The sequence below is a fragment of the Kitasatospora sp. NPDC089509 genome (genome assembly GCF_044749365.1).
Classification (GTDB): Bacteria; Actinomycetota; Actinomycetes; order Streptomycetales; family Streptomycetaceae; genus Kitasatospora.
Map to the genome: position 1 here is coordinate 1 of NZ_JBIVHS010000019.1, position 111,008 is coordinate 111,008.

Consider the following 111,008-nt stretch of genomic DNA (forward strand, 5'->3'; position numbering starts at 1 on the left):
GCGGCCAGCAGGGTTCGGCGGGAGAGCGCGTCCATGGTCACTCCGTTCATGTGGCGTTCGGCTGACGGCCGGCTCGCGTGCTGCGGGGGCGCGGCGTGCGGAAGTACGGTCCGACCGGAGAGGGGTGGAGCCCGTGACCGGGTCAGCATGCCATGCGGGCCGGAACGGTCGAAGAGGCGCAGCGGACGGTCGTGATCGATCGCCCGATTGACGCAACCGAACCCGTGGGTCGAAACGTCGATGCTGTTCGACGGGTCAGAGTGCCGTGCCGGGGCGCGGAAAACGGCCGTCACGGTCCGTGGCGGAACGCCCACTCGGCGCAGGATCGGGCCGTCATCCCTGCCGATCGGCGGGTGTGGATACGACCATCGTGGGGACGTGGCACGGCATCCGATCCGATTGAATGAGTTCCCAGGAAACTCTCAGGAAGGGGATCCGGGCCGACAGGAGGGAGCGACCGTGGGCGTCCAGCAGAGCAGGAGCCCCTGGCCGGGCACCCTGGCGGCCGGCGCGGCCCTGGTGCTCGGCGCCTGGCTGCTGCACGACGGCGGCACGCCCGTGCTGCCGCCCGTGCCGGGCGGCGGACAGGCGCTGTCCGGCTTCGCCCCGGTCTCGGTCGTCCCGCCGCTCGGCCCGTCCACCCCGACCAGGATCCGCATCCCGGCCGTCCGCCTGGACGCCCCGGTCACCGAGCTGGGCCTCGACCCGGACGGCCACCTCCAGGCCCCGCCCGCCGCCGACCGCAACCTCGCGGGCTGGTACCGCGGCGGCGCCAGCCCCGGTCAGCGTGGAACCGCCATCCTGGCCGGCCACGTCGACAACCAGGCCGGGCCGGCCGTCTTCTACCACCTGGGGGCACTCCACCGGGGCGACCGGATCGAGATCGCCCGCGCCGACGGCGCCACCGCCGTCTACCAGCTGTACGCCATCGAAGTGCACGACCGAAAGGACTTCCCGGACGACCGGGTCTACCGCCAGGCCGCCGACGCACAGCTGCGGGTCATCACCTGCGGCGGCGCGTACAGCGAGGAACACGGCTACGAGGGCAACGTCGTCGCCTACGGATTCCTGGCCGACACCACACCACCGGGCAAAGCCGCATGACCACGCTCACCCTCGCCACCCGCTGGAACCCGATCGACTGGCCGCTCACCCACGGCCCCGTCCCCTACGCCGTGCTCGCCGCGGGCTGGGCCGCGCTGGCCCTGCTGGCGCTCTCCCGGCACGAGCGCTGGCGCGCCCCGCGGATGCTCGGTGCCCTGCTGCTCGGCGGCCTGCTCACCCTGCTGGTGAAGATCGCCGTCGACGACTGGTGGCGCCCGTTCCCGGAGGGCACGCCGGACTTCGTCCTGCGCTGGATCGCCGTCGCGCTGTTCGGCATGGCCCTGCTCTGCTTCCGCGCCCCGCTGCTGACCGTCCGCCGCCGGCTGTTCGCCGTCGGCGGCGTGGCCCTGGTGGTGGTGATGGCCGCCTCGCAGGTCAACCGCGGCTTCGACCAGTACCCGACCGCCCGGGCCATGCTGGCGCCGCACACCGACGAACTGACCACCGGCCGGGCCGCCGCCACCGTGCAGGGCACGCCCGGCCGCCCGCTCGCCGAGGTCTGGCACGCGCCGCCCGGCCTGCCCGACAAGGGCACCCTCTCGCCGGTGACCATCCCCGGCACCAAGTCCGGCTTCACCGCCCGCCCCGGGTACGTCTACCTGCCGCCCGCCTACCGGGCCAACCCCCGGCCGCTGCTGCCCGTCGTGGTGCTGCTGCCCGGCCAGCCCGGCGCACCCGAGGACTGGGTCAACTCCGGCGCCATCCGGGAGAGCCTGGACGCCTTCGCCGCCGAGCACCAGGGCCTGGCCCCGATCGTGGTGGTCGCCGACCAGACCGGCGGCAACTTCTCCAACCCGCTCTGCATGGACTCCCGGATCGCCAAGTCGCAGACCTACCTGGCCGCCGACATCCCGGACTGGATCCACCACAATCTGCAGACCGCCACCGGCCGCGGCTCGCTGGCCATCGGCGGACTCTCGCTCGGCGGGACCTGCGCCATCCAGCTGGCCCTCAACGCACCCGAGGTGTACGGCACCTTCCTGGACATCTCCGGGCAGGACGAGCCGACCCTCGGCACCCACCAGGAGACCGTGGACAAGGCCTTCGGCGGCGACGAGGCGGCCTTCGCCGCCGTCGACCCGATGCACCTGATGGCGGCCCGGAAGTTCCCGGACACCGCCGGGATGATCGTGGTCGGCGCCGACGACCCCTGGTACCGGCCGGGGCAGGAGAAGATCCACGCCGCGGCGCAGGCGGCCGGGATCAAGGTCGGCTACCAGACCATCCCCGGCTGGCACAGCTGGGTGGTGTTCCGGCAGGCCTTCGAGCAGAACCTGCCCTGGCTCGCGCAACAGACGGGGTTGATCCGATGACCCGACTCCTCGCCGCACCGACGACCCGGCCGACCGCCGAGCCCGGGCCCGGCACCGACCTCGGCCCGGTCACCCGGACGCCGGAGCCCGGCCCCCAGCGGATCCGCCGGGCCGCCCGGGTGCTCCGCGACCAGCTGCGCGCGGCGCCGCTGACCCTCACCCTGCTGGCCGGGCTCTGGGCGGTCGGCGCGGCCACCGGGAGCCTGACCGACGGGCCGTCCGAGCGGCTGCTCTCCCAGGTCGGCGTCGGCCTGTCCACCCTCGGCGAGGGCCGCTGGTGGACCCCGGTCACCTCGATGCTCTGGTCCTCGGGCACCGGCGCGTACGTCTTCACCAGCCTGCTGCTGCTCCTGGTCGGCCCGGCCGCCGAGCGCCGGCTCGGCCGGCTGCACACCCTCGCGGTGCTGGTCGGCGGGCAGGTGGCGGGCACCCTGCTGGGCGCCGCGCTGGTCCGGTTCGGCTCCGCCGCCGGGGAGCAGTGGACCGTCTCGGTGGCCGACCAGACCTCGGTCGGGCCCGGCGTCGGCCTGTTCGCCCTGGCCGGGGTGCTCGGCTACCGGCTCACCGTGCTCTGGCGCCGCCGGCTGCACCTGCTGGTGCTGCTCCTCCCGCTGGTCATGACGCTGTACGTCGGCCACCTGCAGAGCGTCCAGCGGTGCGCCGCCGCGCTGTGCGGCCTCGGCCTGGGCGCGCTGCTCAGCCGGGGGCGGCCGTACCTGCGCACCCACCGCTCCTCGCACGGCGAGACCCGGGTGCTGGTCGCGCTCTGCCTGGTCGCCGCCGCCTGTGGACCGCTGATCGCCTCGCTGTACGACAACGCCAGCGGGCCGTTCAACACCTTCTCCGAGCTGTACTTCTCGCACCGGCTCAGCCCCGAGGAGGTGGCCGACCTGTGCGCCGAGTCGGTGCACAGCTGCGCCCGGGCGCACGCCGTCGAGCGGATCTTCGACACCCCCGGCCGGCTGATGGCCGCGCTGTTCCCGGCGCTGCTGCTGGTGCTCGCCGAGGGGCTGCGCCGCGGCCTGCGGTTCGCCTGGCGGATCAGCGTCGCCACCGAGCTGCTCTGGACCGCGCTGCTGGCCTGGCTGTACTTCGAGGCCGGGCCGGTCAGCGGTGACGTGGTGCAGTACTTCGTCGAGGCGATGCTGCTGCCGCTGCTGACCACGGCCCTGCTGCTGGCGACCCGGCAGCGGTTCCGGCTGCGGCTGTCCGGCCGGGCGGTGCGCCGGCTGGCCGTGGTGGTCGGCGGGGCCGCGCTGGCCGCCTCGGCCGCGTACGTGGGCCTCGGCCGGCTGGTGGCCGGGCAGTTCGAGCCGGGCGCGGGCGTGCGCGGGCTGGTGAACGGGCTGCCGGCCCAGTTCCTGCCGCCCGCGTACAACGACCTGCTGCCGGACTACCCGATAGCGGTCGGCCCGGTGGCGCTGCTCCTGGAGACGTACTGCGGGCTGGTGTTCTGGCTGGTCGCGCTGGTCGCGCTGCTCTCGGCGTTCCGCCGTCCGGTGCTGCACACCGACGCGGCCGCCGCCGCCCGGGCCCGGGCGCTGCTCGCCGAGCACGGCGGCGGGACGCTCTCCTTCATCACCACCTGGGACGGCAACCACTACTGGTTCGACGAGGGCGGCCGCGCGGCCGTCGCCTACCGGGTGGTCGGCACCGTGGCGCTGACCACCGGCGACCCCTTCGGCGCCGCCGAGGACCGGCCCCGGGCGGTGGCCGGGTTCGCCCGGTACTGCGACGCCCGGGGCTGGACGCCGTGCTTCTACAGCGTCGGCACCGAGACCAGGGCGGTCACCGGGCAGCTCGGCTGGCGCTCGGTGCAGGTCGCCGAGGACACCGTGGTGCCGCTGCCCGAGCTGGCCTTCACCGGCCGCAAGTGGCAGGACATCCGCACCGCCCTGAACAAGGCCGGGAAGCAGGGCATCACCGCGGAGTGGTGGGCGTACCACGAGGCGCCGCTCGCGCTGCGCGAGCAGATCCGGGCGATCTCCGAGGAGTGGGTCTCCGAGAAGGGGCTGCCCGAGATGGGCTTCACCCTCGGCGGGCTGGAGGAGCTGGACGACCCGGACGTGCGGGTGCTGATCGCGGTGGACCAGGACCGGGTGGTGCACGGGCTGACCAGCTGGATGCCGGTGTACGGGGACGGCGTGCCGGTCGGCTGGACGCTGGACTTCATGCGGCGGCGCTCGGACGGCTTCCGCGGCGTGAACGAGTTCCTGATCGCCTCGGCCGCGCTCGGCTTCAAGGGCGAGGGCGCGCTGTTCCTGTCGCTGTCGGGCGCACCGCTGGCCCGCGCCAGGCAGGACGAGGAGCCCACCGGGCTGCAGCGGACGCTGGACTGGATGGGCAAGGCGCTGGAGCCGGTGTACGGCTTCCGCTCGCTGCTGGCGTTCAAGGCGAAGTTCCAGCCGGAGTACCGGCCGATGTACATGGCCTATCCCGACCCGGCGGCGCTGCCCGGCATCACCAGGGCGATCGGCAAGGCCTACCTGCCGCACCTCACGGCGGCGCAGGGCGTCCGGCTGATGCGCAAGCTGTCGGGCTGACCGGCCTGATGGGGCGAGTGGCGGGGTGGCTGCCCTCCCGGGCCCCGGACCCGGGCGGCCGTCCTACGGCCTGGGGCGACCCCCTCTGACGTCCGGAGGCGCGGGGGCGCTCCCGGACGCCGGGCGCCCCGTCAGCCGAGCAGCTGGGCGAGCGCGCGGTCGGCGTCCAGGTGCAGGTGCTCCTCGCCCTCCGGGACGAGCAGACGGCTGCGCCACAGGAAGCGCCGCAGGTCGGTGGAGTCGAACTGGAGCAGCGCGGTGCCCTCCGGGGCCCGCAGCTCGACCATGGTGCGCCGGCCGAGCGCGGGCCGGACGTGGACGTCGCCGGGCCCGGCCGGCAGCTCCAGCCCGGAGGAGAGCAGCTGGCGGGCGAACACCCAGACGATGTCCTCGGCGCTCTGGCCGTCCGGGGCGTCGTCCAGCGAGAACTCGGCGGGGAAGGCCATCCGGACCGCGAACGGGTCCTCCGGCAGGTAGGACAGCACCACCCGGAGCCGGACGGAGCGGTGCGGGGAGAGGATCAGACGGGCCTGGACGGTCTCTTCGACGGCGGAGTACAAGGGTGGGTCCCTTCGTTCGACGGGGCCGCCCGACGGCAGGTGGGGTTGGGGCGGCCTCACCCTGGTGAGAGTGCCGGGGACGTTGGGGATTACCCGGTTTCGAGAGGAAATCGAGGTGACCCGCGTCACATCGATTTCCGGCCGCCCGGGCCCGGCGCGGAGCCCGGCCTGGAGGCCCGAACGGCCCCGGCCCGGTAGGCTGGGCGGGTTGTCCGACCGCCGCCCGACCGCGGGATGAGGCCGCAAAACCGCCTCTGACCTGCGATGATCCCCCTCGGAGACCGTGAGTACTGCCGCCGCCTCCTCGATGCCGCTGTTCTCCGACGCACAGGAGCAGCAGGAGCCCGTCCGGGCCGTCGGCCATGCCGCGCCCGCCGCCTCGCACCACCTGTCCCCGGCGTTCCCCGGTCGTGCCCCCTGGGGCACCGCGGGCAAGCTGCGGGCCTGGCAGCAGGGTGCGCTGGACAAGTACATCGAGACCCAGCCGCGCGACTTCCTCGCGGTCGCGACCCCGGGCGCAGGCAAGACCACCTTCGCGCTCACCCTGGCCTCGTACCTGCTGCACAACCACCTGGTGCAGCAGGTGACGGTCGTCGCACCGACCGAGCACCTGAAGAAGCAGTGGGCCGAGGCCGCCGCCCGGATAGGCATCCGGCTGGACCCGGCGTACTCCTCCGGTCCGCTCTCCCGGGACTACCACGGCATCGTGGTCACCTACGCGGGCGTCGGGGTCAACCCGATGCTGCACCGGAACCGGACCGAGGCCCGCAAGACCCTCGTGATCATGGACGAGATCCACCACGCCGGTGACTCCAAGTCCTGGGGCGAGGCCTGCTTCGAGGCCTTCGAGCCCGCCACCCGCCGGCTGGCGCTGACCGGGACGCCGTTCCGCTCGGACACCAACCCGATCCCGTTCGTGGCGTACGACGCGGGCAGCGACGGCATCCGCAAGTCCGTCGCCGACTACACCTACGGCTACGGGCACGCGCTGGCCGACCACGTCGTCCGCCCGGTGATCTTCCTCAGCTACAGCGGCAACATGCGCTGGCGCACCAAGTCCGGCGACGAGCTGGAGGCCCGGCTCGGCGAGCCGATGACCAAGGACCTGATCGCCCAGGCCTGGCGCACCGCGCTCTCCCCGCAGGGCGAGTGGATCCCCTCCGTCCTCCAGGCCGCCGACCGGCGCCTCACCGAGGTCCGCAAGGCCATCCCGGACGCCGGCGGGCTGGTGATCGCCACCGACCAGAACGTGGCCCGCGCCTACGCCAAGATGTTGCGCGAGATCAGCGGCGAGAAGGTCACCCTGGTGCTCTCCGACGAGGCCGAGGCCTCGAAGCGGATCTCCGACTTCTCGGAGGGCACCTCGCGCTGGATGGTCGCCGTCCGCATGGTGTCCGAGGGCGTCGACGTGCCCCGGCTCTCCGTCGGGGTGTACGCCACCTCGATCTCCACCCCGCTGTTCTTCGCCCAGGCCGTCGGCCGCTTCGTGCGCGCCCGCAAGCGCGGCGAGACCGCCTCGGTGTTCCTGCCGACCATCCCGATGCTGCTGGGCTTCGCCAACGAGATGGAGCTCCAGCGCGACCACGTGCTGGACCGGCCGAAGAAGGAGGGCGACGGCCTCTTCGACGAGGAGGACCGGCTGCTCGCCGAGGCCGAGCGGGCCAACGACGGCCCGGACGGCGCCGGCGGCGACGAGTTCTCCTACGAGGCGCTCGGCTCCGAGGCGGTCTTCGACCGGGTCCTCTACAACGCCATGGAATTCGGCATGCAGGCCCACCCGGGGAGCGAGGAGGAGGAGGACTACCTCGGCATCCCGGGCCTGCTGGAACCCGACCAGGTGCAGATGCTGCTTCAGAAGCGCCAGCACCGGCAGATCCAGCGCAGCAAGACCAAGCCCGCCGAAGAGGCCGACCTGCTGGAGCTGCCGGCCGAGCAGCGGCCGGTGGTCACCCACCAGGAGCTGCGGGAGCTGCGCAAGGAGCTGAACGCGCTGGTCGCCGCCTGGCACCACCGCACCAGCCAGCCGCACGGCACCGTCCACAACGAGCTGCGCCGCCAGTGCGGCGGCCCGCTGACCGCGCAGGCCACCGCCAACCAGCTGAAGGCGCGGATCGCCAAGATCCGCGAGTGGGCGAAGTAACGGTCCGGCAGGCGGGCCCGGCGCCGACGGGCGGACGGGCCCGGCCCGGGTCCGCCGCGCCGGGGTGTCCGGACATCGGACCGGGGTCGAACCGGCGTCCGGTCGGGGCAGGTGAATTGACGGGGTTCGTCCGGAATTCCCGGTGGTGGCACCGATGATCACGACCGAATTTTGGACAACCACTTCCGTCGCGACCTTTCCTTCACTACCTTTCCCCCACGCTCTTCCACCGGGCAACCCCCGCGGGACGGGCTCCGCAGGACCGTGCGGCCGTCGAGGACGACACCGCGCGGCCCGAGCGCGGCCACCCCCACCTGCGCGCGACACCGACCTTCTTGGTCCGGCGCCGCCCGCCCCGCGAGCGCCGCGGAAAGGACAGCCCGTCGTGACTGCCGAGACCTCCCAGACGTTGGACCGCGGCGTCCGCGTCCTCAAACTCCTCGCCGACTCCGAGCGCGGGCTCACCGTCACCGAGCTGGCCGCCCGGCTGGCCGTCAACCGCACCGTGGTCTACCGGCTGCTCGCCACCCTGGAGCAGCACGGCCTGGTCCGCCGCGACATCGGCGGCCGGGCCCGGGTCGGCCTGGGCGTGCTGCGGCTGGCCCACCGGGTGCACCCGCTGCTGCGCGAGGCCGCGCTGCCCGCCCTGCGCAGCCTCGCCGAGGACCTCGGCGCCACCGCTCACCTGACCCTGGTGGACGGCAGCGAGGCGCTGGCCGTCGCCGTGGTCGAACCCAGCTGGACGGACTTCCACGTCGCCTACCGCACCGGCCTGCGGCACCCGCTCACCGAGAGCGCGGCCGGCCGGGCGATCCTGGAGGCCCGCACCTTCCCCAGCCAGCGCCGGCCCGAACAGGGCTTCGTCATCACCCGTGCGGAGGAGCAGTCCGGGGCCAGCGGGGCGGCCGCCGCGCTGCTCGGGCTGAGCGGCATCGAGGGCAGCGTCGGCGTGGTGATGCTCAACGGGCTGGTGCCCGAGCGGGTCGGCCCGCGGGTGGTGGAGGCGGCCACCGAGGTGGCCGACGCCCTGCGGTAACGGGCACCGGGCCGGGCGTACCACGGCGTCGGGTGTGTTTGGATTCCCCTTGTGTCCGACACCAAGCTGCCCAAGGCCCTCCCGTCCCCGCGGACCCGCGCGCTCGCGCTCTGCGGGGTGCTGGTCGCCGCGCTGTTCGGCGTGGCGGCCTTCGTCCCGCTGCCGTACACCATCACCTGGCCGGGCCTGACCGCGGACACCCTCGGCAGCTACCAGGGCCGACCGGTGCTCACCGTCACCGGGGCGCCGCTGCGCAGCACCGAGGGTGAGCTGCGGATGGTCACCATCTCGGCCACCAACCCGGACCAGCGGACCACCTTCTGGCGCTCCCTCCAGGCCTGGTTCGACCCGAAGGAGGCCGTCCGCCCGACCGAGACGGTCTACCCGCAGAGCAACCCGACCAAGGCCGAGGAGGCGACGGCCCAGCAGATGGCCGAGTCGCAGGACAGCGCCACCCTGGCCGCGCTCGGCTACCTCCACCTCTCGCCGGACCAGGTGAAGGTCAAGGTCGACCTGGGCGACGTGGGCGGCCCGAGCGCCGGGCAGATGCTGGCGCTGGGCATCGTCGACAAGCTCGCCGGCGACGGCAAGGGCGGCGACCTCACCGGCGGGCTGAAGATCGCGGGCACCGGCACCATCGACAAGGACGGCACCGTCGGCCCGGTGGGCGGCGTGCCGCTGAAGACCCTGGCGGCGGCCCGGGACGGCGCGACGGTGTTCCTGCTCCCCAGGGACGAGTGCACGGACGCCAAGGTGAACACCCCGAAGGCGCTGCGGCTGGTGCCGGTGGGCACGCTCGCCGAGTCGGTCTCGGCGCTGGAGGCGCTGAAGAGCGGCGGCAGCGTCCCCAGCTGCTGAACCCGGCGGCCTCCGGCTTCGGTGCCGGGCGGCCCTCGGTGCTTCGGCGGCCTCCGGCGTCAGAGTCCGAAGGCCACCGAGGCGAAGTCGTCGCCCAGTCTGGTCCGCAGCTGGGCGGCGATCCCCACCAGGCGGTGCGCCTGGGTCATCGGCAGCGAGATCGAGACCGCGCCGATGCCGTTGCCCGCGACGACCGGCACCGCCGCGCCCGCGGCCCCGAGCGAGTACTCCTGGAACTGGGTGATCGGGACGGAGCGCCGCGGGCCCTGGCGCGACAGCAGCGGCAGGGCCGCCGGGTCCCGCAGGGTGTGGGCGGTGAACGGCACCATCGGGTGGCGGGCCAGGTGGTCCCGGCGCTCCTCGGCGGTCATCAGGGCCAGCAGCGTCTTGCCGGCCGAATGGGCGTGCGCGCCGGTCCGCCACCGGTGCCGGTCGATCAGCGGCGCGCCGGGTGCCTCGGCCGCGCCGATCAGCTCCACCTCGCCGTTCCGGTACCAGGTGAAGTAGACGGCGGCGGAGAGCTCCTCGGCCAGCGCGTCCAGCAGGGTCTTGAGCCGGGCCCGGCCCGCCGCCGGACCGTCGTCCCGGACCAGGCCGGCCACCGCCGGACCGGTCAGGTAGTGCCCGGAGTGCCGCTCCAGGTAGTGGTCGTGCACGAGGGTGCGCAGCAGGTGGTACGCGGTGCCCAGGGCCAGGCCGGTGTCCCGGGCGAGCTGCTTGGCGGTGGCGCCCTTGGGGTAGCGGGCGGCCGCTTCCAGCAGGCGCAGGGCGCGCTGGGCGGAGGCGATGAGGGTGGGGGAGGAGCCGTCGATCGCGACCGGGGACGTCATGCCGGGGCCGTCCCGGGGGAGCGCGGGGGCGGCACGGGTATCGGCGGACCGACGCGTGGCACGGGCAGTGGCGGAACGTTCATGTATAGATCTTGGGGCTGACGGGGCCTCATGCCTATGCCGAATCGGCACATCGCACCGAACGGACCGTCCTACTCGGCGGCCGCCTGGTCCACCAGCGGCAGGATCCGGTACGGCACCGGGTTCTCCAGCACGATCGCGGTGGAGGAGCGGACGATCCCGTCGAAGCCGACCACCCGGTCGATCACCCGCTGGAGGTCGGCGTTGGAGCGGGCCACGATCCGCACCAGCATGTCCCCGATCCCGGTGATGGTGTGCAGCTCCAGCACCTCCGGCACCCGCGCCAGGTGCGCCCGCACGTCCGCGCCCTGGCCCTGGGAGATCTCCAGGGTGGCGAAGGCCGTCACCGGGTAGCCGATCGCCGCCGGGTCGACCTCCGGGCCGAAGCCGCCGATCACCCCCTTGGCCTGCAGCCGGTCCAGCCGGGCCTGCACGGTGCCACGGGCGACCTGGAGCCGGCGCGAGCACTCCAGCACGCCGATCCGGGGCTCCTCGGCGAGCAGCCGGATCAGCCGTCCGTCCAGGGCGTCGATGGTGTCGTTCCCGCCGCCCGCCGGGGCCGCGGCGGTGCCCTGCGGGGCGGTGGGGCCCTGCGGGCCGGTGGGGCCGCTCGGGTCGGGGGAGCCGGGGGAGCTCGGGGCGTGGGCGGGGGGCATCGTGGCTCCGTCCTCCGGTGGGCATTCTGTACAGCGGCGCCGCCGATTCTCCCGTCCCGGGGCACAGCTTGACCAGGAGGAAACGGAACAGTTGCGCGCCGGTCGGCCCGGCGCCACCCTCCAGCCACGATCCCGTGCCCCGGGCCCCACCCCGGGCGTCGGGTGGTCCGTACGCCTACCGGGAGGCCGTCATGACCGACACCGCCGACTCCGTCCTGCTCGCCGCGGGCCTGGCCGGGGTCCCGGGGGATCCGGGACCGCTGCCGGCCGGTCGGGCCGACGCGGTGGTCCTCGCGGTCGCCGACGCGGAGCGGGCCGCCGCCCGCTACCGGGCGGCGCTCGGGCTGCGCTGCACCGCGTACGCCGGGCCGGAGACGGGCCGGCCGGACACGGTCTCCTACGTGCTCACCGGGCCCGGGACGCGGATCGTGCTCACCTCGCCGGCGCGGGCGGGCGGCCCGCGCGGCCGGGAGCTGGCGGCCGGTCCGGCCCGCTGCGCGGACGGGGTGCTGGACCTCCCGGTGAGCGTGCCGGACGTCTACTACGCGTACGACTACGCGGTCGACCGGGGCGCGCTGTCGCTGGCCGAGCCGTACGAGACGCGGGACCGGTTCGGCTCGGTGGTGCTGGCCACCATCGCGGTGCCCGGCGGCACCAGACACACCCTGGTCGACCGGGCCGGTTACGCGGGGCCGTACCTGCCGGGGTACGAGCCGGTCGGGTCGTACGAGCCGTACGGGCCTTACGGGTCGGGTGAGATGGTCGGGCCCACGGGGCTGTTCGAGCCGGGCGAGCCGTACCGGCTGTACGACCCGTTCGGGGTGCCCGGCGGTCGCTGACGGGTGCGCCGCCGGTTCAGCGGATCGCCGTCTCCACCACCGGCGGGTGGCCGTTCCAGTAGACGAACACCGAGTTGGCCTGGTTGTCCCTGGTGAAGTCCACCCGCATCCACTGGTCGCCGTTCCACACCTGCATCTGCCAGCCCGGGTCCGGGGTGGCGGAGACCAGCGAGGCCTCGTCGGCGCGGATGTCCAGGGCGACCCGGCCGCCGGGGATCGGGTAGCTCTTCACCGTGGACGTGGTGGTGGCGCTCGGCGCGGGCCGCTTGGCGGACGGCGTGGGCGCGGGGCCGGCCGGTGCGTGCGCGGCGGTCGCTGAGGCGGCGGCCGGGGGCGCGGTCGGGCTCGGGGACGGGGGCGGCGACGCCGGCGGGGCGGGGGCGTCGGTCGTCGGTGTCCGGCCGGGGGTCGGGGTCGCGCCGTACGGCGTGCCGACGGTCTTCGGGGAGGGCAGCGGCAGCGCCACGGGCTGCTCGGACGCGGCTCCGGTGAGCACCGCGTGCACGCCGAGCCAGGACAGCGCCACCGCCGCCCCGGTGGCCGCCGCCCAGGCGCACAGCTGTACCAGTCCGTTCCGCATCGTCCGCACATCCTGCCGTATTTCCCGGTCGGCGGGGACCGGCACCCCGGTTGTTCCGCAGGGGAGTTGCACAATGTCCGGACCCGGTCCGGAGGCACCCCCGAGGTACAGACCACTGCCCACCGATGGCGTACCGTGCAGGGCCATGGCAACAGTGCTCGTGGTCGAGGACGACCCCTTCGTACGTTCCGCGCTCATCCGCCACCTGACCGACACCGGTCACGCGGTCCGCAGTGTGGGCACGGCCCTGGAGGCGCTGCGGGAGGTCGCCCAGGTCGGCTGCGACCTGGTGATCCTCGACCTGGGCCTGCCCGACCTGGACGGCAGTGAGGCGCTCAAGATGATCCGGGGGCTGACGGACGTCCCGGTGATCATCTCCACCGCGCGGGACGACGAGGCCGAGATCGTCCGGCTGCTCAACGACGGGGCCGACGACTACCTGGTGAAACCTTTCTCCGGGGAGCACCTGAGCGCCCGGATGGCCGCCGTACTGCGCCGGCTCGGCGGCGGCAGCGCCCCCGTCGCCCAGGTGCTGCGGGTCGGCGGACTGGCCATCGACCTCCAGCGGCGCGAGGCCGTCCTGGACGGGCGGCTGCTCGACCTGACCCGGCGGGAGTTCGACCTGCTGGCCTTCCTGGCGGCCCGGCCCGGCGTGGTGGTGCCGCGCAAGGAGATCCTCGCCGAGGTCTGGCAACAGACCTACGGTGGCGACCAGACCATCGACGTCCACCTCTCCTGGCTGCGCCGCAAACTCGGCGAGACCGCCTCCAACCCCCGCTACCTGCACACCGTCCGGGGCGTCGGGGTCCGGCTGGAGTCCGTCGCCGGGCCCGCGGAGCACCGGACATGAAGCGGTTCGTCCGCTCGTTGCGCTGGGCCCTGATCAAGGCCGCGGTGGCCGGCACCACCATGGTCGCGCTGGCCTTCCTCATCCCGCTCGGCCTGATGGTCCAACAGACCGCCCGGGACCGGGCGTTCACCGCCGCCGAACGGCAGGCCGCGGCGCTCGGGCCGGCCCTGGCGATCACCACCGACCAGGACGCCGTCAACCGGGCGCTGGCCAGTACGGACGCGGGGGCGCAGGGGCGGATGGCGGTGCACCTGCCGGTGCCCGCCGGAGCGCCGGGGGTCCCCGGGGGGCCGGAGGTCTCCGGGGTGCCGGCGGCGAACGGTGGACCGGCGAGCGGAGGACCGGCGGTCGGGGGAGCAGGGGCGGCGGCCGGGGCCGGGGGGCCCGACGGCCCGACCCTCGGGGAGGGGCGCGCCGCCGCGGCGGACGTCGCCACGGCCGGCGGCCAGGGCCGGGCTTTCACCGTCGCCGTGCCCGGCGGCTACGCGCTGCTCCAGCCGGTCGCGGTGGACACCGGGCGGACCGCCGTGGTCGAGGTGTTCGTCGCCGAGAGCGACCTCACCCGGGGCGTCTCCACCGCCTGGCAGGTGCTTTCCGCGGTCGCGCTCGGCCTGGTCGCCATCTCGGTGCTGGTCGCCGACCGGATGGGCAGCCGGATCGTCGCCTCCGCCCGCCGGCTCGCCGGTGCCGCCCGCTCGCTCGGCGCCGGGAACCTCACGGTGCGCGTCCCGGTGACGGGCAAGCAGGTCGACGGCAGCCCCGAGGAACTGCGCGAAGCCGCCCAGGCGTTCAACACCATGGCCGACCGGGTAGTCCAACTCCTTGCGGCAGAACGCGAATTGGCCGCCGACCTGTCGCACCGACTGCGCACCCCGCTGACCGTGCTGCGGCTCAATGCCGCCTCCCTCGGCGACGGCGACGCGGCCGACGCCACCCGGCACGCGGTGGCCCAACTGGAGCGCGAGGTCGACCAGATCATCCGTTCCGCCCGCCGTGACCCCGAGGACGCGCCCGCCGTCGCGGTCGGCTGCGACGCCGCCGAGGTGATCCGCGAACGGGTCGGCTTCTGGTCGGCGCTGGCCGAGGACGAGGGCCGTCGCTGGCAGCTGGCCGGCGCCGAACACCCCGCGCCGGTGCCCGTCCAGCGCGGGGACCTCGCCGCCGCCGTCGACGCGCTGCTCGGCAACGTCTTCCGGCACACCGCCGTCGGTGCCGCCTTCTCGGTCGACGTGCTGGCCACCGAGTCCGCGGTGATCGTGCTGGTCGGCGACGCCGGACCCGGCTACAGCGACCCGGCCGCCGCACTCAAGCGCGGCGAGGGCCACGGCGGGGAGGGCTCCACCGGCCTCGGGCTGGACATCGTCCGCAAGCTCGCCGAGTCCACCGGCGGGGACCTCGCGCTCGGCCGCTCGGCCGTACTCGGCGGCGCCGAGACCCGGCTGCGGCTGCGCACCCGCCCGGAGGAGGCCGCGCCCGCCCGGACCGGTCGGCGGCGCAGCCGGGGTGCGCTGTTCTCGAAGTGACGACGTGACGACGTGACGACGCGATGACGGTGGGGCGTCGGGGTGGCCCGTCGATCGGGGGGCCTTCCTTAACTGCGCCATAAGGGAGCCTTCACCCCACGTGCGGGCCGCCCGTTCGACCCCGGACGGCGCTAGCGTCGGTGGCACCGGTCACGTCGGGCCGCCCGGGCACGGCCGCCCGGGGAGGTCGCCCAGCGGCGTCCGCCCGCACGAAGACCGCCCCGACTGCCCCGTCCGCCCGTGCCCAGCCCGCAGCCGGGCACGGTCGGCCGGGGCCCTTTCATCACTGTGCGTAGTCGATCGCGCCCAGGACGGGACCGGTCGCATCCGGTATCGTCGCTGGTTGGCCGAGCGGTGGACGGAGTGGACAGTGACAGCGGTGCAAGACGAGCGCAGCCAGGTACGGACCGTACCCGCCCCGGCGCCCGCCCCCCTGTCGGACCGGCTGCGGATCGCGCTCGGTGCCCCCGTGCGCGCCCTGCGTGAGGCCCCCCGCCGGCCACTGCTGGTCGCCTCCGCCATGGCCCTGCTGTCGCTGCTCGTGTACGCAGTGGTCCGTCACTTCGTGCACACCTCGATGGTCGACATGGTCGTCTACCGGGCCGAGGGCGCCGCCGTCGCCAACGGCACCGACCTGTACGCACTGCGCGTCACCGAGTGGAACCTGCCGGCGACCTACCCGCCGTTCGCGGCGATGCTGTTCGTCCCGACCACCTGGTTCCCGATCCCCGTCCTCCGCGTGCTGATCACTCTCGGCAACCTCGGACTGCTCGCGCTGCTCGCCCACCTGTCCTTCAAGCTGGTCGGCTGGCCGCGCCGCGAGCTGCGCCCGATCGGCGTGGTGCTGATCACCGGCCTCGGTGTCTGGCTCGAACCCGTCTTCACCACGCTCCGCTACGGCCAGATCAACCTCGCGCTGGCCTGCCTGGTCCTCTGGGACCTCACCCGCTCGGACGGGCACCGCAGCAAGGGCATCGCGATCGGCATCGCCGCCGGGATCAAGCTCACCCCCGGCCTGTTCGCCGTCTACCTGCTGCTCACCGGCCGGGTCCGGGCCGCCTTCACGGCCGGCCTCACCTTCCTCGGCACCTTCCTGCTCGGCGCGCTCTTCCTGCCCGACGCCACCTGGGGCTTCTGGACCAAGTACCTCTACGACTCGTCCCGGGTCGGCAAGACCGAGATCGTCGACAACCAGTCGCTGCGCGGCGCCTTCGCCCGGCTGCTGCACTCCGCCGACCCCGGCGTCATCGCCACCCTCGGCGCCGGGTTGGTCGCCCTGGCCGGCCTCGCCGTCGCCGCCTGGGCCGTCCGCAGCAGCCGCTGGCTGCCCCGGGCCGAGGCCTGGGGCTTCTGTGTCACGGCCGTCACCGCCGTGCTGATCTCGCCGATCAGCTGGACCCACCACTGGGTCTGGTGCGTGCCGGTGCTCGTCCTGCTCGCCGCCGAGGCCTCGGTCGAGCACGCCCGCCCGGCCGGCGTCCGCCGGCTGCGGTGGCGGGCCGCGTTCTGGGCGACCCTGGTCGCCTTCCTGTCCTTCGCGATGTGGGCGGCCAAGCCGATCGGCACGGCCGTGCTCCACATGTCACCGCTGCGGCAGCTGCCGACCTCGGTCTATCCGTGGGTCGGACTCTGCTTCCTGCTCGCCGCCGCCATCCGGATAAGGGCCCGGCGGCGCTCCGCCGGCGCCCCGCTGGTCCGGCTGCCCGGACAGCGCGACGGCGGCGGCCCGGACGCCGCCCGCGGTCGTCAGCAGGCCCCCGCGGCCCGCTGAGCCGGCGGGGGCGCCGTCGCTCCTCCTGCTGCTGTCCCTGGTCCCGTCGTTCATCCGTGCGTCGTCGATCCGCTCGTCGGTCATCCGCGCGTCGTTGATCCGCTCGTCGGCGTGCCGGAGCTCCTGGACGTGCCAGTGCACGCTGCGGCGCACGACCGGCACGCCTACGCGAGCAGCTCGGCGAGCGAGCCGTCCATGTCGAGGGCGGACAGCTCGCTGCCCGGCGGGACCAGCCGGTGCGCCCGCTCCAGCCAGGCCGCGACGACCGGCAGCGGCGCCTCCAGCAGCGCGTCCCCGGCGGGCGAGCTCAGCGCCAGGCACAGCACGCTGCGCCGGCCCGAGCGGGTCGGCCAGATCCGCACGTCGCCCTGGCCGCACGGGCGGAAGGTGCCCTCGACCAGCAGCTCGCGGGCGAACACCCAGGTCACCGGGGAGCCGGTGTCCAGGTGGAAGGTGATGTAGACGGCGTACGGGTCGTGGCTGCCGTAGGTCAGCCGGGCCGGGACGGGGACGCTGTGCTCCGGGGAGAGCACCAGGTTCAGCTCCAGCTCGTGCTCCACGACGCTGACGGGGCGGTCCATGATCGTCTTCCTCTCTGCCTTGGGTTCGTGCCCGGTTCCGGGCTCCTTGACCTTTGAGAGGGCGGACCGCGCCGGTTCTTACACACGTTTCCGAGATTTCTCGGGGAAGTTTCGCCAGGGGTGGTGAACAGCCCGGAGCGCGGCGCGCGGGTGTCGGTCGCGCGCCCGTATCCCTACCTCGGGAGGCCCTCCGCTGTCCGGGGAATCGTTAACTTCCCGTCGGCACTCCGGCGAGGTACTACCCTTTGTGACTGTCCGGCGACTGTCCGCCTCCGGTGGCGCCCCCCTGCGCACCGGGCGTCCGCGGGCGTCCGTCCCGAGTTCCGTCCCGTTCTGTTGCGAGTTCCGCTCCGACCGGACTTCGACCCGATGTGCACCGATGCGACGCATCTTGACCCGTTCAGATCTGCTGAGGCCCGGTCCCCGATCCCCATCGGCCCTCGTCAGGACCTGACAGGAGAGAAGACCCCATGACGGACCGCCCCTTCGCCGCCGACGGCGACCCGGCCGTCGCACCCGAGCCCGGCTACTACCCCGACCCCTCCATCCCCGGCTTCGTCCGGTACTGGGGCGGCTCCGCCTGGGTGCCCGGCACCAGCCGACTCGCTCCCGCCGAGGGCGAGGTGCTGGAGCCGCCCCGGTTCGCCGCCCGGCGGTCCGCCCCGGACGTGGCGGCGGCGCGGGCGGTGCCGCCTCCGGTGGTGGTGCCGGTGCCCGCGGCCCGGTCGGACTCGCCGCTGCCGGTGTCGTCGGCGGTGGCGGCGTCGGTGTCGTCGTCGGTGCCCGTGCCGGTGCCCCTGGTCGCGCAGGAGCCCGGACCGGTGCCCGGGCGGGCGGACCGGGAGGCCCCGGGCTCGGGTGACACCGGACCGGTGTACCTCGACCAGACCACGGGCGGGGCGTCCTTCGTGGTCGGGCCGAGGGTGGCGGAGGTGATCGGCGGGCCGGTGTTCCGCACCGTCGAACCGGTGGTCGAGGAGGACCCCGGGGCGGCCGCGGTGTCCGGGGTGCCGGGCGGCTCCGGATGGCAGGCCGATCCGCGGGCGCAGCGGGGCCTGATGGAGACCGGCGGGGCACCGCACTGGGTGTCCTGGGGGGCGCTTCCGGGGGCGCTCGACCAAGAGGAGGGGCGCGCGGAGCCGGAGCGCGCTGCGGTTGCCGTCGAGCTGGCCGCGGCCGTCGCACCCGTCATGGCGGTGGCGGTCCGCGAGGTGCCGGCGCCGGTCGTGGCCACGGCGGCCGCCGCGGTGGCGCCGACGGTCGGGACGGAGGTCGAACCCGAGCCGGTCCATACGTCGGCCTCGTCCGTCCCGACCGCCTCGTCGGCCCCGGCGCGGACCCGGGCGACCGCGACCCCCGCCCCCACCCCCGCCGGCGCGCTGCCCGTGGTGCGCCCGGCCCGGGAGGCGCCCGTCCGGCACCGCCCGGCGGCCCGGGTGCCCGCCGGGCCGGGCCGGCGGCTGGCGGCCCGGGCGGTGGACACCGCGGTGCTGCTGGTGGTCGCCGTCGCCGCCGGCATTCCGCTCGGCGGCTCGGTCGCCGACCACCTCCAGGAGAAGCTGGACCAGGCCAGGATGGCCAGCTCCCTCACCCGCCGTCAGGTGCAGGTCTGGCTGGTGGACGACGTGGTGCTGGCCAAGCTCGCCGCCCTGGTCGGCATCCTGGTGTTCGTCAGCCTGGTCTACGAGGTGCTGCCGATCGCCCGGACCGGCCAGACCTTCGGCAAGCGGCTGGCCCGGATCCGGGTGGTGGACGCCGCCGCTCCCGGCGGCCGGACCCGGCTGAGCCTCGGTCGCTCGCTGCTGCGGTGGGCCGTCCGGCAGCTCGGTGTGGTGCTGCTGCTCGGCCTGGTCTGGCCGCTCTTCGATCGTCCGGCGCGGCGCGGCTGGCAGGACCGGGCGGCCCGGACGCGGGTGGTCCGCGACTGAGGGGCGGCGCGACCCCCGGCCCGCCCCGAGGGCTGCGGCCGTCGGTACCGCCCGCCGATCGGGCTGCGGATCCCGTCGGCCGATGGCAAAACGGACAGAATGTCCCAAAGCTTGAGAATGTGTGATGTTCTACTCGGGGGATGAGCACCCACGACCCCTCAGGCCCCCAGCCGGAGGGGGGCGGTCAGCCCTCCTTCGACAAGCAGCCCCCCGCCCCGGGCGGCGGCACGCCGGAAGGCGAACCGCCGCGCCCCACCCCGACCGGCACCCCGGCGGACGGTCCTCCGGATGTCCCTTCCGGCACCCCGGCCGACGGCCCCGGCGCCTACCAGGGAAACTACGGCGGAACGACCCCCGGTCAGGACCCGTACGGCCAACCGCCCCACGGCGGCCAACCCCACGACCAGCCCCCGCCCGGCTACGGCGCGGGCCCCGGCCCCTACGGCACCGCCACCGGCGGCCCCGTCCCCGGCATGCCGCCGATCGGCACCTGGCCCAAGCGGATCCTCGCCCGCCTCATCGACTACGTGCTCATGCAGGCCGTCGGCGTCATCGTCGTCGGCCCCTTCGTCGACCTCAGCACCCGCCAGGGCACGACCGAGGCCTTCTGGCTCGGCTGCGCCATCTACCTCATCTACGAGGCCCTGATGCTCAGCCGGGACGGCCAGACCCTCGGCAAGAAGGCGATGAAGATCCGGGTCGCCATGCTGGTCGACGGCAACCCGCCCACCCAGTCCGCGGCCTGGACCCGGGCCGCCGTCTACATCCTCCCGGCCGTGCTCTGCTGCGCCGCCCTGTGGTGGATCGTCGACGGCCTGTTCGGCGTCTTCGACAAGCCCTACCGGCAGTGCCTCCACGACAAGGCCGCCAAGACCGTCGTGGTCACCACCGAGATCTGAGGCACCACGGCGGGACGACGCCCGGCAGCGGATCAGCGCGGCCGGGCGTACTCGCGCCCGGCCGCGGCCGGGGAACCCCCGGGACGGCCGGCCGCCGCACCGGAACGGGCGGAGACGGACAGCGAGAGCAGCGTCACCACGGTGCCGAGCGCCAGCGCGAAACCCACCAGCACCGCGACCTCCAGGACGCCCGCGGCGCCCGAAACGGCCAGCAGTGCCACCGTGGTGGCGACGACGGTGAACGAGCCGAGGCAGAACTGGGCGGCGGACGGACGTGGCATGGCGGGGGGTCCTTCGCACGTCGGGGGGAACGGGCGGAACTGGAGCCGGTGCCAGAAGCCTTACCCGGCAAGGGAGTTCGGTACGACCAGGCTAGCCCGGGAGTCCGGGGGCACAGGGGGCGCACGGGCTCACCCCGGGGTCGGCCGCCCCCTCGGTACGGTGGAGCCCGTCCGACACCACACCGACCGGGGGAAACCGACCGTGCCCATCCCCGCCGACTGGCCCACCACCGAGGCCCAGGCGCTCGCCGAACAGGAACGGCTGCGGCCCCTCGTCCGGGCCCAGGACGACGACACCCCGGCCCGGCTGATCGCCGGCGTCGACGTCGCCTACGACGACGACCACGACCTCGTCGTCGCCGCCGCCGTCCTCCTCGACCGGGACACCCTGGACGTCGTCGAGGAAGCCACCGCCGTCGGCCGGATCGCCTTCCCGTACGTCCCCGGACTGCTCGCCTTCCGCGAACTCCCCGCCGTCCTCGACGCACTGGCCGCCCTCACCCGCACCCCCGACACCGTCGTCTGCGACGGCTACGGCCTCGCCCACCCGCGCCGCCTCGGCCTCGCCAGCCACCTCGGCGTCCACACCGGACTCCGCACCCTCGGCGTCGCCAAGACCCCCTTCACCTTCACCCACCACGAACCCGCCCCCGAACGCGGCTCCTCGACCCCGCTCACCGACCCCGCCACCGGCGAAGAGGTCGGCCGCGCCGTCCGCACCCGGCCCGGCGTCAAACCCGTCTTCGTCTCCGTCGGCCACCGCATCGGCCTCGACACCGCCGTCCGCACCACCCTCGACCTCGCCCGCCGCTACCGCCTCCCCGAGACCACCCGGCACGCCGACTCGCTCTGCCGCCGCGCCCTCGCCGAAGCCCTCCGCACCAGGACGCCGACGAACTGACCGTGCACCGGGCGGGATCCGGGCCCGGTGTGTTAGACATGACGAACCGGGGCCCGGCCCCGACCACCAGGAACGGACGCACGGGGGGCGCCGCCATGGGAACAGGGACCGGCTCGACCGGCGGAGCCAACCAGGGCTACCGGGTCGAGGTCGAACAACTACGCACCTTCGCCGGCCAAGTACGGCTGCTGCTCAGGGAATTCGAGAAGGACGCGAACGGCAACACCGCCCACGGCCGCACCGGCCTCGGCAAGACCGCCTTCGGCACCTTCGCCGAGGCCACCGAGATCCACGGCCGCTACGGCACCATGCGGGACGCCCTGCGGGACGTCCTGAACCAGCTCCAGAGCGCCATCGACGAGGCCCAGCACAACGCCGACCTGACCGCGACCAACTACGAGGAGCACGACCACCACGTGAGCCGGAAGCTCAAGCTGTCCGACGACGGCTGGTCCGTCGCCCAGCCCTCCGCCACCAGCGAGGTCGCGTACCAGGCCAACCAGGTCCCGTCCCAGCACGGCAACGCCACCATCTGACCCGTCGCCCGACCGGAGGTGAACCACCCGTGGTCTACACCGACTTCACCAAGTACAGCCACGCCGATCTCCGCAAGATGGCCCAAGCCCTCGACCCCGGAGCGGTGATGGCCGCCGGCGACCCCTGGCGCAAGGCGGCGACCACCCTCAAGGAGATCCGCAAGACCCTCACCACCGCCAGCACCGAAGCCGCCACCGCCTGGGACGGCACCACCAGCGACTCCTTCCACACCTCCATGCTGACCCTCGCCGCCAACATCAACGAGGCCGCCGCCTACGCCAACGACGCGGCCAACACCCTGCACAACATGTCCGAGGCGATGGCCACGGCGAAGCGCACCATGCCCGAGGAACCGGGCAGCTGGGACCAGTTCAAGGACAAGGTCGGCGACTTCTTCAGCAGCGAGGACGACCACATCCAGCTCACCGACCGCAAGAAGGCGGAAGCGGCGGCGGTCATGCAGACCCTCGCGATGCACTACCGCATCGCGACACCGGCCCTGAAGGCTCCGCCGATGCCGGGTTCCAAGCAACGGGTGAGGGTTGACGATCCTGATCCGGAGACGCAAAGCGACCCGAGCGGGGCGGCAGCGGCAGCAGTTGCGATGGTGTCCGGTGTCTCGTACGGGACTGGGGGAGTACCGGGACGGGTGACGAATGGCTCCCGGCGTCCGAGCTCCTCCGCGTCTTCGATGACGGCTCGCTCCGTGCCGAGGAGTATGGCTGCCCTGACCGACACAGGGATCAAGGGGGGTACAGCTCAGACCCCTCCGAAGCCGTCGACCACAGCGGGTCGTAGCCCCGAGGCAGGCATTGCCGGGACTCCGGTGGCCCGCCCGAGTGGAAGTGTGCCGAGCCCAGCTGCCACCGGGACTCAGACATCCGGCCTGAACACCACGTCCTTCCAGAACAGGCCGATCGCTGGTGGCAACGCTCCGACGACCGTCACCCCTGTGGAATCGGCTGTACAGGGCACACCCGTCGGGACCGGCGTCGTACAGGGCAAACCAGGTTCTGCAGGCAAGGATTCTCTTGGCAGTGCGATGCCGCTGGAGGGGAGAGGTCCCGGTGCGGTGTCCGGAGCCAAACAGGCGGGCGGCTCTGTGGCCCGGCCTGGCGGCGCCGTTCGCGAGACGCCGCTTCCCGGTGCCGGAGCGCGTGGCAAACAGGCCTTCACAGAGGGAGGGTCCGGTCTCGGGGCACGGAACCGCCTGAGCGTCGAATCCGAAGCCCGTGGCAGGGGCGCAATTGCGCCCGGGTTGCCGATGGGTGAAGCACAGCGTCGCAAGAAGGAGCGGGGGAATGGTGGCAAGCGCCCGGACTACCTTGTTGAGGACGAGGAGACCTGGGCGTCGGATAAGCCGGCCAATCCGAACGTGGTGGAATGAGTCCGGTCCGCAATTGGGCGGGCAATCTGATCGTTGAGTGGGGTGACCGGTTTTGGCGCGTGGTACGGCGGTCCTTGTCGCTGGGGCATTGGTTTGGGCCGCCGTCGCACCGGCAGCGTCGGCTGATCAGATCAGGGAAAATCAGTGGGCCTTGACGGCCTTCGAGGCCGATTCCAAGGTCTGGCCGGTCAGTCAAGGCGACGGGGTGGTCGTCGGGGTGATCGACACTGGGGTGAACGAGGATCACCAAGACCTGACTGGGCAGGTACTGCCGGGGGCCGACTTCTCCGGCGGCAATACGGACGGTCGTGTGGACAGTGATGGGCACGGAACCGGCATGGCGAGCCTGATCGCGGGACACGGGCACGGTGCACAGGCAGGGGTGATGGGCCTGGCGCCGAAGGCGAAGATCCTGCCGGTGAAGGTGGGGACGGACGGCGATGGCACTAGTGGTCAGCCGAGCCTCGACCCTCAACAGCATGATCTGGCAGATGCGATCCGCTTCGCGGCCGACCACGGCGCGAAGGTCGTCAACATTTCCCTCGCAGGTGACTCCCGCTTCGATTCGAATCTGCGAAAGGCCGTCAACTATGCGGTCTCGAAGGATGTCGTGTTGATCTCCGGTACAGGCAACACCGGGGCCGAGAAGGACGTTCAGTATCCAGCTGCTTTCCCAGGGGTGGTGGCCGTGGGAGCGGTGGATTCCAAGGGGGTCGCGTGGGAGAAGTCCACAGCCGGCCCCGAGACCACGCTTGTTGCGCCCGGTGTGGGTATCTACCGCGCTACGGCAAAATCCTCGACGGATTACGACCGTAGAAGCGGTACATCGGATGCCACGGCCTACGTCTCGGCCACTGCGGCTCTCATCCGGTCCAAGTACCCGAACCTCTCGGCGGGGCAGGTGATTAATCGAATGATCAAGTCGGCAACTCCTCCGGCCAACGGCACCGTGGTGCCCAACAACCACTACGGCTACGGAACCGTGGACCCGGCCAAGGCGCTGGAGCCGAACCCTGCCGTGGACAGCGGACCGACGGAGAATCCGTTGGTGAAGCGGCCGGAGTCGAAGGGCACGCCGCAGATCGACGAGGACAGCGATCCCACGGACCAGCCCACCGTCGCCCCCGAGGCCAACGCTGGTAGCGGCAACGGTGACGGCACCGGTCTGGTCGTCGCCGCCGGGGTGGCCGGGGCCGTGGTGGTGGGGGCTGCGGTGGGTGCGGTGGTGGTGCGGCGGCGGAGGCGGCTGGGGCAGTGAGTGCTGAGCCAGTCCTCGATGGCTAGGTCGAGCCGGTGGGGCCGCGCAGGGTGGCAGCGCGTCCAGGGGGTGCGTGGCGGATCGTTCACTGTCTGGCGGGCGGGCCTGGCGGCATTTCGGTGTTCGCTGGCGTTCGGGCTGCTGGTGGGGCCGGGGCGGGGCGGCCATGCTGGTGCCCATGAGTACTCCGGAGAGCCCCGTGACCCCCGCCGACGCCGACGACGCGATCGTCCCCGACACCAAGGACTGGACCTGGGTGCTGGAACGCCCTTGCCCCGACTGCGGGTTGGACACCCCGAAGGTGGCCGTCACGGACGTCGCCGGGCTGGTGCGGGCCAATGCGCGGAGTTGGCAGGCGGTGCTGGCGGGTGACGGGGAGGGGCTGCGTCGGCGGCCGCGTCCGGAGGTCTGGTCGGACCTGGAGTACGCCTGTCACGTTCGGGACGTCTTCCGGCTGTTCCTGGTCCGGCTGGGGCTGATGCTCGATCAGGACGGCGTGCTGTTCCCGAACTGGGACCAGGACGAGACGGCGGTCGCGGGGCGTTACCGGGAGCAGCGGCCGGAGGCGGTGGCCGGGGAGCTGGCGGCGGCCGCGGAGGCGCTGGCGGCGGCGTTCGACGCGGTGTCGGGGGAGCAGTGGCAGCGGACCGGGGTCCGGAGTGACGGGGCGCGGTTCACGGTGGGGTCCTTCGCCCGCTATCTGGTGCACGACCCGGTGCACCACCTGTTCGACGTGACGGGCGCCCGGGCCTGAGGCCCACAAGCCGGAGCCGGGCCGGAGCCGGGCCTGAGCCGGCCCCGCGGCTTCACCAGCCGGAGGCCTCGTGGAGCATGGTGCGCCGGAGCCGTCCGGCGACGCTCGCGGTGTCGGTGCCGATGACGTCGGCGATCTCGGGGGCGGCCAGGCCGACGACGTAGTGCAGGATCGCCAGGTCGTCGTCGGCGGGGTGGCGGTCGGGGGCGACGGGCTCCTGCCGGGTGTGTTCGGCGACGGTGCCGCGCAGGATCTGCCAGGCGAGCGCGGTGGGGTTCGGGCTGGTGAGCAACTCCCGCCATTGGACGGCGATTTCGGCGAACGCCTGTTGTACGGCGATGGCCGCTTCGGCGGACTCGGTGAGCCACACCCGGGCGTAGCTGAGGTACCGGGGGCGGTGGAGTTCGCAGAAGGCCGCGAACTCCAGTGGCACGTCCTCCGGTTCGCCGGGCCCCGGGGGAGGTCCGACGTCGCTCGTGTGACGGTTGGTCATCTCGTCTTCTCGGAAAGGGAGATGGGTTTCTGACGGTCGATCATCTGTGCTCACTCTACGGTAGGCCCTCGGTGCGCTGGGTGACCAATCCGATGGAATGCCCGGAACCCGTCGCCGCCCGGCCGGTTCGGGTGGCGGCCGGTGCGACCCGGCGGCGGTACTGCCGGTGGAGGCCGGTGGAGGGCTGGTCGAGAGGCGGTCGAGGGCCGGTCGGGGAGCGTCGCGCAGGTGCTGCGGGGGACGTAGATGCGAGCGTGTCGCAGCTGGTCAGAGGCTGTAGGAGGGTGCTGGTCGCAGGGCGGTCGAGGTGCCACCGTAGGGCCTGGCGGGGCTGGCGTCCACGCTCAGGGCGCGAAGCCGCGTCCGCACAACCGTCCGCGCAACCGCACTCACGATGGGGGTTGCGCCGGGGCGGGTCGGGATGGGCCGGGATGGGTCGGGGCGGGCGGGTCGAGTGCGCCCCGGAGGCCGGCGGCGACCGGGGCGCGGGTCGGGGCGGGGTGGTGCCGCCCGGTCAGGGGTTCGGGCGGGCCTCCGTGGGGGAGATCCGGTCGTCGGCGGTGCGGCCGCGCTCGACCTGGGCGGGGAAGGACTCGACGGCCCGGCGCCGGGCCAGTTGGGCGGCTGCCGCGGCGGCGACCGCAGCTGCGGCAGCGGCTCCTGCGGCGGCCTCCTCGCGCTCGCAGCGGTGGCCGACCGGTGCACCGGTGGCGTGCGCGCTGCCCGGGTGCGCCCCTCCGGTGTGCGTCGCGCCCGCGCGCGCCCCCGCCGCGCGCCGCCGGCGACCGAGTTCGATCCGTTCGGCGTGTTCCTCGGCCGCCTGTCTAGCGGCCAGGTAGGCCTGCACGGCTGCCATGCCGTAGACCGGTTGGATGAGCTGGTGGCCCTTGAAGAAGGGTCTGGCCGGGGCGAATCCGGCGGCGACCACGAGGTCGCGGATCTCTGCTATCTCGGCCTCGCTCCGGGCGGTGAAGCGGACCTCCCAGCCCTTCTTGTACGTATGGCCCTTTTCACCGCTGCGGCGGGCCGGGTCCGGGCGGCGGACGTATCCGGGCAGACGGCCGAGGCGGAGCTGGGCCGCGCGGAGGCCGGCGGTCTCGTCACGTGACATGACGTAAGCCTAGGCAATCCCAGGGGTGCGATTGACGCTCCGAGGGTCCCTCGCCGTATGCCCTTGATCACTCTGGGTCAGGCGACCAGGTCGACGATCGTTTTCGATCAGATCCGATAGCCATATGAGCGGCATTTACTCCAAATGAGTGAGGGTATGAGGACTTTAGTGCGGGCTGATCCCGGTTTCGCGACGGTTGCGTAACAGTGCGTCAGGCTGTGTCGCGCAGCTCGCGGGGGTTGGGGATGGTGGGCGCATGAGCGAGCGCAGCGAGCTGGTCAGCAAGAGGTGCGCACGGGCGGACGCCCCTGCCGAGGGTAGCGGGGTGGCGGCATGACCTACCGGATCCCCGCGCCGCCGCCGTCCCTTGAGGAGCTGGCGAAGCGTCAGCAGAACGTCGTCACCGCGAGTCAGCTGCGCGCCCGGGGCGTGCCGGCCCGGGTCATCACCGAGCACTGCCGTCGGGGCGGCCCCTGGCAGCGACTGCTGCCCCGGGTCTACCTGCTGCAGTCCGGGGAACCCACCCCGGAGCAGCGGATGTGGGCCGCGCTGCTGTACGCGGCGCAGAACGGCCGGGAGGAGGGTCGGCGCGAGGGGGCGGTGATCACCGGTGCGGCGGCGTTGGCGCTGTACGGCTTCGCCGCCGTGCCCCGGCTGCCCGCGGTGACCGGGGTGGACGTCCTGGTGCCCCGTCAGCGTCGACTCAAGGACGCCGGCGAGGTGCGGATCCGGCGCACCGAGCGGGAGTTGGTGGCGCGCTCGGTGCACGGGCTGGCCTGCGCGCCGGTCGCCCGGGCGGTCGCGGACGCGCTGTACGAGTGGACCGTGGACGGGGGCCCGGGGGGCGCCCCGGCGCCGGTGCGCGAGGTGCTGCGGGAGGCCGTCGCCCGGCCGGAGAACCGGTGCACGGTACGGGAGTTGGCCACCGAGCTGGTCGAGTGCGGACTGACCGAGGAGCCCCGGGTGCGCGCGGCACTGGACGAACTCCTGGCCGCCGAGCGGGAGTTCGTCCTGGAGCGGGTCGACCGGCTGGTGGACGAGTGGCTGTTGCCCGCCCCGCTGGCGGCGCCGGAACTGCGGATGCGCGGCGGCACCTACATCGGTGTCCCGGACCTCTACTGGCCCGAGCAGGGCGTCGCGGTGGAGGTGGACTCCGACCTGCGCTGCGTCAGCGAGGGCGAGGCCGCCTGGGTGCGCGGCGGCCAGCACCGGATGGAGTACCTGGGCATCCGGGTGGTGTACGTCTCCGGCGCCCGGTTGGCCGCCGATCCGGAGGCGGTCGGCGGCGAGCTGCGCGAGGCCTACCGGGCCGGCGGGACGGACGTGGTGGAGCTGCTGGTGGTCTGAGCCGGTCTGGGACCGGCGTCACAGGAACGGTCTCACGGGACCAGCGTGACGGGACCAGCGTGACGGGACCGGTGTCACGGGACCAGCGTCACGGGACCGGTGTCACGAGGACCGGACCACCGGCGCGCCGACCAACTCGACCCCGGCCGCCCGCAGTTCCTCCAACGCGGCGGTGGTGGTCGCCGGCGCCACCCCGGCGGTGAGGTCCAGCAGCACCCGGGTGGTGAAACCGGCCCGCGCGGCGTCCAGGGCGGTGGCCCGGACGCAGTGGTCGGTGGCGATGCCCACCACGTCGACCTCGTCGACCTGCCGCTCGCGCAGCCACTCCACCGGGCCGCGGTCGTTCTCGTCCAGCCCCTCGAAGCCGCTGTACGCCGCCGAGTAGGCGCCCTTGTCGAAGACCGCCTCGACCGCCCCGGAGATCACCGCGGGCGCGAAGTTGGGGTGGAAGCCCACGCCCTCGGTCCCGGCCACGCAGTGCACCGGCCAGCTGGAGACGTAGTCCGGCTCGGCGGAGAAGTGGTCGCCCGGGTCGATGTGGTGGTCGCGGGTGGCGAGGATGTGGTGGTAGCCGGGGGAGGCCTCGGAGATCAGGTCGGTGATGGCGGCGGCCACCTCGGCGCCACCGGCGACGGCCAGGCTGCCGCCCTCGCAGAAGTCGTTCTGCACGTCGACGACGATCAGTGCCCGGTGCATGGCTCGCATCCTCGGATGTGGGGGCGGTGCGCCCCGGTGGTGGGGTCCTCGCGGAGGCCGGCCGGCGCGGGAGGAACTCCAGGGGAACTCTACGGCTGACTCTAGGGAGTGGCGCGCGGGGGCGGAAGGCTTGGGGCGGCTCTTCGACCTCCCGCCCGCCGGGCGGGGACGGGGCCCGCCGCCCGGCGCCCGCCGCCGGTCCGTCCCGACGTCGACCACGCGCCGGGCGGGCGTCGACCACGCGCCGGGGGCGGCCCGGTCGATCGGCCCGGTCGAGCGGCTCAGTCGATCAGCTCGGTGGGGATGACCGGGTCCCCCTTGGACAGCTGGGTGGCCGACAGCGGCAGCGCCGCCCGTGCCCGGACGTGCCGTTCGCGGGCGGCGGTCAGTGGCTCGCGCCCGACCGTCTCGCCGGCCAGCACCAGCGGGACCTGCACCAGGTGCGGCCGCAGCTCGTCCGGGACCGGCCCGGTGCCGATCACCTCGGCCTCGGCCACACCCTCGGCGTCGGGGCGGCGGGCGGCCCACTTGCGGCCGCCGATGCTGGTCTTGCCGCCGGCCGCGCGCTTGGCCACCGGCACCAGCGGGCCGTCCGGGGTCTCGGCCCGGGCGACCAGCTTGTAGACCATCGCGCAGGTCGGGTGGCCGCTGCCGGTGACCAGGCTGGTGCCGACGCCGTAGCCGTCCACCGGGGCGGCGGCGAGGGCGGCGATCGCGTACTCGTCCAGGTCCGAGGTGACGATGATCCGGGTGTTCTCGGCGCCGAGTTCGTCGAGCTGACGGCGGACCCGGTGGGCCGCCAGGATGAGGTCGCCGGAGTCGATCCGGACCGCGCCCAGCTCGGGCCCGGCCACCTCGACGGCGGTGCGGACGGCCTCGCGCAGGTCGTAGGTGTCGACCAGCAGGGTGGTGCCCTTGCCCATGGACTCGATCTGGGCCCGGAAGGCGTCCCGCTCGCTGTCGTGCACCAGGGTGAAGGCGTGCGCGGAGGTGCCGGTGGTCGGGATGCCGTGCAGGTAGCCGGCCTCCAGGTCGGAGGTGGCGGCGAAGCCGGCCACGTAGGCGGCCCGGGCGGCGGCGACGGCGGCCTGCTCGTGGGCCCGGCGGGCGCCCAGCTCGATCACCGGCCGGCCGCCGGCCGCGGCGGTCATCCGGGAGGCGGCGGCCGCCACCGCGGAGTCGAAGTTGAGGATCGACAGGATCACCGTCTCCAGGATCACCGTCTCGGCGAAGCTGCCCTCCACGGTGAGCACCGGCGAGCCGGGGAAGTAGACCTCGCCCTCGGGGTAGCCGTGGATGTCGCCGCGGAAGCGGTAGTCGGCGAGGAACCGCAGGGTGTCCTCGTCGACCACGCCCTGCTGGGACAGCCAGTCCAGTTGGGCGGTGTCGAAGCGGAAGTTCTCCACGGCGTCCAGGACCCGGCCGGTGCCGGCCATGACGCCGTAGCGGCGGCCGCCGGGCAGGCGTCGGGTGAACACCTCGAAGACGGAGCGGCGGTGCGCGGCCCCGCTGCGCAGGGCGGCCTGCAGCATGGTGAGCTCGTAGCGGTCGGTGAGCAGCGCGGTCGACCCGGCCGCGCGCACTGAAGTGGCGTCCATGAGGATGATGCTACTACCACTTAGCGTCAGTTTGACGATTTCTCACGGCGCGACCCGGGCCGGAATCGCCCGGGTGTCCCCCGGATGGCAGCATGGGGCGTGAGGAACCGTGGACGAGTGTGCAACGAGGAGGCCCGTCGGTGAGTGTCGCGCCCGTGAAGATCGAGCGCCCGGAGGTCGAAGGACAGCCGGTGGTGGAGCCGGACACGCCGTGGGTGACCATCGTGCACAACGACCCGGTCAACCTCATGAGCTACGTCCAGTACGTCTTCCAGGCCTACTTCGGCTACCCGAAGGACAAGGCACGGAAGCTGATGATGGACGTGCACACCAAGGGTCGCGCGGTGGTCTCCAGCGGCTCCCGCGAGGAGATGGAGCGGGACGTCCAGGCGCTGCACGGCTACGGCCTGTGGGCGACGCTGCAGCACGACTGACCGCCCATCCGGCGGACCAGTGACTGACCGCCCGCCCGTGGGGCGGCGCGGCCGAAGACGACGAAGACGGGCTGACCGATACAGATGGCTGGGTTGTTCGAGAGCACCGGCGATGGCGGCGCGGCGATCGCGCTGGACGAGGTCGAGGCCTCCATCCTGCGCTCGCTGGAGGTGCAGATGCTGGAGCTGATCGGCCCCGGCCCGGGCGGGCACGGGGACGACCCGCTGGCGGCGCTGTTCGCCGAGGGCCCGACCGAGGCGCCCGCCGACCCGGCGCTGGCCCGGCTCTTCCCCGACGCCTACGGCGATCCGGCCGCGCCGGCCGACGACGAGGTGCGGGCCGCCTCGGCCGAGTTCCGCCGCTACACCGAGCTGGACCTGCGGGCCCGCAAGCGGGACGACGCGCTGCAGGTGGTCCGCTCGCTGGACGGCCTCGGCGGTGCCGGCGGGGTGCTCAAGCTGCCCGCCGCCGACTGCCCGCGCTGGCTGGGCGCGCTCAACGACCTGCGGCTGACCCTCGGGGTGCGGCTGGAGGTCGCCGAGGAGGACGAGCAGGGCCTGTACGAGCTGCCGGACGGCGACGAGCGCAAGCCGCTGGTGATGGCCTACCTGTGGCTGGGGGCGCTCCAGGAGTCGCTGCTGGAGGCGATCACCGACTGACCGCGGACCGGTGGCGGAGCCGATCGTTCCGCTCTGTCCGGCGATCCTGCCCGCTTTCGGGCAAGCCCCGGCCGTTTCGTCCAGCATGTGGACGATCAGCCGGGGCATTTTCGCATAAATCGGGCAAAACGTAGCAGGTCATGCTCAAATATCGCTCAGATGAACACCGGTATCCGGATCGTGCGTGGTACGACTTCTCCCCACAAACGAGACCCACCCAGGACGGTGACCATGGCCGAGCAGACCTTCGACGAGGTGGTCGACCCGAAACCGGACGAGGAGGGCTACGAGCGCGGGCTCGGCAGCCGCCAGATCCAGATGATCGCCATCGGCGGCGCCATCGGCACCGGCCTGTTCCTCGGCGCCGGCACCGCGATCTCCAAGTCCGGGCCCAGCCTCATCCTCTCCTACGCGGTGGCCGGCCTGGTCATCTTCGGGATCATGCGCGCCCTCGGCGAGCTCCTCACCTACCGCCCGGTCTCCGGCAGCTTCGCCGAGTACGCCCGGGAGTTCCTCGGCCCCTTCGCCGGCTACGTCACCGGCTGGACCTACTGGCTGTTCTGGGTCGTCACCGGCATGGCCGAGACCACCGCCGCCGCCGTCTACGTCAAGTTCTGGGCACCCGACATCCCGCAGTGGGCCAGCGCGCTGACCTTCCTGGTCATCCTCTACGCGGCCAACCTGATCTCGGTGAAGCTGTTCGGCGAGATCGAGTTCTGGTTCTCCATGGTCAAGGTCACCGCCATCATCGGCATGATCCTGATCGGCATCGGCGTGCTCACCCTCGGCTTCAGCAAGGCCGGTGACACCGCGTCGATCACCCACCTGTGGTCGGACGGCGGCTTCTTCCCCAAGGGCATCGGCGCCACCGTGATGACCCTGCAGATCGTCATGTTCGCCTACCTCGGCGTCGAACTCGTCGGCGTCACCGCGGGCGAGAGCGAGAACCCCGAGAAGACCCTGCCGCGCGCCATCAACACCCTGCCCTGGCGCATCGCGCTGTTCTACATCGGCGCCCTGACGATCATCCTCGCGCTGGTGCCCTGGCGGGAGTTTCAGCCCGGCGTCAGCCCGTTCGTCGCCGCCTTCGGCAAGATCGGCATCCCGGCCGCGGCCGGCATCATCAACTTCGTGGTGCTCACCGCCGCGCTCTCCTCCTGCAACTCCGGGATGTACTCCACCGGCCGCATGCTGCGCGACCTCGCCCTGCGCGGCCAGGCCCCCGGGCAGCTCACCAAGCTCAACCGCCGCCGCACCCCCGCCTTCGCGATCACCCTCTCCTGCCTGCTGATGGGCGCCGGCGTGGTGCTCAACTACCTCGTCCCGGCACGGGCGTTCGAGTACATCACCTCGGTCGCCACGGTCTGCGGCCTGTGGACCTGGGCGATGATCCTGATCTCCCAGATCCGCTACCGCAAGGCCTGGCAGGCCGGCCACCTGCCGCCGCCCACCTTCAAGGCGCCCGGCGGCGCCTGGGTCAGCTGGGCCGCCCTCGCCTTCCTCGTCCTGGTCGTGGTGCTGATCGCGCTCGACAAGGACAACCGGATCTCGCTGTACGTCTTCCCCTTCTGGGCGCTGCTGCTGGTGATCGGCTACCAGGTGCTCAAGCGCCGCAACCCCCAGGCCGCCCACGGCACCGCCCACGACCACCTGCACGCCCGCAAGAACGGCTGACCCCGGCCGCTCCGGGAGACCTGGCGACCGGGTGGCGGACACCCGGCGACCGGGCCTCGGACGCCCCGGCGGACAGCCGCCGGGGCGTGGCATCCTGACCGGCATGCTGACCATCACCCGAGAAATCCGCGACCGGATCGTGGCCCACGCCCGCGCCGACCACCCGGACGAGGCCTGCGGCGTGGTCGCCGGACCGGCCGGCAGCGGCCGGCCCGAGCGCTTCATCCCGATGCTCAACGCCGCCCGCTCGCCCACCTTCTACGAGTTCGACTCGGGCGACCTGCTCAAGCTCTACCGCGAGATGGACGACCTGGACGAGGAACCGGTGATCGTCTACCACTCGCACACCGCCACCGAGGCCTACCCCTCGCGCACCGACGTGAGCTACGCCTCCGAGCCGTTTGCCCACTACGTCCTGGTCTCCACCGCCGACGGCAACGGCCCGGACGACCCCTACCAGTTCCGCTCGTTCCGCATCGTGGACGGCGAGATCACAGAGGAAGACGTCCAGGTCGTCGAGGCCCACCCGGCCTGACCCGCACCCACCCGGACCGGGCCCGCCGACCCGCCGCGCGCGATCGGCGGGCCCCCGCCGTCTCAGCATCGGAAACAACAACATCCGGATCCTGGGACGGGCATGTCCGAGCGGGCCCGGGAATCTATACGATGAGCCCATGCGTTCCGTCGATGTGAGCAACCAGGCCCCGGGCACCCGCCTCGTGGCGCGCCTGCACATCGACCTGTGCCGGCACGCCGGCGCGATCTGTCCCGGCACGCCCGCGCGCTCGCGCTGAGAGCCGCCCCAGCCCACCCGGGCCCCACCGCCGAACCGGCGGCGTCGAGCCCCGGGCACCCTCCGCCCCGCCGCGCCCGCTGCGGCCCACCCACCTCCACGACTCGCACAGGAGCGCACCCATGGCCATCGAGGTCCGCATCCCGACCATCCTCCGCACCTACACCGACGGCGCCAAGGCCGTCGAGGGCAACGGCAGCAACCTCGGGGAACTCTTCACCGACCTCGACGCCCGCCACCCCGGCATCGCCGCCCGCCTGGTCGACGGCGGCGAGCTGCGCCGCTTCGTCAACGTCTACCTGAACGACGAGGACGTCCGCTTCCTGGAGGGCATCTCCACCGCCCTCGCCGACGGCGACAGCGTCACCATCCTGCCCGCCGTGGCCGGCGGCGCCCGCTAGGCCCTGCCCGGCCGATCAGCTCCCGGCTCCCCCCGCCCGGCGGCGGGGGAGCCGCCCTCCTCACCCTCACCGCCGTGGCCGGAGGCCCTCCCTTGCGATACGACAGTCCGCTCGAAGCCGTCGGCAACACCCCGCTGGTCCGCCTGCCGCGGCTGTCCGCCGCCGTCCCCGGCAACGACCGCGGCCTGGTGACCCTCTGGGCCAAGCTGGAGGACCGCAACCCCACCGGCTCGATCAAGGACCGCCCGGCGCTGCACATGATCGAGCGTGCCGAGGCCGACGGCCGGCTCACCCCCGGCTGCACGATCCTGGAGCCCACCAGCGGCAACACCGGCATCTCGCTCGCCATGGCCGCCAAGCTCAAGGGCTACCGGATGGTCTGCGTGATGCCCGAGAACACCAGCGAGGAACGGCGCGAACTGCTCCGGATGTGGGGCGCCGAGATCATCCCCTCCCCGGCCGCCGGCGGCTCCAACACCGCCGTCCGGATGGCCAAGGAGATCGCCGCCGAGCACCCCGACTGGGTGATGCTCTACCAGTACGGCAACCCGGACAACGCGGGCGCCCACTACGCCACCACCGGCCCCGAGATCCTCGCCGACCTGCCGACCGTCACCCACTTCGTGGCCGGCCTCGGCACCACCGGCACCCTGATGGGCGTCGGCCGCTACCTGCGCGAGAAGGTCCCCGGCGTGCGGATCGTCGCCGCCGAGCCGCGCTACGACGACCTGGTCTACGGGCTGCGCAACCTCGACGAGGGCTTCGTGCCCGAGCTGTACGACGCCGAGGTGCTGACCACCCGCTTCTCGGTCGGCTCCGCGGACGCCGTCCGCCGCACCCGTGAACTCCTCCAGCAGGAGGGCCTCTTCGCGGGCGTGTCCACCGGCGCCATCCTGCACGCCGCGATCGGCGTCGGCCGCAAGGCGGCGGCCGCCGGGGAGCGCGCCGACATCGTCTTCGTGGTCGCGGACGGCGGCTGGAAGTACCTCTCCACCGGCATCTACACCGCCGAGACCACCGAGGCGGCGGTCGAGGCGCTGCAGGGCCAGCTCTGGGCCTGAGTCCCGACCGGCCCGACAGGGCCTAGCCCAGGACCTGCTGGGCCCGGGTCCAGACCTGGCGGTCCAGCGTGCCGGCCCGGCGGCGGAAGGCGGACAGCGGCACCTCGCGCAGCTCGTCGGTCTCCAGCCAGCTGGCCCGGCCCTGCCGGTCGCCGACCGAGCCGGGCGGCAGCGCCAGCACGCCCGGGCGCTCGGCGTGGTGCTTGCTGGTGATCTTCGCGACGGTGGCGGTCCGGCCGTGCACCCGCAGCACCAGGCAGGGGCGGTCCTTGGCGCCCGGGCCGTCCTCGAACGGGACCTCGGCCCACCAGATCTCCTGCGGCTCCGGGCGGGCCCCGCGGCTCGGGCGCGAGCGCGGCCCGGCGGGGCCGGTCGGACCCGTCGGGCGCGGCGCCGGGCGGGTGCGCCGCACCAGCGCGCCCGCGACGGCGGCCAGCACGGCGACGCCCGTGACCAGGAGGACAATCCAGATGCCAGTCATGCGGCGAACCGTACCGGGCCGGTGGTGAACGCCACCACCGTGGCCGCCGTGACGGTTGGCCATTTGTCCGTGGGTTGCTCCCGGTTCGTCACGGAACCGCCACGACGCCCGTTCCGTCACCCTCGCCCCGGTGCCGCCCGGAAAGGCTGCCTCACGAACGTCCGCCCCCGTCCCCCCGGAGGTGCTTTCGTGAACAGGCACGAACTCTGGTCGTACGCCGAGATCGCCCGGCACATCAACGTCCAGCCCGAGACCGTCCGCAACTACCGGCGGCACGGACTGCTGCCCGAACCGGACGTGGTCGACGGCAGCGGACACCCCCGCTGGTACCCCGGGACCATCCGCGACTGGGCCCGCAACCGGCCCCGGCACCGCTGAACCCACGGCACCGCCCCCGCCCCCGCGGTCTGGGTGATTCCAGCCACAGCCCGGCACGGGGACGGGGGCAAAGTGCCGGTCCGCCCTTACCCTCGACACACCAACGCAGTGCTACCGGCCGGACCACCGGCCCGGCCTGCCGTTTTCCATGCCGTTTTCACGCTGTTCCCCGTGCCGCTCCACCGACACGGGGAGCGGCCCAACAGCAGCCAGGACGTGTCGGGGCGGAGGGGCTCGGATGAAACTGACCGTGGTGGGGTGCTCGGGGAGCTTCCCGTCCGCCGACTCGGCCTGCTCCAGCTATCTGGTCGAGGCCGACGGCTTCCGCGTGGTGCTGGACCTCGGCAACGGCGCGCTCGGCGCGCTGCAGCAGCACACCGGCCTCTACGACGTCGACGCCGTCCTGCTCAGCCACCTGCACGCGGACCACTGCGTCGACCTGTGCGCCTACTGGGTCGCCCGCAACTACCGGGCCGAGGGCTGCCCCGAACTCCTCCCGGTGTACGGGCCGACCGGCACCGCGGCGCGGCTCGCCCGGGCGTACGACATGCCGGAGAACCCCGGAATGAAGGAGGTGTTCGAGTTCCGCACGCTCACCCCGGGCAGTTTCGGGCTCGGCCCGTTCCGGATCACCGTCGCCCAGGTCAACCACCCCGTCGACGCCTTCGCCTTCCGGCTGGAGCACGCCGGCCGCTCGCTGGTCTACTCCGGCGACACCGGCGAGTGCCCCGAACTGGTGGAACTCGCCCGCGACACCGACCTGTTCCTCTGCGAGGCCGCCTACCTGGACGGCCGCGACACCTTCCAGGCCGTCCACCTCAACGGCCGGGAGGCGGGCGAGCACGCGGCCGCCGCGGGGGCGCGCCGACTGGTGCTCACCCACATCCCGCCGTGGACCGACGCCGAGCACAACCGCCGCGACGCCGCCGCCGCGTACCCCGGCCCGGTCGAGCTGGCCCGGCCGGGCGCGGTGTACGAGCTCTGAGCCGCCGCCCGGGAGAGGGCACCTACCGCCGCCCGGGCACCGGCAGGCCGAGGTGGTCGCGCAGGGTCGGGCCGGTGTAGTCGGTCCGGAAGACGCCGCGCTCCTGGAGCAGCGGGACCACCCGGTCGACGAACTCGTCCAGGCCGCCCGGGGTGAGGTGGGGGACCAGGATGAAGCCGTCGGCCGCGTCGTGCTGCACGAAGCGGTCGATCTCCCGGGCGACGGTGGCGGGGGAGCCGATGAAGGACTGCCGACCGGTGACCTCGATGACCAGCTCACGGCTGCTCAGCCCCTTCTCGGCGGCGAGGGCCCGCCAGCGGGCGGCGACGCCCACCGGGTCCGCGATCCGGACCCGGCCCTGGACCAGGGCGCTGTCCGGATCGGGGTCGACGGTCGGCAGCGGGCCGTCCGGGTCGTGGTCGGACAGGTCGATGCCCCAGACCTGTTCCAGGTGGTTGATCGCGGTCTGCGGGCCGACCTGGGCCCGGCGGACCTCGGCGGCGCGCTCGGCCGCGTCGGCGTCGGTGTCGCCTAGGACGAAGGTGGCGGCCGGCATGATCTTCAGCTCGTCGGGTTTGCGCCCGTACGCGGCCAGTCGGCGCTTGACGTCGGCGTGGAAGGCCCGGCCGTCCTCGAAGTGGGAGTGCCGGCTGAAGACGATGTCGGCGGTGGCGGCGGCGAACTCCCGGCCCTGGTCGGAGTCGCCGGCCTGGATGACCACCGGGTGGCCCTGCGGCGGGCGGGGCAGCGAGAGCCGGCCCTCGACCTCGAACTGCGGACCGCGGTGGCGGACGGTCTGCTCGCCCGAATCCCAGAACTCCCTTGCCAGTTGGACCGATTCGGCGGCCCGGGTGTACCGGTCGGCACGGTCGAGGTAGCCGCCGCGGCGGAAGTTCTCCCCGGTGAAGGCGTCCGAGGAGGTGACCACGTTCCAGGCCGCCCGGCCGCCGGAGAGGTGGTCCAGGGAGGCGAAGCGGCGGGCGAGTTCGTACGGTTCGTTGAAGGTGGCGTTCACCGTGGCGGCCAGGCCGATCCGTTCGGTGACGGCGGCCAGCGCGTTCAGCACGGTGATCGACTCGGGGCGGCCGACCACGTCCAGGTCGTGGATGCGGCCGTTGGTCTCGCGCAGCCGCAGGCCCTCGGCGAGGAAGAAGAAGTCGAACCGGCCGCGCTCGGCGGTCTGCGCGAGGTGGCGGAAGGAGCTGAACTCGATGTGGCTGCCGGAGGCCGGATCGCTCCACACCGTGGTGTTGTTGACGCCGGGGAAGTGGGCGGCGAGGTGGATCTGCTTGAGCGGACGGTCCGTCATCGGGTCACCTCGGCGAGGGCGGCGCGGGCGGGGGATTCGGCGGGGGACTCGGCAGGGGACTCGGCGGGTGCGGCGGCGTAGCGGCTCGCCGGGCGGGCCAGACCGAGGTGGTCGCGCAGGGTGCGGCCGGGGTAGCCGCTGCGCAGCAGCCCGGTGGCGCGCAGGGCCGGGGCGATGCGCGCGGCGAGGGCGGCGAGGTCGCGCTCGGCTGCGGCGGGGACGAGGTGGAAGCCGTCCACGCCGGTGCCGGTGGCGCTGAGTTCGGCGAGCAGCCGCTCCTCGGCGGCCCGGTCGGGCAGGGCGATGTCCAGCCGGGCGAGGATGCGCAGCTGTTCGCCGGAGCGCAGCCGCAGTTCGGTGGCGGCGGTCAGCCGCGCGGCCCGGTCCGGGGCGTCCAGCAGCACGACGTCGGCGTACCGGATCGCGGTGTCGACGCGGGCCCGGCCGTCGGCCGGGGCGTCCCGGGCCAGGTCGGCGGCGGCCACCGGGACCACGACCACCGGGCGGCCCTGCGGCGGGCGCGGGGTGATGGACGGCCCGCGGACCGAGAAGTGCCGGCCCTCGAAGTCGACGTAGTGCAGCTTGTCGCGGTCGACGAAGCGGCCGGTCGCGGTGTCGCGGATCTCCGCGTCGTCCTCCCAGCTGTCCCAGAGCCGGGCGGCGACCTCGGCGGCGTCGGCCGCCTCGGCCCAGAGCTCGTCCGCGGGGGCGACCGGGCGGCGGCCGAAGGCGCGGGCCTCGGCCTCGGTGTCGGAGACGCCGACCAGCCAGCCGGCCCGGCCCTCGCTCACCCAGTCCAGGGTGTTGAGCGAGATCGAGGTGTGGAAGGGCTCGGTGTGGGTGGTGGTGACGGTGGGCACCAGGCCGATCCGCGAGGTCAGCGGGGCGATCCGGGCCAGGGTGGCGAGCGCGTCGGGGCGGCGGGGTTCGGCGGTGAAGGAGTCGTCGAGGGTGACGAAGTCCAGGGTGGCCCGCTCGGCGAGGCGGGCGAGGCCGGTGTAGTGGGCGGCGTCGAACCGGCCGGGGTTGGCGGCGGGTTCGACGGCGGGGCTGATCGTGGCGTCGGTCGTGGCGACGATCGTGGCGTCGATGGCGGCGGAGAGGTGCAACTGGCGGGGCATGGCGAGCCTGACTTTCCTCGTGCGGATGCGCCGCCGCGCCCCGGTCGGTGCGGGTGCGCGGTCGCGCGGTGACGGCCTGCGGACGGGCGGGACCCGTGCGGGCGGAGGGAGGAGGCCGGTGCCGGGCGGGACGTCAGCCGGGCGGCGGCGGGGGAACGGTCAGCTCAGCCGCGACACGCCGCGGACCACACGCGACCGAAGTCGATGTGGCTGCGGGTGACCAGCGGGCACGAGGCGTTCACCGGTTCAGTTGACCAGGGCCTCCGTCGGTTCGTCAACCGCCGTTGTCGCCGGGTACGCGGAAGGCCCCGCCCCGCCGCCGGGGGAGCGGCGGTGGGGCGGGGCCTTCGGGAGCGGGGGTGACGCGGGCCTCAGGCCTTGGTCACGTCCTCGATCTCGTTGTCGTCCTCGCGACCGGGGGTCTTGAGGTCGAACTTGGTGATCGCGAAGCGGAAGAGGAAGTAGTACAGCGCCGCGAAGACCAGGCCGATCGGGATGATCAGCCAGGGCTCGGTGGCCTTGCTCCAGGCGAGTGCGTAGTCGATCAGACCACCGGAGAAGGTGAAGCCGTCGTGCACGCCGAGCGCCCAGGTGACGGTCATCGAGACGGCGGTGAGGACCGCGTGGATGACGTACAGGACCGGGGCGATGAAGACGAAGGAGAACTCGATCGGCTCGGTGACACCGGTGACGAAGGAGGTCAGGGCGAGCGAGACCATCATGCCGGTGACGGCCTTGCGGCGGTGCGGCTTGGCGGCGTGGGCGATGGCCAGCGCGGCGGCGGGCAGCGCGAACATCATGATCGGGTAGAAGCCCGCCATGAACTGTCCGGCGGTCGGGTCGCCGGCGAAGAAGCGGGTCAGGTCGCCGTGCACGACGGTGCCGTCGGGCTTGGTGAAGTCACCGGTCTGGAACCAGGCGTAGGAGTTCACGAACTGGTGCATGCCGACCGGCAGCAGGCCGCGGTTGACCAGGCCGAAGGCGCCGGCGCCGAGCGCGCCCGCACCGATCAGGGTGTCGTTCAGGCTCTTGATGGCGTCGCCGATCGGGCCCCAGGTCAGGGCGAACAGCACACCGACGGCGGTGCCGACGAAGGCCATGATGATCGGGACCAGGCGACGGCCGTTGAAGAAGCCGAGCCAGTCGACCAGCTTGGTGCGGTGGTACTTCTGCCACAGCACCGCGGCCAGCAGACCGATCACGATGCCGCCGAGTACTCCCGGGTTCTGGTACGTCGGGGGGACCCACTTGCCGTCGGCGATGTGGCCGTCGGTGATCGGGAACGCGGTGAGCACGTTCTTGTACACCAGGAAGCCGACCAATGCGGCGAGGGCGGTGGAGCCGTCCGCCTTCTTGGCGAAGCCGATCGCGATGCCCACCGCGAACAGCAGCGGCAGGTTGTCGAAGACACCGTTGCCGGCCGTGGCGAAGACCGAGGCGACCTTGTCCCAGCCGAGGCCGTCCTTGCCGAACACGTCGTCCTGGCCGAGGCGCATCAGCAGGCCGGCGGCGGGGAGCACCGCGATGGGCAGCTGGAGGCTGCGACCGATCTTCTGCAGACCCTGGAGGACGTTCTGACCGAACTGCTTGGCGGGGCTGGGCGAGGCCGGAGCCGTGGCGGGCGCCGGTGCCTGCGCAGACTGACTCATGGGGGTGGGTTCCTAACGGCATGGCGGTCGGTCGGGGGAGGGCACAGGGGGGCCAACCGCGAACTGGTCTACACCACGTGTGGTGTAGACCAGTTTGTAGCACGGGTGGAGAAGGCGGGGAACCCCGAAAAGCGCCGCCGTCGTGAAGCGCTATGAAATCGAAACCTGGACCCGGAGCGACGATCATGATTTCAGTCGCGATTGTGATTTTGGCTATTTGCGCAACAAAAAGCGCGGAGGCCTTGGGGCGACAGGGCGACGACCGGTCCGGGGTCGTGGTCGGACGATCCGCCCACTCCGGGGAGTGCGCGGCGGCTGCTGAGAGTGACCGGAGCGGCTGCGGGCGGGTCCGGAGGCATCCCCCCACCGTCGGTCGGCGCCGCTCCGGAGTGCCGGCCGGGTCGGCCGGATCGCCACCGAATTGTCTTTCCGGTGTTTATCGGGCCGGGAATTAAGTCCTACGGTGAAATGCCGAAGGCCCTCGGACCGATGGGTCCGAGGGCCTTTGCGGCGATGGTTCCGGGGCGACCGGATTCAGGCTTTGGTGACGTCCTCGATCTCGCTCTCGTCCTCCCGGCCAGGTGTTTTCAGGTCGAATTTGACGATGACGAACCGGAAGACCGTGTAGTACACCGCGGCGAAGACCAGGCCGATCGGGATGATCAGCCAGGGTTTGGTGGCGAGTCCCCAGTTGATCACGTAGTCGATCAGGCCGGCCGAGAAGCTGAAGCCGTCGTGCACCCCCAGCCCCCAGGTGACGGCCATCGAGGCGCCGGTCAGCAGCGCGTGCAGGCCGTACAGGGCCGGGGCGATGTAGGCGAAGGAGTACTCCAGCGGCTCGGTGACGCCGGTGACGAAGGAGGTCAGGCCGACCGAGAGCATCAGGCCGTAGATCTCCTTGCGACGGTGCGGCTTGGCCGCGTGCGCGATCGCGAGGGCCGCGGCGGGCAGCGCGAACATCATGATCGGGAAGAATCCGGACTGGAACTGGCCGGCCGTCGGGTCGCCCGCGAGGAAACGCGGGATGTCGCCGTGCACGAGGCTGCCGTCCGGCTTCGTGAACTCGCCGAACTGGAACCAGACGAAGGTGTTCAGCAGCTGGTGCATACCGATCAGCAGCAGCGCCCGGTTGAACAGGCCGAAGATGCCGGCGCCGCCCGCGCCGAGATCGGCCAGGTTCTGCGAGAAGTCGTTCAGGCCGCGGCCGATCGGCGGCCACACCCACAGCGCGATGCAGGCGGTGACCAGGCCCACCACGGCGGTGATCATCGGCACCAGGCGGCGGCCGTTGAAGAAGCCCAGCCAGTCGACCAGCTTGACGCGGTGGAAGCGGACCCAGAGCCAGGCCGACATCAGGCCGATCAGGATGCCGCCCAGCACCCCCGGGTTCTGGTACGTCGCCGCCGCGGCCTTGGCCGAGGAGTAGTCCACGCACTGGGCGGTCCAGGCGTCGGGGACCTGGACGGTGCCGGCCTTGCAGCTCTCCGGGAAGGCGTGCAGGACCTTGTAGTACACCAGGAAGCCGACCACGGCGGCGAGCGCCGTCGAGCCGTCCGCCTTCTTGGCCATGCCGATCGCCACACCGATGCAGAACAGCAGCGGCAGGCCGAGCGAGGAGTCGAGCAGCGCGCCGCCCGCCGCCGCGAAGACCTTGGCCACGTCGGTCCAGCCCAGGCCGTCCTTGCCGAACACGTCGGGCTGGCCGAGTCGGTTGAGGATGCCCGCGGCCGGGAGCACCGCGACCGGCAGCTGGAGCGAGCGGCCCATCTTCTGGAGACCGCCGTAGAAGCCGTGCCACCACACGGTCCGCGGAGCCGTGGCGCCTGCCGAACTCATCCTTCGCCCTCCGAGAGCAGTTGCCGAGCAGCGGGCCCCGGCGGGACCCTCGGGCGGGGCTCAGGAACACCCGGGGTCCTTCCTGCGTTCATCGGAGTACACATATATTGGTGTAGACCACTTTGGGACGCAGGCCGGACGCCGGGACGCGAGCCCCCGCTGATCGTCATCCTCGGGTGGCACTCGGGAGCCTGCGCGCCGGAATGGGCCAAAAGTGGACTAACGTGGCAGACCGGACCGGCTCGGGTCATGCTGGTCGCGCTGCCCGGCAGCGCGACCCCGGCTGAACCCGCGTCAGCCACCGGCACGGACCTCACCGCCCGACGGACGAGGACCGACCCGCGGACCCCAGCACAGCGCAGGACGGCACCCGGCAGAGCAGCCGGCGGGCCGAGACAGAGGGAGAGAACCAGATGGCCAGCAAGGCTGAGAAGATCGTCGCCGGTCTGGGCGGCATCGACAACATCGAAGAGGTCGAAGGCTGCATCACCCGCCTCCGCACCGAGGTCAAGGACGCCTCCCTCGTCGACGAGGCCGCCCTCAAGGCCGCCGGCGCCCACGGCGTCGTCAAGATGGGCACCGCGATCCAGGTCGTCATCGGCACCGACGCCGACCCGATCGCCGCCGACATCGAAGACATGATGTGAGCTGAGCCACCCAGGCTCGACCACCCACGGCCCGCCGACCCGCTCAGGGGGACGGCGGGCCGAGGTGCATCCGCGATCGGCCGCCCGTCCGTCCGCCCCGTCCGTCCGTCCGCCCGTCCGCAGCCGGACGGCACGCCCCGAGCGGCTACGCTCAGTGGCTATGTCACGCATCGACGGCCGCACCCCCGACCAGCTCCGCCCCATCACCATCGAGCGGGGCTGGAGCAAGCACGCCGAAGGCTCCGTCCTCGTCTCCTACGGCGACACCAAGGTGCTGTGCACCGCCAGCGTCACCGAAGGCGTCCCCCGCTGGCGCAAGGGCAGCGGCGAAGGCTGGGTCACCGCCGAGTACTCCATGCTCCCGCGCGCCACCAACACCCGCGGCGACCGCGAGTCCGTCAAGGGCCGCATCGGCGGCCGCACCCACGAGATCAGCCGCCTCATCGGCCGCTCCCTGCGCGCCGTCATCGACCACCGCGCCCTCGCCGAGAACACCATCGTCCTCGACTGCGACGTCCTCCAGGCCGACGGCGGCACCCGCACCGCCGCCATCACCGGCGCCTACGTCGCCCTCGTCGACGCCGTCTCCTGGGCCCGCGAACGCAAGCTCCTCCGCGCCAAGGGCCAGCCGATCACCGGCGGCGTCAGCGCCGTCAGCGTCGGCATCATCGACGGCGTCCCGATGCTCGACCTCCAGTACGAGGAGGACGTGCGCGCCGAGACCGACATGAACATCGTCTGCACCTCCGACGGCCGCTTCGTCGAGGTCCAGGGCACCGCCGAAGGCGCCCCCTTCGACCGCGCCCTGCTCGACCGACTGCTCGACCTCGGCACCCTCGGCTGCGCCGAACTGGACGAGATCCAGCGCAAGGTGCTCGAAGGCTGACGCCACCTCCGCGGTCGGACGGGTGTGCGGACCGCTGTACACGTCCGGCCCGCAGACCGTACGGTTCCCGCAGCACCACCGCTGCGGGAACCACGCAACCGGTGGCGCACGTCCCTCCCCATGGAACCCCCGCCCACCAGGAGGACCGGATGCCGTCGAGCATCGCCCGCCCCGCCGCCCTCGCCGTGGCCGGACTGATCGCGATCCTCCCGCTCAGCATGGTGAGTTGCTCCGCCGCCCAGAAGGCGATGGACTGCGGCAACACCGCCGTGAAGATCACCGCCGACCTCGCCGACCTCACCAAGGCCTACGACAACTCCAGCAACGACTCGGCCGCCGCCGGGAAGGCGCTGCAGAAGCTCAAGGGCGACCTCGACCAGGTCGGCAAGAACTCCAAGAACACCGACGTGGTCAAGGCCGTGACCGACCTGCAGAAGCAGGCCGACCTGGTCCAGCAGGCCGTCGACAAGAAGCAGGCCCCCGACCTCAAGCCGCTCGGCGACGCGGCGGGCAACCTCACCTCGGTCTGCACCGGCTGACACCCCCGGGCGCTCGATAGGGTGGGCGATATGTCCACCCGTCTGATCCTCGCCACCCGCAACCGGCACAAGGTCGCCGAACTGCGCGCCATCCTCACCGAGGCCGGCCTCGACGTCGAACTCGTCGGCGCCGACGCCTACCCCGAGATCCCGGACGTCCCCGAGACCGGCGTCACCTTCGCCGAGAACGCCCTGCTCAAGGCCCACGCCCTGGCCCGCGCCACCGGCCTGCCCGCCGTCGCCGACGACTCCGGCCTCTGCGTCGACGTCCTCAACGGCGCGCCCGGCATCTTCTCCGCCCGCTGGTCCGGCAAGCACGGCGACGACCTCGCCAACCTGGACCTGCTGCTCGCCCAGCTCTCCGACATCGCCGACCCGCACCGCGGCGCCCACTTCTTCTGCGCCGCCGCCCTCGCCCTGCCCGACGGCACCGAACGCGTCGTCGAGGGACGGCTGCTGGGGACGCTCCGGACCGCCCCGGCGGGCGACGGTGGCTTCGGCTACGACCCGATCCTCCAGCCGCTGGGGGAGACCCGGACCTGCGCGGAGATGACGGCGGACGAGAAGAACGCCATCAGCCACCGGGGCCAGGCGTTCCGGGCGCTGGCGCCGGTGGTCAAGGACCTCATCGGCTGACGGGGAGTCCGAAGAACTGAAGGCCGGCCCTGGGATTTCTTCCCGGGGCCGGCCTTCGATTCTTAGGTGCAAGACCAGTGCGGCCTGAGGGATTCGAACCCTCACGGGGTCTCCCCCACCGGATCCTAAGTCCGGCGCGGCTGCCGTTACGCCAAGGCCGCATACGGCCTCTAGTTTAGGGCTTCGGATCCGGTGGGGACACCTCGATTCAGCGGAGCGGTGTCCGCCTGTTCTTGTTCCGACCGCAGTACGTGTCGGTGACGGCGTGGCAGTTCGGGCAGAGTAGTCGGAGGTTGTCCGGCCGGTTGTCCGACCAGTCGCCGCTGATGTGGTCGACTTCCAGGGTCATCGCTCGTCCTCGCCATTCGGGGCCGGTGCCGCACTCCTCGCAGAGCTCGGGCCGGCCCAGTTCAGCGAGGGCGCGGCGGATCCGGGTGCCGGGAAGCCGCTTGGTGCCTTCGGCGCGCCGGACCAGGAGCTGGTCGGCCGGGATGAGGGTGCGGGAGTGCTTCCCCCGTCCGTGCGCCTGTCCGGTGAAGTGTGAGGTGTCGATTCCGAGGGCCTTGATGCGGCGCCCGATGTGGGCCTGAGTGCCGCCCGCTTGGCGCTTGTGGAGGTAGCGCACCACTCCGGCGACGCTGTGCGACACCGCGACGGCCTCCTGGAGGAGCTCTCGGGTGTAGATGCTTCCGGTGGGGCGGAAGTGCGAGGTGTCGATCCCGCATTCGGTGAGCCTGCGGCGCAGGTACTTGCGGCTCTCATGATTCGGCTCGCGGTCGAGCGTGATCAGCATCTCGTCCAGCGTGGTCGCGGCCGCCGCCGTGGCGGCGAGCAGGTCGCGGGTGTACTTGACCGGCATGGCGGTCTCCTTCGGGCAGTTGTCGTGCCCCTTCCCCGGTATGCGAACGACCGGGGCCGTTTTTGGTCACGGGCTGGCCGGGGTTTGCCGAGTGATGACCAATTGGTACAGACCTATTGACCTGTGTGGTTCAGACCACATAGCTTCGGCGCCAATTGTGAATCCCCCCACGTGCGTGCTCCCCCACGGGCATGCGCCGACACTCTCTCCTGGAGGACCGAGTGTTGATCCGAAGCACGGCCGAGCGGCGTCCCACCGCCGCTCGCCGAGGTAAGAGTCCGGCGGCCCGGGCGGGTGTCGCGTCGTTGGCGGCGGCCGCGTTGGCCGGGCTGTTGACGGCGACGCTGGGTGCGGTGCCCTCGCAGGCGTCGGCGGCCGTCGACAACGCTGCCTGTCGGCCGGACGGGCTGTACCAGACCCCCGGGGTGGACGTCCCGTACTGCTCGGTCTACGACACCGGCGGGCGCGAGAAGATGGGCGCGGACCACCAGCGGCGCATCATCGGGTACTTCACCGGCTGGCGCACCGGGAAGAACGGCGACCAGCCGTACCTGGTGAGCGACATCCCCTGGGACAAGGTCACCCACCTCAACTACGCGTTCGGGCACGTCGGCGGCGACAACAAGCTGTCGGTCGGGACGGACGGTCCGACCAACGCGGCGACCGGGATGTCGTTCCCCGGGGTGCCGGGGGCGGAGCTGGACCCGACGCTGCCGTACAAGGGCCACTTCAACCTGCTGACGAAGTACAAGAAGCAGTACCCGAACGTCAAGACCCTGATCTCGGTGGGTGGTTGGACCGAGACCGGCGGCTACTTCGACGACGGCGGCAGCCGGGTGAACTCCGGCGGCTTCTACTCGATGACGGTCAACCCGGACGGCAGCGTCAACCAGGCGGGCATCGACACCTTCGCCGCCTCCTCGGTGGACTTCATCCGCAAGTACGGCTTCAACGGCGTCGACATCGACTACGAGTACCCGACCTCGATGAAGGACGCGGGCAACCCGCTGGACTGGCAGCTGGCCAACGGCAAGCGCGGTTCGCTGGCCAAGGGCTACGCGGCGCTGATGAAGACCCTGCGGGAGAACCTGGACAAGGCGGGCGCCGCCGACGGCCGGCACTACCTGCTGTCGGTCGCGGCGCCGTCCTCCGGTTACCTGCTGCGGGGGATGGAGACCTTCCAGGTCGCCCAGTACCTGGACTACGTCAACATCATGTCGTACGACCTGCACGGTGCCTGGAACAAGTACGTCGGCCCGAACGCCTCGCTCTACGACGACGGCAAGGACGGCGAGTTGGCGGCCGCCAACGTGTACGGCACCGCGCAGTACGGCGGCATCGGCTACCTGAACGCCGACTGGTCGTACCACTACTTCCGCGGGTCGATGCCGGCCGGCCGGATCAACGTCGGGCTGCCGTACTACACCCGTGGTTTCAAGAACGTGCAGGGCGGCACCAACGGCCTGTGGGGCACGGCCGCGGCCACCAGCTGCCCGGCCGGGTCCGGGCTGACCTCCTGCGGTGACGGCGCGGTCGGCATCGACAACATCTGGAACGACAAGGACACCGCGGGCAAGGAGTCCCCGGCCGGGTCGAACCCGATGTGGCACGCCAAGAACCTGGAGAAGGGCGTGCTGCCCGACTACCTCGCCAAGTACGGGGTGACGGACACCGCGCTGCAGGGCAGTTACACCCGCAACTACAGCGACGCCCTGGCGGCGCCGTGGCTGTGGAACGACGCCAAGAAGGTGTTCCTGTCCACCGAGGACGAGCAGTCGGTGGGCGCCAAGGCGGACTACATCGTCAACCAGGGTGCCGGCGGGGCGATGATCTGGGAGCTCGCGGGCGATTACAAGTGGGACGCCACCGCCAACGGCGGCAAGGGCGAGTACGTCCCCGGTTCGACGCTGACCTCGCTGATGTACGACAGGTTCAAGGCGGCGAGCCCGTACGGTGCGACGCGTTCGACGGTGCCGCTGCCGCAGCAGACCCTGCCGGTCGACGTGTCGTTCACCAACTTCGCGCTGGGCGACTCGAACTACCCGATCAACCCGAAGCTGCACATCGTCAACAACTCGACGCTGACCCTGCCGGGCGGCACCGAGTTCCAGTTCGACTACTCCAACTCGGCCCCGGGCAACGCCAAGGACCAGTCCGGGTTCGGGCTGCAGGTGATCCGGCAGGACAACCCGGGCCCGGGCAACACGGGCGGCCTGAAGGGCACCTACAACCGGGTGTCGGTCAAGCTGCCGGGGTGGCAGTCGCTGGCGCCGGGTGCCTCGGTGGACATCGACTTCGTCTACTACCTGCCGGTGTCCACGCCGTCGAACTGGACGGTCAACGTGGGCGGCACGCTGTACGGGCTCAAGGGGGACCTGACCCGGGGCACGGTGGACGGCGGTACGCCGACGCCCACTCCGACGGGTACGCCGACCGGCACCCCCACGGGTACGCCGACCGGCACTCCGACCGGTACCCCCACGGGTACGCCCACCGCCACCCCGACCGGTACCCCGAGCCCGACCGCGACCCCGACCTCGGGGTCCTGCGCGGCCGCGCCGGGCTGGGACGCGGGCACCACCTACGCGTCGCCGACCAAGGTGTCCTGGAAGGGCCACTACTACCAGAACAAGTGGTGGACCAAGGGCGACGACCCCGCGGTCAGCGGCGCCTGGGGCGTCTGGAGCGACCTCGGGGCCTGCTGACGCCGACGGCGCCGGAGGTCACCTGAGGTGAGGAACGGCGGTGGCGGCCCACCCGGTCGGGGGGTGGGCCGCCACCGCTTCGTACGGAGGGATCCCGGGGGATCAGGCCTCGACCTTGAGGTCGCGCAGCAGCTTGGCGACGTGGCCGGTGGCCTTGACGTTGTACAGCGCGCGCTCGACCTTGCCCTGCTCGTCGACGATGATCGTGGAGCGGATGACGCCCTGGTAGGTGCGGCCGTAGTTCTGCTTCTCGCCGTAGGCGGCGTAGGCCTCCAGGACCCGGTGCTCGGGGTCGGAGAGCAGGGTGACCTTGAGGTCCTCCTTCTCGCGGAACTTTCCGAGCTTCTCCGGCTGGTCGGGGGAGATGCCGATGACGTCGTAGCCGGCGCCCGCGAAGACCTCCAGGTTGTCGGTGAAGTCGCAGGCCTGCTTGGTGCAGCCGGGGGTGAGCGCGGCCGGGTAGAAGTAGACGATGACCTTGCGGCCGAGGTGGTCGGCGAGCGAGACCTGGTTGCCGTCGGCGTCGGACAGGCTGAAGGCGGGCGCGGTGTCGCCGGGCTGGAGGCGCTCAGTCACGGTCGTACTCTCCTGGAGGCTGGACGGGCGGTCGTACGCGGTCGTACCACGGCAAACTTACCCCCGTTGGTGGGTGGGGCCGCGCGTCCGTGCGCGGCAGCTGACAAACTGGGTTGGTCGCACAGGACGACAGGACTACATCGGCAAGTGAATGGGGTGGCCCGAGTGGGCGAGGCGAGCACGCAGGACAAGCCGGCGCGGACGGCTGCGCAGATCGAGGCCGACATCGAGCGCACCCGCGACCGGCTGGCGGCGAACCTGGACGAGCTGGCCGTGCGGATCCACCCGACCACCATCTCCGCGCAGGTCAAGGCCAAGGCGATGGCCACCGTCGAGGAGAAGACGGCGCGGGCGTACGTGGCCGCGAACGGCCTGGTGGAGAAGGTGAAGGCGCAGTTCGTGGACGAGCAGGGGCAGCCGCGCAAGGAGCGGATCGTCCCGGCCGCGCTGGTCGGCCTGGGCCTGGTGGTGCTGCTCGCCTCCTCGCGCAAGCGCGACAAGGACTGACCGCGGTGCCGCGGGGGCCGGGTCGTCGATCGGCGACCCGGCCCTTCCGCATTCCGGGCTGGCGTCACGCCGCGCGTACGGGGGCGGTACCGTCGGGACCGTGAGTACGAACGACAACCCGACGCATTCCGACCACGAGCACGATGCCGCACGGCACGACCGGCTGGGCGAGAAGCTGCCGATCCGGATGCTGCACGACCGCGTGCTGGTGCGCATCGAGGGCAGTGAGGGCGAGCGCCGCTCGACCGGCGGCATCCTGATCCCGGCGACCGCGGAGCTGTCCAAGCGCTGCACCTGGGCGGAGGCCGTGGCGGTGGGCCAGAGCGTGCGCTCGGTGGAGCCCGGTGACCGGGTGCTGTACGACCCGGAGGACAAGCTGGAGGTGGAGGTCCGCGGCGCCACCTACGTGCTGCTGCGCGAGCGGGACCTGCACGCGGTGGCGGCGACCCGCTTCGGGGACACGGAGGGCTCGACCGGGCTGTACCTGTAGCGACCCCGTACCTGTGGTGACCCCTGTCGCGAGGCCGACGGCGACCCCGGCGAACAGTTGTTCGCGGTCGGCCTCCGGCGGGTCGGCCCGGGCGGCGTCGACCCGGTCGGCCGGTTCTGTCGGTGCCGGGGGCTAGGGTCCGGGCATGAGTGTCCCGGTGATCGGTGATGGTGAGCGGCGGGCCCGGTTGGGGCGTCGGCAGTTGTTGGCGGCCTCGGTGCGGGCGGCGCGGGTGGAGGACGTGGCCGACGCGGTGGTCGGGCTGCACGCGACGGACGCGGCGACGGTGTACCTGTCGGCCTGTGCGCGGCTGGCGGAGCCGTCGGCGGCGGCGGTGGAGCGGGCGCTGTACGAGGACGTGTCGCTGGTGAAGCTGCTGTCGATGCGGCGGACGATCTTCGCGGTGACGGAGGGCCTGGCCCCGTACGTGAGTTCGGGGGCGGCGCGGGCGATCGCGGTGAAGGAGCGGGCGACGTTGCTGAAGCACCTGCGGGACCACGCGGAGGGCTGGGACGAGGCCCGGCTGGCCGCGACGGAGCGCGAGGTGCTGGCCGCGCTGGCGGTGCGCGGGGAGGCGACGACCCAGGAACTGGGCCGGGACGTACCGCAGTTGCGCGAGACGATGCTGATGTCGGCGGGCAAGGCGTACGAGGCGAGGCAGAGTGTGGGCAGTCGGCTGCTGAGCCTGCTGGCCTCGGACGGGCACGTCCGCCGGTGCCGTCCGCGCGGTTCCTGGGCGAGCAGCAGCTATCCGTGGGCGCTGGTGCCGCAGTGGCCGGAGGTGCCGGTGCGGGAGGCGAAGGCGGAGGTGGTGCGGCGGTGGCTGGCGGCGTACGGGCCGGCCACGGTGGAGGACGTGAAGTGGTGGACGGGTTGGACGCTGGGGGACGTCCGTACGGCGCTGGCGGACGTGGACGCGCGGGCGGTGGCGCTGGCGGACGGTGCGGCGGCGGTGGTGCTGCCGGGGGACGAGGGGCCGGTAGCGCCGCCCGAGCCGTGGGCGGCGCTGCTGCCGGCGCTGGATCCGGCGGTGATGGGCTGGCGCGGGCGGGACTGGTACCTGCGGCCGGAGGACGTGCCGGCGCTGTTCGACCGGGCGGGCAACGCCGGGCCGACGGTGTGGTGGTGCGGTGAGGTGGTCGGGGGCTGGGCGCAGCGGTCGGACGGTGAGGTGGTGTGGCGGTTGTTCCGGGACGTCGGGTCGGCGGCGGAGCGGGCGGTCGCGGCGGAGGTCGGGCGGTTGACGGGGTGGTTGGGGGAGGTGCGGGTGACGCCGCGGATCCGGACGCCGCTGGAGCGGGAGTTGGTGGCCGGGTAGCCCACCCCGGGGGCTACTGGGCGGGCGCCGTGGCCGTGTTGGTGGGTGCGGTGGTGGCGGTGGGCGGGTTGCTGGGTCGGGCGGGCCGGGTCGGGGTGGGCCGGGTGCTGGGGCTGGGTTGTTCTTCGGTGGGGGCGGGTTGGGGGTTCTGCGGGCTGGGGGCGGCGGGGGGTGCGGGCTGGTCGGTGGCGGCGGGGGCGCTGGGGGCCTGGCCGGTGGGGGCGGTGACGGGGGCGCCGGTGGGGGCGGGTGCGGTGGTGGTGCTCGGGCTGGGGCTGGAACTTCCGCTCGGGGTGGGCCAGTTGCCGGTGTTGCGGTCGCCGTGGCCGGTCTGCAGGTCGAACTGCTGGGTGGGGGTGTTGCCCAGGGCGGCGGTCATGTAGTCGGTCCAGATCTTGGTGGGGAAGGCGCCGCCGTTGATCCGGGTGAGGCCGGCCGTGCCGGACAGTGGTTCCTTGGCGTGGCTCTTCGGGTTCTCGCGGAACAGGCCGACGGTGGTGGTGAGTTCGGGGGTGTAGCCGGCGAACCAGGCGGAGAGGTTGGCGTCGGTGGTGCCGGTCTTGCCGGCGGCGGGGCGGCCGAGGTCGAGGGCGGCGGCGCCGGTGCCGCGGGGGCTGATGACGTCGCGCAGGACGTCGGTGACGGAGTCGGCGACGGTGCGGCCGATGGCGTCGGTGGCCTTGTGGTCGGGCATCTTGGGGACGTCGACGCCGCCGCCGGGGTTGACCCGTTCGAGTTTCTGGACGGACCACGGGGTGTGGGCCTGGCCGTGGTTGGCGAGGGTGGCGTAGGCGCCGGCCAGGTCGAGGGCGCTGGGGGTGGCGGTGCCGAGGGTCATCGAGGTGTTGGCCGGGTCCATGCCGCGGACGCTGTCGGGGATGCCGAGTTTGACGGCGGTCTCGCGGACCCGGGCGAGTCCGGCGTCGACGCCTTCCTGGGCGTAGACGGAGTTGACGGACTTGACCATGGCGTGGCGCAGGGTGATGTTGCCGTAGTCGACGTCGTCTTCGTTGGGCGGCGCGTAGGGGGTGGGGCCGCCGGTGACGGGGCGTTCGCTGGTGCCGTCGTAGCGGGTCTCGGTGGTGATCGGGCGGCCGTCGAGGGTGTGTTGGGCGATCAGGCCGGCGGCGAGGTCGATCGGTTTGAAGGTGGAGCCGATCTGGTTGTCCTGGCGCAGGGCGTCGTTGTAGGGCTGTTTGGCGTAGTCGGGGCCGCCGTAGACGGCGACGACGCGGCCGGTGGCGGGTTCGACGGAGGCGCCGGCGACGCGGACGTCGGTGTCGGTGGTGGGGCGGGCCTTGGGGTCGAGTTCGCCGGTGAGTTCGTCCTGGACGGCTTTGACGAAGGAGTCCTGCTTGGGTTTGTCGAAGGTGGTGGTGATCCGCCAGCCGCCGGCCTTGAGGGTGGCGGCGTCGATGGTGCCGGAGGAGATCAGGTAGTCGTCGGCGACGCCGACCAGGTAGCCGGCCTGGCCGGCCAGGCCGGTGGCGGGTTGGGGGTCGATGGGTTCGGGGAAGGTGGTGGCGTTGCGGTCGGCGGTGGTGAGGAAGCCGAGTTGGACCATGCCGTCGAGGGCGTAGTTCCAGCGGGCGACGGCCTTCTCGCGGTTGGCGGGGGTGGCGGTCCTGACGTCGTAGAGGCTGGGGGCCTGGAGCAGGGAGGCGAGGTAGGCGCCCTGGCCGAGGGTGAGTTGGGAGACGTCGACGCCGTAGTAGGCGTGGGCGGCGCTCTGGATGCCGTAGGCGCCGCGGCCGAAGTAGCTGCTGTTGAGGTAGCCGGCGAGGATGTCCTTCTTGTCGCGCTGCTGGTCGACCTTGAGGGCGATGAACAGTTCGCGGCCCTTGCGTTCGAAGGTCTGGTCCTGGGTCAGGTAGTAGTTCTTGACGTACTGCTGGGTGATGGTGGAGCCGCCCTGCATGCCCTTGCCGAGGAGGGTGTTCCAGCCGGCCCGGAGCATGCCCTTCAGGTCGACGCCGCGGTTCTGGTAGAAGGTGCGGTCCTCGGCGGAGACGACGGCCTGTTGGGTCTGCAGGGGGATCTGGTCGATGGTGACGTCGGTGCGGTTGACGGCGCCGGTGCGGGCGATCTCGGTGGTGCCGTCGGCGTAGAGGTAGATGTTGTTCTGGGCGGTGGCGCGGGCGTTGGGGTCGGGCACCGGGACGATGACGTAGAGCACGGCGAAGGCGCCGACGGCGAGCAGTAGCAGTGCGGTGAGGGTGCCGAGGGTGATCCGCCAGGTGGGGAGGAGCCGGCGCCAGAGGGGGAGGGCGCGGCGGGCTTCGCGGCGGGCGGCCCGTTTGGCCTGGCGGCGGGTGCTCAACGTCATGGCGGGATTATCTGCTATTTGACGTGGGTTCAGCAGCGGTGGGGGCTGTGAACTGCGGTGTTGCGCCTGCGGCGGGGCGTCGTCGGGGTCGCGGTGGTCGTGCGATCGGAAACCGGGTGCGGGTGGGGTGCGGCGGAGGTACGGTGAAAGATGCGAACTTCATAGCGCACCCGTTTCTGACAGCTCCGCCCGTCCGGCCCGGTACCCCCGGGGTCGGCTGGTCGGGGCCGATGGGGTGTGCGCGGATGTCGATGGGCACCTTCCTCTGGCCGTATTTGTCGACAAGGAGACAATATGCTCTACGCCGCCGTGGCTCGCGGCGCCTTCCGCCGCTACTCCACCTACCGGGCCGCCACCTTGGCCGGTACCTTCACCAACACCGTCTTCGGGGTCATCCTGGCCTCCTCCTTCCTCGCGCTCTGGCAGGCCCGCCCGGGCCTCGGCGGCTACGACCAGAGCCAAGCCGTCACCTACATCTGGGTCAGCCAGGGCCTGTTGGTCACCGTCGCGGTCTGGGGCGGCGGCTTCCAGGACGACGTCCAGGACCGCTTCCGCACCGGGGACATCGCCGTCGACCTCTACCGACCGGTGGACTTCCAGGGCTGGTGGCTGGCCACCGACCTCGGCCGGGCCGGCTTCCAGGCCCTGGTCCGCGGCACCGTGCCGATGCTGGTCGGCGCGCTGGTGTTCCGCACCCGGATGCCCGAACAGCCGCTGACCTGGCTGTTCTTCCTGCTCTCGGCACTGCTCGCGGTGCTGGTCAGCTTCGGGCTGCGGTTCCTGGTCTCGCTCACCGGCTTCTGGCTGCACGACTCCGAGGGGGTGCGCGCGGTGATGCTGGTGGTGTCGATGTTCTTCTCCGGGATGCTGCTGCCGATCGCCCTGTTCCCGGGGTGGCTCGGCGACCTCGCCCGGGTGCTGCCCTGGGCGGCGCTGATCAAGGTGCCGACCGACGTCTTCCTGGAGCGGGCGAGCGGCGCCGGGCTGGTCCCGGCGCTGGGCTTCCAACTCGGCTGGGCGGCCGTGCTGCTCGCCGTCGGGCGGGCCGCGCAGTGGCTGGCGACCCGTCGGGTGGTGGTGCAGGGTGGCTGACCGACTCCTGCCGGTGGCCGAGCGGCCCCTGCCGGCGGCCGGGCAACTCCGGCCGCGCACCGAGCCCTTCACCGCGCGGACGGCCTGGGCGGTCCGCTCCTGGTGGCTGTGCGCCCGGATGTGGATGCGCTCGATGATGGCCTACCGGGCCTCCTTCCTGCTGAACCTGCTGGCCAGCCTGGTCACCCACTCGCTCGACTTCCTCGTGCTGGTGCTGATGTTCCGGCACACCGACCGGCTCGGCGGCTGGAACCTGCCGGAGATCGCCTTCCTCTACGCCACCGCGACCTTCTCGCTCGGCATGGCCAACCTGCTGGTCGGCTCGGCCGACGGCCTGGGCGTACGGATCGCCGGCGGCACGCTCGACACCATGCTGATCCGCCCCGCCCCGGCGCTCTCCCAGCTCTGCGCCGAGCGCTTCACCCTGCGCCGACTCGGCCGCCCGCTCCAGGCCCTGATCGTGCTCGCCTGGTCGCTGGCCGCCCTGGACGTGCACTGGACCTGGGACCGGGTGCTGCTGGTGCCCGTGCTGCTGGTGTGCGGCAGCGTCATCTTCGGGGCGATCTACGTCGGCGGGGCCACCGTCCAGTTCTGGTGGGGCGAGTCCAAGGAGATCCAGAACTCCTTCACCTACGGCGGTGCGACCCTGCTGCACTACCCGCCGACCATCTTCGCCAAGGAACTGGTCGCCGGGGTGGTCTTCGGCGTCCCGCTGGCCTTCGTCAACTGGCTGCCCACCCTGCGCATCCTCGACCGGCCCGACCCGCTCGGACTGCCCACCGCCTTCCAGTACGCCTCCCCGGTCGCCGCAGCGCTGTGCGTCGCCGCCGCCGGGCTCGCCTGGCGCGCCGGACTGCGCGCCTACCGCGGCACCGGCAGCTGAACTCCCCCTCCCCGTAAGGACAACACCGTGGCACTGATCGAACTCCAGGACGTCCGCCGCACCTTCACCGTGCGCGCCCGCACCGGCCGGTTCAGCCGGGTCAAGCGCGAGGTGCGCGCGGTCGACGGGCTCAGCTTCACCGTCGAGGCCGGCGAGTGCGTCGGCTACATCGGGCCCAACGGCGCCGGCAAGTCGACCACCATCAAGATGCTCACCGGAATCCTCGTCCCCAGCTCCGGCCGGCTGCGGGTCGCCGGGGTCGACCCGGCCCGCGAACGGGTCGCGCTGGCCCGTCGGATCGGCGTCGTCTTCGGGCAGCGCACCACCCTGTGGTGGGACCTCCCGCTGCGCGACTCCTTCGAACTCGCCCGCCGGATCTACCGGATCCCCGACCGGCGGTACCGCGAGAACCTCGGCCGCTGCATCGAACTGCTCGACCTGGACGGCTTGTTGGACACCCCCGTCCGGCAGCTCTCGCTCGGCCAGCGGATGCGCGGCGACCTCGCGGCGGCCCTGCTGCACGACCCCCAGGTGCTCTACCTGGACGAGCCGACCATCGGCCTGGACGTGGTCAGCAAGGGCCGGGTGCGGGAGTTCCTGCGCGAGGTCAACCGGGACGGCGGCACCACCGTGCTGCTCACCACCCACGACCTCACCGACATCGAGCAGCTCTGCGACCGGGTGATGGTGATCGACCACGGCCGGGTCGTCCACGACGGCGGGCTGGACGAACTGCACGCCGCCGGGCGCAGCGAGCGGACCCTGGTGGTCGACCTGGCCGACGCCCGGCCGCCGATCGAGGTGGCCGGGGCGCGGGTGGTGAAGGTCGAGGGGCCGCGCCAGTGGCTGGCCTTCCCGGCGCGGGAGAGCGCGGCGCCGATCGTGGCGGCGGTCGCGGCGCGGTACCCGCTGGTGGACCTCTCGGTGCGGGAGCCGGCGATCGAGGACGTGATCGCGCGGATGTACGCGAAGGTCGCGATCGGGTAGTCGGGCCTGGGCGAGCGGGTCGGCCTGGTCTGCCTGGTCGGCTGGGCCGGCCTGGCCCGGCGGTTCGGCCGGAGCGTCAAGCCGGTGTTCGGATCGCTCACCCGTTCGGGGAGGGTACGTGACTCCCCGGCGGGCGGCCGAGTTGACCGTGCGTCGCCCGTCGATCCGCGCACCGGCGAACCGCACCCCCGGAGGTCCGCCGCCCGATGACCGTACCCGACGTGACCGTGGTGGTCGCGGTCCACAACACCATGCCGTACCTCACCGCCTGCCTGGACTCGCTGGTCGGGCAGTCCCTGGCGCCGGGGCGGCTGGAGGTGGTGGTCGTCGACGACGGCTCCACGGACGGCGGTGAGACGCTGCTGGACGAGTACGCCGACCGGCACCCCGGGCTGTTCCAGGTGGTCCACCAGCCCAACTCGGGCGGGCCGGCCGGCCCCACCAACCGCGGCCTGGACCTGGCCCGCGGCCGGTACGTGCTGTTCCTCGGCGCCGACGACTGGCTCGGCCCGGAGGCGCTGGAACGGCTGGTCGCGGCCGCCGACCGCTGGGGCTCGGACGTGGTGGTGCCCAAGCAGGTCGGGGTGAACGGGCGGCTGGTGCCGCAGGGGATCTTCCACGCCGACGCCGAGTCGGTCGACTTCACCGACTCGGCGCTGGCCTGGGCGCTGTCCGACACCAAGCTGTTCCGGCTCGACCTCATCCGGCGCCACGGGCTGCGCCGCGACGAGGGGCTGAAGGTCTTCTCGGACCAGCCGTTCACCCTGGAGGCCTGTCTGCGGGCGGACCGGGTGTCCGTGCTCGCCGGATACGACTGCTACTTCCTGGTGCTGCGCGAGGACCGGGGCAACGTGACCGAGCGGGCCTCGGTGCTGGACCGGCTGCGCGGGATCACCGCCCTCCAGCAGGTGGCGGCCGAACTGGCCGAGCCGGGCGAGGAGTTGGACGCCATCCGGGCCCGCAGCTTCGCCTGGGACGTGCCCCGGCTGCTCCAGGACGGCTTCCTGATGCTGGACGACGGGCTGCAGCAGCGGGTGTGCGCCGAGGTCGGCCGGATGATCGAGCGCTTCGGCGCCCGCGAGGTGTACGACCGGCTGCCGGTCGCCGCCCGGGTACGGCTCGAACTCGCCGCCGCCGTACGGCCGGAGGCGCTGCGGGACCAGATCCGCTACGAGGCGGCGCACGGCGAACCGCCGGCGGTGGCGGAGGGGCGGCGGCGCTACGCGGGCTACCCGGCGTTCCGGGACGGGCGGCTCGGCCTGGCCGACGAGGTGTTCCTGCTGCCGGAGGAGCCGCGGGTGGCGGTCGTTCCGCCGCTCAACCTGGCCCAGCAACTGTGGCGCGGGATCGTCCCGGAGCAGGTGCGGCGCGGGCTGCGGCGCCATCCGGCGTGGCGCAGGCTGGCCAACTCGGTGAACGGAGGACGGGGATGAGCGGGCCCGTGGCGGGGGGCGGCGTGGACGCGGGTGCGGGTGCGGGTCCGGGGGCGGCGGGGGTGGACGTGGATGTGGACGTGGACCCGGGTGCGGACGTCCGTGCGGGCGGGCTGGTGGGCGACGGCCCGGACGTGTGCGTGGTCGGGCTCGGCAAGCTGGGGCTGCCGCTGGCCGTGCAGTTCGCGCTGAAGGGTCACCGGGTGACCGGGGCCGACATCGCGCCCCGGGTGGTGGCGAGCGTCAACCAGGGCGTGCCGCCGTTCCCCCGGGAGGAGGGTTTGGACGAGGCGCTGAAGCGGGTGGTCGCCGAGGGCCGGCTGCGCGCCACCACCGACACCACGGCCGCGGTGGCGGCCGCCCACGCCGTCGTCCTGGTCGTCCCGCTGGTCACCGCCGCCGACGGCACCCCGGACTTCGCACTGCTCGACGCGGCCACCGACGCGGTCGCGGCCGGGCTGCGCCGGGGCACGCTGGTCAGCTACGAGACCACTCTGCCGGTCGGCACCACCCGGGGGCGCTGGGCGCCCCGGCTGGTGGCCGGCTCCGGACTGGCGGCCGGGACGGACTTCGCGCTGGTGTTCAGCCCCGAGCGGGTGCGCACCGGGCGGGTCTTCGCCGACCTGCGGCGCTACCCCAAGCTGGTCGGCGGCCTGGACGCCTCCTCGGTGCGGCGCGGCGCCGAGTTCTACCGGGCGGTGCTGGACTTCGACCCGCGCCCCGACCTGCCCCGGCCGAACGGGGTGTGGGAGCTGGCCTCGCTGGAGGCGGCCGAGTTCGCCAAGCTCGCCGAGACCACGTACCGGGACGTCAACATCGCGCTGGCCAACCAGTTCGCCCGGTACGCGGACCGGGTCGGGGTGGACTTCGCCGAGGTCGCCGACGCCTGCAACTCGCAGCCCTACAGCCACCTGCACCGGCCGGGGATCGCCGTCGGCGGGCACTGCATCCCGGTGTACCCGCGGCTGTACCTGTGGAACGACCCGGCGGCGACGGTGGTCAGGGCGGCTCGGGAGGCCAACCTGGAGGTGCCCGGGTACGCGGTCGGGGTGCTGGCCGGGGCCCTCGCCGGGGAACTGCCGGGCGGGATCGCCGGGCGGGGGGTGCTGGTGCTGGGGGCCTCCTACCGGGGCGGGGTCAAGGAGACGGCGTACTCGGGGGTGTTCCCGCTGGTGGCGGCGCTGGAGGCGGCCGGGGCCCGGCCGTACGTCGCCGATCCGCTGTACCGGGCGGCGGAGCTGACGGCGCTCGGGCTGCCGCCGTACGGCGGGGAGCCGGTGGTGGCGGCGGTGCTGCAGGCGGACCACCCGGAGTACCGGGAGCTGGAACCGGCGGACCTGCCGGGGGTGCGGGTGCTGCTGGACGGGCGGCGGTGCACGGACCCGGCGCGGTGGGCGGGGGCGGGGGTGCGGCGGATCGTGCTGGGCGGGGCCTGACCGTGGGACCGGCAGCGCGCGGGCCGGAGCGGGGTGGCAGCGCGTGGGCCGGAGCGGGGTGGCGGTTCTGGGCGCGGGACGGTTCGGAGGGGCGTGAGCCGACGTTCCGGGGCGGGTGATCGCGGGGCACGCCCCCGTCCGCGCCGGGCACGGGGCAGACTGGCGGGGTGAGTGACGAAGCCTTCAGCGGGACCGGGCCCGGGGTCCGGTTCACCGCGGCCGACGAGGAGAAGAGACGCGGCGTCCGCCGGATGAAGACCATCGCGACCGGCCTGCTGGCCTTCGCGACCCTGGTCTTCGCCCTGGCCACCTGGGCGAAGGCGGCCGGTGCCGGCGCCTGGGCCGGGTACGTGGCGGCCGCCGCCGAGGCGGGCATGGTCGGCGCGCTGGCCGACTGGTTCGCGGTGACCGCCCTGTTCCGCCGCCCGTTCGGCCTGCCGATCCCGCACACCGCGATCATCCCGACCAAGAAGGACGCCTTCGGGCGCTCGCTCGGCGACTTCGTCGGCGACAACTTCCTGGCCGGCCACGTGGTGCGCGGTCGGCTCGCCGCGCTCGGCGTCGGCCGCCGGCTGGGGGAGTGGCTGGCCGCGCCGGGCAGTGCCGAGCGGGTCACCAAGGAGGCCTCGGCGGCGCTGCGCGGGGTGCTCGCGGTGCTGCGCGACGAGGACGTGCGGGCGGTGGTCGCCGAGGCGGTGACCCGGCGGGCCGCCGCCACCTCGGTGGCCGAGCCGATGGGCCGGATGCTGGGCAAGGTGGTCGCCGACGGCGGGCACCACGGCGTGGTCGACCTGGTCGCCGTCCGGGCGCACGACTGGCTGACCGCCAACCACGAGGACGTGGTCCGCAAGGTCACCCAGAAGACCCCGGGCTGGACCCCGAAGTTCCTCGACCAGCAGGTCGGCGAACGGGTCTACAAGGAGCTGCTGCGCTTCGTCACCGACATCCGGGACGACCCGGAGCACCCGGCCCGCGGCGCCGTCGACAACTTCCTCGCCGACTTCGCCACCGAGCTGCAGACCGACCCGGAGACCATTGCCCGGGTCGAGCGGGCCAAGGTCGAACTGCTGGCCCGCCCCGAGGTGCAGGACCTGATCAACTCCACCTGGGCGGCCGTGCGGACCCTGGTGATGGGCGCGGCCGAGGACGAGGACAGCGAACTGCGCCGGCGCATCCGCGAGGGCGTGCACAGCTTCGGCGGGCGCCTGGCCACCGACGCCAAGCTCCAGGCCAAGGTGGACGGCTGGCTGCAGGACGCCGCCCAGTACCTGGTCGACACCTACCGGGCCGAGATCACCTCGCTGATCTCCGAGACGGTGGCGGGCTGGGACGCCGACGACGCGTCGCGCAAGATCGAGGCCAACGTGGGCCGTGACCTGCAGTTCATCCGGATCAACGGCACCGTGGTCGGCGCGCTGGCCGGGCTGCTGATCCACAGCGTGGCGGTGGCCCTCGGCGGGTGATCCGGGCTTCGGCCTATCCTTGCGAGCACAACTCGGAACGCGCGTAGAAGAGAAGAGGGAACGACCGTGGTCCAGCCGGACGGAAGTCGGATCGGAAACCTGGGTGACCAAAGCATCGAGGCGTTCATCGCCGGGATGCCCAAGGCGGAACTGCACGTCCACCACGTCGGCTCGGCCTCGCCGCGCATCGTCGCGGAGCTGGCCGCCCGGTACGCCGGGAAGTCCGCGGTGCCCACGGACCCGGCGGCGCTCGCCGAGTACTTCACCTTCACCGACTTCGCGCACTTCATCGAGGTCTACCTGAGCGTGGTGGACCTGGTCCGCGACGCCGAGGACGTCCGCGCGCTCACCTACGGCGTGGCCGAGGACATGGCCCGGCAGAACATCCGGTACGCCGAGCTGACCCTCACCCCGTACTCCTCGGTCAAGCGCGGCATCCCCGACGTGGCCTTCATGGAGGCGATCGAGGACGCCCGGCTGCGCGCCGAGAAGGACCTCGGCGTGGTGCTGCGCTGGTGCTTCGACATCCCGGGCGAGGCCGGGCTGGAGGCGGCCGAGATCACCGCCCGGCTGGCCACCGAGCTCGCCCCCGAGGGCCTGGTCAGCTTCGGCCTGGGCGGGCCGGAGATCGGCGTGCCGCGGCCGCAGTTCAAGCCGTACTTCGACCGGGCCCGGGCGGCCGGTCTGCGCTCCGTCCCGCACGCGGGCGAGACCACCGGGCCGCAGACGGTCTGGGACGCGATCCGCGAGCTCGGCGCCGAGCGCATCGGGCACGGCACCCAGGCGGTCCAGGACCCGGCGCTGCTCGACTACCTGGGCGAGCACCGGATCCCGCTGGAGGTCTGCCCGACCTCCAACATCGCCACCCGGGCGGTGGAGCGGATCGAGGACCACCCGATCAAGCGGATGGTGGACGCCGGGCTGCTGGTGACGGTCAACAGCGACGACCCGCCGATGTTCGGCACCGACCTCAACACCGAGTACGGGGTGGCCGCGCGGCTGCTGGGGCTGGACGAGGCCGGGGTGGCGGCGCTGGCGCGCAACGCGGTCGAGGCGTCGTTCCTGGAGCGGGCGGGCAAGGACCGACTGGTCGGCGAGATCGACTCCTACCTGGCGGGTTGGCAGCAGCGCTGACCCCTTCCGCTCCTGCTGTTCCCCTCCGTTCCCCGCTGTTCTCCCTGGTGAACCGCCCCGTCGGCCTCGGCCGGCGGGGCGGTTCCGTCGTTCTCCCGTCGTTCTCCCGTCGTTCTCCCGTTGCCGGCGCCGTTGCCGGCGCCGGACCTCCCGGCCGAGTGGTGCCAAAGTGGTGCCATTAATGGCTCGACATGGCGCCATCGCCGTGCCATGCTTTGAGCCATGGACCTCACGCCGTACGTCGACAACCTCCGGAACGAGCTCGCGGTGGCCGCCGCCACCGGCGGGGAAGAAGCCCGCGCGCTGGCCGACCGGCTGACGCTCCCGCTGGAGTCGGCCGTACGGCTCACGCTGCTCAACGCCCTGTCCGCCGCCATGGGCGAAGTCACCCGTGACCTCGCCCCGGGCTCGGTGGACGTGCGGTTGCGCGGACTCGACCCCGAGTTCGTGGTGACGGCGCCGCCCGGCTCCGGCGGTTTCCACGGCGATGTGCCGCCGGTGGCACCGCCGGTGGCGCCACTCGCCCCACCGGTGGCACCAGTGGTGCCGGCGGTGGGGCCGGAGTCGGACGAGTCGGGCACCGCCCGGATCAACCTGCGCCTGCCCGCGAACCTCAAGGCCCGGGCGGAGGAGGCCGCGGGGCAGGAGGGCCTCTCCCTCAACGCTTGGCTGGTCCGGGCCGTCGCCGGAGCGCTGGAGGGCGGCCAGCCGGCCGGCCGCCCGGCCGCCGACCTCGGCACCCGCGTCCCGCGCAGCGTCGGCGGCCAGGGTTTCACCGGCTGGGTCCACTGACGCCTCCGGGCCTCCGCGCCACCCGTACGACCTGAACGACCCGCACGACCTGCAAGACCCGAACCACCCGCACCTTCGACGTCACCCCCGCTCCGACCAGCGGGAACACCCACGAGAGTGAAGAGGACGGCACAGCCATGCCTACGTACGAGACCGACGGACCGATCTCCGCCTCCCTCGACTTCGAAATCGGCTCGGTGTGGGTCCGCGCGAGCAAGCGCGCCGACGCCGCGGTCGAGGTCCGTCCCGCCAGTGCGGACCGGGAGGCCGACATCAAGGCCGCCAAGCTGACCCAGGTCGACTTCTCCGGCGGTCGGCTCACCCTCAAGGGCCCCAAGCAGCGCACCGTGTTCTCCAGCAAGAAGGGCTCCATCGAGGTCCTCGTCGAGCTGCCCGTCGGCTCCGAGCTGCACCTCGACTCCCCGATGGCGGACGTGGTGACCGAGGGGCCGCTCGGCGACGTCCGGCTCAAGATCTCGATGGGCCGGATCCAGCTCGACCGGGCCGACAGCGCTCGGCTCAAGACCGACCACGGGGACATCCGGCTCGGCGCGATCGCCGGCGACGCCGAGGTGGCCGGGGCCGGCCGGATCGAGGTCGGCGCCGTCGGCGGGCGGCTGACGGTCAAGAACAGCAACGGCGACATCGAGATCGACGAGGTGCACGGCGAGCTGACCGCCAACGCCTCCAACGGCCGGATCCACGTCGGCCTCGCCGAGGGGGCCGTGGACGCCAAGACGGCGAACGGCCACATCCGGCTGGGCCGGGTGGTCCGCGGCAAGGTCTCGCTGCAGGCCGGCGTCGGGGACTTGGAGATCGGCATCGCCGAGGGCACGGCGGCCTGGCTGGACGTGCACAGCAAGTTCGGCGCCGTCCGCAACGAGCTGGGCGCGGCCGAGGGCCCGGGCCAGGCCCGGGAGACGGCCGAGATCCACGGCACCACCCAGGTCGGCAGCGTCACCGTCCGGAGGGCCTGATGGCGGCGATCTCGGCGGTCGGGCTGACCAAGTCCTACGGGGACAAGGAGGTACTCAGGGGCGTCGACCTGACCATCCCGGCGGGCAGCGTGTTCGCCCTGCTCGGGCCGAACGGCGCCGGCAAGACCACTACGGTGGAGATCCTCTCCACCCTGATCCCGGCCGACGGCGGCACCGCCCGGGTGGCCGGCCACGACGTGGTGCGCGAGGCCGACGGGGTGCGGAAGGCGATCGGGGTGACCGGCCAGTTCTCGGCGGTGGACAACCTGCTCACCGCCGAGGAGAACCTGCTGTTGATGGCCGACCTCAACCACCTCCCCCGTCGGGAGGGGCGGAGGCGGGCGGAGCGGCTGCTGGAGCGCTTCGAGCTCACCGAGGCGGCGCGCAAGCCCGTCGTCACCTTCTCCGGAGGCATGCGGCGCAAGCTCGACCTGGCGATGACCCTGGTCGGCGACCCGAAGGTGATCTTCCTGGACGAGCCCACCACCGGGCTGGACCCGCGCAGTCGGCGCACCATGTGGGAGATCATCCGGGGGCTGGTCGCCGACCACGGGGTGACGATCTTCCTCACCACCCAGTACCTGGAGGAGGCCGACCAACTCGCCGACCGGATAGCCGTCCTGGACGGCGGCCGGATCGTCGCCGAGGGCACGGCCGAGGAGCTCAAGCGGATCGTCCCCGGCGGGCGGATCCGGCTCCAGTTCGCGGACGCCCGCCAACTGGACCTCGCGGCCCGGCTGTTCGAGTACGCCACCGCCGACACCGAGGCGCTGCGACTGGACATCCCGGGGGACAACTCCGTGCTCACCGTGAAGACCGTGCTGGACACGCTCGACAACGCCTCCGTACGGGCCGAGTCGCTGGTCGTGGAGACGGCCGACCTGGACGACGTCTTCCTTCAACTCACCGGGGAGGGTGCGCGATGAGCGCGACGACCTACGCGGTCAGCGACTCGCTGACCATGCTGCGGCGCAACCTCAAGCGCGCCCAGCGGTATCCGGCGATGACCTTCTCGGTCGTGGTGATGCCGGTGATGATGCTGCTGCTCTTCAACTACGCCTTCGGCGGCGCACTGGGGGCGGGCATCGGGGGCGGCAGCTACATCGACTACGTCACGCCCGGCATCGTGCTGATGACGGCGACGGCCGGCTCGGTGGCCACGGCCGTGGGCGTCTGCGTCGACATGACCGAGGGCATCGTCAACCGCTTCCGGACGATGGCGATATCGCGCTCGGCCTTCCTGACCGGGCACGTGGTCGGCAGCGTCATACAGACCGTGGTCGCGCTGGTGTTCGTGATCGGCGCCGCCTTCGCGATGGGCTTCCGGTCGAGCGCGGGCCCGCTGGAATGGCTGGCGGCCGCCGGGCTGCTGATCTTCGTGACGCTCACGCTGACCTGGATCTCGGCCGGCATCGGGCTGGTCTCGAAGACCCCGGAGAGCGCCAGCAACACCCCGCTGCCGCTGACCTTCCTGCCCTTCATCGGCAGCGCGATCGTCCCGCCGGACTCGATGCCGACCGTGCTGCGCTGGTTCGCCGAGTACCAACCCTTCACCCCGATCATCGAGACCCTGCGCGGCCTGCTGATGGGCACCGGGATCGGCAACAGCGGCTGGATCGCCCTGGCCTGGTGCACCGGGCTGACCGTGGTCGGTTACTTCTGGTCGCGGAGCGTCTTCTACCGGCGGTGACGGGGGTACGGCCGCTAGCCGCCGGACGGCCCGGGCGGTGGGGGAGACCCACCACCCGGGCCGCACCGGTGTTTCCGGCCGCCGGCGGTCGAGGACCGTGCCGCGACGTTCGTGCCGCGACGGCCGTCCCGTGACGTCTGTTCCGTGACGGCCGTTCCGTGGCGACGTCGCCGCAGTGCTCCGTCGGCTGCCGCTCTCGGCCCGCCGACCCCCTGTAGTAAAGTCCGCGCAAAGGTCGGCAAAAGACCGCCCGGGGGGACGGATGACGGCGAGGCGTCGCACGCGGATCGCGTGGGGGCTCAGAGGAACGGCGCTCGCGGTGTTCCTGGCCTACCTGCCGGGCTGGCACGCCTCGCGTTCGGGCGGGCTGGTGGTGGTCGAGCACTGGCTGAATCGGCCGGTGCTGCTGATCGGGGCGGCGGTGGTGCTGCTCGTGGCGTCGCTGGTGGTCGGGCTGGAGTTCCGTACCCGGTTCGCGCAGATCGGCTGCGCGGCCGTCCTGGCGCCGCTGGTCGTCGCCGGGATCGCGATCCTGGGCCTGTCCTTGCTGTTCAGCGCCAACGGCGGCCGGGAGGATCGTTTCGTCAGCCCGAACCGCACGGACCGGGTGCTGACCGTCACCAATGTCGCCTTCTCGGTCGACCCGGTCTACCAGGTGGAGCTGGAGACCGGCAGCGGCTGGTCCGCCCGGCACTGGAGCATGGGCACCTGGGACACCAGCGGCGGCGACTTCGTCCGCATCGACTGGTCCGGCCCGGACGAGATCACCGTGACCGGCCGGGAGAAGTTCACCGTCTTCGACGTCCACTCCGACGGCAGCCTGAGCGAGCCCCGGGTGCTGCCCAAGCAGGGGAGTGCCGCCGCGGAGCCGTCCTCCTAAGCTGTCCCGATGCAGACATGGATCCGTGGGGGACGGGGAGCTGGGCCGCGCCGGCCGCGCTGGGCGCGCTGGGTGGCGGCGGTGTACGTGATCGGCTTCGTCGAGGGGACCGGGGCGCACCTCTACGACGTGCTCACCGGCGGACTCCACGCCTACCGGGACTGGCCGCTGCCGAGCCAACTGCTGTTCCACGCCCTGCTCGTACTGGACCCGCTGGCCGCCGTGCTGGTCGCCCGGGCCCGCCCGGTGGGACCGCTGCTCGGCGCGGCGATCATGGCCGCGGACCTGGTCGCGAACTGGTGGGGAAACTGGGACGGACTGGTGCACCGGCCGCTCGACTACCTCCAGCCGGTCGGGCTGCTGCCGATGACGCTCTTCGGGCTGCTCGTGTTCGGGACGGCGGTGCCGCTCCGGCGGGTGTTCCACCGGACCGCTCCGCGGGCCGTCGCGGCCCCGCGCACCCAGGAGGCCTGAGCCCGCAGGGCCGCCGGGCCCGGGTGGGTCACCAGGTGTCGATGCCCATGGTCTTGGCGGCGCTGTGGATGGCGTTGTAGTGGGCGATCGACATGTCCGACTTCTTGTCCTTCGGCGGGAGGTTCTTGTCGGCGGCGCGGAACTCGTCACGGGCCTCGGCGAGCAGGCTGGTCCCGTAGGAGACCGGGACGTCATTGGTGCCGTGGGCAGGGTGGGACTTGGCGGCGGTCTTGCTGCCGGCGTTGGCGAGGGTGCTGCGGGCCTGGTTGTAGTCGGCGGCCTTGACCGTCTTGGGGTTGCGGACCTGCGCCTGCACCCCGGCCACCGACGGGGCCTGCTCGGCGGCCATGGCGGCCGGTGCGACGGCGGCGGTCAGGGCGCCGGCGGTCAGGGCGCCGGCGGTGAGGGCGGTGGCGAGGACGTTGCGGACGATCCTGTTCATGGGAATGCCTTCCGTAAACGTGTCGGGGATTCGCCTCCGGATGGGAAGTGGCAATCGTCGGAGTGCGAACGTCTCCGCACTACCCCGGGCGTCGAGAGCGGAAAACCCGCTTTCGTTCGGTTTGTTGGGAAGTGGTGGGATCAGGCCGTTCTCTGGATTCAGGGAATTCGTATCGTCAGACTGGAGGGGTGGATCCTGATCTCTACCCCGAGCCGGCCGCTGCGGGAAGCCTCACCGCCGCCCTGGAGGCGACGGCCGCCGAGCTGGGCGCCGATGTCAGCCTGGTGCCCGGGACGCAAGGTGGGACCGAGGCGGCCATCCTGGCCGCGGCTCCCGATCGCAACCCGCTCCGGGTCTTCGCCGCCGCCGACCGGCGCGGGTTCGGCGTCGTCGGCTGGAGCCGAGGCGGCGTTCAGATGATCACAGGGGGCACGACGGACCTCCGGGACGTCGTCCGGGCCGCGGTGCTGTGGAGCAGTGGCCGGAGCCTGCGGGAGATGTGCGAACAGGTGCCGTTCCTGGAGCACGACGACTTCGCGGCCGCGGCCGAGCGTGGCCCGGCCGCGGCCGTCGAGTGCCAGTGGCGCGGGATCCGGGCGACGGCGGCCGAGACTCCCGGGTTCCCGGAGTACGCCCGGCTGGTCGAGGCGGCGTACGCCGAACCGAGGCTGCGACAGCTGTTCCCCGTCACCAGCCACTGGACGCTCGGCTTCCAGGCCTGCATCGGCCTCTCGTTCGTGGTCGAGGTCGCGATCGAACCGGGGTCGAACGGCTGCCCGTACCGCGTACGGCCGTTGCTGATGAGAGGGGTGCTCGGGGTGACGGACTCGGCCGAGGAAGCGGTCGCCATGGCCGTCGCCCACCTTCCCGCCGACCTCGGGCCCGCCGTCGTCCGGAACGACGACGAGCACGCGCGCGCCCTGAACTCCCTGAAGGGGGTGCCCGATCTGGACGAGATCGAGCGGTGGTTCGCCGCCGTGGCCGAGGGGCGGGTGAGCCGGGACGAGGCGGACTGGTGGGCGTCCTGCTGGTTGCTCGACGACGACCTGACGTGGGACGAACTCTCCTTCTGGGCTCTGGAACTGCTCTGCGGGATCGACCTCGCCACCGGTCCCGGGGGCCCGTACCTGCACGACGACGCGCAGGTGCGGGAGTGGCTCGACGAGCTGCGGCGGCGTCGGGGTGCCCAATGACGGGCTGCGGAAGGCGCGGGCTGACGTGAGAGGAAACGGCGTGACGGTACGGTCGAGGAAGATCATGATGTGAGGGCAGGCGTACCGATCCCCGCCCGCGAAGGAGCCCGCAGATGACGGCGACGACCCCCGGCAGCTTCCAGTCGGTCACGTTCGCGGCCTGGCGCGACCACCCGCCCGGCCGGGACCGTCCGTCCGGTCGGCACTACGTCACGCTGCCGGAACTCCTGGTACGACTGGGCAGCTTCGGGCTCGGCCTCCGCTGGAAGGCACAGATCGACGATGCCCGACAGATCACCGCCTTCGCCGAGATCGAGCGGGCCTGCGCCGGGGCCGGGCTCGGCACCCTGGAACTGCTGGCCCTGGTGGCACCGGGTTTCCAGTTCATCGACGCGGACTTCGCCGGGTACGCGGGCGATGAACTGAAGGTGGTACTGCGGGAGTTCGACAGCACGAGCTGGGACGTCTGCACCACGGACGCCTCGGTGATCCGAGAGATCCGCCGGCACTACCCGGACGCGGTGCCGTGTCATCCGGCCGGGGCCGTGAGCACGCCCGTCCACCATGATGGTGATCATGACTGGTGAGCCCTTGTCCGTGTCCCTCGATGAGCTGCGCAGGTCGTTCGACGTGCTGCTGCGCCATGTGGAAGCCCGGGCGGGCGATGCCGTCGTCCTGGACAAGGACTACTTCTGGGCTGTCCCATCGAGCGACCTGTATGACGTCCTCAGGCGGCCGGACGACCTGATGATCGGGCAGCTCTCGGAGTCCTGGCAGCAGCTGAGGGACCTGCTGGCCGACCGGGACCGTGCTGTGGGGCACCACTTGGTGTGGTTGGCCGACGTCCTGCGGGCGGTGGGCCGGGCCGTTCCGTAGCCGCCTCCGGCGTCGGTCCACGGCCGGGGTTCTAGAGGCTGCCGCCGAGGAGGACGCGGTAGACGATGGTGGTGTCGTCGGTGCTCACCTCGGTGCAGAGCTCGCGCCGGTCGAGCAGCCAGCCGTTGGCCTCGCACTGCTGCCGGGGTCGGAGGCGGTCGGCGGCCTCGGCCGTCGGCACTCCGGGTGGGGCGGTGAGGTAGCGGGTGCGCCAGCAGGTGGAGCCGCTGCCGTTGCCGCAGCCCTGGCCGGTGTGGAGGGTGGTGTAGCCGGGTGGCGGTTGGGGCAGGGCCGTCGCGGAGGGGACGTCCGCCTCGTGGAAGAGCACCAGGGCCAGCAGTGGGGTGAGGGGCAGGACCAGGGCGAGTTGGGTGTGGAAGGCGATGCCCGCCGCCCGGGACCAGCCGGCCGGGCGGTCCGTGCGCGGCCCGGCGATCCGCCGTTCCAGCCACAGGCCGAGCAGGACGGCCAGTTCGGCGAGCGGGGTGTACAGCAGGTACAGCTCGGTCTCGTTGCGCGGCTGCAGGAGGTCGAGGGCGACGGCGAGGATCAGCGCGAGCCAGAGCAGCAGCGCGCCGGCGAGCGGCGCCCGGAACGGTGTCGCCCGGGCACGCAGCAGCCAGTGGGCGAGCGGTAGCAGCGCGAACAGCACTCCGACGACGGCCCACACGGCGATCCGACCCCCCAGCGCGATTGACGGTGTCCTGGGAGTTCGGACGCCCGGGCGGCGCCCGTCGGTTCCGGCACGAAGGAAGCCTCCTCCTGCTGGTCTCACCGTTCACCTCTCCGCGGGTGATCACGATCTCGTCGTGGACGTGTCGTTCGGCCTGCAGCGTGACGGCCTCCCGGATCCGCTCGACCGGGAAGGTCGCCGCGATCGGCACCGTGATCCCGCCGGTGCGGACGGCCTCGGCGCCGAGCCCGTGCAGGAACCCGAAGGTGCCCTCGGAGGCGGTACCGAGCACCCAGGCGGCCGCGGCCGCGCGGTAGGGGTGGGGGCCGCCGGGTACGACGGGACCGCCGCCCGCCGCCGGCAAGGGAGTCAGGCGTTGGCCCAGGCGCGGGTGGAGAGCACGAGGAGGTAGCCGTCCGGGTCCTGGACGGTGACGCCCCAGGTGTCCCAGTACGGGTTGTGGGCCGGGACCCGCTTGCCGCCGTGCTGTTCGAGCCGTGCCAGCAGCTCGTCGCCGACGGGTTCGCCGAGGTAGACGACCAGCAGGTCCTCGGCGGTGGGCCGGGGTTCGACGGGCGCGGCGGGGTCGTGGACCAGCTCCAGGTGCCAGGCGGCCGCAGGCCAGCCGACCATGAGGAGGGAGTGCTCGCCGGGGGTGCCGTCCGTCGTGTGCCGGTAGAGGACGTCGAGGCCGAGGCCGGAGACCCAGAACTCCTCCGCCGCTTCGAGGTTGCGGGAGGGGCGGGCGATGCGAATGTGGGCGGTGGCGTCGGCGGGCATGGTGCGGCCTCCTGGGGAGGGGTGGGCGGGGCTGGTGGCAGTGAGCCTAGGGATCACCGGGGCGGGTGCCATCGGGCGCTGGTCCTAGTCCGCCGGGCCTCGGTCCGGGGTGCTGGATGCCAACGGCCTCGGGGCAACGTCGCCCCCTCCAGCGGGGAACGCGGAAGGCCCGGCACCTGGGTAGGTACCGGGCCTTCCGACTGTGGAGCGCCAGGCCCGGATTGCACGGACTCTTCCTACTGAAAGTAGGACGTGCTCTGGTAGCACCGCTGACGCCTGACGAGGAATCTTCTCCCTCGCGACAAGAAGAAGACTAGCAGGTCAGCGGCCATGATCCGAATCGGGCGGTACGGCGGTGGGGAACGCGGAAGGCCCGGCACCTGGGTAGGTGCCGGGCCTTCCGACTGTGGAGCGCCAGGCCCGGATTGCACGGACTCTTCCTACTGAAAGTAGGACGTGCTCTGGTAGCACCACTGACGCCTGACGAGGATTCATCTCCCTCGCGACAAGAAGAAGACTAGCAGGTCAACGGCGGTGGTCCGAATCGGGCCCGAGAGGTCGTCAGGCGCCGAACTCCCCATTGCGGATGGCGTCTGGCAGGAGGCTGCTGCGGACGTGGGCGGAGTCGGGGCCTATGGCCACCTCAGTGCAGTTGCTCGCATTTGAGCATGCGTTGGGCCGGATCCAGGAGCGGTTCTCCATCGCCCCACGGTTCGGTGGAGCCCGAAAGGCGTGCGTCCTTTCACCGGTGATCGCAGCCCCATGGCGAACCCGCTTCCACGCGCAGGAAGTCGGCCGGGCCGACTTCCTGCGCACACCTCCTTTCCGGCGGCCCGGCCGTCAAGGGTTATGCGTGCGCACGATTCGGAGCTTGAGGTCCTGCCACGCCACTGGAAGGGTCGGCCTCGCCGACAACAGGGGAGCCGCCGTGATTCTGGAGATCCGCACCTACCGTCTGAAGCCAGGCAGCGGAGCCGACTTCGTCCGGATCATGGCCGAGGAGTCCGTGCCCCGCCTCGAAGCCGCCGGCATTCGGGTCGTGGACCACGGCGGCTCGCTCGTCGCCGAGGACGGTCACGAAGAGGCCTATCTGCTCCGGGCGTTCGACTCCGTCGAGCAGCATCGCGCGCAGGAGGACGCCTTCTACGGCAGCGACGTCTGGCGGCGGGGGCCGCGCGAGGCGATCGTCTCCCGGATCGAAGGCATGCACTCCGTCGTGATCGAGGTGCCCGACCACGCCGTGGAGGCCTTCAGGCGTCCCTGATCACCCCGGGGGCCTGCTGTCGTGTGATGCGGCGGAGTCTGTGCGCGGCCTGCGGGACTTCGCTTCGTCCGTGCACTACCTTTCGTGCTGCGTCGCCACGCTCCGTGACCGGAGGCGCTCCCCGGCGGCGTGCGGTGCACACCCGACCCGTCCCACGGAAGGATCGTGATGACTGCCCAACTCCCCACCACCGTCGACGGAGTGATCGACCGACTCGCGGCGCTCGACGCCGAGCTCGACCCCCGCGACGGCGTGGCCTGCTTCAACCACATCTACCTGAAGGTCACCAAGCTGGTGAAGGCGAAGGTCACCGACGGCACCTTCAAGGACGGCGCGTTCATCGAGCAGATGGACGTGAACTTCGCCGGGCTCTTCCTCAAGAACGTCGACTCCGCCAAGGCCGGCGGTCGGGTCGACCCGGCCTGGCAGTCGATCTTCGACCAGCGCCACAACCCGGTCATCTGGCCGATCCAGTTCGCCCTGGCCGCGATGAACGCCCACATCGACCACGACCTCGCCCTCGCCGTCGTCGAGACCTGCAAGCAGCGGCGGACCTCGCCCGACACCCCGCCGGTGCACGAGGACTTCGAGAAGGTCAACGACCTGCTGGCCGACGCCGAGGCGGAGATCCGGGCCGAGTTCGAGCTGCAGTTGGAGAAGATCGCCACCGCGCCGGCCGAGTCGCTCAAGCACTACGTCTCGTCCTTCAGCATGGCCGCCGCCCGTGAGGTGGCCTGGTCCAACGCCACCCGGCTCTGGAAGGTGCGGGACGACTTCCTCGCCTACCAGTACGAACTCGCCGCCATCACCAGGCCGGTGGGCTTCGCCAACGTCGCCATCCTCACCCCGGTCATCCCTCCGCCGGCCGACTAGGGCGGGCAGTCGCGCGTGGGCGGGAGACGGCTCCGGTGCCGTCTCCCGCCCACTGGTCTCGGCGGGCCGTGGCCGGTCAGACGCAGCCGGCCGGGTTGCCGGAGCAGCCCTCGGGCGTCGCCGGGGCGGCGGTGCCCGCGGCGACGGACGGGGTCGTCCCCGGGTGGGGCGACGTGCCCGCGGTGCCGATCATCACAGCCGCCGCGATGCCGATCATCACGTGAACTACCTGCCTGAGCACGATGGTCCTCCGGTCTGCCGAATGAACTCCTGTGCACAGTAAGTCGGTTGCTGGCAGACGGCCGGTCAACGGGTGACCGGCGGGGCCGCCGTACCGCCGTCCGACGGGCTCGAAAAGGGTTGCGCGGATGATCCGGGACTGTCGACGATCATCCGATGGACACAGTCATCAGACGCGTACGGGCCGACGAGTGGGAGCAGGGCAAGGCGATCCGCCTGGACGCCCTGCGGGATCCGATCGCGCACCTCGCCTTCCTGGACACCTACGAGAACGCCGCCGCCAGGGCCGACGAGTTCTGGCGGGACCGCACCGCCGGGGCCGCCGAGGGCGACTCCGTGTGCCAGCTCGTCGCGGAGGCCGCCGACGGGCGGTGGCTCGGCACGATGACGGTACTGGTCGAGCTGCCCGGCGGGCCGGGGGCGCTCGACGGCGACGTCATCGCCGTGCCGCAGGCGCACGTGGTCGGGGTCTACGTCCGGCCCGAGGCGCGCGGCACCGGCCTGGCGCACCGGCTGATCGAGGCCGCCCAGGAGTGGGCCTGGGCGCTCACCGAACCCCGGCTCCAGCGGGTCCGGCTGTTCGTCCACGAGGACAACGCGCGCGCCGAGGCGATGTACGTGCGGGCCGGCTTCAAGCACTCGGGCGCGTCGGCGCCGGTGCCGGGCGACGGGACGGGCCGCGAGATCGAGCTGGCGGTCGAGCGCGGCTGAGCACGGCTGGGCGCTGGGCCGGGGCCGCCGTCGCGGCGCCCTGGCCCAGCCGGCCGAAGGCCGCTACCGGGTTCTCCTGGTGGAAGATCACGGGCGACTCGTCAGGATTCTCGTCATGCTCGGCCCCGACAGCCGTGCGCCCGGTCTGTGCCCGGGGTGCGGAGCGCGGGTGCTACCAGCCCCACTCGACCTCGCCGTCGTCCGCCAGCCCCGCCCGCCGGGCCAGCCAGCGGGCGCGTTCGACGTCGCCGTCCCGGAAGTGGACGAACAGGGTGTGATGCTCGGCCGGGCGGTCGAAGTCGACGTTGTCGCTGTTCAGGGCGAGCTGCAGATGGGTGTCCTTGGCGCGCCGCGCCATGCCCAACTCCGGTACGGCGGGCCAGAAGAAGTAGCTTCAGGAGAGCGATCCCGGGCCGCTGCCGATGGCGTCGAGGAAGCGCTCCTCGAAGGTCCCGGCGGGCTGTTGGACCTGGAACTCCAGTGGCAGCAGCGCCTCGACCCCGGGCGTCGCGGCCTCGCGGACCGCCGTCCGGTGGAGGTCGATGGGGGTGGCCCGCGCCTCCGGGAAGGCCGCGAAGAGGCGCCGGGCCTCGGCGGCGGTGAGTGCGGTCGTCACGCCCTCGGTGTTGCAGTCGGCCACCGCCTCGGCGAGGGCCAGCAGCCGCCGGGCGGCGGCGTGGGCGACGTGCGGATCCGGGGTCCGGAGGACGGGGAGGGCTGTCGAGGTGCTCACCGTGGTGATCCAAGCAGTTCGGGTGCCATCGAGCACTCGGATATCGGGGCGGGCTGCTGCTGAGCCGAGTGCTCAAGGGAGGCTCAAGGGAGACGGCGAGTTGCCGTCGCGCGGGAAGTCGGACCGGCCGACTTCCCGCGCAGGGCGGTCAACCGCCCACCCGCACCACGTACTTGCCGGTGGCCCGCCCCTGCTCTATCGCGTCGTGCGCCGCCGGGACGGCCTCCAGGCCCGGCAGTTCGGTGAGCGGGAGGGTGAGGCCGCGGTGGGCCTGGAGGCCGAGGGTGGTGCGGATGGCTCGGGCGAGGCGCTCGGGGGCGGTGGCGGCGTAGGCGCGGTGGCTGAAGCCGGTGACGGAGAGGTTGCCGCCCATCAGTTGGCCGAGCGTGGGCATGGTGCCGACCTCGCCGCCGCCCGCGTTGCCGAACAGGACGATCCGGCCGCCGGGGGCGGTGACCGTCAGGTCGAGTTCCAGGGTGGTGGTGCCCAGCGGGTCGAGCACCAGGTCGACGCCCCGGCCGCTGGTGGCGGTGCGGACGGCGTCGGCGAGCTGCTCGTCGCGGGCGAAGGCGTGGTGGTAGCCCAGGTCGACGGCGGCCGGGGCCTTCTCCGGGCGGCCGACGGTGCCGATCAGCGTGCCCTCGCCGCCGAGCAGCGGGACGAGCTGGGCGATCGCGCTGCCGATGCCGCCGCCGGCCGAGTGGACCAGGACGGTGTCCCCGGCGGTCAGCCGGCCCGCGTCGGTGAGCAGCAGGACGGCGGTGGCGAGGCCGAGCGGGGCGGCCGCGGCGGCGCTGAGCGCCAGCCCGTCCGGGACGGGGACGGTCAGGACGGCGTCGGCGAGCACGACCTCGGCCAGTCCGGCGCCGACCGGTGCGGCGGCGACCCGGTCGCCGACGGCCAGTCCGGTGACGCCCTCACCGAGCTCCCGGACCGTTCCGGCCACCTCCTTGCCGGGCAGGTAGGGCCAGGCGGAGGTGTAGCCGCCGTCGCCGCGGCGGGCCATCACGTCCACGAAGTTGAGTCCGGCCCAGGCGACGTCGATCGCCACCTGGCCGGGGCCGGGGTGCGGTGCGGCGGTCTCCCGGATCTCGGAGTTCTCGGCTCCACCGGGTGCGGTCATCACCAGTGCGCGCATGTCGGGCCCCCTCGACTACTATGTTCGACGAACGGCGAAATTGCCGTGGCAAAGTGGTACCACTCAATTTCGGCGTTTGTCGAACATCGCAGATCAGAGGAGGTCCGGACGTGCCCCGCAGCACCCGCCGTCGACCGGCGCTCGCCCACCCCGAGGCCGAGGCCATCGACCTGTACGACGTCCTGCACGCGCTCTCCGACCCCACCCGGATGACCATCGTCCGGATCCTGCGGACCGAGCCCGAACGGGCCTGCGGCACCTTCCCGGTGGACGTCGCGCCCTCCACCCTCAGCCACCACTTCAAGGTGCTGCGCGAGTCCGGCGTGATCAGCCAGCGGGAGGAGGCCAACCGCCGCTTCTCCGCGCTGCGGACGGTCGACCTCGAACAGCGCTTCCCGGGCCTGCTGGACACCGTCCTCGTCGCGCTCGCCCGCAACGGGGACGACACCTAGCCACCGGCCCTCCCGCCGGGGCGGCCCGGGCCGCCTCCGGCCGCGCGGGGCCGGAGGCGGGGGCGGGTCAGCGCAGGCGCGAGGAGGACAGGATCGACGCCAGGTGCGCCGCCACCATCCCCCAGGTGATCACCGCGATCCCGGCGAGGGTCCAGCGGGTCGCGTCCAGGTTGTGCAGGCCGGCGTCCACCACGGCCGCCGCCAGCAGCACCAGCGAGGCCTCGATGCCGTTGGTCACCCGGTGGATCTTGAAGATCGAGGCGAACCGGCGGGCCGTCGCGATGCCCTGGGAACGCGGCTGGGTCGACTCCTCGTCCGCCGGCGGCTGCCCGCTGCGGGCGCGGGCCACGTCCACCAGGTCCGTCGAGGCCTTGAGCAGCACCACGCCCAGCGCGGCCGCCAGGCCCACCGACACCCACAGCTCCGAGCCCCCACGGGCCGCCCGGACGCCCGCGCCGATCATCAGCGCGGCGTCCGCCAGATAGGCGCCGAGCCGGTCCACGTACACCCCGGCCATGCTGAACTGGCGCTTCCAGCGCGCCACTTCGCCGTCCACGCAGTCGAACAGCAGGAACAGCTGGAACAGCACCGCGGCCAGCACCGCGCCGGTCAGGCCCGGGATCAGCAGGGCCGCGCCACCGCCGACCCCGCACACCACCATCACCCAGGTCAGGGTGTTCGGCGAGACCGAGGTGCGCACCAGCTGCCGGGTGGTCCGCAGCGAGATCGCCCGCATGTAGAGCCGGCCCGCCCAGTGTTCACCGTTGCGGCTCTGCAGCTTGGCCTGCGGCTGGCACACCTCGCGCAGCTCGGCGAGCGCCGGAGCAGCCACCATGACGACATCCCTCCACCTGTCCCGGAACGGGACCCGCTGTCCCGGAACGGGACCCCAAACGATCACCACAGGCTACGGCCTCCGGGTGGGCGCCCTGAGCAGCAGGTACGCCCCCCGCGGCCGGGAAAACCGGTGGGCCGCCCGACCGCCCCGCGGCTAGGCTTCGCGGGTTCACCGGAACCGGAGCCCCCGGACCCGATCGCCCGTTCCCACACGCCCGTTGACGTCGTCGGACGCGGAAACGGTTCACGGCGAGGCGGCCCCGGGGCGGAACGAGGGAGAGCGCAGACACCATGGTGACCACGGGTACCGCCCCGCAGGGCCCCGACCTGGCCCGACTCCTGGCCGACCACCGGCCGCAGGGCCCGGCCGAGACCGCCGACCACGCCCGGGCGAGCGCCCTGCTCACCGCCCACGACGGCGCGGCTCGCGACACCGACGGCCCGCACGCCCGCGACCTCTGGGACCGGGGCACCCCGCTGCACTTCACCGCCTCCGCGCTGATCGTCCACCCGCCGACCCGTCGGGTGCTGCTGCGCTGGCACGTGCGCCAGCAGGCCTGGCTGCAGGTCGGCGGCCACGGTGACCCGGGCGAGACCCGGCCGTTGGACATCGCCCTGCGCGAGGGCCTGGAGGAGACCGGTCTGACCGACCTCACCCCCTGGCCGGATGCCGCCCTCGTCCACCTCGCCGTGGTGCCCGTCCCGGCCTCGTCCGTCGAGCCCGCCCACGAGCACGCCGACCTGCGCTTCCTGCTGGCCACCGACACCCCGGACGCGGCCCGGCCGGAGAACCCGGCCTCGCCGCTGGAGTGGCTCACCGTCGAGGAGGCCAAGCGGCGGACCACCGAGGCGAACTTCCGCGAGACCCTCGACCGCGCCGCCCGCCTGCTCGGCTGAACCACAGCCTCCCGCAAGGAAGCCGGCAAAGAACCCGACAAGGAACCCCGCCACCGTGACACACACCGACCAGACCCTCGTCTTCGACGCCGACGACACCCTGTGGGAGAACAACGTCCTCTTCGAGCGGGTCATCGACGGCTTCCTGGACTGGGTCGCCGCTCCCGCCGGGCGGGACGGCGCCCGCGCCCTGCTCGACCGGATCGAGGCCGCCAACGCCGCCGCCCTCGGCTACGGCTCCGCCGTCTTCCGGCAGAGCCTCGCCGACTGCCTGCGGCAGCTGAACGACGACCGCACCCCCACCGCGGCCGAGCTCGACCGGATCGACGCGCTGCTCACCCCGCTCACCTGGCGCGGCGAGGTCGAACTGATCCCCGGCGTCGCCGACACCCTCGGCGCCCTGGCCGCCCGCCACCGGCTGCTGCTGCTCACCAAGGGCGACCTGGACGAGCAGCAGGCCAAGGTGGACGCGTCCACGATCGCCCACCACTTCCGCAGCGTCCACATCGTGGCCGAGAAGTCCGTCGACACCTACCAGCAGCTCACCGCCGAACTCGGCCTCGACCCGGACCGGACCTGGATGATCGGCAACTCGCCCAAGTCCGACATCGCCCCCGCCCGGCTGGCCGGCCTGCGCACCGTCTTCATCCCACACGAGCACACCTGGGTGCTGGAGCACCAGGAACTCGGCCCGGACGAGGCGACGCTGCAGCTCGCGGCCTTCCCGGAGCTGCTGCGCCACTTCTGAGCCCTCGGGTTCCGAGCCCGCAGGCACTGAGCCCGCGGGCTCGGAGCCCTCAGGCCGCCAGCGCCGTCACCGGGGCCTGGTCCGTACCCCGGTACAGCCAGGCCCGCTCCGCCGCCGACCACACGCTGGTCGTCACCAGGTACAGCGCGGCGGCCACCGGCACCAGCAGCGCGAACAGCACCGACCCGAACGACAGGTACGGCAGCAGCGCCGCCCCCGGCTGCGGGGTGGTCTGCGCGGCCGCCGCCCGCCGGGCCCGGCGGTAGTTGACGTACCCGACCGCCGCCAGCCCGGCCTCCAGTACCGCGAACACCGCGAACTGCCCGGCGCCGTGTGCGTTCCCGACGTGCAGGCCGAGCGGCACGCCGAACAGGGTGTGGTCCAGCAGGTCGTTCGGGGTGGTGAACAGCCGGTACATCACCGAGAAGAACGGGATCTGCACCAGCATCGGCAGGCAGCCCGCGAACGGTGACACCTGCTCCTTCCGGTACAGCTCGGCCAGCGCCTCGCGCTGCTTCTCCGGGCGGTCCTTGTACTTCCGGTTCAGCTCGGCGATCTTCGGCGCGAGGGTCGAACGGGCCTTCTCCCCGCGCGCGGCCGCCCGGGCCAGCGGGTGCAGGGCCAGCCGTACGACGAGGACGAACAGGACGATCGCCAGTGCGGTCGGCAGGACGTGGGCGATGGCGGCGACCGCGGCGTGGGCGACGGCGACGGCCGGGTCGAGAACAGCGAGAACGGACATGGTGGAGCGAGCCCTCCGGGGTCTCGGGTTGCGAGTGATCGGCGGAGGACGGCCACGAAAGGACGCACGGCGACACCGAAGGCACCCGCGGCGATGCCGAAGGGATGCGAAAGGGCTTGCGGTGAAGCGGAGTTACGCGGCCGCCGGGACCGCTCCCGGCGCCCTGGGGCGTCGCCGGCCCCGGGCGTCCGGATCGCGCTGCGGCAGGAAGGCCGTACCGAAGGCCCGACGTCGCAGCGTCCCGCTGCGCACCGCCGCCGGCGCCCGTGCGCCCAGCAGCCGTGCCCCGGCCAGCGCCCCCGCGACCGCCCCGGCGACCAGCACCACGGCCGCCACGGCGGCGACGGACGCCAGCGCGCCGCCGTCGATCACCACGTCCCCGGTCACCACCCGGAGCAGCCCGAGCAGGAACGTCACAACGCCCATGGCAGGCCCCTCCCTTCGGTGTCTCCCCGGTTCCCGGACGTACAGCAGGACGATCGTACGGCCTGCCGGGTTCCCGGCGATCCGGCCGCCCCCGTCCGCTCCCGTCCGAGGTGTAGCCAGTGGTGCTACACGGGGCTACCGTGGATCCATGAAGACGATTACCCAGCGGGAGTTCCGGAACAACTCCGCCGCGGTGATGGACGCCGTCGAGGCGGGGGAGACCTTCCACATCACCAGGAACGGGGTCGAGGTCGCGGAGCTGCGACCGGTGTCCGGGCGACGGCGGCTCACCGCGGAGGAGCTGGTCGCGCGGCACGTGAAGCTGCCGCGGGTGGACTACCAGCAGATGCGCAAGGAGGCCGAGGAGTACTTCGGGCCGGAGGAACTGGTCGGGGACGAGGGCGACGACCCGTTCGAGCGCCGGCGTGGCTGAGCGCCGCAGAGCCCCCCGCCGGCGGCCCGCCGGCGTCCTGGACACCTGCGTCTACATCGACCTGGCCCTGCTCAACCCCGGCGACCTGCCCGCCGTTCCCGAGCTGACCGCGATCACCTTCGCCGAACTCCAGCAGGGCGTCTCGATGGCCCGCGACCCGCTCAGCCGGGCGGCCCGGCTGGAGGTGCTCGGCGCGGCGATGGCCGACTTCGACCCGCTGCCCTTCGACGCGGCGGCCGCCGCCCGCTACGGCACCCTGGTCACCCTCACCATCGCCGCCGGCCGCCAGCCGCGCCCGCGCCGGATCGACCTGATGATCGCCGCCGTCGCCTCCGCCCACGGACTGCCGCTGTACACCCGCAACGTGGCGGACTTCCGGGGCCTGGGCTCGGCGGTGGAGGTCATCGGGATCTGAGGGCGGCGGTCCCCTCGCGCTCGACGTCGTCCGCGAGGGCCGCCGCGTACCGCAGGGCCTCCTTGCGGTTCCGGAGGCGCCGCAGCACCAGATTGTGGCCGCGGGTGCCGATGTGCGGCCCGACCGCGGCCGCGACGGCCCAGCGGGGGCGGTCGAACAGCCGGAGCACGGCCCAGCGGAGCCCGAAGTTCAGGCCGGCCACCGCGGCGATCGGGATCGTCAGCAGGAGCCCGTCGCCGAAGTCCCCGCCGGCGTGGCGCAGCGGGTTGTAGTCGTTCAGCCGCCGGGCCGTCGCCCGGAACCGGCCGAGCCAGACCACCGCGATCCGGACCCGCAGGTCGTCCGGCCCGGTGACGTCGAGGTAGCCGATGCGCCCGGCGCGCTCGCCCTTCGCCCACGCCTCCCGCTCCTGGACGGTGGAGGTGATCACCGCCTCGGCCCCGTTCGCCCGCTGCCGCTCCTCGAACTCCGCGGTCCAGCCCTTCTCGCGCTTCTTCTGCTCGGCGGACCAGGCCCGCTCGCGCTCCTGGCGCTCGTCGAGGCTGAGCGGCCGCCGCTGATGTGCACTCACGGGGTCATCGTAGGAGGAAGGGTCAAGGAGAGGTAAAGCCGGACCCCCTGGTTCGGTTCTCCGGGCTGGGCCGGGCCGGGCCAGTCCGGGGCCGGGTCCAGTTCGGTCCGGCCCGGCCCGGACCCGTCAGGCCAGCCGGACCGCCTTGCCGGTGGCCGCCGAAGTGCGGGCGGCCTCAAGGACGGTGAGGGTGGCCACCGCGTCGCGCGGGTCGACCGGGGGCGGGGTGCCCGGGCTGGCCAGGGCGGCCGCGATGCCCGCGTAGAAGGCGGGGTAGTCGCCCGGGTCGGTGGGCAGCGAGATGGCGGACTCGTCGGTGCCCAGGGTGCCGTAGTGCTCGGGCAGGTCGGCGCCCCACGGGTGGGCGCCGTCCGGGCGCCGACCCGAGCGGAGCTCGGCCTCCTGCGGGTCCATGCCGTGCTTGACGTACCCGGCGGTGTCGCCGAGCACCCGCAGCCGGGGGCCGATCAGCGGGGTGATGGCGCTGGTCCACAGGTGCGAGCGGGTGCCGGAGGCGTGGGTCAGGGCGAGGAAGGCGTCGTCGTCCACCACTGCGCCGTCGCGCCGCACGTCGACCTCCGCGTACACCGTCTCGACCGGTCCGAACAGGGTCAGCGCCTGGTCGACCAGGTGGCTGCCCAGGTCGTACAGGGTGCCGCCGACCTCGGCCGGGTCGGCCAGCTCGCGCCAGCCCGCCTTGGGCTTGGGGCGGAAGCGCTCGAAGCGGGACTCGAAGCGGTGCACCCGGCCCAGCGCGCCGCCCCGCACCAGTCGGCCCGCGGTGAGGAAGTCGCCGTCCCAGCGCCGGTTCTGGAACACGGACAGCAGCACGCCCCGGTCCTCGGCCAGCCGGCACAGCTCCAGCGCCTCGGCGGCCGTGCCGGCCAGCGGCTTGTCCACCACGGTGGCCAGGCCCGCCCGCAGCGCGGCCCGGGCGAGCGGGGCGTGGGTGCGGTTGGGCGAGGCGACGACCACCAGGTCCAGCGCGTCCGGGTCGGCGAGCAGCTGCTCCGGGGTGTCGACGGCGCGGGCGCCCGGGTGCTCGCGCCGCAGCTGCTCGCGCCGCTCCGGGTTGGCGGTGACCACGGCGTCCAGCCGCAGGCCCGGGGTGGTGGCGATCAGCGGGGCGTGGAAGGCGGAGCCGGCCAGGCCGTAGCCGATCAGGCCGACGCGGAGGGGAGCGGAAGCGGGCTGCGGATTCATGCGCCCCACTCAATCACGAGGCGCCCGGTTGCTCCCGGTTTCCGCCGACCGCCCGCCGCATCCCGGCCACCGCATCCCGCCCGCCGCATCCCGGCCACCGGGACGTCCTGTCACCGGCCACCTGCGCGGATTAGGCTGTGCGGGGTCAGGGCCCATCGCAAGACGTTGCAACACTTCGGGAGACACGCACGTGGCAGAGCGCAAGCCCATCGAGTCCTGGCTGACCGACATGGACGGGGTCCTCATCCACGAGGGCACGCCGATCCCCGGGGCGGAGGAGTTCCTGCGCAGGCTGCGGGAGTCCGGCAAGCCCTTCCTCGTCCTGACCAACAACTCCATCTACACCCCGCGCGACCTCAGTGCCCGACTGGCCGGGATGGGCCTGGAGGTGCCGGAGGAGTGCATCTGGACCTCCGCCCTGGCCACCGCCAAGTTCCTCAAGAGCCAGCGCCCGAACGGCACCGCGTACGTGATCGGCGAGGCGGGCCTGACCACCGCGCTCTACCAGGCCGGGTACGTGCTGACCGACAACAACCCCGACTACGTCGTCCTCGGCGAGACCCGGACGTACTCCTTCGAGGCGCTCACCAAGGCGATCCGACTGATCAACTCCGGTGCCCGGTTCATCTGCACCAACCCGGACGAGACCGGCCCCTCCACCGAGGGCGTGCTGCCGGCCACCGGCTCGGTCGCGGCGCTGATCACCAAGGCGACCGGCGTCGAACCGTACTTCGTCGGCAAGCCCAACCCGCTGATGATGCGCGAGGCGCTGAACACCGCCGGCGCCCACTCGGAGACCGCCGTGATGATCGGCGACCGGATGGACACCGACATCGTCGCGGGCATGGAGGCCGGCATGGAGACCATCCTGGTGCTCACCGGCCTGACCTCGGCCACCGACGTGGAGCGCTTCCCGTACCGGCCGACCCGGGTGGTCAAGTCGATCGCGGACCTGGTCGAGCTGGTCTAGCCTCTGCGGTGCAGTCGCGAGCCCCGCCCCGGCCGAGCGCCGGGGCGGGGCTCGTTCCGTACGGGGTCGGGGAGGGGCGGGCGGATGAGCACGGCGGGGGAAGCGACGGGGGCCGAACCGGAGGAAGCGGCGGGGGGCGAACCGGGGTCTGGTCCGGGGGTCGGGCCGGAGGAGAAGCGGGTCACCTGGGCGGAGCTCTACTTCGACCTGGTCTTCGTCTTCGCGATCACCCAGGTCTCCGGGCTGCTGCACCACCAGCACGACCTGACCGGCCTGGTCCGGGCGTTGGTGGTGTTCGTGCCGGTGTACTGGTGCTGGGTCGGCACCACCGTGCAGGCCAACATCCGGGACGTGGACAACCTGCGGGACCGCCTGGGCATCCTGCTGGTCGGGATGGCCGGCCTGTTCATGGCGCTCGCCGTCCCCGGTGCGTACGGCCGCCGGGGCCTGCTGCTCGGCGCCGCGTACTGGCTGGCCAGGGTGGTGCTGCTGCTCCTGCTGGTGCGGGTCCCGGGGGTGTGGCGCGGCCCGTACGGGGCGGGGGTGCTGGTCAGCGGGCCGCTGCTGCTGGTCGGCGGACTGCTGTCGGACGGGCCCCGGCTGGCGCTCTGGGCGGCGGCCGCGCTCTGCGACCTGGCCGCGCCGCTGGTGTTCCGGCGGCGGCTCGCGACCGTCGCCTACCACCCGTCGCACATGCCGGAGCGGTTCGCCACCTTCCTGCTGGTGGCGCTCGGCGAGACGGTGGTCGGGATCGGTGCGACGGCGGCCCGGGTCCGGCTGGACGCGGCCGAACTGGTCGCCGTGGCCGCGGCGTTCACCATCTCGGCCGGGCTGTGGTGGCAGTACTTCGTGTACGCGGCGGACGCGATGCGGCACGCCGTGGAGGTCGCCGACTCGCGCCGGGACGTGGTCCGGCGGATCTTCCAGTACGGGCACCTGGCACTGGCGGCGGGGGTGATCGGGGTGGCGGTCGGCTTCGAGGAGACGGTCGCGGACCCGTGGCAGGCGCTCGGCACCGGGTCGGTGGCGCTGCTGTACGGCGGGTGCGGGCTGTACCTGCTGACCTTCGGGTACACCCGCTGGATGATGTTCCGCCGGCTGTCGACGACCCGGATCGCCGCCGCGGTGGTGGTGTTGGGGCTGCTGCCCGCGATGGTGCGGCTGCCGGCGCTGGGGGTGCTGGTGACGCTGGCGGTGCTGCTGGTGCTGCTCAACGGGGTGGAACACCTACGGGTGGTGCGGGCGTCGGCGGGTGCTCCGGTTCCGGCCGGGGCATCGGGCGAGGCCGTCGGGGCTGTCAGGGCTGTCGGGGCCGCCGGGACCGCTCCTGCGTCGGCTCCCGTGGAGTGAGTTGTCGGTGGGGCTGTGTAGCGTTCGGGGTGTAAGAGGGCGGGCGGCGCAGCAGCCGCGGTGTGGGAGGTAGATGTCGTGACGGACACGGTCGAGGCGGGCGTGGTCGAGGCCGGCGAGGGCGGCGGGCTGGAGCTGCCCGAGTCCTGGCGCGAGGTGCTGGGCGCCGAGGTGGAGCAGCCGTACTTCGCCGAGCTGGCGGCCTTCGTGGCGGCCCAGCGCGCGGAGCACGAGGTGTTCCCGCCGAGCGGCCAGGAGTTCGCCGCGCTGGACGCCACCCCGTACGACAAGGTCCGGGTGCTGGTGCTCGGCCAGGACCCGTACCACGACAACGGCCAGGCGCACGGCATGAGCTTCTCGGTGCTGCCCGGGACGAAGACGCCGCCCTCGCTGCGCAACATCTTCAAGGAGCTGGACGCCGACCTGGGCATCCCCGCCCCGGACAACGGCTACCTGATGCACTGGGCCGAGCAGGGCGTGCTGCTGCTCAACGCGGTGCTCACGGTCCGCGCGCACGAGGCCAACTCGCACAAGGCGAAGGGCTGGGAGAAGTTCACCGACGCGGTGATCAAGGCGGTGAGCGCGCGCGAGGAGCCGGTGGTCTTCGTGCTGTGGGGCAACTACGCCAAGAAGAAGCTGCCGCTGATCGACACCGAGAAGCACGTGGTGGTCCAGGGCGCGCACCCGTCGCCGCTGTCCGCCAAGCTGTTCCTCGGCAGCCGCCCGTTCTCGCAGATCAACGCGGCGCTGGACGGCTTCGGCGGCGAGCCGATCGACTGGCAGGTGCCGAACCTGAAGCAGGACTGACCGCAGGACTGTCCGCAGGATCCGACTGCGGGAACTGACCGCAGGATCCGACTGCGGGAACCGACCTCCGGAGGGGCGGCTTCCGGGTCGGGCCGGGTGGCCGTGGCCGGACGGGACGGATTCCCGTTCGACCACGGCCACTTGCCGTTCACCGGTGTGGGCCGTCCGCCGGGGTCGGGTGTGCTTAGCTGGTGCCGGCCGGTCGTCGGACCGGTCCGGTGGGGCGGGGGTCGGACCGGAGGAGCGGTACGTGCGCGGGGTGGGACGGGCAGGAACGTTTCGGTGGGCCGCGCTGCTCGCGGGCCTGACGATGCTCGCGGTCTCCGGCTGCAGCGGCTCGGACGGCGGCCCGGCGGGCGCCGCCCCCGGCGGCTCCGGCGGTGCCGGAACCCCCGCCGCACAGCCGACGAGTGACGTCCCGGGCCTCAACCAGCTGCCCGGACAGGCCTTCTACGTCTCCGACCGGACCAACGCCGCCCAGCAGGTCGCCGCGCTGCGCAGCCAGGGCCGCTCGGCCGAGGCCGACACCCTGCTGCGGATCGCCGGCCAGCCCTCCTCGCAGTGGCTCGGCGAACAGGGCGCCCAGCAGATCGCCGAGCAGGTGAGCCGGCGGGCCGCCGAGGCAGGCCGGACGGCCGTCTTCGTCGCGTACGACATCCCGCACCGGGACTGCGGCCAGTACTCGGCCGGCGGCGCTCCCGACGCCGCCTCCTACCGTGCCTGGATCAGCGGTGTCGCCCAGGCCCTCGGTGACCGCAGGGCCTGGGTGGTGCTGGAGCCGGACGCCGTCGCCCACACCCTGGACGGCTGCGGGCTCAAGGGCGACCTGGCCGCCGAGCGGTACGGTCTGCTGGCCTTCGCCGTCCAGGAGTTGAAGAAGAATCCCAATGTCCGGGTCTACCTGGACGCGGGCAACCCGGGCTGGGCACAGGACCCGGACGCGATGGCCGGCGCGCTGCGCAAGTCCGGCATCGCCGCGGCCGACGGCTTCGCGGTCAACGTGGCCAACTTCTACCCGACCGACCGGAACGTGGCCTACGGCGACCGGCTCTCCGCCGCCCTGGGCGGGAAGCACTACGTCATCGACACCAGCCGCAGCGGCAACGGTTCGGCGGGCGCCGACTCCTGGTGCAACCCGCCCGGCCGGGCGCTCGGGGAGGCGCCGACCGCCGACACCGGGCGGCCCGGGGTCGACGCCTACCTGTGGATCAAGAACCCGGGGGAGTCGGACGGCGAGTGCGGCCGCGGCGAGCCCCGGGCGGGGCAGTTCTGGCTGCCGTACGCCCTCGGTCTGGCGCAGCAGGCGGCTGTGCACTGAGGCGCGGCGGGGCGGTGAGGCGCGGCCGGGCGGTGAGGCGCGGCCGGGCGGTGAGGTGCGGCTGTGCACTGGGGCGCGGCCGGGCGGTTCGCGTCACCCGGTGACCTGGATCCAGCGGGCGACCGACGGGGTGCCGGCGGCGTCCGTCAGGAACAGCATGTACCAGCCGGGCGGCAGCAGGTTCGGGTTGCCCGGGAGGGTGAGCGAGACCCCGTCGGCGGTGCGCCCGGCGATGTCCAGGGCGACCGAGCGCTGCTCGACGTCGGTCACGTGGGTCACCGAACTGGGCCGGATCAGCTTGGCGGTGGCCACCGCGTCCGGCCGGGCGGTGCCGACCTTCACCGTCCCGCCGAGCTTCGTCGCCGAGGGCGCCGCGGTCACCTCCGGGCGGTCGCCGTGGTACAGGTACGGCGGGGTGTAGATCTCGATGCGCTGCTCGAAGCCGCCCGGCTGGGTCTCGGCCTTGTCGGCGAACAGCGGGTTGGAGCCCAGCACGGCGACCCGGCCGTCCGGCAGCAGCAGCGCCTCGGAGTGGTAGTCGCGGCCGACGGTGGGCTCGGCGGCGGTGCTGAAGCTGTTGGAATCCGGGTGGTACACCTGCGCCTTGAGCAGGTCGCTGTCGCCCCGGCCGCGGTAGCCGCTGGAGCCGCCGGTGGTGAACACGGTGTCGTTCGGAAGGATCACGCTGTTCAGGTAGCGGGTCCCGCCGGCCGGCAGGTCGGGGCCCGGGGTGAAGGCGGGCTTGGGGGCGGTGAGGTCGACGATGTCGGTGCGGGCCGTGGACAACGGGGACTCGCCCACCCCGCCGCCGCCGAGCACCATGACCTTCTGCGCCTGCGCGGGCGGCAGCAGCACCGAGGAGGAGGTCTCGGTCAGCTCCGGGTCGCGCAGCCCGGGCACGGGCTGGAAGCCGTCGTTCGACAGGTCCCAGATGCCGGGCTGGCGGCCCTTGTCGGCCGGGCCGTAGCCCGCGTTGGATCCGGAGTAGAACAGCTTGCCGCTCGCCGTCAGGAAGATCGACGGGTAGGTCGGGAAGTAGCGGTCGGGGGCCTTGGCCCAGCTCTTGGTCTTCGGGTCGTAGACCTCGTTGTCGTTGCCGTTGAGGATCTGCCCGGTGTCGTCCAGGCCGGAGACGGTGACCACCCGGCCGTCGCCCAGCCCGGTCAGGGTCGGGTACCAGCGGGCCTGCGCCATGTCGGTGACCTGCTCGTAGAGCTCGGTGTCCGGGTTGAACTCGAAGGCGGCGCGGATGCCCTGGTAGTCCTGCTTGTCCAGGTTCAGCTTGTCGCTCTGCCCGTACAGGTTGTGGGCGTCGACGCCGGTCAGGCCCTTGATCCGGTACTGGGCGGAGGAGTTGGTGACGTAGGCCGCGCCCTCGCCGACCGCCTCCACGAACACGTGCTGCTCGCCGGCGGTGACCACGGTCTGCTTCCCGGAGCCGGTCTTGGTCGCGGCGGGGACGGTCACCTCGACGGTGCTGGCGTACTCGCGGCCGTTCGGGCCGACGAACACCGTTCCCTTGGGGAAGGTGCGGGCGCGCTCCGGGCTCTCGTTGCGCACCCGCATCACGCCGGCCGCCTTCTTCACCGCGCCGTCCAGCTTCTCGTACCGCTGGGTGCCGCCGGCCACCAGCACCCGGCCGTCCAGGAGCGAGGTGTGGCCGCCGCAGAACATGTCGGCGGGGGTGGGTATCAGCTTGTAGGTGTTCTTCGCCGGGTCCCAGAGCAGGCTCTTGAAGGTGCCCGCGTTGAACTGCTTCTCGTCGTTGCCGGATCCGGCGACGATGAGCACCTTGCCGGTGCGCAGCAGGGTCGCGTGCACGGCGTTCACACGGAACTCGGAGGGCAGCGACAGGGTCTGCCAGTGGCCGTACTGCGCCTTGTACTCGGGGCGGTTGATCACGTACTGGTGGTACTGGTCGCTGGCGAAGCCGAGGACGGCCGGGGCGTTCATCCCGGCGACGGTCAGCGCGACGGTGCTGCCGAGGGCGAAGCGCTTGGTGCGGCCGGTCTTGTGGATCTTCACGGTGGTGGTCCCCTCGGATGGCGGGCGGGACGGGGTCAGTGGGTGGGCGTGCGCTCGTCGGACCCGGGCAGGCGGAGCTGGAGCGTCGGGCTGTCGAGCGGGGAGGCGTGCGGCGTCGGGCGGTCGAGCGGGGAGGCGTGCGGCGTCGGGCTGTCGAGCGGGGAGGTGCCGAGCGGGGAGGCCGTACGGGCGTGGCGCGGGCGGCGCTTCTCCAGGACGACCGTCGGGGTGGCCGACGGACCACCGGTCACGGTGAGGGTGGCGGTGGGCCGGGTGCGCCGCCGGCGGACGGCGTCACCGGCCGAGATCAGCAGTGGCAGCAGGGTCAGGGCCAGCGCGATGCAGGCCCAGGTGCGCATCGCGACGTGGTCGTAGCCGGTGTGGAAGGACGCGGCGACGGCACCGCCGAACACCAGCGTCCAGAACAGGTGGTAGCGGAAGGTGCCGGGCCGGTCGGCGCTGGTCGAACGGCCCTTGGGCGTCACCACGAAGCGGCTGCGGCGGCGCACCAGCGCCTGGAGCAGCGAGGCCGCGTACACCGGACCGCAGAGCGCCGACATCACCATGCCCGCGACCCCGGAGGAGCCGGCCGGCTCGTGCGGGCTCACGTTGTGCTTGCGGTTCCAGGTGTAGAGCAGGAGTTGGAGGGCGGCGGCGTCGCTGTACAGCATCATCCAGATCTCCGAGGAGACGTGGACGCCGGAGGCGCCGAAGCACAGGTAGAGCACGCTGGACACGCCACCGAGCAGCCAGGTGAGCGCCGCCATCGGGTAGAAGCCCACCATCAACGAGTAGTTGAGCAGTCGGCCGGGTGAGAGCCGCCAGAGCACCCGCCAGTACTGGGTGAGCAGGGTCTCGTAGGTGCCGCGGCTCCAGCGCAGTTGCTGGGAGAAGAAGTCGGTCCAGGAGGAAGGGCCTTCCCCCACCGCGAGCACGTCCGGGGTGTAGACGGACTTCCAGCGGTCCCCGGTCTCCGGGTTCCGGCTCCGGTGGAACTCCAGACCGGTCGCCATGTCCTCCGTGATGGAGTCGTACAACCCGCCGATCGACTGGAGCGCGCGGATTCTGACGGCGTTGTTGGTGCCGACGAACATCGGTGCGCCGTAACGGTTTCCGGCGCGTTGGATGAGGGCGTGGAAGAGGTACTGCTGGCTCTCGGAGAATTTGGTGACGGCCGAACCCGAGCTCCGGTAGTTCCCGTACACCTGGGGGCCGACCACGAATGCCACGTCCGGGTCGCGGAAGTAGCCGAGCATGCGCTCGCAGAAGTCGGGCAGCGGTACGTGGTCGGTGTCGACGGACACCCAGAAGTCGTAGTCGTCGCCGTGGGCCTGGAGCCAGGCGTTGTAGTTGCCGTGCTTGGTCCCGGCACGGAACCGCCCCTTCGGCCGGTTCCAGTGCGGGCGGTCGGCCCGGCTGAAGTGGCGGACACCCAGCTCGGTGCACAGGGCCCGCATTGCAGGATCGTTTCCCTCGTCCAACAGCCAGACGTCGTACGGACCTTCGTGCCGGACCGCGCGCGCCGCCACGAGGGTGGTCCGGACCAGCTCCGGCGGTTCCTTGCCCGGCACGCAGGTGGTGAGGAACGCGACCCGGGTGCCGGACTCCGGCGTCACCGGTATCGGGTCCCGGGCGACGAGGGTGGCGTGGGTGTTGGAGACGACGTTGACCAGCCGGAACAGCTCGACCACGGCGATGATCCCGATCATCACCTTGTCGCCGAGCAGCACCAGGAGGTTGGTCTCGTCGGGGCGTTCCGGCCAGTGCGACGGCAGCAGCAGCCAGACCAGCAGGATCGCCTCCACCAGCGGCGCGGCCACCAGCAGCAGGGCGGCCCGGATCCGGTGCGGCTCGTGGCGCAGCAGGCTGCGGTACTGGACCCGGTAGGGGGTGGCCGGCTCCGCGGATCCCGGTCCTGCTGCCGCTGGAGCCGAGGGCGCCCGGCTGCTGCCCGGTTCCGGCCGGTAGACCCCGCCGCCGAGCTCCCGGTCCTCGTCCGGATCGACCGCCGGACCGGCCAGGCGGCTGAAGTGGCCGTAGTCGTACGGGGCTTCGGGCACCGGCAGGCCGCGCAGCGCGGCCTCGTCGAGTTGTCCGCCGGGCTGTCCGTCGGGTTGTTCGTCCAGCTGCCCGGCGAGCGGCCCTTCGTCCCGGCGGCGCGCTCGGGTGCGGCCGCGGGACCGCCCCTCGGCTCGACCCTCGGTCCGGCCCCCGGTGTGACCCGGTCCGGCCGTTCCGGCGTCCTCTCGTCGCGAGGACGGAATGGTCATGGCGTGCTCCCCCCGGAGTATTGCGGCGTACTGTGCTCGGCGTTGCTCGCCTCGCCCCGGAGCCGCCCGGGTGGAACGCGGCCCGGCGAACTGCGGGCCGTCCCGCAGTTTCCGGGCCGTGCAACTCGCTCTCCGGCAACGGGAATCCAACACGTGGAGCCCGGCGCACGATGTGTGTGCGACCGGTTCGGGCATGGGCCTGCGCGGCGGCTTCGAATGCGGGATCCCGGTGCGCTATCCAGCTTCCCCTCCGGGTGCGGCAGGATCCTTTGGCTTGCTCAACTCTCCCGGAGCGTAACGCTGATCGCAACCATTCCCACAGACGAGCGCTGCGCAAGCGTGAAGATACTACGGTTCCTGGCCACGGTGGCTTGCGATGGTGCTAATGCAGGGGAATTCGACACCGTGATGGTTGGCGGATGCCATCGGGGGCAGGCGAACGGCCGGACCGCCGGGGTGAGTTGTCCCACGGGGGCGGTCCGGCCGGAGGGTCTGGGCTCTGGGGGTTCGGGGCGTTCGGGGCTCGGGCGGTTCGGGGCGCTGACGGTTCGGAGCCCTGGCGGTTCGGAGCCCTGGCGGTTCGCTACGCCTCAGAGTGCGGGCAGCAGGGTGGCGTCGGTGGCCGCCCGCACCTCGGCGGGGCTCACGCCCGGGGCCGTCTCCACCAGGCGCAGCCCCTCCGCGGTCACGTCGACGACCGCCAGCTCGGTGACGATCCGGTCGACGACCCGCCGACCGGTGGCGGGGAGCGACAACTCCCGGACGATCTTCGGGGAACCGTCCCGCGCCGTGTGCTCCATCACCACGATCAGCCGACGGGCACCGTGCACCAGGTCCATCGCACCGCCCATGCCCTTGACCATCCGGCCGGGGACCGTCCAGTTCGCGAGGTCCCCGGTGGCGGACACCTGCATCGCGCCGAGCACCGAGACGTCGATCCGACCCGCCCGGACCATGCCGAAGGAGAAGGCGGAGTCGAAGTACGAAGCCCCGGGCGCGATCGTCACCGTCTCCTTGCCCGCGTTGATCAGGTCCGGGTGCTCGGTGCCCTCCACCGGGAACGGGCCCACGCCGAGGACGCCGTTCTCCGAGTGCAGCACCACCTGGACGCCCGGCGGGAGGTGGTCGGGGATCAGGGTGGGCAGGCCGATACCCAGGTTCACGTACTGCCCGTCGCGCAACTCCCGGGCGGCGCGGGCGGCCAGGGCGTTGCGCGGGTCGAGCGGGGCGGAAGCGGGAGGGGTGGTCGGGGTGGTCGGGGCGGTGGTGGTCGGGGTGGTGGCGGGCATGGGGTCAGACCTCCTGACGGGCGGGGCGGACGGTTCGGCGCTCGATGCGGCGGTCGGCCGGGTCGGCGGGCACCACCCGGTCGACGTACACCCCGGGCAGGTGCACGGCGTCCGGGGCCAGCTCGCCCGGCTCGACGATCCGGTCCGCCTCGACCAGGGTGACCCGGCCGGCCGTCGCGCAGAGCGGGTTGAAGTTGCGGGCGGCCGCGTGGAACACACAGTTGCCGTGCCGGTCCGCCACCTCCGCCCGGACCAGGGCGAAGTCCGCCGTGATCGCCTCCTCCAGCAGGTAGCGGCGGCCGCCGAACTCCCGTACCTCCTTGGGCGGTGAGGCCAGCACCACCGAACCGTCCGCCGCGTAGCGCCAGGGCAGCCCGCCCTCCTCGACCTGGGTGCCGACGCCGGCCGGGGTGAAGAACGCCGGAATGCCCGCTCCACCGGCCCGCAGGCGCTCGGCCAGCGTGCCCTGCGGGGTCAGCTCGACCTCCAGCTCCCCGCTGAGGTACTGCCGGGCGAACTCCTTGTTCTCGCCGACGTAGGAGGAGGTCATCCGGGCGATCCGGCCCGCCCGCAGCAACAGGCCCAGCCCCCAGTCGTCCACCCCGCAGTTGTTCGACACCACGCGCAGCCCGGTGGCACCGGCGTCCACCAGGGCACCGATCAGCGTGCTCGGGATGCCGCACAGGCCGAAGCCGCCGACGGCCAGCACCGCGCCGTCGGGAACGTCCGCGACCGCGACGGCGGGGGAGTCCAGGACCTTGTCCAAGGGATCACCTCATGAGGGGTGTGGGAGGGAGGGGACGTGGTTCGCGCGCCGGACGGACGTGGCGCGCTGGGGCGAGCCGGGCCGTGGTGCGGCGTGGTGCGGTACGGCGGCGCACGGCAGCACAGGGGTGCGTCCGGGCCCGGGCGGCCGGCGGGCGTATCGGCCCTCGCCCGGACCCGCGCCGCCTCCACCGCCGGTGCTCCGGCTCCACCGCCGCAGTGCCGCTTCCACCGTCGCCGGGCACGGGCCGCCGCGGCCATGGCGGCCGCCGCCATGGACGGGCACGGACTCCTGTCGGCAGACCACATCCGGCCATCCGGGGCGCGGCGTCCGGGCGGCGGTATGGCGACCGGAGCCACATCACGGTGGGCTGCTACGTCGACCGGGCACATGTCGCAGGTCCCACCGCACACCTACGGTTCCGGCATCCACCCCGCCGCACCCCCAGGAGTCGGTCACCATGCGCAGCACCACAGTCCCCTCCAGGACCGCCTCCGGCGCCCGCCCGGGCCGGGCCCTGACCGGTGGCCCGGCGCGGAGGCTCGCCGCCGTCGCGGCCTGCTTCCTGCTCGCCGCGGGCTGCGCCAAGGCGGGCACCGCCGGGACGGCCGCCGCGGGCGGCGGTGACGCGAAGGCCCCGGTCAAGGTCGGCCTGGTGTACTCCAGGACGGGCCCGCTGGCGGCCTACGGCAAGCAGTACCTGGACGGGTTCAAAGCCGGCCTGAGCTACGCGACCAAGGGCACGGGCGAGGTCGACGGGCACCGGATCGAGTTCGAGGAGCAGGACGACGCGGGCGACCCGGCCAAGGCGGTGTCCGCCGCCAAGGACCTGATCGGCAAGGGCTACAAGGTCCTGGCCGGTTCCACCGCCTCCGGTGTCGCCCTCCAGGTCGGCCCGATCGCGGCCCAGAACAAGGTGCTCTTCATCAGCGGCCCGGCCGCCGCCGACAAGGTCACCGGCTTGAACGAGTACACCTTCCGTTCCGGCCGCCAGTCCTACCAGGACACCAGGGCTGCGGCCTCGTTCATCGGTGACGCCAAGGGCAAGAAGGTCACCGTGCTCGCTCAGGACAATGCCTTCGGGCAGGCCAACGTGGCCGCCGTGAAGGCCGTGCTCGGCGCCCAGGGGGCGACGGTGGACCAGGTGCTCGCCCCGCCGAGCGCCACCGACCTCACCCCCTTCGCCACCCAGGCCAGGACCGCCAAGCCCGACCTGCTGTTCGTCGCCTGGGCCGGCGACACGGCGTCCGCCCTGTGGACGGCGCTCAACCAGCAGGACGTGTTCGCCGCCACCAAGGTCGTCACCGGCCTGGACATGGCCGCCTCCTACCCGTTGTTCGGCCCGGCCGGCGAGAAGATCTCCTTCCTGGACCATTACTTCGACGGCGCCGCCGGCACCCCGGTGGAGAAGGCCATGACCGACGCCGTCACCGCTGCCGGTGGCAGGACCGACATCTTCACCCCCGACGGCTTCACCGCGGCCCAGCTGATCGTGCACGCCGTCGAGGCCAACCACGGCTCGGCCGACGACACTTCGGCCCTGGTCAAGGCGCTGGAGGGCTGGAGCTTCGACGGGGTGAAGGGCCGGACCACGGTTCGTGCCGAGGACCACGCCCTCCTCCAGCCGATGTTCCAGGTTCGGCTGACCGGCACCGGAGCCGCCGCCAAGCCCTCGGTGGAGAAGGTCCTGACCGCGGACGAGGTGGCGCCCCCGGTCACCCCGATGGCGGGCTGACCCCGATGCCCGCTCCTGCCGCCTCCACCCCTCCGTCCGCCACCTCTCCGTCCTCCACGCCGAAGCACTTCTCCGCCGGCTCCTCCTTCCCCGGGGGCACTCCTTCCGGTCGCTCCGCTCCAGTGCTGCGGTTGGACGGGCTCGGCTGGTCCGTCCGTGGTGTGCCGATCGTCGAGGACGTCTCCTTCTCGGTCGGCGAAGGCGAGTTCATCGCCTTCATCGGTCCCAACGGTGCAGGCAAGACCTCCCTCTTCAACCTGATCTCCGGCATCTGTCCGGCGACCCGCGGCACCCTCCACCTCGACGGTGCGGACATCACCGCCGAGGCCGTGCACACCAGGGCGCGTCGCGGGCTCGGCCGGACCTTTCAGACCTCCTCCCTCTGGCCCGGGATGACCGTTGCCGACCACGTCCGGCTGGCCGCCCAGGCGGCAGCCGGGCCGGGCGCCTCGTACCGGCTGTGGCGACGCGCCGACCGCTATGCGGAGCAGGTGGCCGACACCCTGCACCGCACCGAACTCGCCCACCGCGCCGACACCCTGGCCGGAGCGCTCTCGCACGGTGAGAAGCGCAAGCTGGAACTCGCCGTCCTGCTCGTCTCCGACCCGAGGCTGATCCTGCTGGACGAGCCGATGGCCGGCGTCAGCGCGGAGGAGGTGCCGGCCCTCACCGAACTGATCCGTTCCGTGCACCGTGAGCTCGGCCGCACCGTGTTGATGGTCGAGCACCACATGGACGTCCTGCTCGGCCTGGCCGACCGCCTGGCGGTGATGCACCACGGCACCCTGCTCGCCCTGGACACCCCCGAGGCCGTGATGGCCGACCCGACCGTGCAACAGGCCTACCTGGGTGAGGCGTTGTGACCTCCTTTCCTGGTTCTTCTCCTGGTTCTTCGATGCAGCCGTCCTCCTCCATGTCCTCCTTGGTGTCCTCCTCCGAGCAGTCCGCAGGCGAGCCGTCCGTCGCCGAGTCCCTCCTCTCCGTCCGCGATCTGCGGGTGGTCATCGATGGGCTGCACATCCTCCACGGCGTCGACCTCGACGTGGCCCCTGCCGGGGTCACCGCGCTGCTGGGCCGCAACGGCGCGGGCAAGACCACCACCGTGAAGGCCCTCATGGGCCTGGTGCCGCGCACCGGAAGCATCCGGTTCTCCGGCGCGGAAATCTCCTCTCTTCCCACTCATCTGGTGGTCCGTCATGGCATCGGGTACGCGCCCGAGGACCGGGGGATCTTCGCCGGCCTGACGGTCGCCGAGAACCTCCGCCTCGCCGAGCGCGGAGCCCGGGGTGGGGACGGGGCCGGTGCGGGCGAGCCGAACTACTCGCTCGTCCACGAGCTCTTCCCCGAACTCAAGCAGCGGGCCGGGCAGTTGGCTGGGACGCTCTCCGGCGGCCAGCAGCAGATGGTGGCGATCGGGCGGACACTGCTCAACCGGAACCGGCTGATCATCGCCGATGAACCCACCAAGGGCCTGGCGCCGAAGATCGTCGCGGAGGTGGCCGAGGTGCTGGCGCGGGCGGCCGAGGCCGCGCCCGTCCTCCTGGTCGAGCAGAACCTCGCGCTCGTCCGCCGCCTGGCCGGCACCTGCGCCGTCCTGGCCGACGGCCGGACCGCCCACCGGGGCGACACCGCCGAGCTGTTGGCCGACGAGGAGGCCGCCCGCCGCCTGCTCGGCGTCGGCTCCCGCCACCCGCTCGCCGGTGGACCTCGGCCCGCCGTCGCCTCCTCGACTGCCCCTGTCGTCACCACGGAGGTGAAGCCCTGATGGACACCGTCGTTCTCCTCTCCTGTACTGGTCTCGGCCTCGGTGCGCTGTACTTCCTGGTCGCCTCCGGTCTCTCGTTGATATTCGGGTTGATGGACGTGCTCAACTTCGCGCACGGCGCCCTGCTCTCGATCGGCGCCTATGCGACCTGGTGGGCCGGCGTGGAGGCCGGCTTCCCCTTCTGGCTCGCGGTGCCCTTCGGCACCCTGCTCGGGACGGTCGCCGCCGTCCTGTTGGAGCTCTTCCTGATCCGGCCGCTCTACAGCCGGCCGCGCGATCAGATCCTCGCCACCGTCGGGGTCGGGCTCGCCGTACCCGCCCTGCTCATGGGGATCTGGGGCGCGGACGCCCGCCCCTTCCCCCAGCCGGCCCTGCTGGCCGGCACCTGGCACGTGCTCGGGGCGACCGTCCCGGTCAACCGCTTCGTGCTCGTGGCCGCAGCCGCGCTGCTCCTGCTCGCTCTTCGGTTGTTCCTCGCCCGTACCCGCTGCGGGCTGATCGTCCGGGCCGGCGTCGAGGACCGGGCGATGGTCACGGCGCTCGGCATCGACGTCCGGAGGGCGTTCACCCTCGTCTTCGCCCTCGGTGGGGCGGCCGCCGCGCTCGGCGGCGCCCTCGGCGGCCTCTACTTCGGTTCGGCCAGTCCCGGCCAGGGGACCAGCCTGCTCATCTTCGCGTTCGTCGTCGTGGTGATGGGTGGCATGGGCTCCGTGACCGGGGCCGCCGCCGCCTCGGTGGGCGTCGGCCTCGTCCAGCAGTTCGCCAACTACTACACCGGTGCCGGGCTCGGCGACCTCTCGGTCGTCGTCCTGCTCGCCGTGCTGCTTCTGGTCCGACCCCGTGGACTCACCGGGAGGCTCGCGTGAACGCCGAAACTCCGATCACGAGCACCGGTGGCCCCGCGGCCGCCCGCAGCGCCGCCACCTCGGCAGGGGGGACTGACACCAGCCCTGCCGTGACCACCATGTCAGCAGAGGGGACTGACACCAGCTCCGCCGACACCGTCACTATGACAAGGGGGACTGACACCAGCCTTGCCGGAACCCATTGTGAACACAGGGACGGGTCCGGCGCCATCCCTCGAACAGGTGATTCAGTCACTAATCGCTGGACAGTCATGCACAGAGCGCTACGCTGGTGGCCGATCGCCCTGCTGATCACGTTCCTTGTCGCCCCATACAGTGCGCTTCCCGTCCCGGGACTGCTCGACGGCCCGCTCGGCAGCCCCGGAAGTCTCCAACTCATCGCCCTGTGCCTGCTCTACGGGGCCCTCGCCACCGGTTACGACCTCCTGCTCGGTCGCACCGGACTGCTCTCCTTCGGCCACGCGCTCTACTTCGCGACCGGCCTCTACGCCACCGACCTCGGCATGCTGGAACTGCGACTCCCCTTCGCCGCCGCCGCGGTGTTCGGCGTCGCCTGCACGGTGCTGCTGGCCGTCGTGCTCGGCTCGGTGAGCCTGCGGGTCACCGGCATCGGGTTCTCCATGGTCACCCTCGCCTTCGCCCAGGCCGGCGCGATCCTGGTGCAGCGCAACCCCGGTGGCGTCACCGGCGGGGAGGAGGGCCGCTCCGCCCCGGCCGACCTGCTGCCGTCCGGCCTGCTCGGGATCGAGAACACCGCCAATCTCTACTGGATCGCCGTCGGATACCTGGTGCTGACGGTCGCGGTCGTCCACTGGGCCGTCAACTCCCGGACCGGGCGGGTCTGGGAGGGCATCAAGGAGAACGAGCGCCGGGTCGAGGTGCTGGGACTCCGGCCCTACGGGTACAAGCTGGTCGCCTTCGTGCTGGCCGGTGGGCTCGCCGGGATGGGCGGCGTGGTCTACCTGTTGCTCACCGGCGGGGCCGCACCGCAGGCCGCCGGCTCGGACGCCACACTCGCGCTGCTGGTCATGGTGGTCCTCGGTGGCTCCGGCACCCGTTGGGGGCCGCTGCTCGGTGGCGTGCTCTACACCTGGGCCGGCCATCGGCTCGGCGACCTCGCCAACTCGACCGCCGTCGCCGAACTGCCCGCGGTGCTGCGCGTGCCGCTCTCCCAACCCCTCTTCCTGCTGGGCTCCTTGTTCGTCGCCGTGGTCTACCTGCTTCCGGGCGGCCTGGCTAGACTGCCCGCCCGCATCCGCGCCGCCCGATCCGCCCGCGCGGTCCGCACGCCGGCCGGCGTGCCCGCCGCCCGTCCCACCGGAGGTTCCCCCGCGTGAGCCAGCCGCCCCTGAAGCCCGAGGAGTTGACCGTCCCCGTACCCGGCGGGGACCTGGCCGTCCTGCGTTGGCCCGCCGACCGACCGGACGCCCCGACGGTCGTGGCGGTGCACGGCATCACCGCCAACGGCCTGGCCTGGTACGAGGTCGCCCGCCGACTCGCCGGGCGGGTCACCCTGCTCGCCCCCGACCTGCGGGGACGCAGCGCCAGCAGCACGGTCACCGGACCGTACGGGCTGGCCCGGCACGCCGACGACGTGGCCACGCTGATCTCCGCCCTCGGCACGGGGCCGGTCGTGGTCGTCGGCCACTCGATGGGGGCCTGGGTCACGGCCCTGACCGCCGTCCGGCACCCCGAACTCGTCCGCCGGGTCCTGCTGGTGGACGGCGCGGTGAGCTTCCCGCTCCCGGAGGGCGTCCGCGAGGAGGACGCCCTGGCGGCGGTGCTCGGTCCCGCGCTGGCCCGACTGTCGATGACCTTCCCGGACCGCGCCGCCTACCGGGAGTTCTGGCAGCGCCACCCGGCCTTCGACGGCGACTGGGCCGACGGGATCGACGCCTACACTCAACGCGATCTCGTCGGCACCGAGCCCGAACTGCGCTCCTCCTGCGTGCTGGAGGCCGTCCGGACCGACGGTGCCCAGGTCCTGCTGGACCAGGAGGCGGCCACCGCCGTGCACCGGCTGCCCTGTCCGGGAGAGTTGCTCTGGGCGGAACGCGGCCTGCTCAACGAGCCGCAGGGCCTCTACGACCAGCAGCGGATCGGGCTGGCCGGGCTGGACCAGCGGCGGGTGCCGGCCTCGCCCGTGCCGGACACCAACCACTACTCGATCCTCTGGGGCGAGGCGGGGGCCGACCGCATCGTCCGCGGCCTGCTCGCGGACGCCCCCGCTGCCGGGTAGGCCCCAAGTCGGCTCGGCCGAACGGCAGAGCGGCCGCACGCCGCGACGACGCGGCGGCGGAACGGGCACGGCCGGCGGGGTGCGAACACCCCGCCGGCCGTGTAGCAGCCTTGATCGGCTCCGATCCGGCCGTGATCCAGCTCCGATCCGGCACCGGCCGCCCGGGTCCTACCGGGTCAGCCCGCCGTGCCCAGGAAGCCCGCCCAGCCGCCGGCCGGCGCCTGGCCGACGTTGAGCGTGCGCAGCTTGCGCAGGGTGGACTGGTCCTGCACCTCCAGCCATTCGACCAGCTGCCGGAAGGAGACCAGCCGGACCTCCGGCTTGCCCGCGATGGCCTTGAGGGTCTCTTCGACGGCGTCCATGTAGATGCCGCCGTTCCACTGCTCGAAGTGGTTGCCGACGAAGAACGGCGCGCGGTTGCTGTTGTAGGCGCGCTCGAAGCCCGCCAGGTAGGAGTTGGTGGCCTGGGTGCGCCAGTCGTTGTACTTGGACGGGTCGCCCTTGGTGCTGCCGTTCGACTGGTTGGCGAGGATGTTGTAGTCCATCGACAGCACCTGGAAGGTGTGCCCGGGGAAGGGGATGGACTGCAGCGGGAAGTCCCAGACCTTGCCGTCCTGCACCTTCTGCGGCCATATCTGGAGGCCGCCCGCGGAGCTGGCGTCGTACTTCCAGCCCAGCTTGGCGATGGTCGGCAGCAGCGCCTTCTGGCCCTCCAGGCACGGGGTGCGGCCGCCGATGAGCTCCTTCTTGTAGTCGAAGGGCAGCGGATCGACGTCGGTGAAGCCGGTGTTGGTCCGCCACTGGGTGACGAAGGAGATCGCCTGGTCGATCTCGCTCTGCCAGTCGTCCGGGGTCCACATGTTGACCCCGTTCTTGTCCGGACGGCTGGAGCAGAAGTGCCCGTTGAAGTGGGTGCCGATCTCGTGCCCGGCCAGCCAGGCCTGACTGACCAGCTTGAGAGTGCTCTTGACCGCGCCGTCCGACAGGTACGGGATGTCGGAGGCGCCGACCGCGTGCTTCGGCGGGTGGTACAGCTCGGACTTGCCCTTGGGCAGGGCGTAGATGCCGGAGAGGAAGAAGGTCATCGTGGCCTTGTACTGCTCCGCCAGCTTCAGGAAGCGAGGGAACTGGCCGTCGTCGGTGCCGCCCGCGCCGTCCCAGGAGAACACCACGAACTGCGGCGGGCGCTCGCCCGGCTTGAGCTTCTCGGGCTTGGGCTGGTTCGGCTGCGGACCGGTGTCCGCGTTGGACCCGTCCCCGATCGGGGCGCCCTTGGGCACCACGGCCTGGGTGGGGTCGGCGGTGCCGGTGGTGGCACTACTGCCGCTGGAGGAAGCCGAGGTGGAGTTCTGCCCGGAACCGGATCCGCTGCTGGAACAGGCCGCGACCGCGCCGAGGGCTGCGGTCGCAGCGGTTGCACTGAGCACCGTCCTGCGCGAGATGCTGGTCATGGTCTCCCCTGGTGCCGATGGCCGGTGGTGAGGGCGGCCTCGGGCCGCACCGGCCAAATCGGGCAATTGATGAATATTCCGCCGTTAGCATGTCATGTCGCCGTGGCGGCTTCCAAGGTCGCCCGGCTCCGACGACAGTCAACACGCCTGGGGCGCCCGGTCGGGCTGCACGGATCCATCGTCTGTTGCGGTCCTGTGACGCTTCACACCGCGCGTCTTCAGGGAAGTACGGTACCGCCGCGCCGCCCGGCGCGGTCAGAGTTCGTCAGCGCTCGGAACGGACCGTCGCCCGTAAGGGAAAATTGTGCTACTGACAGCACAGTGCGGTCAGACGGTGCCGTTCGGCCCCGGACAGCCGGTCGGTGCGGATCGGTGCGGATCGGCCCGAGGGGCCTCAGAGCGCGGCCAGCCGCCGGTTGCGGCGCACTATTCGCGCGATCGCGGTGCTCACGGCGGTGGCCGCCGCGCAGGAGACCGCCAGGCTCAGCCAGGCGGTGTTGAACCAGTGGCTGTTCAGCCAGCCCAGCGTCACGATGTAGGCGGCCCAGATCAGTGCCGCCAGGGCCGACCAGTGCAGGAAGCGGTGCGGGTGGGCGGGGGAGTGGCCGATCGCGAGGTCCAGGACGGTCCGCCCGGCCGGCACGAACCGTGCGACCACCACCATGACGGCCGCCCCGCCGTGCGGGCGTTCGATCAGGGACTGTTGGACCCGCGCCACGCTGGCTGCCAGTTTCGGGCGCCGGGCGAGCCGGCGCTGCAGCACCGGGGCGCCGCGTCGGGCGAGGTGCAACAGCAGGACGTCGCCCAGGAAGGACGCCACCGCCACGCCGAGGCCGAGCAGCAGCGGTGCGCCGTTGATCTGCGCGGTCTTGAGAACGGCCAGGATGACCAGCGTCCCGCTCGGGATGAAGGGGAGCAGGGCGTCGCCGAGCACGGCGAACAGGGCAAGGGCACAGATCCACGAGGATCCGATCGTCGCTACGAAATTCAAGGCCCTTACTCCCTCCACGCCGCCCTGGTGGAGCAGGTGGCTAGGAGGTCAACGCTAGCGCCTCGACTTTTCATGCCATGAAGCACCCCGGTGGGCGGGGGTCGGTCGGCGCCGGGGTGCGGGCCCGGCGGCGGCGAACCCGGACGCCGGGAGCCGGGGGCCGGCAATGGAACGAGCCCCCGGGGCGGGGTGCCGCGCCGAGGGCTCGCAGGGATCGTCCGAGGCTGGTCCAGCCCGGCGATCTTGCTGACGGAGCACGGACCCGCTCGGTGACCCGCTCCTGATCACCAGCCTGCCCGAGGCGGGTCGCCGACCGCGAGCGCCGGGGCTGGCGACTTCCGACCCTGGCGTGAAGTCGCCAACCGTGTCGGCCTGATGGCTCTGAGTCATCCGAACGGTCGGTCGGCCTATCGATGGCGACCGGTGCCCACCGGCGCCCGACGGCCGGACCGCCTGGGCGACCGGCGTCCGAGCAGCCACCCGAACCGGATCGGAGACCGGGTCCGAGCCCCGCCCGCAGCCGTTGTCCGAACCTCGCCCGGTTCCGGCGGCCGACACGGGAACAGCGGGCCCCCGGTAGTGGTTGGTCTCCGTCGGCAGCAGCGACCGCCGGGCCGTCCGAGACCCGCGCGGCCGCCCACGACGGTCGGCTCGGAGGAGAGCCGGACCACCACAGCCAGGAGGGCGGACGGCATGACCACCGAGGACCAGCAGGAGCACGGAACCGGGCCCGGGGCCAGCGAGGCGATCCGGGGCACCGCCCGCGGCACGGCCCCCGCTCCGCTCTCGATCCTCGACCTGGCCACCGTCGGCGTCGGCTACACGCCCGGCCAGGCCCTGACCGCCACCACCGAGCTGGCCCGCAGCGCCGAGAAGTGGGGCTACCACCGCTTCTGGGTGGCCGAGCACCACGGCATGCCCGGTGTGGCCAGCTCGACCCCGGCCGTGCTGCTCGCCCACCTCGGCGCCAACACCACGACGCTGCGCCTCGGTTCCGGCGGGGTCATGCTCCCCAACCACGCCCCGCTGGCCATCGCCGAGCAGTTCGGACTGCTGGAGGCCCTGCACCCCGGCCGGATCGACCTCGGGCTCGGCCGTGCCCCCGGCACCGACCCCGCCACCGCCCGCGCGCTGCGCCGCGGCCTCGCCGAGGGCGCGGACGACTTCCCGCTGCAGCTCTCCGAGCTGACCCACTTCCTCGACGGCGACTTCCCCTCCGGCCACCCGTACGAGCGGCTGACCGCCGTGCCCGCGGGGGAGAGCCGCCCGCCGATCTGGTTGCTCGGATCCTCCGGCTTCAGCGCCCAGCTGGCCGGCCGACTGGGGCTCCCGTTCGCCTTCGCCCACCACTTCAGCAGCGCCAACACCATCCCGGCCCTGGACCTGTACCGGACGTCGTTCCGCCCCTCCGCCGTGCTCGGCGAGCCGTACGCGCTGATCGGGGTGAGCGCCGTCGCCGCCGAGGACGAGAACACCGCCCGCCGCCTGGCCCGGTCCGCGGCCCTCGGCATGCTCCGGCTGCGGCGCGGCACCCCCGGCCCGATCCCCACCCCGGAGGAGGCCGAGGAGTACCCGTACAGCCCGGTCGAGGCGGACTTCATCGACAACTGGCTCGACAACGTCGTGCTGGGCGACCCGGGCCAGGTGGCGGACGGCCTGGAGGCCCTGCGCAAGCGGACCGGGGTGGACGAGCTGATGGTCACCTCGCACATCCACGGCCACGAGGCCCGGTTCCGCTCCTACGGCATGATCGCCGAGGCGTACGGCCTGACGGCGACCGTCTGAGGGCGGTCACCCGCCCCGGCCTCCCCGCCCCGCCCCGCCGGGCCGGGCTAACGCCCGGTCGGGGTGGGGCGGCCCTCCCGGAGTATCGCCGCGACCAGCTCGGCCTCGCCCGGCCGGGCGAAGTACCACCCCTGGGCGGTGTCGCAACCGGTCAGCCGCAGCCGCTCGGCCTGGGCGGCGCTCTCGATGCCCTCGGCGGTGACGGTCAGGCCGAGGGTGTGGGCCAGCTGCACCATCGCGCCGACGATCTGCTCGTCCGCGTCGCTGCGGCGGGAGCGGAGCTCCAGGCGGCCGGGACGGTCCGCCGCAGGAGCGCCGCCCGCCGCCGATGCCCCGACCGCACCCGATGGCGTGGCCGGCGACGCGGCCCCGGCCGGGCCCACGGCGGCGGCCGGCGCGGGTGCCGGATCGCGGAAGCCCTCGATGAACGTCCCGTCGAGCTTCAGGACGTGCACGGGCAGCCGGGAGAGGTAGGCCAGGTTGGAGTAGCCGGTGCCGAAGTCGTCGATCGCGATCCGCACGCCCATGTCGGCGAGCGCCTGCAGGGCCTGCAGCGGGCGGCCGCCGGGGCCGAGCAGGGCGCTCTCGGTGATCTCCAGCTGGAGCAGCCGGGCGGGCAGGCCGGTGTGTTCGAGGGCCCGGGCGACATCGGCCACCACGTCGGAGTCCCAGATCTGGCGGGCCGCCAGGTTGACGCTCACGAAGGTCTCGGTGTCCGGGAACTCGGTGAGCCAGCGACGGGCCTGACGGCAGGACTCCTCCAGCACCCACTTGCCGAGCGGCACGATGGCGCCGGACTCCTCGGCGAGCGGGATGAAGCGGTCGGGGGAGAGCGTCCCGTAGCGGGGGTGGCGCCAGCGGACCAGGGCCTCGGCGCCGTGCACCGTGCCGTCGGCCAGGCTGACCAGCGGCTGGTACTCGATGGTGAACTCGCCGCGTTCCAGGGCCGGCCGCAGTGCGGTGGCGAGCAGTTGGCGGGTGAGCTGGTGGGCGCCGCGGTCCGGGTCGTAGAGGGTCCAGCGGGCGCGGCCGTCGGCCTTGGACCAGTAGAGCGTGGCGTCGGCGTCCTTGACCAGGTCGGTGGGGGTGGTCTCGTGCACCGACCGCTCGACGACGCCGACGCTGGCGGTGATCACCAGTCGGTGCCCGGCGACGTCGAAGGGCCGTTCCAGCACTTCCAGGATCCGCCCGGCCAGCGAGGTCAGCTGCTCGTCGCCGCTGCTGTCGGTGACCAGGACGGCGAACTCGTCGCCGCCCATCCGGGCCACCAGGTCGGTGTCCCGTCCGGAGAGCCCGCCCCGCAGCCGGGCGGCGACGGCGATCAGCAGCTGGTCGCCGATGTGGTGGCCGAGGGTCTCGTTGATCGCCGCGAAGCCGTCGAGGTCCAGGTAGCAGAGACCCACCCGTCGCCCGTCCGTCGAGGTGACCGACCCGTCGGAGCTCCCGCCGCTCCCGCCGGTCCTGCGGTGCACGGGCTCCTCGACGGCCGGGAGGCAGGCGGCGTCGAGCCGTTCGAAGAAGAGGGTCCGGTTGGGCAGCCGGGTCAGTGGATCGTGCAGGGCCTGGTACTCCAGGCGGTCGCCGAGCCGCCGCTGCTCGGTGATGTCCTCGACCAGCGCGAGGGTGTAGAGCGGTTGTCCGGCCGGGTCCCGGATCAGCGAGACGGTCACCTTGCTCCAGACCGTGTGCCCCTCGCGGTGCTTGAGCTGCTTCTCCACGCGGAACCGTTCCCGCCCGCCGTGGACGAGCTCGTCGAAGAGCCGGTGCGGCATGCCCTCCGGGTCGATGATCTCGTACAGGGGGGTGCGGGCCAGCTCGCCGACGCCGCGGCCGATCAGGGCGGCGCAGGCGGGGTTGACCTCGATGATCCGGTCCTCGGGGTCGATCAGGGCCATGCCGATGACGGCGTCGCAGAAGGCGGCCCGGAACCGGGATTCGCTGGCCCGGAGCGCCGCCAGCAGCCGGTCGTCGGAGCTGACCGGCGGGCCGGGGGCGTCGCTGCCGCCCAGGTGCGTGCCGTCGGTCAACGGGGTCGAGCAGGTGGGGCAGAGCGGCACCCCCGGATCCTCCAGGGTGCCGCAGGCCGTGGCCGGGGCGGCGGTGGAGGAGGGGGTAACGGTCGATCCGCTGCGGCCCGCCGGATCGAGGAGCGGTGCGGCGAGGCGGCGTTGGTGTGACGATTCCTCGTGTCGCACGCCTGGGTGGTGTGAGTCGGCCCCCTCGGTCTGGCCCGGCACGGCATGCTCCCGTCCGCTGCTGACGCTTGACGATGGTTCGCCTGGTCGGCCGGGATACCGGCGGCCGGCTCCGCGCTCTGTCGGGGTCTCGGGGTCGGTCCGCTGCGGGGCGTTCGCCGTGGGGCGCTGCCGCGCGGGGACCCGGGGGAGAACAGGGCGCTTCGGCCGATCATAGGCCGCGATGACAACGCGCGGTGACCGCCGGCAGGGTGATTCGTCCCGTTTGTGATCATGCATGGTGGAACGTTCGGACGCCTTCGCTACACATCACATGAGGTGCGCCGGGAGCGCGCGCGCCGAGACCGCGCCCCCGGGCGCTGGTTGCGCGCCGGGGGCGGGGCTGGGGTGCGCCCCCGGAGGGGCTGGGGGCGGTCAGGCCAGCTTGGCCGTGAGGGTGATGGTGGTGCCGGTCAGGGCCTGGCTGACCGGGCAGTTGGCCTTGGCGTCCTCGGCGGCCTTCACGAAACCGGCCTCGTCCAGTCCGGGGACCTGTCCGGTGACGGTCAGGTGGATGCCGGTGATGCCGGTGCCGGGCTGGAAGGTGACGTCGGCCTGGGTGTCCAGCTTGCTGGGCGGGGTGCCGGCGCCGGTCAGGCCGTGCGAGAGGGCCATCGAGAAGCACGCGGAGTGGGCGGCCGCGATCAGTTCCTCGGGGCTGGTCTTGCCGTTGGGCGCCTCGGCACGGGCCGGCCAGGAGACGGGGTACTCGCCGATCCCGGAGGAGGCGAAGGTCACCTCCCCCTTGCCGTGCAGGAGGTCGCCCTCCCAGGCGGTGCGGGCGGTGCGGGTGGTTGCCACGATCGGTTCCTCCACTACTGGGGGACTGCTGTTCGTCACGTCCGGTCATGCACGCACCAGCCTACGGGCAGGCCAGTCACCGAGCCGGGCGGCGACGGGGCGACGGGGTGACGGATGAGACGACGGGCGGTGCCGCGGCCGTCCGGATGCTGGACCGTTCCCCGGACGGTGCCGGTCCGGCGCGGGTGCCCTGTTAGATTTGCCGGGGCCCGAGCCCGGCCGCCGTACGGTCGGGCGCCCATCACAGACACCGGGAGCCGCCCCGATGACGGACCAGCCCACGACCTCCGACGCCGGTGCGCCCGAGGGGATCGACGACGCGGTGCGGGCGGAGCTGACCAGCCTGCGCGAGAGCATCGACAACATCGACGCCGCGGTGGTCCACATGCTGGCCGAACGCTTCAAGGCGACCCAGCGGGTCGGTCGGCTCAAGGCCGAGCACAAGCTGCCGCCGGCCGACCCGGCCCGGGAGCGGGACCAGATCAAGCGGCTGCGGGAGCTGGCCGCCGGGGCGAAGCTCGACCCGGTCTTCGCGGAGAAGTTCCTGAACTTCATCATCGCCGAGGTCATCCGCCACCACGAGGCCATCGCCCGCGCCTGAATCCGGCGCTGAAGGCGACTCCGGGGGCGCGGGAACGCCGCTGCCGGGCGCGCCGCACCACCCGGCACCGAGGGCGCCGCACCACCCGCCGCCGAGGGGCCGGACGTCGGTGCCGCGCTCCGGCACTCGGCGACGCGGCTCCCCGGTCGGGGGCCGCCCGCGGACGGGCGTTCCGCCGTCCGGCGATGTCGGGGGCGGCTAAAGCCCGGATTTCGTGCGGCTCCCCGGTTGGCGTAGCGTGCAGGTTTCCCCAGCCGGAGAGGTGGAGCAGCGACGATGGCGGTGAACCTGCCCGAAACGCCCAGCGGAGCTCCCAGCCAGCACGGCCCGAACGGTCGGCCCGACCTGCCCGGCCGGCCCGACCTGCCCGGCCCGAACGGCGAGCACCCCCGGAACCCGGCCGGTGGTCGTGCCGAGGCCCGTCGGAGGGCCGGCGGGGCGCGCGGGCGCAAGGCCCGCCGGGCGGGGCGCCGTCCGCGACCGTGGTGGATCGAGATTCCGGCGATGGCGGCGGTCGGGCTGGTGGTCGCGCTGCTGATCAAGACCTGCCTGTTCCAGGTCTTCACCATCCCGTCCGGGTCGATGGAGAACACCCTGCGGATCGGTGACCGGGTCGGTGTGAACAAGCTGGCGCCGCTGACCGGCTGGAAGCCGGAGCCGGGACAGCCGGTGGTGTTCAAGGACCCGGGGAACTGGCTGCCGCCGCAGCCGGTCGACTCGAACCCGCTCACCAACACCGTGACCTCGGTGCTGAGCTTCGTCGGGCTGATGCCGCCGAAGGACGACAACTACCTGGTCAAGCGGGTCATCGCGACCGGCGGGCAGACCGTGCAGTGCTCGGGTACCACGCTGACCGTCGACGGCAAGAAGGTCGACGAGCCGTACCTGCACCCCGGCGACGACTCCTGCGCGGGCATGGACTTCGGCCCGGTGACGGTGCCCTCGGGCTACATCTGGGTCGAGGGCGACCACCGCAGCGACTCGGCGGACTCCCGCTGGCACCGGCAGAACCCGGGCGGCGGCGCCGTACCGGTGGGCAACGTGGTCGGCCCGGTCTCGGCCGTGGTGTGGCCGGTCAGTCACCTCGACTGGTTCGGCTGGACCGGCCGCTGACGCCACCGTCGGCGGCGGTCACCCGCTCCCGGGCCGCAGCAGTGGCACCGGAGGCAGCGGCACCGCCGCCGGTCGGCTCGGCCACCGCCCCCTCGACCCCCGGCGACTTGCTGGTCTGCGCCGCGAAGGCGCCCGCCAGCACCAGCAGGCCGCCCGCGACCTGCGGCAGTCCCAGGTGCTCGCCGAGCAGGACCCAGGCCAGCACGGTGGCGACCACCGCCTCCAGGTTGGCCACCACCCCGGCGATCGGCGGCGAGAGGTACCCGACGGAGACCACCCCGGTCAGGTAGGCCAGCACGGTCGCGATCAGCACCATCCAGGCGGCCGGGATCAGCGCGGGCAGGCTGTGCCCGTTCATCACCACGGACCCGCCGAGCAGGCTCCAGTCGGCCTGCCAGGGCTGGGTGAACACGGTGAGCACGACGGCGCCGATGAGCAGCCCGTACGCGCTGACGGCCAGCGGGTCGACGGGGCGTTCGCCGCGCCGGCCGGCGTCGGCGAGCAGGAAGTAGCCGACCTGGCAGCAGGCCGCGCCGAGGGCGAACAGCACGCCCAGCGGGTCGAAGCCCAGGCCGTTCCAGACCTCCACCACGCAGGCCAGCCCGGTCACCGCGACGCCGGCGCCGACGGCCGCGCCCCGGGTGATCGGCTTGCGCTGCACGAACTTGACGTAGCCGATCAGCAGCGGCGGCCCGAGGTACTCGATGAGCAGGGCGACGCCGACCGGGATGCGGGAGATCGCGGCGAAGTAGCAGGCCTGGACGCCGGCCACCGCGAGCAGGCCGAAGCCGAGCAGCAGGCCGGGGCGGCGCAGGACGGCGTCCCGGTGCCGGTAGGCGATCGGCAGCAGGGCCACGGCCGCCCCGGTGACCCGGAGCCAGACCACGTGCAGGGGGGAGAGGCCGGCCTCGATCAGTGGTTTGGCCGCGGTGCCGGAGCCGCCGAACGCGACGGCGGAGACCAGGGCGAGGCTGAGGCCGAGGGTTCTGCCCGAAGGGAGGGTGGGCGAGGCCGTTGA

General features: G+C 72.7%; 110 protein-coding genes, 1 tRNA gene and 1 pseudogene (1 of these 112 running past the window's edge). 72 read left to right on the forward strand and 40 right to left on the reverse strand.

Features of this window, described 5'->3' with window-relative positions:
• The first annotated feature begins 459 nt into the window (after positions 1-459).
• The 3 genes from ACIP4P_RS31100 to ACIP4P_RS31110 are packed head-to-tail and all read left to right on the forward strand — an operon-like array spanning position 460 to position 4,960.
• Positions 460-1,104 carry a class F sortase gene (locus ACIP4P_RS31100; RefSeq protein ID WP_400924166.1) on the forward strand — a complete coding sequence of 215 codons (645 nt, stop codon included), beginning with the start codon at positions 460-462 and terminating at the stop codon, positions 1,102-1,104.
• A complete protein-coding gene (locus tag ACIP4P_RS31105) occupies positions 1,101-2,417 on the forward strand; it encodes an alpha/beta hydrolase (protein ID WP_400924168.1) in 1,317 nt (438 codons plus the stop codon). Before ACIP4P_RS31100 ends, ACIP4P_RS31105 begins: the two co-directional genes overlap by 4 nt.
• On the forward strand, positions 2,414-4,960 hold the full coding sequence (locus tag ACIP4P_RS31110; protein WP_400924170.1) for a rhomboid family intramembrane serine protease: 2,547 nt from the start codon (positions 2,414-2,416) through the stop codon (positions 4,958-4,960). Before ACIP4P_RS31105 ends, ACIP4P_RS31110 begins: the two co-directional genes overlap by 4 nt.
• 131 nt (positions 4,961-5,091) lie before the next feature.
• On the opposite strand, the gene ACIP4P_RS31115 is transcribed toward ACIP4P_RS31110, so the two are convergent.
• Positions 5,092-5,520 carry an SsgA family sporulation/cell division regulator gene (locus ACIP4P_RS31115; protein ID WP_400924173.1) on the reverse strand — a complete coding sequence of 143 codons (429 nt, stop codon included), beginning with the start codon at positions 5,518-5,520 and terminating at the stop codon, positions 5,092-5,094.
• A gap of 307 nt (positions 5,521-5,827) precedes the next feature.
• On the opposite strand from ACIP4P_RS31115, the gene ACIP4P_RS31120 reads away from it, so the two are divergent.
• The 3 genes from ACIP4P_RS31120 (at position 5,828) to ACIP4P_RS31130 (ending at position 9,554) form a co-directional block, all read left to right on the forward strand.
• Positions 5,828-7,660 (forward strand): DEAD/DEAH box helicase, encoded by a 1,833-nt coding sequence (locus ACIP4P_RS31120; protein ID WP_400924437.1) that lies wholly within the window; start codon positions 5,828-5,830, stop codon positions 7,658-7,660.
• A 385-nt stretch (positions 7,661-8,045) separates the two neighbouring features.
• On the forward strand, positions 8,046-8,696 hold the full coding sequence (locus ACIP4P_RS31125; RefSeq protein ID WP_188305665.1) for an IclR family transcriptional regulator: 651 nt from the start codon (positions 8,046-8,048) through the stop codon (positions 8,694-8,696).
• 51 nt (positions 8,697-8,747) lie between these two features.
• The gene (locus ACIP4P_RS31130; RefSeq protein ID WP_400924175.1) at positions 8,748-9,554 is read left to right on the forward strand and encodes a S16 family serine protease; all 807 of its coding nucleotides are present in this window, start codon (positions 8,748-8,750) and stop codon (positions 9,552-9,554) included.
• Positions 9,555-9,613: 59 nt separating this feature from the next.
• Here ACIP4P_RS31130 and ACIP4P_RS31135 read toward each other — a convergent pair whose 3' ends face one another.
• A complete protein-coding gene (locus ACIP4P_RS31135) occupies positions 9,614-10,384 on the reverse strand; it encodes an IclR family transcriptional regulator (protein WP_400924177.1) in 771 nt (256 codons plus the stop codon).
• Between the two features lie 152 nt (positions 10,385-10,536).
• Positions 10,537-11,121 carry an Lrp/AsnC family transcriptional regulator gene (locus ACIP4P_RS31140; protein ID WP_400924179.1) on the reverse strand — a complete coding sequence of 195 codons (585 nt, stop codon included), beginning with the start codon at positions 11,119-11,121 and terminating at the stop codon, positions 10,537-10,539.
• Positions 11,122-11,312: 191 nt separating this feature from the next.
• On the opposite strand from ACIP4P_RS31140, the gene ACIP4P_RS31145 reads away from it, so the two are divergent.
• Positions 11,313-11,960: a VOC family protein gene (locus ACIP4P_RS31145; RefSeq protein ID WP_400924181.1), complete on the forward strand. Its 648-nt coding sequence runs from the start codon at positions 11,313-11,315 to the stop codon at positions 11,958-11,960.
• A 16-nt stretch (positions 11,961-11,976) separates the two neighbouring features.
• Here ACIP4P_RS31145 and ACIP4P_RS31150 read toward each other — a convergent pair whose 3' ends face one another.
• Positions 11,977-12,540, reverse strand: a complete 564-nt coding sequence (locus ACIP4P_RS31150; protein ID WP_400924183.1) for a hypothetical protein — start codon at positions 12,538-12,540, stop codon at positions 11,977-11,979.
• Between the two features lie 145 nt (positions 12,541-12,685).
• Here ACIP4P_RS31150 and ACIP4P_RS31155 point away from each other — a divergent pair, with 145 nt between their 5' ends.
• The 3 genes from ACIP4P_RS31155 to ACIP4P_RS31165 all read left to right on the forward strand — a co-directional run bounded on the left by ACIP4P_RS31155 (position 12,686) and on the right by ACIP4P_RS31165 (position 16,684).
• Positions 12,686-13,390 (forward strand): response regulator transcription factor, encoded by a 705-nt coding sequence (locus ACIP4P_RS31155; RefSeq protein WP_400924185.1) that lies wholly within the window; start codon positions 12,686-12,688, stop codon positions 13,388-13,390.
• Positions 13,387-14,913, forward strand: a complete 1,527-nt coding sequence (locus ACIP4P_RS31160; RefSeq protein WP_400924188.1) for a sensor histidine kinase — start codon at positions 13,387-13,389, stop codon at positions 14,911-14,913. Before ACIP4P_RS31155 ends, ACIP4P_RS31160 begins: the two co-directional genes overlap by 4 nt.
• 370 nt (positions 14,914-15,283) lie before the next feature.
• Positions 15,284-16,684, forward strand: a complete 1,401-nt coding sequence (locus ACIP4P_RS31165) for a glycosyltransferase 87 family protein (RefSeq protein ID WP_350514881.1) — start codon at positions 15,284-15,286, stop codon at positions 16,682-16,684.
• A gap of 164 nt (positions 16,685-16,848) precedes the next feature.
• Here the strand turns inward: ACIP4P_RS31165 and ACIP4P_RS31170 are convergent, their stop codons facing one another.
• Positions 16,849-17,265, reverse strand: coding sequence for an SsgA family sporulation/cell division regulator (locus tag ACIP4P_RS31170; RefSeq protein ID WP_350514880.1), 417 nt, complete (start codon positions 17,263-17,265; stop codon positions 16,849-16,851).
• A 470-nt stretch (positions 17,266-17,735) separates the two neighbouring features.
• Here ACIP4P_RS31170 and ACIP4P_RS31175 point away from each other — a divergent pair, with 470 nt between their 5' ends.
• Both ACIP4P_RS31175 and ACIP4P_RS31180 read left to right on the forward strand, forming a co-directional pair.
• A complete protein-coding gene (locus ACIP4P_RS31175) occupies positions 17,736-19,193 on the forward strand; it encodes an RDD family protein (RefSeq protein WP_400924191.1) in 1,458 nt (485 codons plus the stop codon).
• 140 nt (positions 19,194-19,333) lie between these two features.
• A complete protein-coding gene (locus ACIP4P_RS31180; RefSeq protein WP_400924195.1) occupies positions 19,334-20,092 on the forward strand; it encodes an RDD family protein in 759 nt (252 codons plus the stop codon).
• A gap of 32 nt (positions 20,093-20,124) precedes the next feature.
• On the opposite strand, the gene ACIP4P_RS31185 is transcribed toward ACIP4P_RS31180, so the two are convergent.
• Positions 20,125-20,373: a hypothetical protein gene (locus ACIP4P_RS31185; RefSeq protein ID WP_350514877.1), complete on the reverse strand. Its 249-nt coding sequence runs from the start codon at positions 20,371-20,373 to the stop codon at positions 20,125-20,127.
• A gap of 202 nt (positions 20,374-20,575) precedes the next feature.
• Here ACIP4P_RS31185 and ACIP4P_RS31190 point away from each other — a divergent pair, with 202 nt between their 5' ends.
• The 5 genes from ACIP4P_RS31190 to ACIP4P_RS31210 all read left to right on the forward strand — a co-directional run bounded on the left by ACIP4P_RS31190 (position 20,576) and on the right by ACIP4P_RS31210 (position 25,210).
• Positions 20,576-21,274: an endonuclease V gene (locus ACIP4P_RS31190; RefSeq protein ID WP_400924197.1), complete on the forward strand. Its 699-nt coding sequence runs from the start codon at positions 20,576-20,578 to the stop codon at positions 21,272-21,274.
• Between the two features lie 95 nt (positions 21,275-21,369).
• Complete coding sequence (locus tag ACIP4P_RS31195) at positions 21,370-21,810, forward strand: hypothetical protein (RefSeq protein WP_400924199.1); 441 nt, start codon at positions 21,370-21,372, stop codon at positions 21,808-21,810.
• Between the two features lie 29 nt (positions 21,811-21,839).
• The gene (locus ACIP4P_RS31200) at positions 21,840-23,198 is read left to right on the forward strand and encodes a hypothetical protein (RefSeq protein ID WP_400924201.1); all 1,359 of its coding nucleotides are present in this window, start codon (positions 21,840-21,842) and stop codon (positions 23,196-23,198) included.
• A gap of 151 nt (positions 23,199-23,349) precedes the next feature.
• Positions 23,350-24,456, forward strand: a complete 1,107-nt coding sequence (gene mycP, locus ACIP4P_RS31205; protein ID WP_400924203.1) for a type VII secretion-associated serine protease mycosin — start codon at positions 23,350-23,352, stop codon at positions 24,454-24,456.
• A gap of 178 nt (positions 24,457-24,634) precedes the next feature.
• Positions 24,635-25,210 carry a DinB family protein gene (locus ACIP4P_RS31210; protein WP_400924206.1) on the forward strand — a complete coding sequence of 192 codons (576 nt, stop codon included), beginning with the start codon at positions 24,635-24,637 and terminating at the stop codon, positions 25,208-25,210.
• A gap of 52 nt (positions 25,211-25,262) precedes the next feature.
• On the opposite strand, the gene ACIP4P_RS31215 is transcribed toward ACIP4P_RS31210, so the two are convergent.
• Together ACIP4P_RS31215 and ACIP4P_RS31220 are read right to left on the reverse strand one after the other, a co-directional pair.
• The gene (locus ACIP4P_RS31215; RefSeq protein ID WP_400924208.1) at positions 25,263-25,703 is read right to left on the reverse strand and encodes a hypothetical protein; all 441 of its coding nucleotides are present in this window, start codon (positions 25,701-25,703) and stop codon (positions 25,263-25,265) included.
• A gap of 514 nt (positions 25,704-26,217) precedes the next feature.
• Complete coding sequence (locus ACIP4P_RS31220; RefSeq protein WP_400924210.1) at positions 26,218-26,814, reverse strand: hypothetical protein; 597 nt, start codon at positions 26,812-26,814, stop codon at positions 26,218-26,220.
• A gap of 333 nt (positions 26,815-27,147) precedes the next feature.
• Between ACIP4P_RS31220 and ACIP4P_RS31225 the strand changes: the two genes are divergently transcribed.
• A complete protein-coding gene (locus ACIP4P_RS31225) occupies positions 27,148-28,161 on the forward strand; it encodes a hypothetical protein (protein ID WP_400924212.1) in 1,014 nt (337 codons plus the stop codon).
• Positions 28,162-28,263: 102 nt separating this feature from the next.
• Here ACIP4P_RS31225 and ACIP4P_RS31230 read toward each other — a convergent pair whose 3' ends face one another.
• Positions 28,264-28,857, reverse strand: coding sequence for an isochorismatase family protein (locus ACIP4P_RS31230; protein ID WP_400924214.1), 594 nt, complete (start codon positions 28,855-28,857; stop codon positions 28,264-28,266).
• Positions 28,858-29,138: 281 nt separating this feature from the next.
• The gene (locus tag ACIP4P_RS31235; protein WP_400924216.1) at positions 29,139-30,455 is read right to left on the reverse strand and encodes a nicotinate phosphoribosyltransferase; all 1,317 of its coding nucleotides are present in this window, start codon (positions 30,453-30,455) and stop codon (positions 29,139-29,141) included.
• A gap of 140 nt (positions 30,456-30,595) precedes the next feature.
• Between ACIP4P_RS31235 and clpS the strand changes: the two genes are divergently transcribed.
• From clpS to ACIP4P_RS31270, 7 genes are all read left to right on the forward strand, one after another.
• Positions 30,596-30,889 carry an ATP-dependent Clp protease adapter ClpS gene (gene clpS / locus ACIP4P_RS31240; protein ID WP_400924218.1) on the forward strand — a complete coding sequence of 98 codons (294 nt, stop codon included), beginning with the start codon at positions 30,596-30,598 and terminating at the stop codon, positions 30,887-30,889.
• Between the two features lie 84 nt (positions 30,890-30,973).
• Entirely contained in the window at positions 30,974-31,549 is a 576-nt protein-coding gene (locus ACIP4P_RS31245) for a DUF2017 domain-containing protein (RefSeq protein WP_400924220.1), read from the forward strand.
• 231 nt (positions 31,550-31,780) lie between these two features.
• On the forward strand, positions 31,781-33,223 hold the full coding sequence (locus ACIP4P_RS31250) for an amino acid permease (protein WP_400924222.1): 1,443 nt from the start codon (positions 31,781-31,783) through the stop codon (positions 33,221-33,223).
• Between the two features lie 103 nt (positions 33,224-33,326).
• The gene (locus ACIP4P_RS31255) at positions 33,327-33,758 is read left to right on the forward strand and encodes a M67 family metallopeptidase (RefSeq protein WP_350514863.1); all 432 of its coding nucleotides are present in this window, start codon (positions 33,327-33,329) and stop codon (positions 33,756-33,758) included.
• Between the two features lie 139 nt (positions 33,759-33,897).
• On the forward strand, positions 33,898-34,017 hold the full coding sequence (locus ACIP4P_RS31260; protein ID WP_317621128.1) for a putative leader peptide: 120 nt from the start codon (positions 33,898-33,900) through the stop codon (positions 34,015-34,017).
• 121 nt (positions 34,018-34,138) lie between these two features.
• A complete protein-coding gene (locus ACIP4P_RS31265; RefSeq protein WP_350514862.1) occupies positions 34,139-34,417 on the forward strand; it encodes a MoaD/ThiS family protein in 279 nt (92 codons plus the stop codon).
• Positions 34,418-34,509: 92 nt separating this feature from the next.
• Positions 34,510-35,478 (forward strand): PLP-dependent cysteine synthase family protein, encoded by a 969-nt coding sequence (locus ACIP4P_RS31270; RefSeq protein ID WP_400924225.1) that lies wholly within the window; start codon positions 34,510-34,512, stop codon positions 35,476-35,478.
• A gap of 22 nt (positions 35,479-35,500) precedes the next feature.
• Here ACIP4P_RS31270 and ACIP4P_RS31275 read toward each other — a convergent pair whose 3' ends face one another.
• The gene (locus ACIP4P_RS31275; protein ID WP_400924227.1) at positions 35,501-35,959 is read right to left on the reverse strand and encodes a type II toxin-antitoxin system PemK/MazF family toxin; all 459 of its coding nucleotides are present in this window, start codon (positions 35,957-35,959) and stop codon (positions 35,501-35,503) included.
• A gap of 189 nt (positions 35,960-36,148) precedes the next feature.
• Here ACIP4P_RS31275 and ACIP4P_RS31280 point away from each other — a divergent pair, with 189 nt between their 5' ends.
• Both ACIP4P_RS31280 and ACIP4P_RS31285 read left to right on the forward strand, forming a co-directional pair.
• Positions 36,149-36,337, forward strand: coding sequence for a MerR family transcriptional regulator (locus ACIP4P_RS31280; RefSeq protein ID WP_400924229.1), 189 nt, complete (start codon positions 36,149-36,151; stop codon positions 36,335-36,337).
• A gap of 238 nt (positions 36,338-36,575) precedes the next feature.
• Positions 36,576-37,322, forward strand: coding sequence for an MBL fold metallo-hydrolase (locus tag ACIP4P_RS31285; RefSeq protein ID WP_350514858.1), 747 nt, complete (start codon positions 36,576-36,578; stop codon positions 37,320-37,322).
• Positions 37,323-37,344: 22 nt separating this feature from the next.
• On the opposite strand, the gene ACIP4P_RS31290 is transcribed toward ACIP4P_RS31285, so the two are convergent.
• The 4 genes from ACIP4P_RS31290 to ACIP4P_RS31305 form a co-directional block, all read right to left on the reverse strand.
• Positions 37,345-38,631, reverse strand: coding sequence for an LLM class flavin-dependent oxidoreductase (locus tag ACIP4P_RS31290; RefSeq protein ID WP_400924232.1), 1,287 nt, complete (start codon positions 38,629-38,631; stop codon positions 37,345-37,347).
• Positions 38,628-39,752, reverse strand: coding sequence for an LLM class flavin-dependent oxidoreductase (locus ACIP4P_RS31295; RefSeq protein ID WP_400924235.1), 1,125 nt, complete (start codon positions 39,750-39,752; stop codon positions 38,628-38,630). Before ACIP4P_RS31295 ends, ACIP4P_RS31290 begins: the two co-directional genes overlap by 4 nt.
• Before the next feature lie 371 nt (positions 39,753-40,123).
• Positions 40,124-41,401 carry a PTS transporter subunit EIIC gene (locus ACIP4P_RS31300; RefSeq protein ID WP_400924237.1) on the reverse strand — a complete coding sequence of 426 codons (1,278 nt, stop codon included), beginning with the start codon at positions 41,399-41,401 and terminating at the stop codon, positions 40,124-40,126.
• A 534-nt stretch (positions 41,402-41,935) separates the two neighbouring features.
• Positions 41,936-43,237, reverse strand: coding sequence for a PTS transporter subunit EIIC (locus ACIP4P_RS31305; protein WP_350514854.1), 1,302 nt, complete (start codon positions 43,235-43,237; stop codon positions 41,936-41,938).
• A gap of 386 nt (positions 43,238-43,623) precedes the next feature.
• Between ACIP4P_RS31305 and ACIP4P_RS31310 the strand changes: the two are divergent.
• From ACIP4P_RS31310 to rdgB, 4 genes and pseudogenes are all read left to right on the forward strand, one after another.
• A pseudogene (locus ACIP4P_RS31310) lies at positions 43,624-43,884 on the forward strand (glucose PTS transporter subunit EIIB); the annotation flags it as partial.
• Positions 43,885-44,044: 160 nt separating this feature from the next.
• Positions 44,045-44,770 (forward strand): ribonuclease PH, encoded by a 726-nt coding sequence (gene rph / locus ACIP4P_RS31315; protein WP_350514853.1) that lies wholly within the window; start codon positions 44,045-44,047, stop codon positions 44,768-44,770.
• Between the two features lie 149 nt (positions 44,771-44,919).
• Positions 44,920-45,309, forward strand: coding sequence for a hypothetical protein (locus ACIP4P_RS31320; RefSeq protein WP_350514852.1), 390 nt, complete (start codon positions 44,920-44,922; stop codon positions 45,307-45,309).
• Between the two features lie 30 nt (positions 45,310-45,339).
• Complete coding sequence (gene rdgB / locus ACIP4P_RS31325; RefSeq protein WP_350514851.1) at positions 45,340-45,945, forward strand: RdgB/HAM1 family non-canonical purine NTP pyrophosphatase; 606 nt, start codon at positions 45,340-45,342, stop codon at positions 45,943-45,945.
• Between the two features lie 78 nt (positions 45,946-46,023).
• Here the strand turns inward: rdgB and ACIP4P_RS31330 are convergent.
• Both ACIP4P_RS31330 and ACIP4P_RS31335 read right to left on the reverse strand, forming a co-directional pair.
• A tRNA-Leu gene (locus ACIP4P_RS31330) sits at positions 46,024-46,106 on the reverse strand.
• A gap of 47 nt (positions 46,107-46,153) precedes the next feature.
• On the reverse strand, positions 46,154-46,804 hold the full coding sequence (locus ACIP4P_RS31335; protein ID WP_400924240.1) for an HNH endonuclease: 651 nt from the start codon (positions 46,802-46,804) through the stop codon (positions 46,154-46,156).
• A gap of 221 nt (positions 46,805-47,025) precedes the next feature.
• Between ACIP4P_RS31335 and ACIP4P_RS31340 the strand changes: the two genes are divergently transcribed.
• Positions 47,026-49,509: a chitinase C-terminal domain-containing protein gene (locus tag ACIP4P_RS31340; protein WP_400924242.1), complete on the forward strand. Its 2,484-nt coding sequence runs from the start codon at positions 47,026-47,028 to the stop codon at positions 49,507-49,509.
• A 102-nt stretch (positions 49,510-49,611) separates the two neighbouring features.
• Here the strand turns inward: ACIP4P_RS31340 and bcp are convergent, their stop codons facing one another.
• On the reverse strand, positions 49,612-50,085 hold the full coding sequence (gene bcp / locus ACIP4P_RS31345) for a thioredoxin-dependent thiol peroxidase (RefSeq protein WP_350514848.1): 474 nt from the start codon (positions 50,083-50,085) through the stop codon (positions 49,612-49,614).
• A 165-nt stretch (positions 50,086-50,250) separates the two neighbouring features.
• Here bcp and ACIP4P_RS31350 point away from each other — a divergent pair, with 165 nt between their 5' ends.
• The 3 genes from ACIP4P_RS31350 (at position 50,251) to ACIP4P_RS31360 (ending at position 52,400) form a co-directional block, all read left to right on the forward strand.
• Positions 50,251-50,592: a DUF3618 domain-containing protein gene (locus ACIP4P_RS31350; RefSeq protein ID WP_350514847.1), complete on the forward strand. Its 342-nt coding sequence runs from the start codon at positions 50,251-50,253 to the stop codon at positions 50,590-50,592.
• Between the two features lie 187 nt (positions 50,593-50,779).
• Positions 50,780-51,082: a co-chaperone GroES gene (locus ACIP4P_RS31355; protein ID WP_079136310.1), complete on the forward strand. Its 303-nt coding sequence runs from the start codon at positions 50,780-50,782 to the stop codon at positions 51,080-51,082.
• Positions 51,083-51,227: 145 nt separating this feature from the next.
• Positions 51,228-52,400, forward strand: coding sequence for a winged helix DNA-binding domain-containing protein (locus tag ACIP4P_RS31360; RefSeq protein WP_400924245.1), 1,173 nt, complete (start codon positions 51,228-51,230; stop codon positions 52,398-52,400).
• A gap of 13 nt (positions 52,401-52,413) precedes the next feature.
• Here the strand turns inward: ACIP4P_RS31360 and ACIP4P_RS31365 are convergent, their stop codons facing one another.
• Positions 52,414-54,726, reverse strand: coding sequence for a transglycosylase domain-containing protein (locus ACIP4P_RS31365; protein WP_400924247.1), 2,313 nt, complete (start codon positions 54,724-54,726; stop codon positions 52,414-52,416).
• 294 nt (positions 54,727-55,020) lie between these two features.
• Here ACIP4P_RS31365 and ACIP4P_RS31370 point away from each other — a divergent pair, with 294 nt between their 5' ends.
• The 13 genes from ACIP4P_RS31370 to ACIP4P_RS31430 all read left to right on the forward strand — a co-directional run bounded on the left by ACIP4P_RS31370 (position 55,021) and on the right by ACIP4P_RS31430 (position 67,967).
• Positions 55,021-55,818 carry an ABC-2 family transporter protein gene (locus ACIP4P_RS31370; RefSeq protein ID WP_350518097.1) on the forward strand — a complete coding sequence of 266 codons (798 nt, stop codon included), beginning with the start codon at positions 55,021-55,023 and terminating at the stop codon, positions 55,816-55,818.
• Positions 55,811-56,701 (forward strand): ABC transporter permease, encoded by an 891-nt coding sequence (locus tag ACIP4P_RS31375; protein WP_400924249.1) that lies wholly within the window; start codon positions 55,811-55,813, stop codon positions 56,699-56,701. The genes ACIP4P_RS31370 and ACIP4P_RS31375 overlap by 8 nt, the downstream gene beginning before the upstream one ends.
• Before the next feature lie 27 nt (positions 56,702-56,728).
• On the forward strand, positions 56,729-57,688 hold the full coding sequence (locus tag ACIP4P_RS31380; RefSeq protein ID WP_400924251.1) for an ATP-binding cassette domain-containing protein: 960 nt from the start codon (positions 56,729-56,731) through the stop codon (positions 57,686-57,688).
• A gap of 206 nt (positions 57,689-57,894) precedes the next feature.
• Positions 57,895-59,121: a glycosyltransferase family 2 protein gene (locus ACIP4P_RS31385; protein WP_400924253.1), complete on the forward strand. Its 1,227-nt coding sequence runs from the start codon at positions 57,895-57,897 to the stop codon at positions 59,119-59,121.
• Entirely contained in the window at positions 59,118-60,557 is a 1,440-nt protein-coding gene (locus tag ACIP4P_RS31390; protein ID WP_400924256.1) for a nucleotide sugar dehydrogenase, read from the forward strand. Before ACIP4P_RS31385 ends, ACIP4P_RS31390 begins: the two co-directional genes overlap by 4 nt.
• 167 nt (positions 60,558-60,724) lie before the next feature.
• Complete coding sequence (locus tag ACIP4P_RS31395; protein WP_400924258.1) at positions 60,725-62,020, forward strand: DUF445 domain-containing protein; 1,296 nt, start codon at positions 60,725-60,727, stop codon at positions 62,018-62,020.
• 99 nt (positions 62,021-62,119) lie between these two features.
• Complete coding sequence (locus ACIP4P_RS31400) at positions 62,120-63,154, forward strand: adenosine deaminase (RefSeq protein WP_400924439.1); 1,035 nt, start codon at positions 62,120-62,122, stop codon at positions 63,152-63,154.
• A 222-nt stretch (positions 63,155-63,376) separates the two neighbouring features.
• Positions 63,377-63,946: a toxin-antitoxin system HicB family antitoxin gene (locus ACIP4P_RS31405; RefSeq protein WP_400924260.1), complete on the forward strand. Its 570-nt coding sequence runs from the start codon at positions 63,377-63,379 to the stop codon at positions 63,944-63,946.
• A 137-nt stretch (positions 63,947-64,083) separates the two neighbouring features.
• The gene (locus tag ACIP4P_RS31410) at positions 64,084-64,923 is read left to right on the forward strand and encodes a DUF4097 family beta strand repeat-containing protein (protein ID WP_350518104.1); all 840 of its coding nucleotides are present in this window, start codon (positions 64,084-64,086) and stop codon (positions 64,921-64,923) included.
• Positions 64,923-65,849 carry an ATP-binding cassette domain-containing protein gene (locus tag ACIP4P_RS31415; RefSeq protein WP_400924263.1) on the forward strand — a complete coding sequence of 309 codons (927 nt, stop codon included), beginning with the start codon at positions 64,923-64,925 and terminating at the stop codon, positions 65,847-65,849. Before ACIP4P_RS31410 ends, ACIP4P_RS31415 begins: the two co-directional genes overlap by 1 nt.
• Positions 65,846-66,613: an ABC transporter permease gene (locus ACIP4P_RS31420; protein ID WP_350518106.1), complete on the forward strand. Its 768-nt coding sequence runs from the start codon at positions 65,846-65,848 to the stop codon at positions 66,611-66,613. Before ACIP4P_RS31415 ends, ACIP4P_RS31420 begins: the two co-directional genes overlap by 4 nt.
• Before the next feature lie 262 nt (positions 66,614-66,875).
• Positions 66,876-67,493 (forward strand): hypothetical protein, encoded by a 618-nt coding sequence (locus ACIP4P_RS31425; protein WP_400924265.1) that lies wholly within the window; start codon positions 66,876-66,878, stop codon positions 67,491-67,493.
• 9 nt (positions 67,494-67,502) lie between these two features.
• The gene (locus ACIP4P_RS31430) at positions 67,503-67,967 is read left to right on the forward strand and encodes a hypothetical protein (protein ID WP_400924267.1); all 465 of its coding nucleotides are present in this window, start codon (positions 67,503-67,505) and stop codon (positions 67,965-67,967) included.
• A gap of 28 nt (positions 67,968-67,995) precedes the next feature.
• Here the strand turns inward: ACIP4P_RS31430 and ACIP4P_RS31435 are convergent, their stop codons facing one another.
• Positions 67,996-68,409: a hypothetical protein gene (locus ACIP4P_RS31435; RefSeq protein ID WP_400924269.1), complete on the reverse strand. Its 414-nt coding sequence runs from the start codon at positions 68,407-68,409 to the stop codon at positions 67,996-67,998.
• Positions 68,410-68,597: 188 nt separating this feature from the next.
• Here ACIP4P_RS31435 and ACIP4P_RS31440 point away from each other — a divergent pair, with 188 nt between their 5' ends.
• From ACIP4P_RS31440 to ACIP4P_RS31450, 3 genes are all read left to right on the forward strand, one after another.
• Positions 68,598-69,602: a DUF6193 family natural product biosynthesis protein gene (locus tag ACIP4P_RS31440; protein ID WP_400924271.1), complete on the forward strand. Its 1,005-nt coding sequence runs from the start codon at positions 68,598-68,600 to the stop codon at positions 69,600-69,602.
• 113 nt (positions 69,603-69,715) lie between these two features.
• Complete coding sequence (locus tag ACIP4P_RS31445) at positions 69,716-70,189, forward strand: hypothetical protein (protein ID WP_400924273.1); 474 nt, start codon at positions 69,716-69,718, stop codon at positions 70,187-70,189.
• The gene (locus ACIP4P_RS31450; protein ID WP_400924275.1) at positions 70,179-70,478 is read left to right on the forward strand and encodes a hypothetical protein; all 300 of its coding nucleotides are present in this window, start codon (positions 70,179-70,181) and stop codon (positions 70,476-70,478) included. Before ACIP4P_RS31445 ends, ACIP4P_RS31450 begins: the two co-directional genes overlap by 11 nt.
• Positions 70,479-70,509: 31 nt before the next feature.
• Here the strand turns inward: ACIP4P_RS31450 and ACIP4P_RS31455 are convergent, their stop codons facing one another.
• Positions 70,510-71,148 (reverse strand): hypothetical protein, encoded by a 639-nt coding sequence (locus ACIP4P_RS31455; RefSeq protein WP_400924277.1) that lies wholly within the window; start codon positions 71,146-71,148, stop codon positions 70,510-70,512.
• A gap of 372 nt (positions 71,149-71,520) precedes the next feature.
• Positions 71,521-71,931: a VOC family protein gene (locus ACIP4P_RS31460; protein WP_400924279.1), complete on the reverse strand. Its 411-nt coding sequence runs from the start codon at positions 71,929-71,931 to the stop codon at positions 71,521-71,523.
• Positions 71,932-72,859: 928 nt separating this feature from the next.
• Between ACIP4P_RS31460 and ACIP4P_RS31465 the strand changes: the two genes are divergently transcribed.
• Together ACIP4P_RS31465 and ACIP4P_RS31470 are read left to right on the forward strand one after the other, a co-directional pair.
• Positions 72,860-73,195 (forward strand): NIPSNAP family protein, encoded by a 336-nt coding sequence (locus ACIP4P_RS31465; RefSeq protein WP_400924281.1) that lies wholly within the window; start codon positions 72,860-72,862, stop codon positions 73,193-73,195.
• A gap of 168 nt (positions 73,196-73,363) precedes the next feature.
• Complete coding sequence (locus ACIP4P_RS31470; RefSeq protein WP_400924283.1) at positions 73,364-74,068, forward strand: DUF5995 family protein; 705 nt, start codon at positions 73,364-73,366, stop codon at positions 74,066-74,068.
• A gap of 76 nt (positions 74,069-74,144) precedes the next feature.
• On the opposite strand, the gene ACIP4P_RS31475 is transcribed toward ACIP4P_RS31470, so the two are convergent.
• Entirely contained in the window at positions 74,145-74,309 is a 165-nt protein-coding gene (locus tag ACIP4P_RS31475) for a hypothetical protein (RefSeq protein ID WP_400924285.1), read from the reverse strand.
• A gap of 155 nt (positions 74,310-74,464) precedes the next feature.
• Between ACIP4P_RS31475 and ACIP4P_RS31480 the strand changes: the two genes are divergently transcribed.
• Positions 74,465-75,019, forward strand: a complete 555-nt coding sequence (locus ACIP4P_RS31480; RefSeq protein WP_400924287.1) for a GNAT family N-acetyltransferase — start codon at positions 74,465-74,467, stop codon at positions 75,017-75,019.
• A gap of 172 nt (positions 75,020-75,191) precedes the next feature.
• On the opposite strand, the gene ACIP4P_RS31485 is transcribed toward ACIP4P_RS31480, so the two are convergent.
• From ACIP4P_RS31485 to ACIP4P_RS31495, 3 genes are all read right to left on the reverse strand, one after another.
• On the reverse strand, positions 75,192-75,377 hold the full coding sequence (locus tag ACIP4P_RS31485) for a hypothetical protein (protein WP_400924289.1): 186 nt from the start codon (positions 75,375-75,377) through the stop codon (positions 75,192-75,194).
• Positions 75,378-75,413: 36 nt separating this feature from the next.
• Complete coding sequence (locus ACIP4P_RS31490; RefSeq protein ID WP_400924292.1) at positions 75,414-75,752, reverse strand: hypothetical protein; 339 nt, start codon at positions 75,750-75,752, stop codon at positions 75,414-75,416.
• A gap of 148 nt (positions 75,753-75,900) precedes the next feature.
• On the reverse strand, positions 75,901-76,890 hold the full coding sequence (locus ACIP4P_RS31495) for a zinc-binding alcohol dehydrogenase family protein (RefSeq protein ID WP_400924294.1): 990 nt from the start codon (positions 76,888-76,890) through the stop codon (positions 75,901-75,903).
• A 110-nt stretch (positions 76,891-77,000) separates the two neighbouring features.
• Between ACIP4P_RS31495 and ACIP4P_RS31500 the strand changes: the two genes are divergently transcribed.
• Positions 77,001-77,342 carry an ArsR/SmtB family transcription factor gene (locus ACIP4P_RS31500; RefSeq protein ID WP_400924296.1) on the forward strand — a complete coding sequence of 114 codons (342 nt, stop codon included), beginning with the start codon at positions 77,001-77,003 and terminating at the stop codon, positions 77,340-77,342.
• 67 nt (positions 77,343-77,409) lie between these two features.
• On the opposite strand, the gene ACIP4P_RS31505 is transcribed toward ACIP4P_RS31500, so the two are convergent.
• Positions 77,410-78,177 carry a CDP-alcohol phosphatidyltransferase family protein gene (locus ACIP4P_RS31505; RefSeq protein ID WP_400924298.1) on the reverse strand — a complete coding sequence of 256 codons (768 nt, stop codon included), beginning with the start codon at positions 78,175-78,177 and terminating at the stop codon, positions 77,410-77,412.
• Between the two features lie 293 nt (positions 78,178-78,470).
• Here ACIP4P_RS31505 and ACIP4P_RS31510 point away from each other — a divergent pair, with 293 nt between their 5' ends.
• Both ACIP4P_RS31510 and ACIP4P_RS31515 read left to right on the forward strand, forming a co-directional pair.
• Positions 78,471-79,076, forward strand: coding sequence for an NUDIX hydrolase (locus ACIP4P_RS31510; RefSeq protein ID WP_400924300.1), 606 nt, complete (start codon positions 78,471-78,473; stop codon positions 79,074-79,076).
• Positions 79,077-79,131: 55 nt separating this feature from the next.
• The gene (locus tag ACIP4P_RS31515) at positions 79,132-79,824 is read left to right on the forward strand and encodes an HAD family hydrolase (RefSeq protein WP_400924302.1); all 693 of its coding nucleotides are present in this window, start codon (positions 79,132-79,134) and stop codon (positions 79,822-79,824) included.
• A 49-nt stretch (positions 79,825-79,873) separates the two neighbouring features.
• Here the strand turns inward: ACIP4P_RS31515 and ACIP4P_RS31520 are convergent, their stop codons facing one another.
• A complete protein-coding gene (locus ACIP4P_RS31520) occupies positions 79,874-80,566 on the reverse strand; it encodes a YidC/Oxa1 family membrane protein insertase (protein ID WP_350518125.1) in 693 nt (230 codons plus the stop codon).
• 132 nt (positions 80,567-80,698) lie between these two features.
• Positions 80,699-80,992: a DUF6412 domain-containing protein gene (locus tag ACIP4P_RS31525; protein WP_350518126.1), complete on the reverse strand. Its 294-nt coding sequence runs from the start codon at positions 80,990-80,992 to the stop codon at positions 80,699-80,701.
• A 148-nt stretch (positions 80,993-81,140) separates the two neighbouring features.
• Between ACIP4P_RS31525 and ACIP4P_RS31530 the strand changes: the two genes are divergently transcribed.
• Positions 81,141-81,425: a type II toxin-antitoxin system Phd/YefM family antitoxin gene (locus tag ACIP4P_RS31530; protein ID WP_063349249.1), complete on the forward strand. Its 285-nt coding sequence runs from the start codon at positions 81,141-81,143 to the stop codon at positions 81,423-81,425.
• Positions 81,418-81,840, forward strand: a complete 423-nt coding sequence (locus ACIP4P_RS31535) for a type II toxin-antitoxin system VapC family toxin (RefSeq protein WP_350518127.1) — start codon at positions 81,418-81,420, stop codon at positions 81,838-81,840. Before ACIP4P_RS31530 ends, ACIP4P_RS31535 begins: the two co-directional genes overlap by 8 nt.
• Here the strand turns inward: ACIP4P_RS31535 and ACIP4P_RS31540 are convergent.
• Together ACIP4P_RS31540 and ACIP4P_RS31545 are read right to left on the reverse strand one after the other, a co-directional pair.
• Positions 81,827-82,411 (reverse strand): hypothetical protein, encoded by a 585-nt coding sequence (locus tag ACIP4P_RS31540; RefSeq protein ID WP_400924306.1) that lies wholly within the window; start codon positions 82,409-82,411, stop codon positions 81,827-81,829. The two genes, ACIP4P_RS31535 and ACIP4P_RS31540, sit on opposite strands and share 14 nt — an antisense overlap.
• A 126-nt stretch (positions 82,412-82,537) precedes the next feature.
• The gene (locus ACIP4P_RS31545) at positions 82,538-83,614 is read right to left on the reverse strand and encodes a Gfo/Idh/MocA family oxidoreductase (protein ID WP_400924308.1); all 1,077 of its coding nucleotides are present in this window, start codon (positions 83,612-83,614) and stop codon (positions 82,538-82,540) included.
• Positions 83,615-83,804: 190 nt separating this feature from the next.
• Between ACIP4P_RS31545 and ACIP4P_RS31550 the strand changes: the two genes are divergently transcribed.
• The 4 genes from ACIP4P_RS31550 to ACIP4P_RS31565 all read left to right on the forward strand — a co-directional run bounded on the left by ACIP4P_RS31550 (position 83,805) and on the right by ACIP4P_RS31565 (position 88,059).
• Positions 83,805-84,584, forward strand: a complete 780-nt coding sequence (locus ACIP4P_RS31550; RefSeq protein WP_350518130.1) for an HAD-IIA family hydrolase — start codon at positions 83,805-83,807, stop codon at positions 84,582-84,584.
• A gap of 84 nt (positions 84,585-84,668) precedes the next feature.
• Positions 84,669-85,934: a low temperature requirement protein A gene (locus tag ACIP4P_RS31555; RefSeq protein WP_400924310.1), complete on the forward strand. Its 1,266-nt coding sequence runs from the start codon at positions 84,669-84,671 to the stop codon at positions 85,932-85,934.
• 78 nt (positions 85,935-86,012) lie between these two features.
• On the forward strand, positions 86,013-86,741 hold the full coding sequence (locus ACIP4P_RS31560) for a uracil-DNA glycosylase (protein WP_350516384.1): 729 nt from the start codon (positions 86,013-86,015) through the stop codon (positions 86,739-86,741).
• A gap of 250 nt (positions 86,742-86,991) precedes the next feature.
• Positions 86,992-88,059, forward strand: a complete 1,068-nt coding sequence (locus ACIP4P_RS31565; protein ID WP_400924312.1) for a glycoside hydrolase family 6 protein — start codon at positions 86,992-86,994, stop codon at positions 88,057-88,059.
• A 93-nt stretch (positions 88,060-88,152) separates the two neighbouring features.
• Here the strand turns inward: ACIP4P_RS31565 and ACIP4P_RS31570 are convergent, their stop codons facing one another.
• From ACIP4P_RS31570 to ACIP4P_RS31585, 4 genes are all read right to left on the reverse strand, one after another.
• Positions 88,153-90,084 carry a galactose oxidase-like domain-containing protein gene (locus ACIP4P_RS31570; RefSeq protein ID WP_400924314.1) on the reverse strand — a complete coding sequence of 644 codons (1,932 nt, stop codon included), beginning with the start codon at positions 90,082-90,084 and terminating at the stop codon, positions 88,153-88,155.
• Positions 90,085-90,119: 35 nt separating this feature from the next.
• Positions 90,120-92,354, reverse strand: coding sequence for a glycosyltransferase family 2 protein (locus ACIP4P_RS31575; protein ID WP_400924316.1), 2,235 nt, complete (start codon positions 92,352-92,354; stop codon positions 90,120-90,122).
• A 590-nt stretch (positions 92,355-92,944) separates the two neighbouring features.
• Positions 92,945-93,643 carry a 3-oxoacid CoA-transferase subunit B gene (locus ACIP4P_RS31580; protein ID WP_400924318.1) on the reverse strand — a complete coding sequence of 233 codons (699 nt, stop codon included), beginning with the start codon at positions 93,641-93,643 and terminating at the stop codon, positions 92,945-92,947.
• A 4-nt stretch (positions 93,644-93,647) separates the two neighbouring features.
• Positions 93,648-94,409 carry a CoA transferase subunit A gene (locus tag ACIP4P_RS31585; RefSeq protein ID WP_400924320.1) on the reverse strand — a complete coding sequence of 254 codons (762 nt, stop codon included), beginning with the start codon at positions 94,407-94,409 and terminating at the stop codon, positions 93,648-93,650.
• Positions 94,410-94,869: 460 nt separating this feature from the next.
• Between ACIP4P_RS31585 and ACIP4P_RS31590 the strand changes: the two genes are divergently transcribed.
• The 6 genes from ACIP4P_RS31590 to ACIP4P_RS31615 all read left to right on the forward strand — a co-directional run bounded on the left by ACIP4P_RS31590 (position 94,870) and on the right by ACIP4P_RS31615 (position 101,014).
• Entirely contained in the window at positions 94,870-96,144 is a 1,275-nt protein-coding gene (locus ACIP4P_RS31590; RefSeq protein ID WP_400924322.1) for a substrate-binding domain-containing protein, read from the forward strand.
• Positions 96,145-96,149: 5 nt separating this feature from the next.
• On the forward strand, positions 96,150-97,007 hold the full coding sequence (locus ACIP4P_RS31595) for an ABC transporter ATP-binding protein (protein ID WP_400924324.1): 858 nt from the start codon (positions 96,150-96,152) through the stop codon (positions 97,005-97,007).
• 50 nt (positions 97,008-97,057) lie between these two features.
• Complete coding sequence (locus ACIP4P_RS31600; protein WP_400924326.1) at positions 97,058-97,909, forward strand: ABC transporter ATP-binding protein; 852 nt, start codon at positions 97,058-97,060, stop codon at positions 97,907-97,909.
• Positions 97,909-98,775, forward strand: coding sequence for a branched-chain amino acid ABC transporter permease (locus ACIP4P_RS31605; RefSeq protein ID WP_400924328.1), 867 nt, complete (start codon positions 97,909-97,911; stop codon positions 98,773-98,775). Before ACIP4P_RS31600 ends, ACIP4P_RS31605 begins: the two co-directional genes overlap by 1 nt.
• A 251-nt stretch (positions 98,776-99,026) precedes the next feature.
• On the forward strand, positions 99,027-100,112 hold the full coding sequence (locus tag ACIP4P_RS31610) for a branched-chain amino acid ABC transporter permease (RefSeq protein ID WP_350516375.1): 1,086 nt from the start codon (positions 99,027-99,029) through the stop codon (positions 100,110-100,112).
• Positions 100,109-101,014: an alpha/beta fold hydrolase gene (locus ACIP4P_RS31615; RefSeq protein WP_400924331.1), complete on the forward strand. Its 906-nt coding sequence runs from the start codon at positions 100,109-100,111 to the stop codon at positions 101,012-101,014. Before ACIP4P_RS31610 ends, ACIP4P_RS31615 begins: the two co-directional genes overlap by 4 nt.
• Before the next feature lie 176 nt (positions 101,015-101,190).
• Here the strand turns inward: ACIP4P_RS31615 and ACIP4P_RS31620 are convergent, their stop codons facing one another.
• Positions 101,191-102,465, reverse strand: coding sequence for a hypothetical protein (locus tag ACIP4P_RS31620; RefSeq protein ID WP_350516373.1), 1,275 nt, complete (start codon positions 102,463-102,465; stop codon positions 101,191-101,193).
• A gap of 394 nt (positions 102,466-102,859) precedes the next feature.
• Positions 102,860-103,456, reverse strand: coding sequence for a VTT domain-containing protein (locus tag ACIP4P_RS31625; RefSeq protein WP_350516372.1), 597 nt, complete (start codon positions 103,454-103,456; stop codon positions 102,860-102,862).
• A gap of 693 nt (positions 103,457-104,149) precedes the next feature.
• On the opposite strand from ACIP4P_RS31625, the gene ACIP4P_RS31630 reads away from it, so the two are divergent.
• Entirely contained in the window at positions 104,150-105,241 is a 1,092-nt protein-coding gene (locus ACIP4P_RS31630) for an LLM class flavin-dependent oxidoreductase (protein ID WP_400924334.1), read from the forward strand.
• A gap of 47 nt (positions 105,242-105,288) precedes the next feature.
• Here the strand turns inward: ACIP4P_RS31630 and ACIP4P_RS31635 are convergent, their stop codons facing one another.
• Complete coding sequence (locus tag ACIP4P_RS31635; protein WP_400924336.1) at positions 105,289-107,436, reverse strand: putative bifunctional diguanylate cyclase/phosphodiesterase; 2,148 nt, start codon at positions 107,434-107,436, stop codon at positions 105,289-105,291.
• 414 nt (positions 107,437-107,850) lie between these two features.
• On the reverse strand, positions 107,851-108,276 hold the full coding sequence (locus ACIP4P_RS31640; RefSeq protein ID WP_350516369.1) for an OsmC family protein: 426 nt from the start codon (positions 108,274-108,276) through the stop codon (positions 107,851-107,853).
• A 265-nt stretch (positions 108,277-108,541) separates the two neighbouring features.
• On the opposite strand from ACIP4P_RS31640, the gene ACIP4P_RS31645 reads away from it, so the two are divergent.
• Positions 108,542-108,877, forward strand: coding sequence for a chorismate mutase (locus tag ACIP4P_RS31645; protein ID WP_350516368.1), 336 nt, complete (start codon positions 108,542-108,544; stop codon positions 108,875-108,877).
• A gap of 276 nt (positions 108,878-109,153) precedes the next feature.
• Positions 109,154-109,990 (forward strand): signal peptidase I, encoded by an 837-nt coding sequence (lepB, locus tag ACIP4P_RS31650; protein WP_400924339.1) that lies wholly within the window; start codon positions 109,154-109,156, stop codon positions 109,988-109,990.
• Here lepB and ACIP4P_RS31655 read toward each other — a convergent pair.
• Positions 109,953-111,008, reverse strand: partial view of an EamA family transporter gene (locus tag ACIP4P_RS31655; protein ID WP_400924341.1) — the 3' portion only. The gene runs 9 nt beyond the window's last position; the window shows 1,056 of its 1,065 coding nt (coding positions 10-1,065); its start codon lies off the right edge, out of view; the stop codon is at positions 109,953-109,955. The two genes, lepB and ACIP4P_RS31655, sit on opposite strands and share 38 nt — an antisense overlap.

Coding starts and splice junctions, on each gene's coding strand:
- ACIP4P_RS31410 (WP_350518104.1), top strand. CDS start 64,084: ATGCCTACGTACGAGACCGACGGACCGATCTCCGCCTCCCTCGACTTC.
- ACIP4P_RS31520 (WP_350518125.1), bottom strand. CDS start 80,566: ATGTCCGTTCTCGCTGTTCTCGACCCGGCCGTCGCCGTCGCCCACGCC.
- ACIP4P_RS31120 (WP_400924437.1), top strand. CDS start 5,828: ATGCCGCTGTTCTCCGACGCACAGGAGCAGCAGGAGCCCGTCCGGGCC.
- ACIP4P_RS31305 (WP_350514854.1), bottom strand. CDS start 43,237: ATGAGTTCGGCAGGCGCCACGGCTCCGCGGACCGTGTGGTGGCACGGC.
- ACIP4P_RS31630 (WP_400924334.1), top strand. CDS start 104,150: ATGACCACCGAGGACCAGCAGGAGCACGGAACCGGGCCCGGGGCCAGC.
- ACIP4P_RS31355 (WP_079136310.1), top strand. CDS start 50,780: ATGCTGCACGACCGCGTGCTGGTGCGCATCGAGGGCAGTGAGGGCGAG.
- ACIP4P_RS31225 (WP_400924212.1), top strand. CDS start 27,148: ATGACCTACCGGATCCCCGCGCCGCCGCCGTCCCTTGAGGAGCTGGCG.
- ACIP4P_RS31275 (WP_400924227.1), bottom strand. CDS start 35,959: ATGACTGGCATCTGGATTGTCCTCCTGGTCACGGGCGTCGCCGTGCTG.
- ACIP4P_RS31235 (WP_400924216.1), bottom strand. CDS start 30,455: ATGGACGCCACTTCAGTGCGCGCGGCCGGGTCGACCGCGCTGCTCACC.
- ACIP4P_RS31145 (WP_400924181.1), top strand. CDS start 11,313: ATGACCGACACCGCCGACTCCGTCCTGCTCGCCGCGGGCCTGGCCGGG.
- ACIP4P_RS31255 (WP_350514863.1), top strand. CDS start 33,327: ATGCTGACCATCACCCGAGAAATCCGCGACCGGATCGTGGCCCACGCC.
- ACIP4P_RS31195 (WP_400924199.1), top strand. CDS start 21,370: ATGGGAACAGGGACCGGCTCGACCGGCGGAGCCAACCAGGGCTACCGG.
- ACIP4P_RS31450 (WP_400924275.1), top strand. CDS start 70,179: ATGACTGGTGAGCCCTTGTCCGTGTCCCTCGATGAGCTGCGCAGGTCG.
- ACIP4P_RS31105 (WP_400924168.1), top strand. CDS start 1,101: ATGACCACGCTCACCCTCGCCACCCGCTGGAACCCGATCGACTGGCCG.
- ACIP4P_RS31590 (WP_400924322.1), top strand. CDS start 94,870: ATGCGCAGCACCACAGTCCCCTCCAGGACCGCCTCCGGCGCCCGCCCG.
- ACIP4P_RS31595 (WP_400924324.1), top strand. CDS start 96,150: ATGCCCGCTCCTGCCGCCTCCACCCCTCCGTCCGCCACCTCTCCGTCC.
- ACIP4P_RS31335 (WP_400924240.1), bottom strand. CDS start 46,804: ATGCCGGTCAAGTACACCCGCGACCTGCTCGCCGCCACGGCGGCGGCC.
- ACIP4P_RS31575 (WP_400924316.1), bottom strand. CDS start 92,354: ATGACCATTCCGTCCTCGCGACGAGAGGACGCCGGAACGGCCGGACCG.
- ACIP4P_RS31365 (WP_400924247.1), bottom strand. CDS start 54,726: ATGACGTTGAGCACCCGCCGCCAGGCCAAACGGGCCGCCCGCCGCGAA.
- ACIP4P_RS31480 (WP_400924287.1), top strand. CDS start 74,465: ATGGACACAGTCATCAGACGCGTACGGGCCGACGAGTGGGAGCAGGGC.
- ACIP4P_RS31320 (WP_350514852.1), top strand. CDS start 44,920: ATGCCGTCGAGCATCGCCCGCCCCGCCGCCCTCGCCGTGGCCGGACTG.
- ACIP4P_RS31185 (WP_350514877.1), bottom strand. CDS start 20,373: ATGCCACGTCCGTCCGCCGCCCAGTTCTGCCTCGGCTCGTTCACCGTC.
- ACIP4P_RS31300 (WP_400924237.1), bottom strand. CDS start 41,401: ATGAGTCAGTCTGCGCAGGCACCGGCGCCCGCCACGGCTCCGGCCTCG.
- ACIP4P_RS31415 (WP_400924263.1), top strand. CDS start 64,923: ATGGCGGCGATCTCGGCGGTCGGGCTGACCAAGTCCTACGGGGACAAG.
- ACIP4P_RS31525 (WP_350518126.1), bottom strand. CDS start 80,992: ATGGGCGTTGTGACGTTCCTGCTCGGGCTGCTCCGGGTGGTGACCGGG.
- ACIP4P_RS31405 (WP_400924260.1), top strand. CDS start 63,377: ATGGACCTCACGCCGTACGTCGACAACCTCCGGAACGAGCTCGCGGTG.
- ACIP4P_RS31530 (WP_063349249.1), top strand. CDS start 81,141: ATGAAGACGATTACCCAGCGGGAGTTCCGGAACAACTCCGCCGCGGTG.
- ACIP4P_RS31230 (WP_400924214.1), bottom strand. CDS start 28,857: ATGCACCGGGCACTGATCGTCGTCGACGTGCAGAACGACTTCTGCGAG.
- ACIP4P_RS31430 (WP_400924267.1), top strand. CDS start 67,503: ATGCAGACATGGATCCGTGGGGGACGGGGAGCTGGGCCGCGCCGGCCG.
- ACIP4P_RS31250 (WP_400924222.1), top strand. CDS start 31,781: ATGGCCGAGCAGACCTTCGACGAGGTGGTCGACCCGAAACCGGACGAG.
- ACIP4P_RS31295 (WP_400924235.1), bottom strand. CDS start 39,752: ATGCCCCGCCAGTTGCACCTCTCCGCCGCCATCGACGCCACGATCGTC.
- ACIP4P_RS31175 (WP_400924191.1), top strand. CDS start 17,736: ATGACGGACCGCCCCTTCGCCGCCGACGGCGACCCGGCCGTCGCACCC.
- ACIP4P_RS31245 (WP_400924220.1), top strand. CDS start 30,974: ATGGCTGGGTTGTTCGAGAGCACCGGCGATGGCGGCGCGGCGATCGCG.
- ACIP4P_RS31370 (WP_350518097.1), top strand. CDS start 55,021: ATGCTCTACGCCGCCGTGGCTCGCGGCGCCTTCCGCCGCTACTCCACC.
- ACIP4P_RS31510 (WP_400924300.1), top strand. CDS start 78,471: ATGGTGACCACGGGTACCGCCCCGCAGGGCCCCGACCTGGCCCGACTC.
- ACIP4P_RS31495 (WP_400924294.1), bottom strand. CDS start 76,890: ATGCGCGCACTGGTGATGACCGCACCCGGTGGAGCCGAGAACTCCGAG.
- ACIP4P_RS31265 (WP_350514862.1), top strand. CDS start 34,139: ATGGCCATCGAGGTCCGCATCCCGACCATCCTCCGCACCTACACCGAC.
- ACIP4P_RS31435 (WP_400924269.1), bottom strand. CDS start 68,409: ATGAACAGGATCGTCCGCAACGTCCTCGCCACCGCCCTCACCGCCGGC.
- ACIP4P_RS31600 (WP_400924326.1), top strand. CDS start 97,058: ATGTCCTCCTTGGTGTCCTCCTCCGAGCAGTCCGCAGGCGAGCCGTCC.
- ACIP4P_RS31610 (WP_350516375.1), top strand. CDS start 99,027: ATGCACAGAGCGCTACGCTGGTGGCCGATCGCCCTGCTGATCACGTTC.
- ACIP4P_RS31160 (WP_400924188.1), top strand. CDS start 13,387: ATGAAGCGGTTCGTCCGCTCGTTGCGCTGGGCCCTGATCAAGGCCGCG.
- ACIP4P_RS31425 (WP_400924265.1), top strand. CDS start 66,876: ATGACGGCGAGGCGTCGCACGCGGATCGCGTGGGGGCTCAGAGGAACG.
- ACIP4P_RS31290 (WP_400924232.1), bottom strand. CDS start 38,631: ATGACGGACCGTCCGCTCAAGCAGATCCACCTCGCCGCCCACTTCCCC.
- ACIP4P_RS31545 (WP_400924308.1), bottom strand. CDS start 83,614: ATGAATCCGCAGCCCGCTTCCGCTCCCCTCCGCGTCGGCCTGATCGGC.
- ACIP4P_RS31645 (WP_350516368.1), top strand. CDS start 108,542: ATGACGGACCAGCCCACGACCTCCGACGCCGGTGCGCCCGAGGGGATC.
- rdgB (WP_350514851.1), top strand. CDS start 45,340: ATGTCCACCCGTCTGATCCTCGCCACCCGCAACCGGCACAAGGTCGCC.
- ACIP4P_RS31420 (WP_350518106.1), top strand. CDS start 65,846: ATGAGCGCGACGACCTACGCGGTCAGCGACTCGCTGACCATGCTGCGG.
- ACIP4P_RS31390 (WP_400924256.1), top strand. CDS start 59,118: ATGAGCGGGCCCGTGGCGGGGGGCGGCGTGGACGCGGGTGCGGGTGCG.
- ACIP4P_RS31485 (WP_400924289.1), bottom strand. CDS start 75,377: ATGGCGCGGCGCGCCAAGGACACCCATCTGCAGCTCGCCCTGAACAGC.
- ACIP4P_RS31135 (WP_400924177.1), bottom strand. CDS start 10,384: ATGACGTCCCCGGTCGCGATCGACGGCTCCTCCCCCACCCTCATCGCC.
- ACIP4P_RS31155 (WP_400924185.1), top strand. CDS start 12,686: ATGGCAACAGTGCTCGTGGTCGAGGACGACCCCTTCGTACGTTCCGCG.
- rph (WP_350514853.1), top strand. CDS start 44,045: ATGTCACGCATCGACGGCCGCACCCCCGACCAGCTCCGCCCCATCACC.
- ACIP4P_RS31210 (WP_400924206.1), top strand. CDS start 24,635: ATGAGTACTCCGGAGAGCCCCGTGACCCCCGCCGACGCCGACGACGCG.
- ACIP4P_RS31555 (WP_400924310.1), top strand. CDS start 84,669: ATGAGCACGGCGGGGGAAGCGACGGGGGCCGAACCGGAGGAAGCGGCG.
- ACIP4P_RS31110 (WP_400924170.1), top strand. CDS start 2,414: ATGACCCGACTCCTCGCCGCACCGACGACCCGGCCGACCGCCGAGCCC.
- ACIP4P_RS31505 (WP_400924298.1), bottom strand. CDS start 78,177: ATGGTGGCTGCTCCGGCGCTCGCCGAGCTGCGCGAGGTGTGCCAGCCG.
- ACIP4P_RS31385 (WP_400924253.1), top strand. CDS start 57,895: ATGACCGTACCCGACGTGACCGTGGTGGTCGCGGTCCACAACACCATG.
- ACIP4P_RS31460 (WP_400924279.1), bottom strand. CDS start 71,931: ATGCCCGCCGACGCCACCGCCCACATTCGCATCGCCCGCCCCTCCCGC.
- ACIP4P_RS31445 (WP_400924273.1), top strand. CDS start 69,716: ATGACGGCGACGACCCCCGGCAGCTTCCAGTCGGTCACGTTCGCGGCC.
- ACIP4P_RS31605 (WP_400924328.1), top strand. CDS start 97,909: ATGGACACCGTCGTTCTCCTCTCCTGTACTGGTCTCGGCCTCGGTGCG.
- lepB (WP_400924339.1), top strand. CDS start 109,154: ATGGCGGTGAACCTGCCCGAAACGCCCAGCGGAGCTCCCAGCCAGCAC.
- ACIP4P_RS31180 (WP_400924195.1), top strand. CDS start 19,334: ATGAGCACCCACGACCCCTCAGGCCCCCAGCCGGAGGGGGGCGGTCAG.
- ACIP4P_RS31360 (WP_400924245.1), top strand. CDS start 51,228: ATGAGTGTCCCGGTGATCGGTGATGGTGAGCGGCGGGCCCGGTTGGGG.
- ACIP4P_RS31220 (WP_400924210.1), bottom strand. CDS start 26,814: ATGTCACGTGACGAGACCGCCGGCCTCCGCGCGGCCCAGCTCCGCCTC.
- ACIP4P_RS31470 (WP_400924283.1), top strand. CDS start 73,364: ATGACTGCCCAACTCCCCACCACCGTCGACGGAGTGATCGACCGACTC.
- ACIP4P_RS31215 (WP_400924208.1), bottom strand. CDS start 25,703: ATGACCAACCGTCACACGAGCGACGTCGGACCTCCCCCGGGGCCCGGC.
- ACIP4P_RS31285 (WP_350514858.1), top strand. CDS start 36,576: ATGAAACTGACCGTGGTGGGGTGCTCGGGGAGCTTCCCGTCCGCCGAC.
- ACIP4P_RS31150 (WP_400924183.1), bottom strand. CDS start 12,540: ATGCGGAACGGACTGGTACAGCTGTGCGCCTGGGCGGCGGCCACCGGG.
- ACIP4P_RS31170 (WP_350514880.1), bottom strand. CDS start 17,265: ATGGACCGCCCCGTCAGCGTCGTGGAGCACGAGCTGGAGCTGAACCTG.
- ACIP4P_RS31620 (WP_350516373.1), bottom strand. CDS start 102,465: ATGACCAGCATCTCGCGCAGGACGGTGCTCAGTGCAACCGCTGCGACC.
- ACIP4P_RS31260 (WP_317621128.1), top strand. CDS start 33,898: ATGCGTTCCGTCGATGTGAGCAACCAGGCCCCGGGCACCCGCCTCGTG.
- ACIP4P_RS31580 (WP_400924318.1), bottom strand. CDS start 93,643: ATGCCCGCCACCACCCCGACCACCACCGCCCCGACCACCCCGACCACC.
- ACIP4P_RS31140 (WP_400924179.1), bottom strand. CDS start 11,121: ATGCCCCCCGCCCACGCCCCGAGCTCCCCCGGCTCCCCCGACCCGAGC.